This is a genomic window from Cedecea sp. NFIX57, assembly GCF_900177785.1.
In the GTDB taxonomy this organism is placed as follows: Bacteria; Pseudomonadota; Gammaproteobacteria; order Enterobacterales; family Enterobacteriaceae; genus Cedecea; species Cedecea neteri_C.
Genome location: NZ_FXAS01000015.1, coordinates 1 through 114,866, shown reverse-complemented (window position 1 = coordinate 114,866; position 114,866 = coordinate 1). Strand labels below are relative to the sequence as shown.

Below are 114,866 nucleotides of genomic sequence, written 5' to 3'. Positions count from 1 at the left end.
GATGCCCAACGTGGCGGCGTTTAACTCCGACAACCCGGCCAACCCGTATATGGAAGGCGAAGTGAACCTCGGCATGGTGTGGAACGGCTCGGCCTACGTGGCTCGCCAGGCCGGGACGCCACTGGAGATCGTCTGGCCGAAGGAAGGCGGGATTTTCTGGATGGATAACCTGTCGATTCCAGCCAACGCGAAGAACGTCGACGGTGCGCTGAAGCTGATCAACTTCCTGCTGCGCCCGGACGTCGCTAAGCAGGTGGCGGAAACCATCGGTTACCCGACGCCAAACCTCGAAGCCCGCAAGCTGCTGCCGAAGAATGTGGCGGAAGATAAGTCGCTGTACCCGGATGCGGAAGTGATTAAGGCTGGCGAGTGGCAGAATGATGTGGGTGACGCGAGCGCGCTGTATGAGTCTTATTATCAGCGGTTGAAGGCGGGGCGGTAGGTCTAACTTCGCCAACCCTCACCCCGACCCTCTCCCTGGAAGGGAGAGGGGGAAAACAACTGACTTATTCTCGATCCAATTCCCTCTCCCCTTTGGGGAGAGGGTTAGGGTGAGGGGCTCAGAAGAACTACAATCCCTTCAAAAGTTTATCCACAAACTCCGGCACCACCTGGCTCGCCAGCCCGTAATGCTTCTCTTCAAACTCGCTGCCGACCTGGCTTGGCTCCAGATTCAGCTCCACGGTATGCGCCCCCTGCAAACGCGCCTCGTGCACAAAGCCCGCCGCCGGGTAAACGTGCCCGGAAGTCCCAATGGCAATGAAGTAGTCTGCGGTGGCGATCGCCTGGTAAATCTCGTCCATGCCCAGCGGCATTTCGCCGAACCAGACGACGTGCGGACGCAGTGCCGAGGAAATCTGGCAGCAGTGGCAGCGGTCTTCCGGGGTAATGTCGTCCTTCCAGTCCAGCACCTGGCCGCTGCTGGCGCAGCGAACCTTGAGCAGTTCGCCGTGCATATGGATGACGTTTTTACTGCCCGCCCGCTCGTGGAGGTTGTCGATATTCTGGGTGACCAGCACAAAATGGTCGCCCAGCGCCTCTTCCAGCTTCGCCAGCGCCAGGTGCGCGGCGTTGGGCTGGATTTCCGGCTGCTGAAGCTGGCGGCGGCGGTCGTTATAGAACCGCTGCACCAGCGCCGGGTCGCGGGCGAAGCCTTCCGGCGTCGCCACGTCTTCGACGCGGTGCTCTTCCCACAGCCCGTCGGCAGCCCGGAAGGTACGAATACCTGATTCGGCGGAGATCCCCGCCCCGGTCAGTACAACAACTCTTGGTCTGTCCATCGCTTCCGGCCCTGTCCTGTCTCTGAAAAAGATGCGCTGACGCAAACGTTGGCGCAGCAGGCGTTTGTTCTTCCGAAACCGGCTCAGCCGGTGCTGACGACGAGAAAGCATGACTTACTCCGTGTAGTGGAGGAATGCCGCACCACGCATACCGCCTGCGTCACCGTGGCGAGCCTGTTCAATACGCGGCACTGCGGCAACCGGCAGCAGGTACTTCGGCAGGCGTTCCGGCAGTTGAGCGTAGATATCGCTAAAGTTAGACAATCCTCCGCCAATCACCACCAGATGCGGGTCAATTGAGGTCAATAAATTGCCGAGGCAGGCGGCCAGCAGCTCCAGGAAACGGTCCACGTGCTCGATGGCCTGTTCGTCGCCCTGGCGGTAGCGGGAGATGATCTCTTTCGCGTCCAGCGGCTCCTGGTAGAAGTGCTGCCACAGCCAGGCAAAGCCGCGCCCGGAGAGGTAGTTTTCGATGCAGCCGTTTTTCCCGCACCCGCAGCGGGTAAACGGAATATCGCGCCCGAGGATTTCCAGCGCGTCTACCGGCAGGCGGGTATGGCCAAATTCGCCGGTGATGTAGCTGCGGCCGGTGATAGATTTGCCGTTAATGATGATGCCGCCGCCGACGCCGGTGCCGAGGATCAGCCCCATCACCACCGGGTAGTTGAGGAACTCGTCGTCCCAGGCTTCGGAAAGCGCGAAGCAGTTGGCGTCGTTGTCGATGCGCACGTCGCGCTCAAGCATGGCACTGAGATCGGCGCGAAGCGGTTTGCCGCTGGCAGCCGGAACGTTAGCGGCATACAGCGTGCCGTCGTCGGTTTCCGGCATGCCCGGAATGCCAATGCCGACCGAGCCGCGGCAGTTAAACTTCTCGTCGGCCTGCGCCACCAGCCCGACCACCGCGTCGAGGAAATTTTCGTAACTGTCATGAGGAGTAGCAACCCGGGCTTCCCAAAGTAAACGCCGCTGCTGGTCGTAAACGCCGAGTGCAATCTTAGTGCCGCCGATATCAAATCCGTAATACATCGCTGCTCCCAATGCCCGCTGTGCTTCAAGCTGCGCCTGGATTCTGCCGGGTCACAGCTCGAATGATGTAGGGCAAATTATAGTTAATTGAATTTATTGTCCGCTTAGCACCCTTGCCGGATCGATATTGCTTGCGCGCCGGGCCGGGTACCAGCTAGCCAGAAGGCTAAGGACCAGCGCCGTCACCAGAACGTAAACCACGTCCAGCCAGTGCAGCTCAGAAGGTAAGAAATCAATGAAATAAATATCACCGGACAGGAAATGGTGCCCGATGAGTTTTTCAATCACGCCGATAATATTGGTCAGCTGCCACGAAGCCAGCACGCCCACCACCACGCCGCTGACGCTGCCAAGCAGCCCGGCCAGCAGCCCGTACCAGACAAAAATAGCGCGGATCAGGCCGTCTTTGGCGCCCAGCGTGCGCAGCACCGCGATGTCGCTGCTTTTGTCTTTCACCGCCATCACCAGCGTGGAAACGATGTTAAAGCAGGCCACACCTATCACCAGCACCATCGCCAGATACATGATGGCGCGGATCATCTGGATGTCGCGGTACATATAGCCGTAGGTATCAATCCAGCTGCTGATACGCACGTAGGAATTGGTTGCCAGCCCGGCGTCACGCACCAGCTGCCGGGCGTTAAACACGTCATTCACCTTGATGGCTATCCCGGTGACGCTATCGCCCATATCCAGGTAGCCCTGAGCATCCTGCAGTGGCACCATCGCCAGGCTGTGATCCAGTTGGCCGCTAAGGGACAGAATACCGGCGATTTGCAGTCGGACACGCTTGGGCTGCATCAGCTTGGTGCCGCCGTCGTTGTTGGGGATCATGATCGACACCCAGTCGCCCTGCTTCACCTTCAGCGCGTCCGCCACGCCTTTGCCCATAATGATTTGCTGCTGCCCGGCCTTGAAGTTCGCCCAGGCATTGTTCTGGACGTATTGTGGCAGAGCGCTCAGCTGCGTTTCCTGCACCGGATCAACGCCCTTCACTTCAACTGCGCGCAGATTCGCCCCGCTCTCCACCAGCCCGGTAAAACGAATATACGGCGCGGCGGCCACGATGCCTTTGACGCCTTCCACCTCGGGTAGCGCCCGCTGCCAGTTGGTAAAGGGCTGGTTCACCGGCTCAATGTCACCGTGGGGCACCACGGCAAGAATGCGGTTTTTCAGTTCGCGCTCGAAGCCGTTCATCGCACTCAGGCCGACGATCAGCACCGCCACGCCCAGCGCGATGCCGAGCGTGGAAATCACCGAGATCAGCGACACCATGCCGCTGCGGCGTCGCCCGCGGCTGAAACGCAGGCCAATCAATAGAGAAAGCGGGGAAGCCATTACTGCGCTCCCATCAAGGTCAGATCGCTGGTTAAGCGGCCATCGCGCATTTCCAGCTGGCGAGACATGCGTTTCGCCAGCTGCAGATCGTGGGTTACCACCAGGAATGCGGTGCCCTGGCGCACGTTCAGCTCGCCCAGCAGCTCGAAAATACTGTCGGCGTTGCGCGCGTCCAGGTTACCGGTCGGCTCATCCGCCAGCACCAGACGCGGGTTGTTCACCAGCGCACGGGCAATCGCCACGCGCTGACGTTCGCCGCCGGACAGCTCCGACGGGCGGTGGCTGCTGCGGTGATCCAGCCCAACGGCGGCCAGCATCTCCAGCGCTCGCTTCTGCACTTCTTCCGGCTTTTTCTTGCCGATAAGCAGCGGCATTGCCACGTTTTCCAGCGCGGTGAAGTCCGGCAGCAGGTGGTGGAACTGGTAGATAAAGCCCAGCTCGCGGTTACGCAGCTCCGCCTTCGCCGCCGAGGAGAGTTTGCTCATCGCCTGGCCGTTGAACACCACGTCGCCGGAAGTCGGCGTGTCCAGGCCGCCCAGCAGGTGCAGCAACGTACTTTTGCCGGAGCCAGAGCTGCCGACAATCGCCATCAGTTCACCCGCGTTGATGCTGAAGCTGACATCGTGCAGCACATCCGTTTGCACCTTGCCTTCCTGATAGCGTTTGCACAGGTTGTCACACTGCAACAGGACAGAATTACTCATAACGTAAAGCCTCAGCGGGTTGGGTCGCGGCGGCGCGCCACGAAGGGTAAAGCGTGGACAGCAAAGCAATGGCCATCGCCACAATGGCAATCACCACAACCTGTACCGGTTCGATGGCGACCGGCAGGGCCGCGCCATCAAGCAGGATGCCGATGATCGGCATTAAATTATTCAACTGGCTGGCAAGCAGCGCCCCGAGTAAAGCCCCGAGCAGCGCGCCAATCACGCCCGCACCCGCGCCCTGCACCATAAACACCGTCATAATCTGGCGGCGGGTCAGCCCCTGGGTTTGCAGAATCGCCACCTCGCCCTGCTTTTCCATCACCAGCAGGCCAAGGGAAGTAATAATGTTAAAGGCGGCGACGGCCACGATCAGGCTCAGCAGCAGCCCCATCATGTTTTTCTCCATGCGCACGGCCTGGAACAGCTCGCCTTTGCGCTCGCGCCAGTCTTTCCATTCGGTGCCCTGCGGCAGCGTTTGTTGGCTCAGCACATCGACCTTGAGCGGCTCAGCCAGCCACAGACGCCAGCCGGTGATATTCCCCGCCGGGTAGCGCATCAGTCGCGAGGCGTCCTGCTGGTTGACCAGCATCTGGTAGCCGTCCACTTCGCTGCTGGCGGCGAAGGTACCAATCACGGTGAACAGACGCTGGCTCGGCAAACGCCCCATCGGCGTAAACTGGCTGGCGGACGGCACCATAATGCGAATGGTTTCCCCGCGCTTAACGCCCAGCGAGCCGGCGAGCTGTTCGCCGAGGATGACGTTGTACTGCCCGGCCACCAAATCGGCTTGCTTGACGTTAACCAGGTACGGGGAAAGCGGATCTTTCTCGTCCGGCTGCACGCCCAGCATTACGCCCACGCCCACGCTGCGGGCGCTTTGCAGCACCACGTCACCGGTAGTCAGCGGCGCAATACGCGTCACGCCCTGAAGCTTCAGGGAATCGGCGGGAAGTTGCTGGGGATTAATAGAGCCGGAAGGTGACGTGATTAACGCCTGCGGCATCAGGCCGAGGATGTTGTTTTGCAGCTCACGCTCGAAGCCATTCATCACCGAAAGAACCGTGACCAGCGCCATCACCCCGAGGGTGATACCAATCGTCGACAGCCAGGAGACAAAGCGACCGAAGCGGTCCGCTGCTCGCCCACGCATGTAGCGCAGGCCTATAAATAACGCGACAGGTTGATACATGAAATCCGTCTTGTTGCGGGTTGCCTAAGCAAAGATCCGGGAAGTATACGACACCTCCCCGGCCAAATGAATTCCGTCGACTAAATTATTCCCGTTACATCTCAAGTGCCTGCACCTTTTCCTAAATTTACCAAATCAGCGCCAAAAACGGACAATTGAGGTCGAGATCGCATCGGTTTGACACCAGGATAGCAAGCCCATGACAACTGGAGCCCGTCACGACGCGGATATCACATGAAGAAAAAGCAACTCTGGATCAACCAAATCAAAGGATTATGCATTTGCCTGGTGGTTATCTACCATTCGGTGATTACTTTCTACCCTCACCTCACATCTCTCGGGCCCGGCCTGAATCTGTATGTCGCGAAACTCTGGGTTTACCTTAATCTCTACCTCGCGCCCTTCCGAATGCCGGTGTTCTTCTTTATTTCCGGCTACCTGATCACCCGCTACATCCATGAAGTGAAATGGCGAGACAGCGTGGACAAGCGGCTGTGGAACATTTTTTACGTACTGCTGCTGTGGGGCTTGATCCAGTGGATCGCGCTGACGCACCTTAACCAGTGGCTGGCACCCGATCTTGAGCGCAATCCGGCATCTAACGCCGCCTACGCCGACTCGCTGGGGCAGTTTGCTCTTAGCATGGTGAAGGCCAGCACCAGCCTGTGGTACCTCTACGCCCTGCTGGTTTACTTCGTGATGTTTAAAGCCCTGCGCCGCTACCGCATTCCGGTGCTGCTGACGCTGATGGGCATCAACGTTGTTATCGCCTTTGTGCCGCTGCCGTGGTGGGGGCTGAACAGCGTGGTGCGTAATATGGTGTATTACGGCCTCGGCGCGTGGTTTGGCCCTTTGCTGATGGCCTGGATGAAGGACTTCCGCTTTTCGCAACACCCGTTTGTCTGCGCAGGCATAGCCCTGGGATCGCTGGCGCTTTACTTTGTCAACGTGCCGCTGGTGATTTCTCTGGTGTCTATCGTGGCTATCCTGCGCGGGTTCTATTTGCTGAACGGCTGGCGCGAAGCACGTGAAGATGGCTTCCTGAACGTGGTGGGCTCGAATACGATTGCCATTTACACCACGCACCGTATTTTGATCGAAGCGATAAGCCTGGTGATGCTGGCTAAAATCAACAGCGGTGAGCTTTCTGACACGCTGGTGCTGGCGATTCTGCTGGTCTACCCGTTTGTTAGCCTGGGTATTTGTACGCTGGTTGGCCTCGGTTTCCGCAAGCTTTCCGTCGCGCTATTCGGCGATCTGTTTTTCTCGCCCCCCGCACAAATCTCCGCCAGCAGATAAATACTTCAGCAGCCCGCCTGAGCGGGTTGCTTTTCTGCCCCAGCGTCCCTATTTCGGTGATTCGGTTGCTTATACAAAGCGATCGGGGATAATAATATCCAACTGCTTATCAATGGCTCGCGCACCGTTTGCCCTCAGGCTGACGGCACAACTTACGAGATCCTGACGCAATCTATGCCTGAACACTATCGCTATTCCTTACCCGTAAAAGCCGCCGAACAACGCCTGCTGGGCGAGCTGACCGGTTCGGCCTGTGCGACCGAAGTCGCCGAAATCGTTGAACGCCATAGCGGCCCGGTGGTGCTGATTGCCCCGGATATGCAGAACGCGCTGCGCCTGCATGATGAAATCACCCAGTTCACCGACAACCTGGTGGTCAATCTCGCCGACTGGGAAACGCTGCCTTACGACAGTTTCTCGCCGCACCAGGAAATCATCTCCTCGCGCCTGTCCACGCTTTATCAACTGCCGACCATGCAGCGCGGCGTGCTGATCATGCCGGTGAACACGCTGATGCAGCGCGTTTGCCCGCACAGCTATCTGCACGGCCACGCGCTGGTGATGAAAAAAGGCCAGCGCCTGTCGCGCGATAACCTGCGCGCACAGCTGGAACAGGCCGGGTATCGCAGCGTCGATCAGGTAATGGAACATGGCGAATTTGCCACCCGTGGCGCCCTGCTCGACCTCTACCCAATGGGCAGCGCCCAGCCGTACCGCATTGACTTCTTTGACGATGAAATCGACAGCCTGCGCGTCTTCGACGTGGATTCCCAGCGCACACTGGAAGAAGTGGACGCCATCAATCTGCTGCCGGCCCATGAATTCCCGACCGACAAAAACGCCATTGAGCTGTTCCGCAGCCAGTGGCGCGACAAGTTCGACGTCAAGCGTGACGCCGAACATATCTACCAGCAGGTGAGCAAAGGCACGCTGCCTGCCGGGATCGAATACTGGCAGCCGCTGTTCTTCAGCGAACCGCTGCCGACGCTGTTTAGCTATTTCCCGGCCAACACGCTGCTGGTGAATACCGGCGATCTGGAAGCCAGCGCCGAGCGCTTCTGGCTGGACGCAAATGCCCGCTTTGAGAATCGCGGCGTAGATCCTATGCGCCCGCTTCTGCCGCCGGAAGATCTGTGGCTGAAAACCGACTCGTTGTTTAGCGAGCTGAAAGCCTGGCCGCGCGTACAGCTCAAAACGGATTCGCTGGCGAAGAAAGCCGCCAACGTGAACCTGGGTTACCAGCCGCTGCCGGATCTGGCCGTGCAGGCACAGCAAAAAGCCCCGCTGGACAGTCTGCGTAAGTTCCTCGAGTCCTTCACCGGGCCGGTGATTTTCTCGGTCGAAAGTGAAGGCCGCCGTGAAGCGCTGGGCGAACTGCTCGGGCGCATCAAAATCGCACCAAAACGCATTTACCGTCTGGAAGAAGCCGAAGGCACTGGCCGCAACCTGATGATTGGTGCCAGCGAACACGGCTTTATAGATACCCTGCGCAACCGGGCGCTGATTTGCGAAAGCGACCTGCTGGGCGAGCGCGTCAGCCGCCGTCGCCAGGACAGCCGCCGCACCATTAACCCGGACACGCTGATCCGCAACCTGGCCGAGCTGCATGCGGGTCAGCCGGTGGTTCACCTGGAACACGGCGTAGGCCGCTACGCCGGACTGACCACGCTGGAAGCCGGGGGCATTACCGCCGAATACCTGATGCTGACCTACGCGGGCGACGCCAAGCTTTACGTCCCGGTTTCGTCCCTGCACCTGATCAGCCGCTACGCGGGCGGTGCCGACGAAAATGCGCCTCTGCACAAGCTGGGCAGCGATGCCTGGTCCCGAGCTCGCCAGAAGGCAGCGGAGAAAGTCCGCGATGTCGCCGCCGAACTGCTGGATATCTATGCGATGCGCGCCGCAAAAGAAGGCTTTGCCTTTAAGCACGATCGCGAGCAATACCAGCTTTTCTGCGACAGCTTCCCGTTTGAAACTACCCCGGATCAGGCCCAGGCCATCAACGCCGTGCTGAGCGACATGTGTCGCCCGCTGGCGATGGACAGACTGGTGTGTGGCGATGTCGGCTTCGGTAAAACCGAAGTGGCTATGCGCGCCGCATTCCTGGCGGTGGAGAACAACAAGCAGGTGGCGGTGCTGGTGCCGACGACCCTGCTGGCTCAGCAGCACTACGACAACTTCCGCGACCGCTTCGCCAACTGGCCGGTGCGCATTGAGATGCTCTCCCGCTTCCGCAGCGCCAAAGAGCAGACGCAAATTCTGGAACAGGCCAGCGAAGGTAAAATCGATATTCTGATCGGCACCCATAAGCTGCTGCAGGCCGACGTGAAATGGCGCGATCTGGGGCTGTTGATCGTCGATGAAGAGCACCGCTTCGGCGTGCGCCACAAAGAGCGTATTAAAGCGATGCGCGCCGACGTGGACATTCTGACGCTGACCGCGACGCCAATTCCACGAACCCTGAATATGGCAATGAGCGGCATGCGTGACTTGTCGATCATCGCCACGCCGCCGGCTCGCCGCCTGGCGGTGAAAACCTTCGTGCGCGAGTACGACAATCTTGTGGTGCGGGAAGCCATCCTGCGTGAAGTGCTGCGCGGTGGCCAGGTGTATTACCTCTACAACGACGTCGAAAATATCCAGAAAGCCGCCGACCGCCTGGCAGAACTCGTGCCGGAAGCACGTATTGCCATCGGCCACGGCCAAATGCGCGAGCGCGAGCTGGAACGCGTGATGAACGATTTCCACCACCAGCGTTTTAACGTACTGGTGTGCACCACGATCATCGAAACCGGGATCGATATTCCGACCGCCAATACCATTATTATTGAGCGGGCCGACCACTTTGGTCTGGCGCAGCTTCACCAGCTGCGTGGCCGCGTCGGACGTTCTCACCACCAGGCCTATGCCTGGCTGCTGACACCGCATCCGAAAGCGATGACCACGGACGCGCAAAAGCGCCTGGAGGCGATTGCCTCGCTGGAAGATTTAGGTGCCGGGTTCGCATTAGCTACCCACGACCTGGAAATTCGCGGGGCGGGCGAGCTGCTGGGAGAAGACCAGAGCGGGCAGATGGAAACTATCGGCTTCTCGCTCTACATGGAGCTGCTGGAAAACGCCGTCGATGCGCTGAAAGAGGGCCGAGAGCCTTCTCTGGAAGATCTCACCAACAGCCAGACGGAAGTCGAGCTGCGGATGCCCGCCCTGCTGCCGGATGATTTTATTCCCGACGTCAATACGCGCCTGTCGTTCTATAAGCGCATCGCCAGCGCCAAAGGCGAGCACGAACTGGACGAGCTGAAAGTCGAGCTGATCGACCGATTTGGCCTTCTGCCGGATGCGGCGCGTAATCTGCTGGATATCGCCGCGCTGCGCCAGCAGGCACAAAAGCTGGGCGTGCGTAAGATTGAAGGCAATGAAAAAGGCGGCACCATCGAGTTCGCGGAGAAAAACCACGTTGATCCGGTGTGGCTGATTGGCCTGCTGCAGAAGCAGCCGCAGCACTACCGCCTGGATGGCCCTATCCGACTGAAGTTCTTCCAGGAGCTTGAGGATCGGAAAACGCGCATGGAATGGGTGCGTAACTTTATGCGCAACCTGGCGGAAAACGCCGCGGCCTGATGCCTCTGCGCCTTACCGCCCGGTAAGGCGCAATTTTCTGTGACATTTACACATCCTTTGCAATCCCCAGGACTTCCCGACACGCAGTTCAGCGATAATTGGCGTTTATCTGCCTCAATAATTAGCCATTAATATCGCAGGGTTTAAGCTATGTTTGCATCGCGTACTTTGTCTTTCCGCCGCTGGTTTACCGCCGCAGCCTTACTGGGCGCCGCGGCCATGGCGCTGCCCGCCAGCGCTAACGATTATCCGCTTCCCACCGCTAACAGCCGCCTGATCGGCAAAAACCTGTTCCATCAGGTTGAAAACGATGGTGGTTCACTGGAGGCTATTGCCAAAAAATACAACGTCGGTTTCCTGGCATTGCTGCAGGCCAACCCGGGCGTGGATCCTTATGTTCCCCGTGCCGGGAGCGTGCTGACAATCCCGCGCCAGATGCTGCTGCCGGATGTCCCGCGCGAGGGCATTGTGATTAACCTTGCCGAACTGCGCCTGTACTACTTCCCTGCCGGGAAAAACAGCGTCACCGTTTACCCGATTGGCATTGGCCAGTTGGGAGGCGATACGCTGACGCCGACAATGGTGACAAAAATCTCCGATAAACGCGCTAACCCGACCTGGACGCCAACGGCCAATATTCGTGCGCGTTACCTGGCACAAGGGATCAAGCTCCCGGCCGTAGTTCCTGCCGGGCCGGATAACCCGATGGGGCACCACGCGATTCGCCTGGCGGCGTTCGGCGGCGTGTACCTGCTGCACGGCACCAACGCCGACTTCGGCATCGGTATGCGCGTCAGCTCCGGCTGTATCCGCCTGCGCGACGGCGATATTAAAGCGCTGTTTAACACGGTTCCGGTCGGCACTTCGGTTCGCATCATCAACACGCCAATCAAAGCTTCCGTTGAGCCGGACGGCTCCCGCCTGGTTGAAGTTCACCAGCCGCTGTCCAAAGCGATTGATGACGACCCGAAAGTCCTGCCGATTGTTCTGAACGAGCAGATGACGCAGTTCCGCAATGCACCTAAAACCGATGCGCAGGTGATGGAACAGGCCATGGAGCATCGTTCCGGGATGCCGGTCAACGTCAATGCCCATGTGGCCGACCAACCAGCAAACGAAATCTAAGTTCAGGTTTTAGACGTAAAAAAAGGCCCTGTCTTGCGACAGGGCCTTTTGCTTGCAGTGGCATATAACGAATAAGGTCAAACGTATTGAGGGTTAACGTCTGGCTTATTTATAGATGACGGCAGTACCGTGCAGGGTGTTCGGACCGTTAACGGAGGTAATACGGAACGATTTAGCGCCCATTGCATCGGCCTTCGCGGCCAACTGTTCTTCCAGGGAAGAGAGGTTGCTGCCCGCATCGGCGCTGATAGTGCCGACTTTTTGCTGGCCGGCAGGCGTGGCGGAGACTTCTACAGCCGCAAAGCTTGCAAATGAGAGTGAGCTAATGACGGCGGCAGCGAACAGCGTAGTTAAGGTTTTCATGATTCAGGTCCTAAGCAGGTGAATGTTAGGTCGTTAAACTTAATTAGTTAACGATCGATAACTAAATCATAAACGTGATCTACATCACGCGTCAACACATTTTAATAACGACCGTTAACTAATTAAAAAAAACGCTATTTTTCATTGTGATAAGAAATAATTATTTTTCATAACATGGCGCTGGCTACCGCCGCCGATTATTTTTATAATAAGTGTTCACTAATTAGACAGAGGTTAAACGGCAGGTATGGCAACCGAGACATTAAGTTGCAGCAAAAAAAGCCGTGGCCGTCCAAAGGTGTTTGACAGGGAAGCAGCACTCGACAAGGCCATGACACTCTTCTGGCAGCATGGCTATGAAGCAACATCCATGGCGCATCTGGTAGAAGCCACCGGGGCAAAAGCCCCAACGCTCTATGCGGAGTTCATCAACAAAGAAGGGTTGTTTCGCGCGGTGCTGGATCGCTATATCGCGCGCTTTGCGGCTAAGCACGAGGCCTGCCTGTTTTGTGAAGAGCAGACCATGGAAGCCGCGCTGGAGAACTATCTTTCCGCGGTCGCGCAATGCTTTACCGACAAGAGCACGCCCGCTGGTTGCTTTATCATTTGCACCTCATCCGTGCTGGCCGCGTCGTCGGAAGACATCGCCGCGACGATAAAAGCCCGCCATGCCGTGCAGGAACAAACGCTGGTGCGTTTCCTTGAAATGCGCCAGCAAAAAGGCGAGATCCCGGCGGAGCGCAATATTCGCTGCCTGGCGAAATACCTGTGCTGCATCATTCAGGGGATGTCGGTCAGCGCCCGCGAGAACGCCAGCTATGAAGAGTTAATGCAGATTGTGAAAACCACGGTGATGTTAATGCCGCAGCTGAAGAAGATCTGATTATGGGGCGGCCAATGGCCGCCCTTTTACTAACGAACTCGCCCTTTCGCCCAGTAGGCCATAAAGTTAATCGCTTCATGTTCAACGCCGCGCTCGCCGATCAAATGGCGGCGCAGCAGCTTAACCACCGTCGACTCCGCCGCGACCCAGCCGTAAAACTCGTTGCTGCCGGTGGTGGCTTTATCCCACAGCAGTTCGCCTTCGGCCTCTTCCTGAACAGCTTCATGATGGCCGCTTTCCGGCACCCTCGCCTGCATTTTTACCGCCTGAATCAGGCATTCGCCGTGGGTGGCAGAGACGGTTTTGCGCGGCAGCCAGTTGATCTCGGCGAAGCCATAGGCGCTTAAGTCCACGCAGTCCCCCTCGTCCGGCACTTCAAAAAAGGCCTGTATTTTTGGTGGCTGAGCCTGGCGAGCCAGCATTTCCAGAATGCCGCGAGCGGCTGGCAAAGCAGTTTCATCGGCGATAATCAGCGCATTGCGTAACCCGGCAGGCGGCGTCCATTCATAGCCGCCGCTGTCTTCCGGATGGGCGGCGTTGGGGGCCACAATCTGGATAGCATCACCGGGGACAGAATTAATCGCCCATGCGGAGGCCGGGCCTTCGGTGCCGTGGCTGACAAATTCCACCGTCACTTCCTGCCGGGCAGGATCGACATGGCGCAGCGTATAGGTACGGATCACCGGGCGCTTCTCCTTCGGCATCCCCTGGGCAATCTGGTACCACTGCCCTTCGGCAGGCAGTGACGGCGGCGTCCCGTCTTCGGACGGAAACAGCATTTTAATACGCTGATCCGGCGAGTCACATTTCATCTGCGCCACATCAGGCCCGCTAAACACCAGACTCAGCAGCGAAGGCGACACGGCCGTTTTCCGCGCCAGTTGAACGTTAAACAGACGATAGCCCTGAACTCCAGCCATAACTTTTCCTTACGCTTAAATTGCAGAATGACGTGAACGGTGGCGACTGCGCCAGATAACGCCAGACACCACGGTAAATAATACGGCGGCTAAAAAGGCCACCATAATCAGCGCCGCCTCGGCCCCGGTTTTAGACACCAGCGGCACCAGCATGGCGCAAAGCCCGTAGCCCAGGGTATGGCTGGTCGCCACCCAGCCGGCCCCCGCGCCATCGGCAAGCTTATCGTTCAGCAGCAGCTGATAGGCCGGGGTCGCCAGCGCCGCCCCGAACGACAGAAGCGCACAGCCAACATAAAACAGCCACAGCTGGACAGAAATCATCATCGCCAGGCCAACGATCATCAACAGGCCGGCGCTTAACAGCAGCGCCATCGGCGTCAGGCGCTGAGGCCGGAGCACGCCGAACTGCGCGGAGAGCGAGGCCACCGCGGCCAGGCTCAGCAGCCAGGCTACCTGATGGCTAATCGAGGCGGTATCCGTCGCAAACTGGCGGGCAAGCGCCGGAGAAAGCCCCAGCTGCATCAGGCTGACCGAGGCGGAAAGCAGCAAAGCACAAAGCAGATAAGGCAGGCAGTCCGGGCGAAGGCGAGCGCTTTTACGTTCGGCGGCGGGCTGCGGCGGCGTGCCGGGCAAACGCAACAGCATCACCAGCGCCAGCAGCGGGGCGACCATCAGAAGTCCCAACGGCGCCAGCGGGTGAATCGCCAGCATGCCAGCGGCGCAAAGCGGGCCAAATAAGCGCCCGCTGCTAAGCCCGGAGCTGATCGTGGCCAGCGCCGCCATGCGCTTTCCTTCCCCGGCACGCTGCAGCGCCCAGACCTGGCAGGCCGGAACCATCGCCGAGACGGTCAACCCGTAGATAATCCGCGCCACAATCAATATGCCCAATCCGAGATAACCCGCGACCGCATCCGTGGCCAGCAGCAGGCAGCCAAGCCCCAGCAGCATAAAGCTTACGCCATAGCCTCCGAGTGCCCAAAGCACCACGGGCTTACTGCCCAGGCGCGCAATCTGTTTCCCCCACCACGGCGAGGAGGGTAAAAACAGCATCGACCCAAGCGTTAACAATGCCGCCCAGGCGGACAGGCTCAAATGTGTCTGCATCACCAGCACCGGGATAGCGACCAGCAGGCCATTTTGCCCGACGCCAAGCAGCCCGGCGCTCAGCGCAAGTGGCCAACAGGAAAGGGATTTTTGCGGCGAATCCGCCAGTTCAAGCGATGTCAAAATGTTACTAACCCGTGGAGTTATTGTGCGTATTTGTAAAATTAATTTTATCTATTCTAACAATTGTTATTGATAATGAGAAACGTTATCGGCAGAATTCGCATTATCATAACGCGTGGAAACTGTTTGATGATGACTTTGCCAAATAAAACGCTGGCCTGGGATGTGGCCGCACAGTGCTTTCTTAATTCCCTTGTCCGTGAAACCAACGACTGGCGACTGACCGACAGCCATCCAGCCGAACTTATTATTCCCCTGGGGGAACAGCAGGCGCTCCACTTCAAGGTGGCCTACTTCTCCCCCACCCAGCATCACCGCTTCGAATTCCCGGCTCGTCTGGTCAATGCCACCGGCAGCCAGCCGATAGATTTCGCCACCCTTTCCCAGCTGATTGTCGACAAACTCCAGCACCAGCAAATGCTGCCGGCCACAGGCTGCGAGGCGTTTTATCAACGCGTAATGGAAAGCCATGCCCACACGCAGCAGGCGATTGAAGCCCGTCATGACTGGAATGGGCTGCGCGAAAAAGCGCTGAATTTTGGTGAAGCCGAGCAGGCATTGCTGGTGGGTCACGCCTTCCACCCGGCGCCGAAATCCCACGAACCGTTTAACCAGCAGGAAGCCGAGCGCTACCTGCCTGACTTCGCCCCCCACTTCCCGCTGCGCTGGTTTGCCGTAGATAAAAGCTACCTGGCGGGTGAAAGTCTGCATCTCAATCTGCAGCAGCGCCTGACGCGCTTTGCCGCTGAAAATGCGCCGCAGCTGCTGAGTGAACTGAGCGATAACCAATGGCTGTTCCCGCTGCATCCGTGGCAGGCGGGCTATTTGCTGGAGCAGGACTGGTGCCAGCAACTGGTCGCTAAAGGGCTGGTGAAAGATTTAGGCGAGGCGGGCGCGCCATGGTTACCGACCACATCTTCACGCTCGCTGTACTGCGCCACCAGCCGTGACATGATCAAATTCTCCCTGAGCGTGCGCCTGACCAACTCCGTGCGCACGCTGTCGGTGAAAGAAGTTAAACGCGGCATGCGCCTGGCACGTCTGGCGCAAACTGACCGCTGGCAAACGCTGCAGGCCCGTTTCCCGACCTTCCGCGTGATGCAGGAAGACGGCTGGGCCGGGCTGCGCGATCTCCACGGCAACATCATGGAAGAAAGCCTGTTTGCCCTGCGCGAAAACCTGCTGGTTGAGCAGCCGCAGGGCCAGACTAACGTGCTGGTTTCCCTGACCCAGTCAGCCCCTGACGGCGGAGATTCTCTGCTGGTTGCCGCCGTGAACCGCCTTAGCACTCGCCTGGGGATCACGCCGAAACAGGCCGCACACGCCTGGGTCGATGCCTATTGCCAGCAGGTGCTGAAGCCGCTGTTTACCGCAGAAGCGGATTACGGCCTGGTGCTGCTGGCCCACCAGCAAAACATTCTGGTGGAGATGCAGCAGGATCTGCCGATCGGGCTTATCTACCGTGACTGCCAGGGCAGCGCCTTTATGCCGCATGCCGCCGGCTGGCTCGACATTATTGGCGAAGCACAGGCGGAAAACGTCTTTACCCGCGAACAACTGTTGCGCTACTTCCCTTACTACCTGCTGGTCAATTCGACCTTCGCCGTCACCGCCGCGCTGGGTGCTGCGGGGCTGGATAGCGAAGTGAACCTGATGAGCCGTGTACGCAGCGCGCTTAGCGCCGTGCGCGACGAGGTGACGCATAAAACCTGCCTCGACTATGTGCTGGAAAGCCCGCACTGGAACGTGAAGGGGAACTTCTTCTGCTACCTGCACGACCATAACGAAAACACCATCGTCGATCCGTCGGTCATTTACTTCGACTTTGTAAACCCGCTGCTGGCTCAGGAGGGCTGAATGTTTCAGGCATCTATTGTTCACGGCGGCCACGGGCTGCGCTGTGAAAAACTCAATAAGCCTCTGAATCTGAACTGGGGCCAGGACGGCGGCGCGGTTCTGCACTGGCCGGGCGAACTGCCCGCAGGCTGGCTACGCGATGCGTTGGATCAGATGTTCGTCGCGGCACCGCAGCTTACGTCCATCGTGCTGCCTTACGCCGAATGGCGGGAAGAGCCGCAGGCGCTGGTGCTGTTCGATCTGCTAAAAAGCGACATCGTTCACCGCGCGACCTTCTGGCAGCTGCCTTTGTGGCTCAGCGCTCCGCCTAAGCACGCTTCCGGCGAAATGGTGTTTGACGCTGAGCGCGAGATCTACTTCCCGCTGCGCCCTGCCCGCCCGTCCGGGGAAGTTTACCGCCGCTACGATCCGCGCGTTCGCAAAACGCTGAGCTTCCGCGTGGCCGATCCGGTGCAGGACGCAGAGCGTTTTACCCGCTGGATGAACGATCCGCGCGTGGAGTATTTCTGGGAGCAGAGCGGCTCACTGGAGGTACAAACCGCGTATCTGGAACGTCAGCTCACCGGGAAACATGCGTTTCCGCTGATCGGCTGCTTTGACGACCAGCCGTTCAGCTACTTCGAAATTTACTGGGCCGCGGAAGATCGCATTGGCCGCCATTATCCATGGCAGCCCTTTGATCGCGGCCTGCATTTGCTGGTGGGCGAGCAGCAGTGGCGCGGCGCGCACTATGTGCAAAGCTGGCTGCGTGGGCTGACTCACTATCTCTTGCTGGACGAGCCGCGCACCCAGCGCACCGTGCTGGAGCCGCGCGCTGACAACCAGCGCCTGTTCAAACATCTGGAGCCAGCGGGTTATGCGACGCGCAAGGAATTTGACTTCCCGCACAAGCGTTCACGCCTGGTCATGGCGGACCGTCACAACTTCTTTAGCGAGGTAGGCCTGTAATGAATCGCAAGGACTGGGATTTCGTTAACCGCCAGCTGGTAGCAAAAATGCTGGCTGAGCTGGAGTACGAGCAGGTTTTTCAGGCCGAATCGCTGGACGACAATCGCTACTGCATCAGCTTAGCCGGGGCCGAGTGGCATTTTAACGCCGAGCGCGGCATCTGGGGCTGGCTGTGGGTAGACGCCCAGACGCTGCGCTGCGCGGACGAGCCTGTGCTGGCGCAGACGCTGCTCATGCAGCTCAAGCCGGTGCTGTCGATGAGCGACGCTACCGTGGCCGAGCATATGCAGGATCTGTACGCCACGCTGCTGGGCGACCTGCAGCTGCTGAATGCGCGCCGAGGCATGAGCGCTGAAGACTTGATCGACCTCGACGCCGACCGCCTGCAGTGCCTGCTGAGCGGCCACCCGAAATTTGCCTTTAACAAAGGGCGTCGCGGCTGGGGCAAAGAGGCGCTGGAGCGTTATGCGCCGGAGTATGCCAATACCTTCCAACTGCACTGGCTGGCGGTCAAACGCGAGCATATGGTCTGGCGCTGCGACAGCGAGCTGGATATTCAGCAGCTTATCTCCACCGCGATGGACGAGCAGGAACTGGCCCGCTTTACGCAGGCGTGGCAGGACAATGGCCTGGATGACAACTGGCTTCCTCTGCCGGTGCATCCGTGGCAGTGGCAGCAGAAAATCGCGCTCGATTTCGTGGCCGATCTCGCCGAAGGCAAGATGGTTTCTCTGGGCGAATTTGGCGACCAGTGGCTGGCCCAACAATCGCTGCGTACCCTGACCAACGCCAGCCGCCAGGGCGGTTTAGACATCAAGCTGCCGCTGACGATTTACAACACCTCCTGCTATCGCGGTATTCCGGGCAAGTACATTGCCGCCGGGCCGCTGGCTTCCCGCTGGCTGCAAAACGTCTTCGCTACCGACAGCACGCTGGTGAAAACCGGCGCGGTGATCCTCGGCGAACCGGCTGCCGGTTATGTTTCTCATACAGGTTACGCCGCGCTGGCTCAGGCGCCCTATCGCTACCAGGAGATGCTGGGCGTTATCTGGCGCGAGAACCCGACTCGCTGGCTGAAGCCTGATGAGACGCCGATTCTGATGGCGACCCTGATGGAGTGCGACGAGAACAATCAGCCGCTGATTGGGGCCTATATTGCCCGCTCTGGCCTGGATGCAGAAGCCTGGCTGACGCAGATGTTCCGCGTGGTGGTGGTGCCGCTGTATCACCTGCTCTGCCGCTACGGCGTGGCGCTGATCGCCCACGGACAAAATATTACGCTCGCCATGAAAGACGGCGTGCCGCAGCGCGTGCTGCTGAAAGATTTTCAGGGTGATATGCGTCTGGTGAAGGATGAGTTCCCGGAGATGGACTCCCTGCCTCAGGAAGTGCGGGACGTAACCGCCCGCCTGAGCGCCGACTATTTAATTCATGATTTGCAGACCGGCCATTTTGTGACGGTGCTGCGTTTTGTTTCGCCGCTCATGGCCCGCCTTGGCGTGCCGGAGAGACGCTTTTATCAGCTGCTGGCCGCAGTGTTGAGTGATTACATGCAGGAACACCCGCAAATGTCGGCGCGTTTTGCGCTTTTCTCACTCTTTAAGCCACAAATCATCCGCGTTGTGCTGAACCCGGTAAAACTGACCTGGCCTGACCAGGACGGCGGCAGCCGCATGCTGCCGAATTACCTCGAGGATCTGCAAAACCCGCTGTGGCTGGTAACCAGGGATTGAATTATGACAAACACTGTTGATTTTATTGGCGTAGGTATCGGCCCGTTTAACCTGAGCATTGCGGCGCTGTCTCACGAAGCAGAGGGATTTAGCAGCCAGTTCTTTGACAGCCGCCCTGACTTTGCGTGGCACCCGGGCATGCTAGTGCCGGACTGCCATATGCAGACCATGTTCCTGAAAGACCTGGTCAGCGCCGTGGCCCCCACCAGTCCGTTCAGCTTTGTGAACTACCTGGTGAAACGTAAAAAATTCTACCGTTTTCTGACCACTGAGCTGCGCACCGTCTCGCGTGATGAGTTTTCGGACTACCTGCGCTGGGCCGCAGAGGGTATGAATAACCTGCAGTTTAACCAGACGGTTGAGCGCGTTGACTTCGACGAGCAGCGCAAGCTGTTTGTGGTGCAAACCGGCCAGGGGGAAACGCTGGCGCGCAACATTTGCCTCGGGATTGGCAAACAGCCTCACCTGCCGCCGTGCGTAAAAACCGCCACGCCAACCTGCTTCCACGCCAGCGAAATGAGCCTGCGCCTGCCGAATCTGTCCGGGAAACGCGTCACGGTTGTCGGCGGCGGGCAAAGCGGCGCCGACCTGTTCCTGAATGCGTTCCGTGGCGCCTGGGGCGAGGTTGCCGAAGTGAACTGGGTTTCACGCCGCAATAACTTTAACGCGCTGGATGAGGCCGCGTTTGCCAACGAATACTTCACGCCGGAATACGTCACTGGCTTTGTGGGTCTGAATGAAGACGCTCGGCAGAAAATGCTCGATGAGCAGAAGATGACCTCCGACGGCATTACCGCCGATTCGCTGCTGACCATCTACCGCGAGCTGTATCACCGCTTTGAAGTGCTGGGGTTACCGCGCAATGCGCGCCTGCTGCCGAGCCGCTCGGTCACCGGCCTTGAAAGCCGCGGTCAGGGCTGGCAACTGCTGCTGGAGCACCATCTGGACAAGGGCTATGACACGCTGGACAGCGACGTGGTGATTTTCGCCACAGGCTACCGCCCGACGCTGCCGCAGATGCTTTCGCCGTTAATGCCGCGCATGACGATGCTTGATGAGTGCAACTTCAAAGTGCGCGACGACTTTACGCTGGAGTGGAACGGCCCGGCCGGAAATAACATCTTCGCGGTCAACGCCAGTATGCAAACCCACGGCATTGCCGAGCCGCAGCTGAGCCTGATGGCGTGGCGCTCCGCCAAAATTCTGAATCGCGCGCTGGGGCGTGATTTGTTCGATCTCAGTACGCCGCCCGCGCTGATTCAATGGCGCAGCGGCAGCCGGGAAAAACCGCAGCATACCGCTGCGTCCTTAACTCACTACTCCTCAAAATCATTCGAAATGCAGCCTGGCGCTAACTGAGTTTATCCCCCGGAACGCAGACCGCTGCGGGACGGGGGTAACCGTTAACCCCGTGACAGATTGAAGAATGACGAGGACACAGCATATTTGGGCCGATGTTTGTCAGCCCGTATGAAGGAACAATGATGATAACCAAAAAGCAAACGCTTTGGGCGCTCAATCCGTTACTGCTCGCCATGATGGCGCCGGCAGTGGCACAGCAAACCAGTGACGAGACGATGGTGGTTTCTGCCAACCGCAGCAACCGCACCGTCGCCGAAATGGCCCAGACCACCTGGGTGATCGAGAAAGCCGAACTGGAGCAGCAGATCCAGGGCGGCAAAGAGTTTAAAGACGCCCTGGCCCAGTTGATCCCCGGCCTCGACGTCAGCAGCCAGAGCCGTACCAACTACGGCATGAACGTCCGTGGTCGCCCGCTGGTCGTGCTGGTTGACGGCGTGCGTCTCAACTCTTCCCGTACCGACAGCCGCCAGTTGGACTCTATCGATCCGTTCAACATCGATCATATTGAAGTCATTTCCGGTGCGACCGCGCTGTACGGCGGCGGCAGTACCGGCGGGCTTATCAACATCGTGACCAAAAAAGGCCAGAAAGATACGCAGGTAGAGTTTGAAACCGGTATCAAGAGCGGCTTTAACAGCAGCAAAGACCACGATGAGCGCGTCGCCAGCGCCATTTCCGGCGGGAACGACCATATTTCTGGCCGTGCGTCAGTGGCCTATCAGAAATTCGGCGGCTGGTTTGACGGCAACGGCGATGCCACCCTGCTCGACAACACCCAGACCGGTTTACAGTATTCCGATCGCCTGGACGTGATGGGCACCGGGACGCTGAACATCGATGAAAACCAGCAGCTGCAGTTAGTCACCCAGTACTACAAAAGTAAGGGCGACGACGATTACGGCCTGAATCTCGGGAAAAACTTCTCTGCCATCAGCGGGACGAGCAGCCCGTACGTCAGCAAAGGGCTGAACTCTGACCGTGTGCCGGGCACAGAACGCCACCTGATCAGCATGCAGTATTCCAACAGCGATCTCCTCGGCCAGGAGCTGGTGGGCCAGGTTTACTACCGTGATGAGTCGCTGCTGTTCTATCCGTTCCCGACGGTAAACGCGAACAAAAAAGCGACCGCGTTCTCCTCTTCCCAGCAGGACACAAACCAGTACGGCGCTAAGCTGACGCTGAACAGCAAGCCGCTCGACGGCTGGCAGCTGACCTACGGGCTGGACGCGGACCACGAGCGCTTCACCTCTAATCAGATGTTCTTCGATCTTGCCCAGGCCAGCGCCTCCGGTGGCCTGAACAACCAGAAAATCTATACCACCGGGCGTTATCCGGCGTATGACATTAGCAACATGGCCGCGTTCCTGCAGTCCAGTTATGACATCAACGAGATCTTCACCCTGAGCGGCGGCGTACGTTACCAGTACACCGAGAACAAGATTGATGATTTCATCGGCTTCGCGCAGCAGCAGCAAATTGCAGCCGGTACGGCAAAATCTGCTGACGCCATTCCTGGCGGCTCCACCGACTACGACAATTTCCTCTTCAACGCCGGTTTGCTGATGCACATCACCGAGCGTCAGCAGGCCTGGCTGAACTTCTCCCAGGGCGTAGAGTTGCCAGATCCAGGTAAATACTACGGCCGTGGCACCTACGGCGCGGCGGTTAACGGCCATTTTCCGCTGACCAACAGCGTCAACGTCGGCGCGAGCAAACTGCAGGGCGTGAAGGTTGATTCCTACGAACTAGGCTGGCGTTACACCGGCGACAGCCTGCGTACGCAGATTGCTGCCTACTATTCGCTGTCCGATAAGAGCGTGCTGGCGAATAAAGACCTGACCATCAGCGTTGTTGACGACAAGCGCCGTATTTACGGCGTGGAAGGCGCAGTGGACTACTTCATTCCGGACACAAACTGGAGCACCGGCGCTAACTTTAACGTCCTGAAAACGGAATCCAAAGTTAACGGTAGCTGGCAGAAATATGACGTGAAAGTCGCCAGCCCATCGAAAGCGACTGCTTATATTGGCTGGGCGCCGGATCCGTGGAGCCTTCGAGTGCAGAGCACAACTTCGTTTAACGTGAGCGACGCGGCAGGCTATAGCATCGACGGTTACACGACTGTTGATTTGCTCGGCAGCTACGAGCTTCCGGTGGGTAAACTCAGCTTTAGCGTCGAAAACGTCTTTGACCGTGATTACACCACCGTTTGGGGCCAGCGTGCGCCGTTGTACTACAGCCCAGGCTACGGTCCTGCTTCGCTGTATGACTACAAAGGCCGTGGCCGTACCTTCGGCATGAACTACTCCGTACTGTTCTAAGCCTCTTCCTTGCCCGGCAGTTGCCGGGCAAGTTCACACGCTTACCCTTCCTAACAGTTTATCCCTCGACCCGCACAAAATAGTCTTTTAAAAATAAGGGATATTTTCCTCTCTTATGACCGGAGACGATATGCACATTGGGTTTATTGGCGTGGGCAGCGTGATAGAAACGGCTTACCTGCCGGCGATTCAGCGGCTTTCCCGACGAGATGTAGTTTGCTATGGGTTTGATCCCGCCCCGCGCTACCGCTCTGATGTCATCACGCTTCTCCCCTCCTTAACCCAGCTTCTGGCGCTGCCGCTTGATCTGGTGTTTATCACCACCTCATCGCTCCAGCATTGGCCGATGCTGAAACAGGTTTTACAGCAAAGTTCAGTGCCCATCGTGGTGGAAAAACCCGTCGCGGCAACGCTTCAGCAACTCGACGAACTGGCATCATTGTTATGCGATCCGGCCATTGCCGCGCGAGTGCTCGCGCTGGATCACTGGATGGTAAGAACCGATGCGGCACGTTTTATCGACCGCCTTGAAGATATCGATCGTATCGAGGGATTCCTGCTGGAACCCAGCGGGTTTAATGCCGCCGGAGAGCCCATTGCGCTGAATTTTGCCACCGGCGAGCCCGATACTCGCGAGCTGCGCCACCCGGACGGCGTTATCGTGGACATCGGCACGCACGTGCTGGCGATGATGCGGGAAACGCTGATGCAGGTGGGTGCTGGTGAAGCGCTAGAGCTGGAGTTGCTGCTTGCCAAAGACCGGCTCGGCAACAGTATTTTGCCCGGCGATGTCACCACGGCAGAAGGCCAGGCGCTGCTACGAGGGGAGATGGGCGGCATACCCTGCGTGCTGCAACTGAACAAATATGCCGGGCCAGCCGGTGGGCAAAAAGGCATCAACATTGTGCTAAAAGATGGCAGACTGATTGCCGTTGACCGACGTGGAGTGGACGAAACCCTGAGTGTTGACGAAGAGGTAAAACTGGATATAAGCGGGCCGCTGTACGACCGCTGCCTCGGAGAGATTATTTTTGCTGGCAAAACGCTGTTTGAGCAGGATCCAGAGGCGATTCCCGCCTTAACCCGCCGCAGAATTCAGGAAGTCAGGGCTTTATTGACGCTGCAGCAAACGCTGCGCGGCGAGCACTAGAAACACAAAACCCGCCGGAGGGCGGGTTTGTTTTAAGCCTCGATATCAGGCTTTGTTGAGCACCAGCTGGCCTTTGCTGTCCAGCGGGATCTGGGTGCCAGGGTCTTTATCCATGCGGATTTTGCCCTGCTGATCGCCGATTTTGTAGGTCACATCATAACCGAGCATTTTTTCTGATTTGTCATACACGGTCTTACAGCGCTGCTGGGTGGTGGTGTAGGTATCCCCATCCTGCATCGCGCCCTGCACCTGGTTTCCGGCATAACCGCCGCCCAGTGCGCCCACAACCGTGGCAACATCCTTCCCACGTCCACCGCCAAACTGATGACCAATCACGCCCCCGGCTACCGCGCCCAGAGCAGAACCTAAAATACGGTTCTCATCCTGAACAGGTTTCCGGTGCGTCACGGCCACGTTGCGGCACTCCTGACGCGGTGTTTTAACCGTTTCCTTGATTGGCGTCGCTGACACCACCTGTGCATACTGAGGACCACGGTCAAATACATTCAAACTGGCTACCGCAGCCACGCCCAGCGCAGCGGCCACGCCAATACCTATACCCGCTAACATTGATTTATTCACAGGACATCCTCCTGACCTTGTTATTAACCTAATTTTGCACTGCGGTGACAATATTGAGAAATCAGACAACGGATCAAAAGTGCGGGATCGTGCGGTGAAAACGCGTGTTTAAGACAACTCCGATCAATCAGCCAGGAATATGCCGAGTTTTATGCTGTTCATTGGCAATAAAAAACCCGGCGCGATGGCCGGGTTTCGGAAGGGAATAAAACTTAGTGCAGCTTCAGGCGCGGACGAATCACGCGGTTGATGCTGCCCACCAGCATCATCAGGCCAGTTTTGAAGTAGCCGTGCAGCGCAATCTGGTGCATACGGTACAGAGAGATGTACACGAAGCGGGCGATGCGGCCTTCCACCATCATTGAGCCGCGCATCAGGTTACCCATCAGGCTGCCCACGGTGGAGAATTTGGACAATGACACCAGTGAGCCGTGGTCTTTATAGCTGTAAGCTTTGAGCGGCTGGCCTTTCATCTGCGCGAGAATGTTAGTCAGCGCGCGGGAAGCCATCTGGTGCGCTGCCTGAGCGCGAGGAGGCACGAAACCGCCTTCCGGGCGAGCGCAGGACGCACAGTCGCCGATAGCGTAGATGTCCGGGTCACGCGTGGTCTGCAACGTCGGCTCAACCACCAGCTGATTAATGCGGTTAGTTTCAAGCCCGCCGATCTCTTTCATGAAATCTGGCGCTTTAATACCTGCCGCCCAGACCATCAGATCCGCTGCAATAAACTCGCCGTCTTTGGTATTCAGGCCATGCGCTTCAGCGCTGGTGACCATGGTTTGCGTCAGCACGCGAACGCCAAGCTTGGTCAGTTCGCTGTGCGCGGCGGCAGAAATACGCGGCGGCAGCGCAGGCAGAATACGTTCCCCGGCTTCCACAAGCGTGACGTTCAGCGCTTCGTTGGTCAGCCCTTTGTAGCCGTAGCTGTGCAGCTGTTTAACGGCGTTATGCAGTTCCGCAGACAGCTCAACGCCCGTCGCGCCACCGCCCACGATAGCGATATTAACTTTCCCGTTCGCGCCGAGGTTGGCGGAGTATTTCAGGAACAGGTTCAACATCTCAGAATGGAAACGACGCGCCTGATGCGGGTTGTCGAGGAAGATGCAGTTCTCTTTCACGCCAGGCGTGTTGAAGTCGTTGGAGGTACTCCCCAGCGCCATCACCAGCGTGTCGTAAGGCAGCTTGCGCTCAGGCACCAGCAGCTCGCCCTTTTCATCGCGCAGTTCGGCAATGGTCAGCGTTTTGCTTTCGCGGTTGATATCCACCACGGAACCCAGCTGGAACTGGAAATGATGATTGCGCGCGTGGGCCAGGTAACTCAGCGCATCCACGCCTTCATCCAGCGAGCCGGTGGCCACTTCATGCAGCAGCGGTTTCCACAGGTGGCTGTGGTTGCGATCGACCAGAGTAATTTTGGCTTTTTTGCCGCGTCCCAGTTTTTTACCCAACTGAGTCGCCAGCTCCAGACCACCAGCGCCGCCGCCAACAATCACTATTTTTTTCAATGGTGTAGTCAACTTGACCCCCTAAAATATTAACCAATTGTTAATTAAAAGTTATCTAAATAACCTTTAATTAACAAAGGGTTACTGCACGTTTAACGCCAAACTTTATCGAGAATAACATGAAGGGTGCATTGGTCATACCAAAATTGATGTACATCAATTTTTATGCCGAAAAGATAAACAAAAAGGCCAGCGCTAGGCTGGCCTATGTTATTGCGCGGGAAAATTAACCTAAGGTTTTAAAAGCTTTAATGCGCTGTAAATGCGGGGAAATATTTTTGAATTTGTGGGTTTGCTGCTCGTCCCAGACGATTTCATAGTAGTGATGCAGCGCCTCTGCCGTGCGCCGATTGTCCAGCGCTTCGTCGTTGCGCGACAGAATAGCCAGGCAGCGGTCGCGGTTCTTCTCACGGAAGTTTTGCACGCACTTGGTGGTGATATCCGCGTACTCTTCCGGCCGGTCGATCTTCCCTTCCATGTTTTCATGGGGGTAAAGGTTCGGGTTAAAAATAACCTGCCGCATATCGCAGAGAAAACCAATGCGCTCCGCCCAGAACCCACCGAGGCCGACGCCGCAAATTAAGGGGCGTTCGTCGTCGGTAAGCTGCTGCATCTTGTCGACTTCCTTCAGCAGATGCTGCATGTCGTGCTTCGGATGCAGCGTACTGTAGCTAATCAGCCGCACATCGGGGTCGATAAACTGAAGCTGCAGCACTTTTTCATGGTTACCGGGACTGTTTGAGTCAAAACCGTGCAAATAGATAATCATCGCATCCTCACCACATGAATATTAGCCCGCTTTATGCGCCTGCCACTGCTCGTGCAGCGCTTCCAGCTGCTGGTTCACCTGCTTCCAGCGATCGGATGAACGCAGCTCATCGCGGGTAAATGACCCTTTATGATACAAACCTGTAACACGCTCTGCTTTGACCGGCGACAGGTTATCCAGCACGCTCACCGCCCCTTTACGATTATTGCAGACGAGGATCATATCGCAACCGGCGTCCAGCGATGCCTGACCGCGTTCGGCATAGCTGCCCATGATAGCCGCGCCTTCCATCGACAAATCGTCGGAGAAAATCACGCCATTAAAGCCCAGCTCGCCGCGCAGGACCGTTTTCAGCCAATACTCAGAGCCGCTTGCCGGGCGAGGATCAACTTCATCATAGATAACGTGCGCAGGCATGATGGCATCCAGCTTATTCTCGCTAATCAGCGAGGCAAAAATGCGCATGTCATGCTCGCGAATTTCCGCCTTCGGGCGTGGGTCGTGAGGGGTTTCTTTGTGGGAATCGGCGGTAACCGCCCCGTGGCCCGGGAAGTGTTTGCCGGTGGTTTTCATGCCCGCAGCATGCATCCCGTCGATAAAATGCGTGGCCATTACCAGCGCTTTGGCCGGATCTTCGTGGTAAGAGCGTTCCCCAATGGCCGCGCTGATGTGCCCGATATCCAGCACCGGCGCAAAGCTGATGTCGATATCCATGGCGATCATTTCGCTCGCCATTAGCCAGCCTGCCTCTGCTGCCAGCTTACCGCCCTCTTCCAGGCCACGGAGTGCCGCAAAAGATTGTGCCGCAGGCAGACGGGTAAACCCTTCGCGGAAGCGCTGCACGCGGCCGCCTTCCTGATCGACGGCGACAACCAGACGATGACGCGAAGCTTCACGGATCTGGCTGACCAGCTCACGCAGCTGCTCCGGGTCGTGGTAGTTGCGGGTAAAAAGAATCAAACCGCCCACCAGCGGGTGCTGCAAAATTTCACGCTCTTCCGCATCCAGCTCGAAGCCAGCCACATCCAACATTACTGGGCCCACAATACTCTCTCCTGATGTTTGCTCGCCCGCAGCGCGCACCATGCGTCGTCTGCCAGCGTAATAAAATGTTGCTCCCCGGTTTGCCGCCAGCGGCATTCATACCAGGACGCCATAAGTAACGTTATCCATGGCCGCCAGCGCGCAACCTGCAGGCGCAGGGCTTCGAGACTTAGTGAAGCCTGGGCAGCATATAGCGCTAACAACGCTTCGCTGTCGACAGCGTTCGCCGCCAGCACGGCGGCCAGCTCCAGCGCAATATCGCCGTCTCCGGCGTATTCCCAGTCTATAAGCCCCAGACGATTGCCCGGTTGCCGCACCAGATTGCCCGCGTGAACATCCATATGCAGAGGGGCCAGCCGAAGAGGCCGGGGCTCCTTGCAACGCTTCAGGCGTTTTAATTCACGCAGCCAGGCCAGGGTTCGCCTGTTCGGGTCACTTTCCTGCCAGTAAAACTCAAGCAGCGGGACCAGGCTTATGCGCCAACCAAACGGTTTCTGCCGGTGAAGATAATACAATAAGCCCGTTAATTCAGTGAGCGGGGCCAGGTTCGGCAAAACCTCGCCGTCAAGCCAGCGGGTGAACAGCCAGCCTTCCGCCAGGCACCAGGGCTCAGGCGCAATACCGCCAGGCAACTGCCTGAGAGCGCGATGATGCCGCCGAAGGGAAATCCCAGGTAAACGCTGTTCGGGCAGCTTTCTTGCCGTAAAGAGCCCTGATCCTGTATCCACGCGGTAACTTGTCCCGCTCAATCCTTCGAGCGCGGAAACACAACCGGCGGCCTGAGCCGCCGGAAGGTATCGAGTCACTGCCGCATCGAGCGATGCTTTAGTTGGTTTGCTGAACAGCACCGCTACCCGACCAGATGATTTCGCCGGTTTGCACCAGCATCAGCTGCATTTTCAGCGTAGGCGTGTTCACGTTGCCGCTGGCGTTGGTGTAAAGCACGTACTGGGCGCCGGTGTTACGCGCAATCCCAATGGCTTTGCTTCGCGTGCCTAAGCTGTCCTGTGGGGAAAGCCCAAGCTGCTGCTTAGCCATCGAGAGCTGCTGCGCAGAGACCAGCGTGAACTTATTATTGTTGGCCAGCGCACCGCGCAGGGCTTCCGTCGCGCTGCTGGTTTGCAGGCTGCCGTTAGTGCGGTTGTTGACGCTGTCCACCAGCAACACGCTACCCGGCGTCACGCCATCAGCCTGCAGCATTTTACCGACCATCGGCTGCATGGCACTGTTCCAGTCGTAGGTGCGAACCTTAGGCTGAGCCGGAATAGTAGGCTCTGGCTGTTCCACAGGGCCAGGCTGCGTCGGCACGGTCGGTACCGTTGGCACGGTAGGCTCCGGCTGAGCAGGCTGCTCTACGCCAGGTTTGGCTTCTTCTACCGGGGCAGGCTGTTCGCCGCGATTAATACACCCGGTCAGGATCAGCGCCACCGCAGTGACGGCCAGATAACGATGAAGTCCCCTAATCAAAATTCGCTCCTTACAGAGAGAGAAAGACGTACTTTTTTGGCCCCCGGCCAGGCTGCAGTCGAGTCAATGCGCTGCGAAGACTGCCCCGGGAGGGTAACGGTACGTACTTTTTCAAGCGGGTGGATTTCCAGCCCTTTTGCATCGTACCAATAGAAACGGTAGTACAGCGTGACCGGCTTATGCTGCTCATTATACAGCGATGATTCGGCCACCGTGGCACCGTTCTGCTGAGAGATATCCGGTTTTTCCGCGCTAATCCCGGCCGCTAACACCGCAGATTCCATGACCAGGGTTTGGTCGTTGTTTACCGGAATGGCAGGGCGAGAACTACAGCCCGCCACCAGCAGCATCGCTAACAGACTCAGGGAAAAGCGCGACATGGGATCAGTCCTTATGCGCCAGCATTGGGCCTAACGGACGGCCACCCAGCAGGTGCATGTGAATATGGTACACCTCCTGCCCACCGTGACGGTTGCAGTTCATGATCAGGCGGTAGCCGTCAGCGGCGATACCTTCCTGTTCCGCAATTTTAGCTGCAACGGTCATCATCCGCCCTAGCGCAAGCTCATGTTCAGCTTTGACGTCATTGGCCGTTGGGATAAGCACGTTTGGAATGATAAGGATGTGGGTCGGTGCCTGAGGGGAAATATCACGAAACGCGGTAACCAGATCGTCCTGGTAAACTACATCCGCCGGAATTTCACGACGAATAATTTTACTGAAAATAGTTTCTTCGGCCATGAGCGGTTCCTTGAAGGAGAAAACGGTGTTGGGAGTATGAGCGAGGCGCTCACTTGACTCAACCTTCTGCGCGCTTTTCTTTCGTTAAGTGCTGGCCTTTAAAACAAATTCGTCTTTTTTCTGCAACAAAAAAGGGAGGCTTTCGCCTCCCTTATCGCTCCCCGAACAAACTTAGTTGTTACGGATCCACTCATCCATTTCGGTTTTCAGGTTATCGGACTTGGTGCCGAAAATAGCCTGAACGCCGGAACCTGCGACAACCACACCTGCTGCACCCAGTTTTTTCAGGCCAGCCTGGTCAACTTTAGCCACGTCGGCCACGCTAACGCGCAGACGGGTGATACAAGCGTCGAGGTTAGTGATGTTTTCTTTACCGCCGAATGCGCTAACCAGAGCAGGTGCCATTTCGCTGGTTGCGCCAGCGGTGGTTTCTGCGGTGGCGTCTTCACGACCCGGGGTTTTCAGATCCAGTGCCTTAATCAGTACGCGGAAGATGGTGTAGTACACGATCGCGTAGCAGATACCGACAATTGGGAACAGCCACAGCTTGCTGCTGTTACCGCTCAGTACGATGAAGTCAATCAGACCGTGGGAGAAGGACGTCCCGTCACGCATACCCAGCAGGATACAGATAGGGAATGCCAGACCCGCCAGAATCGCGTGAATCACGTACAGAATCGGTGCCACGAACATGAAGGAGAATTCGATTGGCTCGGTGATACCGGTCAGGAACGAAGTCAGCGCCGCGGAGATCATGATCCCGCCCACTTTTGCACGGTTCTCTGGTTTAGCAGAGTGCCAGATAGCAATAGCCGCAGCCGGCAGGCCGTACATTTTGAACAGGAAGCCACCGGACAGTTTGCCCGCAGTTGGGTCGCCTGCCATGTAGCGAGGGATGTCGCCGTGGAATACCTGGCCCGCAGCGTTGGTGTATTCACCGATCTGCATCTGGAATGGAACGTTCCAGATATGGTGCAGACCAAACGGTACCAGGCAGCGCTCGATGAAGCCATAGATACCGAAGGCAACAACCGGGTTCTGGTATGCAGCCCACTGAGAGAAGGTCTGGATAGCGGTACCGATTGGTGGCCAGATGAAGGACAGTACTACGCCGGTGAAGATAGCCGCCAGACCGGAGATAATCGGTACAAAGCGTTTGCCGGCGAAGAAGCCCAGATACTCAGGCAGCTTGATGCGATAGAAACGGTTGAACATGTAGGCCGCAATTGCACCGGAGATAATACCGCCAAGCACACCGGTATCCGCCAGGTGTTTAGCTGCAATTTCTTCCGCAGGCAGGTGCAGGACCAGAGGCGCGACCACGGCCATGGTTTTCACCATGATGCCATAGGCAACAACCGACGCCAGGGCAGATACGCCATCGTTGTTAGTGAAGCCCAGCGCCACACCGATAGCAAAAATAAGCGGCATGTTGGCGAAGACTGAACCGCCCGCTTCCGCCATAACGTGAGAGACAACGACCGGCAGCCAGCTGAAGTTTGCAGACCCGACGCCCAGCAGGATACCTGCGATAGGCAGTACGGAGACTGGCAGCATCAGCGATTTACCCACCTTTTGCAGGTTAGCAAATGCATTCTTAAACATAATAGAGAGTGCTCCTGAGTATTTGTGCTTTTTTTGTACGCATTTACGCATCGAACCGGGGGGAGAACCGGTTCATAAACAGGACATCTAAGTGTCCTTTTATTTATTACGCAGAGTAAAATAAATAACGAAAACTTTGTTTGACGGCTATCACGTTTCTCAGCCGATCGCGCGAAAAACTTTCATTAATTTACATAACACGCGTACAAATAGTTCAAAACGAGCGTGCACCGCTCATTTTATGGCGGTGCACTTTACTCGCTTAGGCTATTAATTACGAGCTTTAAAATAACTATGAATTTCAGAGAGATTGCAGGCGGGATAAGGGGACGTGGAACAAATCAGCAAAGTTCTGCGTGGTGGCAATAGCCAGTTCTTCCAGCGAAACGCCCTTCAGTACGGCCATATATTCGGCAACATCACGCGTCATGGCCGGCTGGTTTTCTTTCCCGCGATGTGGCACTGGTGCAAGATACGGGGAGTCTGTTTCCACCAGCATTCTGTCCAGCGGGACATAACGCGCGGCGTCACGCAGCTGCTCGGCATTCCGGAAGGTCACTATCCCGGAAAAAGAGATGTAAAACCCCATATCCAGCAGTTTACCCGCCGTTTCTCTGTCTTCCGTGAAACAGTGTAGTACCCCGCCGCACTCTGTCACTTTTTCTTCCTGCAGAATGCTCAGCGTATCGGCGCGGGCATCACGTGTGTGGACGATCACCGGCTTGTTCAGTTCGCGGCCAATGCGGATATGGTTACGGAAAGATTCCTGCTGGCGCGGTTTTGTTTCCGGCGTATAGAAGTAATCCAGCCCGGTTTCCCCCATCGCGATAACGCCGGGTTCGGCGGCCAGGCGGCGCAGCTCTTCAACGTCGTACTCTTCGTCCTGGTTCAGCGGATGTACGCCACACGAGAAGGCCACGTTGTTACGCTCCCCCACCAGCTCACGCATTCCCCGATAACCCTCAAGGGTAGTCGCCACAGCCAGGCAAAACTTCACGTCCCTGGCGGCCGCTTTTTCCAGAACGTCATCGACGTTTTTATGCAGGGATTGATAATCCAGGCCATCGAGATGGCAGTGTGAGTCGACCAGAAACATAGTAATACTCTTAGAGATGATGTGAGTGAAGCAGTGCGCCTGGCTGAGCCAGACGCTCCCACGTAAGAAGGCTTTCCGTGAGCAGAAGCTCGCGGTTAACGCCGACTACGTTAAGTAAAGCATCGCGGCAGGTGAACCAGTGGTGAAGCAGGCTTTGTAACACGCCCGGAGAGTAGCGTCCGCCAAGGCTTGCCACCAGCGGCTGCACATCCGCGTTGGTGAGCCATGCCCCTGCCCCTTGCTGCCACTTGAGGGCATCAACCAGCAGCGCGCAAAGCCAGTGGACGCGGCGGGCAGCATCCTCATGATTTAATGCAGGCAAAAGCGCCAGCATGTTGTTCGCCTCCCCTGCCTGAGTCAGCTTCTCGCAAAGCTGCTGGCGGGCCTTCCACTGCTCGGGCTGCAAAAGAGCCAGCGCTGCGGCAGGTGCCCCGGAACTAAGCCGCAGCGCCGCCTGAAGCTCTTCTGCAGAGGCCGTTATTTCGCGCCCCAGCCATGCCAGAGCAAAACGTTCGTCCGGTGGCGCAAGGTGCCAGTAAAGGCAGCGGCTGCGAAGCGTCGCGGGCAGGTGAGCAGGTTCGCGGCTGCTCAGAAAGAACCAGGTATTTTTTGGCGGCTCTTCCAGCGTTTTCAGCAGCGCGTTCGCCGCAGCTTCGGTGAGCAAATCGGCATCTTTAAGCCAGACAACTTTTGCCCCGCCCTGCTGAGCGTGGCCGTAAAGCTTTTCGGTGATGTCGCGCACGGCATCAATCCCGAGGCTGGATTTGCCTTTTTCTACTTCAAGGGAGTAGCTGTCAGGGTGCGTACCCGCCTGCATCAGCTGGCAGCTGTGGCAATGACCGCAGCTTTTATTGCCTTCCGGACTTTGGCACATCAGCCAGCGGCACAAGGCGTAGATTAAAGCATCATCCCCCAGGCCCGGCAGCGCGTGAACCAGCAGCGCATGATGCCCACGGCCCGCCTGATACTGGCCGATAAGCTGCTCGAACGCGCCGCGCAGCCACGGATACCATTTCACTGTTGCTGCTCCCGGAACCAACTGAGTACAGCTTCACGCACGGCCAGAGAAACGTCATCCAGCGGCTGAGTGGCGTCGATGGTTTTAATGCGGCTATCGCGACCTGCCAGTTCCAGATAACGCGCGCGCGTACGGTTAAAGAAGTCGATAGATTCCTGCTCGATACGATCAAGTTCGCCCCGGGCACGGGCACGGGTCAGCCCCACTTCAGGCGTCACGTCGAGATAAATCGTCAGGTCAGGATAAAAGTCACCCAGCACGGTGTTGCGCAGCGCCATCAATAACTGCTGGTCAATCTGACGTCCGCCACCCTGATAGGCCTGAGTGGAGAGATCGTGGCGATCGCCAATGACCCAGCTACCACGCACCAGCGCCGGTTTGATCACCGTCTCTACCAGTTGAATGCGCGCCGCGTAGAACATCAGCACTTCGGCTTTATCCGTTACTTTCTCATCACCGATCCCGGCATTGTTGAGCGTTAGCTCACGCAGGCGCTCGGCAAGCGGTGTGCCGCCAGGTTCACGCGTGAACGTCAGCTCGCTGATACCCAGCTCTTTTAAGGTCGCCACGACCACATTATGGGCATTGGTTTTCCCGGCGCCTTCCAGGCCTTCGATGACGATAAATTTACTGTCCATTTTTATCCTTGAGAGCTTTGATATACACCTGCACCGCTTTGTTATGGTTGGCGAGGTTTGTGCTAAACGTATGGCCACCTTTGCCGTCAGCAACAAAATAGAGATACGGCGTTTTTGCCGGATGCGCAGCCGCCTGCAATGACGCTTCACTCGGCACCGCAATCGGGCCTGGCGGCAGGCCGCTAATCACGTAAGTGTTATACGGCGTGGGCGTCTCGAGATCTTTGCGAGTGAGCTTACCATTATAGCTGTCCCCCATCCCGTAGATAACGGTGGGGTCAGTCTGCAGGCGCATGCCAATACGCAGGCGGTTAATAAAGACCGAGGCCACCTGGTCACGCTCGGCGGCGACCGCGGTCTCTTTCTCAATGATCGAGGCCATCGTCACCAGATCATTTTCGGTTTTGTAAGGCAGACCATCAACTTTACTTTCCCAGGCCTGACCCACAGCTTTAACCATTTTTTGATGCACACGCTTAAGCAAAGCGACATCTGTGGTGTTGGCGGTGTACATCCAGGTGTCCGGGTAGAACCAGCCCTCGACCCATTCATGGTGCTCAAATTTCAGCACCTCCGCCACGGTCGAATAGCTGTCGTCTTTTAGCGTGTGCTGAATGTATGGGGCATCTCGCAGCTGCTCGAGTAAATCGCTCAGGCGCATACCTTCCACAAAGCGCAGCGGGAACTGCGCCTCTTTCCCACTGGCCAGCAGGCGGAGCATGTCGGTAACTGTCATTCCGGGAGTAAGACGGTATGTACCCGCCTTAAATTTGGCCAGCTCCGGTTCAACGCGCAGCAACCATTGGAAAACTCGCGGGCGAGTAATCAGTTTTTCTTCATAAAGCTGGGTGCCCAGAGCTAAACGTCCGGTGCCCTGCTTCAGGGTGAAAATGGTTTCCTGTTTAATGGGCAGCGGCGCTTTTGCCAGCTGGCGCACTTTCCACATGCCTGCACCGGCGGCGATGCCAAGCACAATCAGCAAAACCAGAAAGAAACGAAACATTTTTTTCATCGGTAATCGGTTACTCACAAAGTGGCGCTAAGAAACAGTAAAGTTCACGCGATGTATAGTGCCAGTCCTGCGCCTGGTTCACCGGTACAACCGGCATGAGCGCATTGCAAATGATGACTTCATCCGCATCGGCCAGCGTTTCCAGGCCTTCATTGACCTCATGCAGCCGCCAGGAGGAATCAGCCAGGCACGCAATAATGCGCTGACGCATCGTGCCATTCACGCCCGCACCGTTAATACGCGGCGTATAAACGTCATCGCCTTTGCGCCAGAATAAATTAGCCGCACAGCATTCCACCAGGCTCCCCTGACTGTCAAGAACCAGCGCCTCATGAGCCACCGTCTGTTCAAGATGCGTACGAATAAGAACCTGTTCAAGCCGGTTAAGATGTTTAATGCCTGCCAGCGCAGGATTGATCCCTAACTTTATCGGGCTGAGCGCCAGTGTGATCCCCTGCTCGCGCCAGGCGGAATAAAAGGCAGGGTAAGGCGAAAGAGAGAGTATTCGCGTAGGCTGTGTGCAATTTGACGCACTGTAGCCACGCCCCCCGGCACCGCGAGAAATAATCACCTTGAGTACGGCACTGGTTTCAGTGGCTGCGAGCATGTTCATCTCATCGTTGAGTTCTGCCCAGTCAACCGGCCCTATCATTAATGCTTCGCAGGCTTGCTGCAGGCGGTGAAGATGATCCGCCTGAAAACATATTGCACCATCAATAACGCGGGAGGTGGTAAAGCAGCCGTCACCAAACTGAATCGCCCGGTCGTTCGCCGGTAGCGTTTCCTGCCATTGACCATTAATAAGAAACATAAGGATTCCTCAGGAGACGGAAGCGTAAGGTTGCCAGAGGCATTCGTGAACGACAAGAGGGGAATTCTGAACAGCAAAAGGGCCCGCAAGCGGGCCCTTTACGAAACGATTAGATCTTCTTGAAGATCAACGAACCGTTGGTACCACCGAAACCGAAGGAGTTACACAGGGTGTACTCCAGACCGCTCACCTGACGTGCTTCGTGTGGCACGAAATCCAGATCGCAGCCAACATCCGGGTTATCGAGGTTGATGGTTGGCGGCACGGCCTGATCGCGCAGCGCAAGGATGGAGTAGATAGATTCTACCGCACCCGCCGCACCTAACAGGTGGCCGGTCATCGATTTGGTTGAGCTCACCATCACGCGGCTTGCATCAGCACCAAAGATAGACTTAACCGCCTGCGTTTCGGCTTTATCGCCTGCTGGTGTAGAGGTGCCGTGGGCGTTGACGTAGCCAACCTGCCCTGCGGAGATCCCTGCATCGCGCAGTGCGTTTTCCATCGCCAGCGCAGCACCTGCGCCGTTTTCTGGTGGAGAAGTCATGTGGTAGGCATCGCTGCTCATACCAAAGCCAACAACTTCTGCATAAATTTTCGCGCCGCGTTTTTTCGCGTGTTCATACTCTTCCAGTACGATGACGCCTGCGCCGTCGCCCAGTACGAAGCCGTCACGATCTTTATCCCACGGGCGGCTCGCCGCTTGCGGGTTGTCGTTACGAGTAGACAGTGCGCGCGCCGCGCCAAAGCCACCAACGCCCAGCGGGCTACTGGCTTTTTCTGCACCACCTGCCAGCATCGCGTCTGCATCGCCATAGGCAATGATACGTGCTGCATGGCCAATATTGTGTACGCCAGAGGTACAAGCCGTGGCAATGGAAATGCTCGGACCACGCAGACCCAGCATAATGGTCAGGTGACCTGCTACCATGTTGACGATCGTTGAAGGCACGAAGAACGGGCTGATCTTACGAGGGCCACCATTAACTAAAGAAGAGTGGTTCTCTTCAATCAGCGTCAGGCCACCGATACCAGAGCCAATTGCAGCGCCGATGCGGTTCGCATTTTCTTCCGTTACTTCGAGGCCAGAATCCTGCATGGCCTGAATGCCAGCAACAATTCCATATTGAATGAATTCATCCATCTTGCGCTGATCTTTGCGCGAGATGATGTCTTCACAGTTAAAATCCTTTACTAAGCCAGCAAATTTCGTTGCATAGGCGCTAGTATCGAAATGGTCGATCAGGCTGATGCCACTCTGACCGGCAAGGAGAGCTTTCCAGGTAGACTCTACGGTATTGCCGACAGGAGACAACATGCCCAGTCCGGTCACAACTACACGACGCTTAGACACGTTTGTCCTCCAGGGAGGGAAAAAATACTAGTGGGACAATTCAGATAAAACTCAGGCGGTCGAATGACCGCCTGGAGATGTTCACTTACGCCTGGTGGCCGTTGATGTAATCAATGGCAGCCTGAACGGTGGTGATTTTCTCAGCTTCTTCGTCCGGAATCTCAGTATCAAACTCTTCTTCCAGAGCCATTACCAGCTCAACGGTGTCAAGAGAATCAGCGCCCAGGTCCTCAACGAAGGAAGCGGTGTTCACTACTTCTTCTTGCTTAACGCCCAGTTGTTCGCCAATGATTTTCTTAACGCGTTCTTCGATAGTGCTCATACTCTTAAATTTCCTATCAAAACTCGCTTTCGCGATGGTTTTCGTAGTGTATAAAATGTTGAAAAAGATGCAACCAAATCCCGGCTGGTCAAACCACGATTTTACGCTATTTTGCGGGCATTCGCCCAAATAACGCAAATATTTTTCACCGTGATTAAACCATATACATTCCGCCGTTGACGTGCAGGGTCTCACCAGAGATGTACCCAGCTTCGTCAGAGGCTAAAAATGCTACAGCACTGGCGATTTCATTTGCGTCGCCTAAGCGACCCGCAGGAACCTGCGCCAGAATACCCGCACGCTGTTCATCAGAGAGCGCACGCGTCATGTCCGTTTCAATAAAGCCCGGAGCAACAACGTTCACAGTAATACCGCGGGACGCGACTTCACGCGCCAGCGATTTACTGAAGCCAATCAAACCAGCCTTCGCCGCAGCGTAGTTAGCCTGACCAGCATTTCCCATGGTACCAACCACAGAACCGATAGTGATAATACGCCCATGACGCTTTTTCATCATAGCTCGCATTACCGCTTTTGACAGACGGAAAACAGATGACAGATTGGTTTCGACAATGTCGTTCCATTCGTCTTCTTTCATGCGCATCAGCAGGTTATCACGAGTGATGCCGGCGTTGTTCACCAGAATATCCACTTCGCCAAACTCTTTGCGAATGCTGTCCAGCACGGCTTCAATAGAAGCCGGGTCGGTCACGTTCAGCATGAAGCCTTTGCCGTTTTCGCCCAGATAATCGCTGATGGCCTGCGCGCCACTTTCGCTGGTCGCAGTCCCGATAACTTTTGCCCCGCGAGCCACTAAGGTCTCTGCGATGGCGCGGCCGATACCACGGCTAGCGCCGGTGACCAGCGCAATTTTTCCTTCAAAACTCATGGTTTTCCTCGTTTTATTGTTCAAGCGCCGCTGACAGCGTTGCAGGCTCATTAATGGCCGTTGCCGTCATGGTGTCAACAATACGTTTGGTCAGCCCGGTCAATACTTTACCTGGGCCCACTTCCAGCAGCTGGGAAACGCCCTGCGCCGCCATAAATTCCACGGATTTCGTCCACTGGACCGGGCTATAGAGCTGACGTACCAGCGCGCTGCGGATAGCGTCTGCCGCAGTTTCACACTTCACGTCAACGTTGTTCACGACCGGAATTGCCGGTGTGTTAAAGGTGATGTTTTCCAGAGCCACTGCCAGCTTATCCGCTGCAGGCTTCATCAGTGCGCAGTGGGACGGCACGCTAACCGGCAATGGCAGCGCACGTTTTGCGCCCGCTGCTTTACACGCAGCGCCTGCACGCTCAACGGCTTCTTTGTTACCGGCGATCACAACCTGGCCCGGGGAGTTAAAGTTCACCGGAGAGACAACCTGCCCCTGGGCTGACTCTTCACAGGCTTTTGCAATAGAAGCATCGTCCAGACCGATAATGGCAGACATCGCGCCAGTTCCTTCCGGAACGGCATCCTGCATCAGCTTGCCGCGCAGCTCAACCAAGCGAACAGCATCGGCGAAATCAATCACGCCGGCACAAACCAGCGCGGAATACTCGCCTAAGCTGTGGCCAGCTAACAGTGCAGGCGCTTTGCCACCCTGCTGCTGCCAAACGCGCCACAGGGCGACAGAAGCCGTCAACAGTGCAGGCTGAGTCTGCCAGGTTTTGTTCAGCTCTTCCGCTGGCCCTTGCTGCGTCAGCGCCCACAGGTCGTAGCCCAGCGCGTCAGAGGCTTCGCGGAACGTGGCTTCAATCACCGGATAGCTTGCCGCGAGATCGGCCAGCATGCCAACGGACTGGGAACCCTGTCCCGGAAACACCATAGCAAATTGCGTCATGTCGAAAATTCCTTTAATCAAAAACGAACCAGTGCAGAGCCCCAGGTGAAGCCGCCACCGAACGCTTCCAGCAGCACCAGTTGACCGCGTTTAATACGGCCATCACGTACCGCTTCATCCAACGCAGCAGGGACGGATGCAGCAGAGGTGTTGCCATGACGATCCAGGGTCACGACAACATTATCCATCGGCATACCGAGCTTCTTCGCGGTCGCGCTGATGATGCGCAGGTTAGCCTGATGCGGTACCAGCCAGTCGAGCGCCGTGCGATCGAGGTTGTTCGCAGCCAGGGTTTCGTCGACGATATGAGCCAGCTCGGTCACCGCGACTTTAAACACTTCGTTCCCGGCCATCGTCAGGTGAACTGAATTTTCAGGATTCACGCGATCGACGTTCGGCAGCGTCAACAGATCGCCATAACTACCGTCTGCATGCAGATGGGTAGAAATGATACCTGGTTCTTCAGACGCCCCTAGTACAACGGCACCCGCGCCGTCGCCAAAAATAATAATGGTACTGCGATCTTCAGGATCGCAGGTGCGTGCCAGCACATCGGCCCCGATAACCAGCGCATTTTTCACTGCGCCAGACTTCACGTACTGATCGGCAATGCTTAACGCGTAGGTAAAGCCTGCGCATGCCGCCGCCACATCAAACGCCGGGCAACCTTTAATTCCCAGCATCGCCTGAATTTGGCAAGCCGCGCTTGGGAAAGCGTGCGTGGAAGAGGTTGTCGCTACAACAATCAGGCCGATGTCATTTTTATCAATGCCAGCCATGTCCAGTGCATGAAGCGCAGCTTCATAACCCATGGTTGAAACGGTTTCATTCGGGCTCGCAATTCGGCGCTCACGGATACCTGTACGGGTGACAATCCACTCGTCAGTCGTATCAACCATTTTTTCCAGGTCAGCGTTAGTACGCACTTGTTCAGGCAGGAAGCTGCCGGTACCAATAATCTTCGTATGCATTTACGCTCAGTCACTCTTGGGTAATACAGATTCCAGGCGGGCAGCAATTCTGGTGGGAACTTGCCGCCGCACCGCCTGCACTGCCTGTTCAATCGCGACAGCAAACGCTCGCTGATTGGCCGCACCGTGACTCTTGATCACAGTGCCGCGCAATCCTAACAGACAGGCGCCATTATACTGGTCGGGGTTGAGGTGACTGAATCGCCGTGTCAGGCGCTTTTGTAGCCACTTCTTCAATATAATCAGCCACCACGACCTTTTTTTTCCTTCCCCCTGCGATTTGAGCAGTGAAAGGAACATTCTGACAACACCTTCCATCGTCTTGAGTGTGACGTTGCCGACAAAACCGTCACAGACCAGAACATCCGTCTTGCCGGTGAGCAATTCATTAGCCTCAAGGTATCCAATATAGTTCATTGAAGGCATTGTTTTTAATAATGCAGAGGCATCGCGGATGCTGTCCAGCCCCTTAGTCTCTTCTTCGCCGATATTCAGCAGCGCAACGCGCGGACGAGGAATACCCAGCACCTCTTCTGCCATCACGGACCCCATAATGGCAAACTGCACCAGCATCGTGCTGTCGCAGTCAACGTTGGCCCCGAGGTCAAGCACCACCGTTTTACCTTTTTGCTGATGAGGTAATACCGTCATCAGCGCCGGGCGCTCAATCCCGTCTATAGGCTTGAGCAGTAATTTCGCAAGCCCCATCAGCGCGCCAGTATTTCCGGCACTGATACAGGCTTCGGCTCGCCCTTCTTTAACCAGCTCCAGTGCAACGCGCATTGACGACCCTCGACTGGCACGGATCGCCTGAGAAGGTCTGGCATCACTGGCAATAACCGATTCCGCAGGAATAATCTGCAGACGCGAGCGTTGCTCGAAATCAGCTTTGGCAAGTAATGGCGTGATTGCGTCGGGATTGCCGACTAAAAGAAGATTAAGCGAAGAGTTAGAGTCCAGTGCCTGCAAAGCTGCAGGCACTGTCACGGAAGGACCGAAGTCCCCACCCATGGCATCTAACGCTAGGGTTAGACGTCTCAAGGTTGCGCCAGATTACTTAGCGATAACCTTGCGGCCGCGGTAGAAACCGTCGGCAGTGATGTGGTGACGCAGATGAGTTTCGCCAGAAACTTTGTCCACGGACAGGGTGGTGGTGGTCAGCGCGTCATGGGAACGACGCATGCCACGTTTGGAACGGGTTGGTTTATTCTGTTGTACGGCCATGGACCTTACTCCTCAATTACTTACGCTTTAAACTGGCTAATACGGCAAATGGGTTTGGTTTTTCCGCCTCTGGAGGCAGTTCACCAAAGACCATGTCCGCCTCGGACACTTCACAGTGTTCAGAATCATGCACCGGAACCACAGGCAGGGAGAGGATAACTTCATCTTCTACCAGCGCCCGCAGATCGATTTCACCGAATTCGTTAACCTCAATCGGCTCATACGCTTCCGGGAGTGCTTCAGCCTGTTCGTCAGAGCGGACCGGACTGAAACAATACGTTGTGTGAACATGATGTTCAAACGGTTTCCCGCAACGCTGGCATTCGAGCGTTACCGTGACCTTTGCATCGCCGGTCAAGACCGCGAGGCGCTGGTTATCGATAGCGAATCTCATGGAGCATTCTACATCAGTATCCACACTGACTACAGACTCGGCGATACGCTCAACCTGATCGGAAGCATACACTCCTTCATAATCAAGGCGTTTTTGAGCCGTACGAACCGGATCAAGAGTCAGGGGTAATTTTACCTTTTGCATAGGGCGCGCATATTAACTTTGTAACGTCATAGAGTCAAAGAAAAAGGCCTGGAAACAGCGCCTTTTGCCATTTCTACCCTAAATAGTTTAAGTTGCAGACAGCCGCCCGGCTCAGGTAAGTGAGCGCAGGTAACACCTCTGCGGCTTAAAATATGACGGGTATATTCGCACACATTGCGGTGGCACAGTTTAAAATGCCTTCATCCAATTCGCTATCTTTAATGAAAAAAATATGAAACCGATTGTTCTGGCTTCCACCTCCCCTTTCCGCCGCAGCCTGCTTGAAAAACTTGGCATGCCTTTTATTACAGCCGCTCCGGAAGTCGATGAGACACCGCTCGCAGGGGAAGATGCACGACACTTAGTGACTCGCCTGGCTCAGGCCAAAGCACAAGCCTTAAGAGAACGCTTTCCGGATCACCTCATTATCGGCTCCGATCAGGTTTGCGTTCTGAATAACCAAATAGCGGGAAAACCGCACACGGAAGAAAATGCCGTGCAGCAGCTATTGCTGGCCCGGGGGACTATCGTGACCTTTTATACCGGACTGGCTCTGTATAATTCGGCCAACGGGCAGCTACAAACGCAGTGTGAACCTTTTGACGTTCATTTTCGTCATTTGACGGAGGATGAAATTCGCCGCTACGTGCAAAAAGAGCAGCCACTCAATTGTGCAGGGAGTTTTAAAAGCGAAGGGTTGGGCATCACGCTGTTTGAAAGGCTGGAAGGAAAAGATCCGAACACGCTAATCGGGCTACCGCTCATCAGTTTGTGTGAAATGCTGCGCAACGAAGACTGTAACCCGCTTATGGCCTAATAAAAAATGCTCCGTCAACGCGGAGCATTTTTCTTTATTTGGCGTTGCGTAAAACCTGCAAGCAGCGCTTTAACTGATCGTCCAGCGGCGCTTCGATGCGAATCACTTCCCCGGTGTTCGGATGGGTAAACTTCAGCGCAGCAGCGTGCAGGAACAGACGATTCAGCCCGGTACCCGCAAGCTGCTTATCAAACTCACGGTCGCCATAACGATCGTCAAAGGCAATCGGGTGACCTGCGTGCAGAGTATGCACACGAATTTGGTGCGTGCGCCCGGTGACAGGGCTGCAGCGAACCAGCGTAGCGAACTCGTAGCGTTCTTCAACCTTGAAGCGAGTCTCGGAAGGCTTACCTTCGTTATTCACTCTTACGATGCGCTCGCCGCTCTGCAGAATATTTTTCAGCAACGGCGCCTGCACGACTTTTACGTGCGACTGCCATTGCCCGCGCACCAGCGCAAGGTAATCCTTCTGCATGCCTTTATCGCGCAGCTGCTCATGAAGGGAGCGCAGCGCAGAGCGTTTTTTAGCAACCAGCAAAACGCCGGAAGTATCGCGGTCAAGGCGATGCACAAGCTCAAGGAAACGGGCTTCCGGACGCAGAGCGCGCAGACCTTCAATCACCCCAAAGCTCAGGCCGCTGCCACCGTGAACCGCAGTCCCGGAAGGCTTATTGAGTACCAGAATATGGTCATCTTCATAAAGAATGACATCGGTAAGCGCAGCAACTTTTTGCAAATGCGGAGAAACGGCCTCTTCCTCACGCTCGGCAACGCGCACCGGCGGAATGCGTACTTCATCGCCCGCTTCCAGTTTGTATTCTGGCTTGATGCGTTTTTTGTTCACCCGCACCTCGCCCTTGCGGACGATGCGATAAATCATGCTTTTTGGCACGCCTTTTAGACGGGCGAGCAAAAAGTTGTCGATACGCTGCCCGGCCTCATCGGCCGAAATTGCAACGATTTTTACTGATGGAGTCTCTGTTTTCATGGTCGGCGATTCTAAATAGCCCTGGCGCATAGCGCCACTCATTTTTATGTGCTTAACTGACAATCTGTTCTGTTTTAAACCGTCCAGACCGCCTTTTTTCATGCCGTTTGTGGCAAGGTTAAAATAGCGGTTAAAAAACTGTAAGAAACGGGACGTTAATAGCAAAAGTCATCTTGCTATAACAAGGTTAGCAGTGGAATAATGTTGCGGTTTTCCGTGTTGAATCTTGTTAGAACAAGAAAGTTTGCGGAATACCCATTTTGCCTGAACGTCCATCCACGCAGCAATGGCGTAAGACGTATTGTACTTTCAGGCAGTTAGCGGGCTGCGGGTTGCAGCCTGACCGGTAATATGGAATCAACTCTTAAGAAATATTCTAAGGTTATTCCCACGATAATTGCGCTGTATTTCCGTATGAAATACAGGCAACCGACACTTTGCGCCTCTCAGCAAACGACAACCGTGAGGTTGGCGACACGCGTTTAGTCACGAGGCCATCGGTTCACTCCCGGTTAGCGTCACCATGCCCGCAGCTCTGTCGCCAATGTAAGAATAATGAGTAAGTTACGATGAAAAGAATGTTAATTAACGCAACTCAGCAAGAAGAGTTGCGTGTCGCCCTTGTAGATGGGCAACGTCTGTACGATCTGGATATTGAAAGCCCAGGACACGAACAGAAAAAAGCAAACATCTATAAAGGCAAAATCACCCGTATTGAACCAAGTCTGGAAGCGGCGTTTGTTGATTATGGCGCAGAAAGACACGGTTTCCTTCCTCTGAAAGAAATCGCTCGCGAATACTTCCCTTCGAACTACTCTTCCCACGGTCGCCCGAACATCAAAGACGTTCTGCGCGAAGGCCAGGAAGTGATCGTCCAGATTGATAAAGAAGAGCGTGGCAACAAAGGCGCGGCCTTAACCACCTTTATCAGCCTTGCGGGCAGCTATCTGGTGCTGATGCCAAACAACCCTCGCGCCGGTGGCATTTCTCGTCGTATCGAAGGTGATGACCGTACTGAATTAAAAGAAGCGCTTTCTTCCCTTGAACTGCCAGACGGTATGGGTCTTATCGTACGTACCGCAGGCGTGGGCAAGTCTGCCGAAGCGCTGCAGTGGGATCTGAGTTTCCGTCTTAAGCACTGGGAAGCCATTCAGAAGGCCGCTGAGAACCGCCCTGCTCCTTTCCTGATTCACCAGGAGAGCAACGTTATCGTCCGCGCCTTCCGCGATTACCTGCGCCAGGACATCGGCGAAATCCTGATCGATAACCCGAAAGTACTTGAGCTGGCTCGCCAGCACATTGCCGCCCTGGGCCGCCCGGATTTCAGCAGCAAAATTAAGCTCTACACCGGTGAAATTCCGCTGTTCAGCCACTACCAGATTGAGTCGCAGATTGAGTCCGCCTTCCAGCGTGAAGTCCGTCTGCCGTCCGGTGGCTCTATCGTTATCGATACCACCGAAGCCCTGACCGCCATCGACATCAACTCCGCGCGTGCAACCCGCGGCGGCGATATCGAAGAAACCGCTTTCAACACTAACCTTGAAGCGGCCGATGAAATTGCCCGTCAGCTGCGCCTGCGTGACCTTGGCGGCCTGATCGTTATCGACTTCATCGACATGACGCCGGTTCGCCACCAGCGCGCGGTTGAAAACCGCCTGCGTGAAGCCGTTCGCCAGGACAGGGCACGTATCCAGATCAGCCATATCTCACGTTTTGGCCTGCTGGAAATGTCACGCCAGCGTCTGAGCCCGTCCCTTGGCGAGTCCAGTCACCACGTCTGCCCTCGCTGCAGCGGCACCGGCACCATTCGTGATAACGAATCCCTGTCGCTCTCCATTCTGCGCCTGATTGAAGAAGAAGCGCTGAAGGAGAACACCAAAGAAGTTCACGCCATCGTCCCAGTGCCGATTGCCTCTTACCTGCTGAACGAAAAACGTGATGCGGTAAGCGCCATTGAAAAACGCCAGGGCGGTGTGCGCGCGATTATCGTGCCAAACGATCAGATGGAAACCCCGCACTACTCCGTACTGCGCGTACGTAAAGGCGAAGAAACGCAGACTCTGAGCTACATGCTGCCTAAGCTGCATGAAGAAGAGATGGCGGTGCCATCCGACGAAGAGTACACCGAGCGTAAGCGCCCTGAGCAGCCTGCTCTGGCCACCTTTGTGATGCCAGAAGTACCACCTGCGCCACAGGAAACCACGGCGGAGAAACCTGCTGTTGTCGCAGCGAAACCAGCCGCTCAGCTAAAAGCAGATACCGCGGCACAGCCAGGTCTGGTTAGCCGCTTCTTCTCTGCACTGAAAAAACTCTTCGCCGGCGACAGCGCTGCTGCTGAAGTGAAAGAAGTGAAGGAAGAAAAAGCAACTGGCTCTGATGCCCAGCGTCAGGATCGTCGTAACAATAACCGCCGTCAGAACAACCGCCGCGATCGTGGCGATCGTAATGAACGCGGTGATCGTAACAACCGCGATCGCGACAATCGTAATAACCGCGACGACCGCAACAATGAAACCCGTGAAGCTCGCGAACCGCGCGAAGGTCGTGACGACAATCGTCGTAACCGTCGTAACGGTCAGCAGCAGAACTCGGAGTCCCGCGAAGTTCGCCAGAACGCTGTAACAGCCGTTGACAATGCTGAAAAACAGCAGAAGTCCCGTGACGAGCAACAGCCACGTCGCGAGCGTAACCGCCGTCGCTCTGATGAGAAACGTCAGGCACAGCAGGAAGTCAAAGCGCTGCAGCAGGACAACGTTGTTGAACAGGATGCCGAGCAGGAAGAACGTACTCAGGTTATGCAGCGCCGTAAGCCGCGTCAGCTGAACCAGAAAGTTCGCTTCGAGTCTGCCGATACCGCTGCTGTGGAAGAAACTCAGGTTGCACAGACCAGCATCGAGCAGGCACCGATTGCGCTGCCGGCGGTTGTAGAAACCCCGGTGAATGCAGAGCAACAGGATGAAAACGGTGAAAACCGCGAAACTGCCGGTATGCCGCGCCGTTCACGTCGCTCCCCTCGTCACCTGCGCGTCAGCGGCCAGCGTCGCCGTCGCTATCGTGATGAGCGTTACCCGGCGGTATCTCCAATGCCACTGGCTGCGGCCTGTGCCTCTCCAGAGCTGGCATCCGGGAAAGTGTTCATCACTTACCCTGTTGCTCGTCCACAGGATCAGCTTGTTCAGGAAGAGGCCTTCCAGGCTCACGAAGACGTTCAGCACGTCAACGTGGCTGAGGCTGCAGCAGTAGAAGCCGTTGCCCCTGTTGAAGAAACTCAGGTTATCGAGCCGGTGAAAGCGGTGGAAACCGTTGTTGAAGCTGCCGTGGTGGAAACAGCCCATCCAGAAGTGATTGAAGCCCCGGTGGCTGAAGAGCCGCAGCCGGTTGCCGCAGTGGATGAAGCGCCTGTCGCAGAGATCGTGGAACACGTTACGCCTGCCGAGCAAGAAACTGTTCAAGTGGTTGCAGAAGCCAGTGAACCAGCGCCGGTGGCTGCAGAAGCTCCAGCGGTTGAAGAAGCGCCGGTTGCAGCTGTTGAAGAGGTAAAACCTGTAGTGGACGCAGTGCCAGTGGTAGAAACCGCGCCTGTAACACCAGCGGTTAACACCGAATCATCTGCTGTCGCTAAGCACGCTACAGCGCCAATGACCCGTGCCCCAGCTCCGGAATATACTCCGGAAGCACCGCGCCAAAGCGACTGGGTTCGCCCGGACTTTGGCTTCAGCGGGAAAGGCTCTGCCGGCGGTCATAGCGCCAGCCATCAGGCCACGGCACCAGCCACTCGCCCACAAAGCGTGGAGTAATTTCCAGCGCTAAGTAAAAAGCCGGTCACTTGACCGGCTTTTTTATTGCCCTGAACGGGCCAAAAAGTGAGATAAGCGTCAATCAATAAGATGTATTTAAAATGCACCTTATGATAAAAACAACCATCAATTGTATGATGTAATACTTGCAGGATTTATTGAGGAGAAACGTAACATGCTCCCTATACCGCAAAACTGCATTCATACCCGCTCTTCTCCCTTCTGGGATAAAGACTCTGCTCCCGCAGGCCTGTTTCAGCGGCATCTCGATAAAGGTACTCGCCCCGGCGTTTACCCTCGCCTCAGCGTCATGCAAGGCAAGGTTCGCTACCTGGGCTATGCCGATGCCACCACGCCCGAGCCAGAAACAGAACTGATCGTTGAAGCGGGCCACTTCGGCGTATTTCCACCTGAGAAATGGCATCACCTCGAGCTAATCACCGAGGATGCAGTCTTCAACATCGATTTTTTTGTCGCCCCAGAAGTGCTCCGCTCAATGTAATGCAAGAAGGAATCTTATTATGCTGACTATTCCCAAAAACTATCTACATACCCGCGCCACGCCGTTCTGGACGAAAGAGACCGCTCCTGCCGCTTTATTTACCCACCACAACACCAAAGCCGGCGTTTTTGGTCGCCTCTCCGTCATGCAAGGCGCGGTGAAATATTTTGGTTTTCCCGACGCCGACGCCACGGTTCCCGACGTGGAAATCATTATTGAGGCCGGATCCTTTGCTATTTCCCCGCCGCAGAAGTGGCACCGCATTGAGCTTCTGACCGATGACACTTATTTCAATATCGATTTCTTCGCCTCTCCTGAAGCGAAGCTGGAAGGCACCGGCCTGGGTAAAGTGGTCAACAGCCAGAGGCACTCATGATGGGCAAAGCAACCTATACCGTCAGCGTCACCAACAACAGCAACGGCGTCTCGGTTGACTATGAAACCGAAACGCCAATGACGCTCCTGATCCCGGACGTCGCCGCCGAAGTGGTCAAAGAGCTGGTCAATACCGTCCGCGCCTATGACACGGAAGACGAGCACGAAGTTTGCGGCTGGTGAAATTTATACAAAAAAAGCCCGCTCCGGGGTGCGGAAGCGGGCATATAAAGCGCGTTCAGTTTCATAACGCGCCCAAAACGTTGAAGGCTATCGGCTATTAAGCTGGAACAGTGACATGCCTTGCAAATCAGTGAAGACTTTATAAGAAGCCTGGAGCGCAGCCTGCTGCTGGACATAGTTAGAGACGGTTGCCGTATAGTCGGCGCCCACCAGTTGGCTCATTTGGTCAGTTTGCGCCAGCGCCCGCTCACTGCCCAGGTCATCCAGTTTGCTCAGCTCATTGAGCTGGGTACCTAACTCAGCGCGCACGGTGGACACATTGCTCAGGGCATTGCTCAGGCCACGGTTTGTTTTTGCGACAGCCGCATCAAGAGCTTTCTTACCTGCGTCGTCCAATCCGGCCGTTGGCGTTTTCAAGGCTGCGATAGCTGAGTCCAGCATATTAAAGATGTTAGTCTCGCTCGGTGAACCATCGGGTTCCGGCGTGGCGTTACTGGAGATGCGATTGAAAACATCATTGCCGGTATGGCCAATCGTCATAGTCCTGGCGGTGTCAACCTGCTGGGTAATCGGAATCGTTCCGCCCTGATAGGTGATGCTACCTGCCCCACCGGTAAACGGCGCCGCCTCTGTTTTATAACCAGCGAAAATATAACGGCCATTCCCGTCGGTGCTGTTGGCCAGGTTCAATATTTGGTTACGGATACCTTCGAGATCGGTTGCCAGTGAGGCACGGTCGTCATCACTCAGCGTTCCGCTGCTGGCAGCATAAACAACTTTCTCCTGGGCGCTTTGTATTGAAGAGACCGTTTGCTGCAAAACGCTCTCTTCCAGCGAAACCTTCTGGGTCGCAAAAGTACGCGCCAGTTTGTACTGGTCATTCATGGACTGGGCCTGAGAAAGCACCACTGCCTGAGACGCTGCGATAGGGTCGTCTGATGGCCGGTTAACGCGGTTACCGGTGCTCATCTGCTCGCCATAACTCAGCCATAAACTCTGCGCGTCACTAATGCCGCGCATGTTCTGGTCATATAGCATTTGGGTACTGATACGCATGACGCTGGCTCCCGTTAGCGAATGTTCAGCAACGCATCAAACAGCGTTGATGCAGTCTGAAGGACCTGGGCGTTAGCCATGTAGTACTGCTGGTAACGCTGCAGGTTGCCATACTCTTCATCGAGGCTAACTCCCGAGATAGATTGCTGCTGCTTGGTTAGCTGCGTCACCACGTTCCCCTGAGTTGTGCTGGTTACTTTCAGGCTTGCGGTTTTGTTACCCACATCGCTGACCAGAGTGGCATACGCATCGTTGAACGATTTGTTGCCTTCGACCTGCTTGGAATTTTGCAGATCCAGCATGGCCTGGGCGTTACGGTTATCGCTCTTGCCTGAAGTAGGATCGCTTGCCAGCGCCAGTTTCGCCTCATCTTTCACAGCCAGGCTCATGTTCACCACCGCGTCGGATACCGGTTTAACGGTGAAACTTTCGTTGTTGGCGGGGGTGCCGCTCACGCCAACTTTCAGCCCGTCAAAGTTCAGGCTCACGTTGCCGCCTGCGTCCGTTGTCGTGCCGGGATTAATATTGGCGTTGTCAGACAGACGGGTCACTTTCCAGTTTCCACCCACAAACTCAACCTTGTAATCGCTGGCCTGAATCTGCTTGCTGTCGGTGGTGGTGGCAGTGAGCTGCGTGCCGCTGGTATTGCGGCTGTTGCTCACTACGGTTGGGCCACCGATAGTAAACATATCGGTTCCTTTATCACCGTTGGCATCATAGCCCTGGGTATGCTGGCTGTTCATTGCGGTGGCAAAGGCTTGTGCCATCTGGCCCAGGCGGTTACGGGCGCTGTCTAAATCCTGAGTACGGAAGGTGAACAATCCGCCCAGAGAACCGGTGTTCAGCTGGCTTTCTGGAATTTCCACTTTACCGGCGATCGGGTCCACAAAGGCCACCGTCGTACGGGAAGGATCTGCGCTAGAGTTAACGGCCGCCAGTTGGTTAGCCGTGTCGCCCTGCACCAGAGTAATACCATTGCCGATAGACACGTTATAAGTGCCACCATCCTGCACGCTGACATCTACGCCAACGATCTGATTTAGCTGGCTAACCAGCTGGTCGCGCTGATCAAGCAGGTCATTCGGCGCTGAACCAGCGCCTACACCTTTCAGGCGGGAAATCTGGTCGTTCAGGTTCGCAATTTGCTTAGCGTAGGTATTGATTTGGTCCACGCTGCTGCTGATAGAAAGGTTAACCTGTTTGTCCTGGTCGCGCAGGTACTGGTCAGTGACCTTAAACTGGTTTACCAGGCCATCAGCTTTGCCCAACAGCGCCTGACGAGCCGCCGGATCCTGAGCATTACTGGTCAGGGTCTGCAGGCCAGAGAAGAAATCCTGCATGGTTTTTGACAGCGAGTTGGTCGTCCCGGACAGAATATTGTCAATTTTTGACATCTGCTGGTACTGAGTTGTCAGCCCACTGCTTTGCGTTTGGGCCGCACGCAGCTGGTTAGTAATAAAGGAGTCGTACTCACGCTGCACGCCGTTAACATACACGCCGTTGCCAATATAGCCGCCCCCGGTCAGGGTGCTTTTTGACTGGGACAGAATCGTCGTCTGGCGGGTATAACCGCTTACGTTATAGTTAGAAATGTTATTGCCGACGGTGCTTAATGCCGCCTGGGCAGCACTCAGGCCACTCATGGCGCTGTTAATCAGGCTATTGGACATGAAGGTTCCTTGATAGCGTGTGGTCAAAGGTTCTGCTACCTATTATCGGCAGCAGGCCACGGGACTTGAGTCTGTTCAGAACAAATTCGACAAATCAGTGCTGTAAGCTTTGGAAACCTTGTCGCTCATGGCTTTCAGCTGCTGGATCATGCCGGTCAACTTGCGTGCGTAGTTCGGATCTGTTGCATAACCGGCATTTTGCAGCGCCTGAGCGCCCTGCTCTGCTGAAGATGCATTTGTCACGGCAGCATAGCGTGGGTTTTTCGTCAGTAAGCCAACGTAGTCAGAAAGTGCTTCCAGGTACGAGCTATATACACGGAACTTCGCTTTCACCTTCTTCGCCTCACCGTTTTCAAATTCGGTGGTGGTGATTTCCGTGGTCGGCCCTTTCCAGCCCGATGTCGCCTTGACGCCGAACAGGTTAAAGCTCGGCTCGCCTTTTTCGGTGCGGATCTGACGCTGCCCCCAGCCAGACTCCAGCGCAGCCTGCGCCAGAATCAGGTGGTGTGGAATGCCGCTGGCTTCACTGGCTAAACGCGCTGGCAGCGAGAGTTGCGCGAGGAAGTCTTTACTGTCTCCGCTCATCGGCTCTTCGTTAGAAGGCGCCCGAGGCACGGCCTGACGCACCATTTGCGTTAGCGTCTGGTTCTGGTAGCTGGTGACCGTTTGCGGATCGAGTTTCATTGGCACCTGCCCCGCCGTTTCCGACGGCTCGATCTGCTCGTTGCTCATTTGCTTGACCATCGCATCCGCCAGCCCCAGTCCTTTCGCACTCAGCTGTTGAGCTATCTGCTGGTCATACATGCTGGTATACATCCGCGTGGACTCGCTGCTGAAAAGACCATCTTTCGGCAGCGCTTCACGCATACTTTTCAGCATCATCTGCACGAACATCCCTTCCACCTGATGAGCCACCTCTTTCAGGTTACCCTTAGGATCTTGTCCGGCCTTCGCCTTTAAATCATTGAGCGAGTTGGCATCAAACGCGGCATTGGCAAGTGAACGGGCGTCAGTCAGCATTAGATGATTTCCAGTTTCGCACGCAGGCAGCCTGCGCTTTGCATGGATTGCAGGATAGACATCAGATCGATAGGCGATGCCCCCAGCGCATTCAGCGCACGCACCACGTTATTCAGGTTCGCGCTTGAATTAACGCGCTGTACCGAACCACCGCTCTGGCGTAAATCAATCTGGGTTTGCGGCGTCACGACGGTCTGACCGCCGCCAAATGGCGTATTCGGCTGACTGACCTGATTTTGACGGTTAACAGTCACCGACAGGTTACCCTGCGCAACGGCGCAGTTATCCAGCGTCACTTCGCGGTTCATCACCACGGAACCTGTGCGAGAGTTGATCACCACGCGCGCATCCTGCACCGGCATACTCACTTCAAGGTTCTGAATATCCGCCAGTAGACGAACCTGAGAGCTACCGCCGCTTGGCACGCGGATCTGGATCGTACGACCATCCAGCGCTGTTGCGCTGCCAAAACCACGGGAGCGGTTAATGGTGTCGGTGATCCGCTGGGCCAGGCTGAAATCATCATCATTAAGCTGCAGGTTGAGGGTGTTGCCATTGCCGAAAGTCCCGGCCAGCTCGCGCTCAATGACCGCGCCGCCGGTGATACGCCCGCCGTTAAGCTGGTTCACCTGGACGCTGCTGCCACCTGCCGCTGCGCCCGCACCACCCACGAGGACGTTACCCTGTGCCAGGGCATAAACCTGGTTATCCACGCCTTTGAGCGGCGTCATCAGCAGCGTACCGCCGCGCAGGCTCTTCGCATTACCCATGGACGAAACAACAACATCAATGTTTTGCCCTGCTCGCGCAAACGCCGGGTATTTTGCCGTCACCATCACTGCCGCCACGTTTTTCAGCTGCATGTTAGTGCCGGTCGGCACGGTAATGCCCAACTGGGAAAGCATGTTGTTCAGGCTTTGTGTGGTAAACGGCGTTTGCGTCGTCTGGTCACCGGTACCGTCCAGCCCAACCACCAGGCCGTAGCCAATCAGGGAGTTTTCACGCACGCCCTGCACGGTCGTCAGGTCACGAATGCGGTCAGCTGATGCATAAGCTGCGGTCAGCAGCACAACTAACCCGAATAAATATTTAACCATGGTACCCTCGCTTACATCGGCGATACGTTAAGGAAGAAGCGCTGCAGCCAGCCCATATTCTGCGCTTCATTAATGTAGCCGTTACCGACATACTCAATTCGGGCATCCGCCACCTGGGTCGACGCAACGGTGTTGCTGCCGCTGATGGTGCGCGGGTTCACTACGCCAGAGAACCGGATAAACTCCGTCCCCTGGTTGATGGCAATCTGTTTCTCACCTACAACGTGCAGGTTTCCGTTGGCCAGCACCTGATCGACCGTTACCGTTAAGGTGCCGCTGAAGGTGTTGCTGGCGTTGGCGCCGCCTTTACCGTTAAAGCCATTGCTGCCGGAAGCGTTCAGGTCAGCTTTTCCTCCTCCCAGTAATCCCGATGCAAACGTCGGAACCGTATCGAAGCCGAGAGAGGATTTTCCATCGCGGCTGGCATTCGCCGAGGAACTCTTACTGGCGCTGACGTTTTCCTGAAGCTGGATGGTCAGGGTGTCGCCGATATTACGCGGACGACGGTCTTCAAACAGCGGCTGATAGCCGTAATTCATCGGCTGCGCGGTCTGGAATATTGAACCGTTAATCGTTGGCGCAGGACCAGGCACCGGCTGGGCGGTCGTGGCGCCTTCAACCAGCGGTTTACTTGGTACTAAGGCGCAGCCGCTTACGGCAAACACCAGACTCAGGAGAACAGGACGGAGCACCATTGGGTTTTGCATTGCTTTCATCTTCAGGTCACGGCAGCCGACGCGCTTTCACGCGCCGGCAAACGCCTTACATTTGCGTCAGTTTTTGCAGCATCTGGTCGGTGGTGCTGACCGCTTTGCTGTTGATTTCGTAGGCGCGCTGAACCTGGATCATGTTTACCAGCTCTTCAGCCACGTTTACGTTTGAGGTCTCAACATAGCCCTGATAGAGCAGACCTGCGCCGTTCAATCCCGGCGTGGAATCGTTTGGCGCACCGGACGCCTGCGTTTCGGTGTAGAGGTTCTCACCAATACTTTCCAGGCCGGTGTCGTTCATAAAGGTCGTCAGGTTCAGTTGCCCAACCTGTACTGGTGCGGTTTGCCCCTGCAAGGTTGCGCTTACCACACCGTCACGGCCGATAGTCAGGCTCAGCGCGTTTGCAGGCACGGTAATCGCAGGCTGTACCTGGAAACCACCCGCCGTCACTAGCTGGCCATTCTGATCAACCTGGAAGGAACCGTCGCGCGTATAGGCGGCGGTACCGTCCGGCAGCAGAACCTGGAAGAAGCCTTCGCCTTTGATGGCCACATCTTTGCTGTTGTCCGTTTTAGACAGGTTGCCCTGGCTGTGCAGACGCTCGGTGGCTACCGGACGAACACCGGTCCCGATCTGTAAACCCGACGGCAGCGTCGTTTGCTCAGAAGACTGAGCCCCCGGCTGACGGATGGTTTGATAAAGTAAATCTTCAAACACGGCGCGTTGACGCTTGAAACCGTTGGTGGAGACGTTTGCCAGGTTGTTGGCAATCACATCCATATTGGTTTGCTGTGCATCAAGACCCGTTTTGGCGATCCATAAAGAATTGATCATGTTTGAATCCTGTAATAAGTAAGCCGGGCGTTAGGTCATTTGCAGCAGCGTGTTAGCGCGCTGTTCGTTTTCATCAACGTTGGCGATAACTTTCATCTGCATCTCAAAACGACGGGCGTTGGCGATCATGTCCGCCATCGCTTCTGCCGGTTTGACGTTGCTGCCTTCCAGTACGCCGGACATCACCTTAATGGTTGGGTCGGCCTGGGCTATAGCACCGCGTGTTGCCTGGGCAGCGGGGTTCAAACGGAATAGCCCGTCATCACCGCGCACGACTTCCTGCTGCGTGGCTTTCACCAGCTTCAGTCGGCCAATCGGCGCCACGGTATTTGGCGGATCGCCCGGATTCAACGCGGAGATAGTCCCGTCCGCAGCAATGGTGAGCTGCGAACCTTCCGGTACCGCAATAGGGCCACCTTCGCCGATAACGGGCCGGCCACCGATGGTCAACTGACCGGCAGGGCTGACCTGAATGTTACCGTTGCGGGTATAGCCTTCTCCGCCGTCCTGCGTCTGCACCGCCAGCCAGCCATCCTGCTGCAAAGCCACGTCCATCGGGCGCGAGGTGTAGTCCAACTGACCCGGCGTCATATCGGCCCCTGGCGTTGAAGCAATCACCAGGGTACGGGTTGGCAGAGAAAGCCCTTCAACCGGGACAGCACGCAAAGCATTAAGCTGCGCGCGGAAGCCCGGTGTCGAAGCGTTCGCCATGTTGCTCGCCGTGACTGACTGTTGATTCAGCGTCTGGCTGGCAGCGCCCATGGCGGTGTAGATTGCATGATCCATTAAGCCGTCCCTTCAGGCGCTTAGCGCAGGTTAACCAGGGTGTTGAGGATCTGGTCCTGGGTTTTGATGGTCTGCGCATTCGACTGATAGTTACGCTGCGCGACGATCATGTTGACCAGTTCTTTACTCAGATCCACGTTCGAAGACTCCAGCGCTCCGCTGGTCAGGGTCCCGAAGTTCCCCGTCCCCGCGAGGCCCAGCAGCGCAACGCCGGAAGAGTTGCTCGCGGTCCAGACGTTATCGCCCTGGGACTGCAAACCTTCAGGGTTCGCAAAGTTGGACAGCACGATTTGCCCCAGAAGCTGGGTCTGCTCGTTGGAGTAGTTCCCGACCACGGTGCCATCATCGTTAATCTGGTAAGAGACCAGGTCGCCCGGCTTGTAGCCGTTCTGGTTGGTCGCCACGATGTTGTTAGACCCGGTGTTCTGCTGCATGGAGTTCTGGAAGCTCAGCGCGAAGGTAGCAGGCGTCGCGCCATTGGTGACGCCGGTGGTCACGTTGATGCTGGTTGGCAGCGTGTTCGGGTTTGGAATCGGATCGGCAGCATTGGCAGTAATCCCCTGCAGGTTGCCGTTATTGTCGAAACGCATAAACCCTGCTGAGGTTGGCGTAGAGCCCGCCACGGAGGAATCTTTGGTGTAGACCTGCCAGGTATTGTCTGCGGTCTTCACGTAGTACACGTCCATGCCGTGGGCGTTACCCTGGCTGTCGTAAACGGTTACCGTGCCCTTCTTGTTGTAGCTGTTCGCATCGGCTGGATTGAACGTCCCGACCGTTGGCAGTTTGTCGGTGGAGTTCAGGTTGATCTGCTGGGACGCAGTGGTGGTGGTTTTCGCCGCCATCAGCGTGTTTGGCACGGACAGACCTACCGGGTTGGCACCCTGCTGAATGGTTGGCGGCGTACCGGTTGCCGGGTAGCCGGTCAGCTGCAGGCCCTGCATGTTCACAAGGTTGCGGTTTTCGTCCAGCTTGAACTGCCCGTTGCGGCTGTAGAATACGGAGCCGGAGCTATCCACCAGGCGGAAGAAACCGTTCTGGCTGATAGCCACGTCCAGGCCACGGCCGGTGCTGGTGGTGGTACCGTCGCCAAAGTTCTGGGTCACGCCCGCCACTTTAACGCCCAGGCCTACTTTAGAGCCTGCGAACATATCGGCAAAAGAGACCGAGCCGGATTTAAAACCGTAGGTGGCGGAGTTGGCAATGTTGTTACCAATCACGTCCAGGTTGGTGGCCGCAGCATTTAAGCCGCTGACCGCTTGAGAAAACGCCATGTCTTACTCCTGCTTAGGTTATAGGCTTAAATAATTTGCCTGATTGCATCGAGGGTCGTAGAACCGTAGGTCCCGAGATCCAGTTTGAGGCCATCTTTGCCGTTGATAACCCCGCTCACCATGGCGAAGTTCAGCGGCTGAGCCACCAGCTGTGTCCCACCATTAGTGGCATTGATCGCCACGGTATAAGAGCCATCCGGCACGTTGGTGCCGTCGTTGGCGCTGCCGTCCCAGGTAAAGGTATGCACCCCGGCACTCAGCCCACCAATCTCGATAGTACGAACCACTTTGCCGTCTTTATCGGAGATGGTGGCCGTGACTTTGTCCGCCGCCTGCTGCAGCTCGACGCCAAACGGCGTGGTGCTGATGGTGTTGGTTTTTGAATCGGTCCCCGCGAGAATTTTGTTGCCCGGGATCATGACGCCATGACCAATCAGCGAACTGGCCTGCAGGGACTGGTTCTGATTGATCTGCCCGGAAACCGAGCCCAGCGTGGTGTTGAGTTTTTCGATACCGCTAACGGTACTGATCTGCGCCAGCTGCGTGGTCAGTTCGTTGTTCTGCATCGGGTTGGTCGGATCCTGGTTTTTTAACTGCGCCACCAGCAGGGTCAGAAAGCTCCCCTGCAGGTCTGCCGCGCTGTTGCCGGTCAGGCTGTTTTTTGATGCTCCAGCCGTAGGATCAACATCGTTAGTCGGATCGTTCATTTTGACTGCAATGGACATATAGGCTCCTGTTACTGACCGAGAGTGAGCGTTTTCATCATCATGCCCTTCACGGTGTTGAGCACCTCGACGTTGGCCTGGTAGCTGCGGGAGGCGGACATGCTGTTGACCATCTCTCCGACCACATCGACGTTAGGCATACGCACATAGCCGCGTGCGTCCGCGAGCGGGTTACCCGGCTGGAAGACCAGCTTATCGGGCGCATCACTCTCAATCACTTTGGTCACTTTAACGCCACCGGTCGCAGCCCCTGGGGCAGCATCCACCTGGAAAACGACCTGTTTTGCACGGTAAGGCTGACCGTCTGGTCCGGTGACGCTGTCGGCGTTGGCGAGGTTACTTGCCGCCACGTTCATGCGTTTGGACTGGGCTGTCATAGCCGAACCGGCGATGTCGAAAATATTGAGTAAGGCCATCGATTATCCCTGTAGCACCGACATCATGCTTTTGATTTGCCCACCAAGCACCGTGAGGTTTGTTTGGTAATTCAGGCTGTTATCGGCAAACTGCGTACGTTCACGGTCCATATCGACGGTGTTACCGTCCATGGCGGGCTGGTCAGGTACGCGGTAGAGGAGATCGAGCGACGGAGTGGAGTGGGTTTGTGCCGGGATATGGCGTGCCGAAGTGAGCGCCAGAGACATGCCGCCTCCTTCAACGCGTCCGCGCTCCATCACTTTTTTCATTTCACTGGCAAAGTCGATATCGCGCGCCTGAAAGCCCGGCGTGTCGGCATTGGCGATATTCGCGGCCAGAATCTCTTGGCGCTGGGCACGCAAATTAAGCGCTTCTTGCTGAAATCGCAGTGCGGCGTCCAGTTTATCGAGCATGCTTCCTCCATAGTCCATAGAATTAGGAATCGTCCGAAAGCTTAAAGCGCCTTACGCGTACGCGATGGGTGGAATAAACGCAAAATACGTCGCTATTTATCGCCTTGATCAAAACGGCTCGCGGTTAAAATCACCGCAATCTGAATACGGAGAAGCGCGATGAGAAGCCTGAAAATCTTGAGCGGCATAGCCAGTTTACTGGTCAGTCAGTTGGCCCTGGCGAGCGCACTCGATGGGCCGCTGACTGAGTATTTTCAACAGCGGCTGGCGGGGATCAGCGAAGACGTCAGCGTCAAAGTGAAAACGCCGGAGGCTCAGCTTCCCACCTGCCCTCAGCCAGAATTCTCAACGCCCGGCAATGCCAAACTGTGGGGCAACGTCAGCGTTATGGCACGCTGCGGCAGCGACAAACGATTTATTCAGGTTCAGGTGATCGCCACGGGACAGTATGTGGTTGCCAGTCGCCCTATCGCCCGCGGTGCAAGGATCGATGCCAATAGCGTGCAGTTAACACAGGGCCGCCTTGACCAACTGCCACCACGCACTATGCTGGATCTCGGCCAGGCGACAGACGCGGTTTCGCTCCGGGATATTGCGCCCGGGCAGCCGGTCATTCAGACGATGGTGCGCCAGGCCTGGCGAGTGAAAGCCGGTCAGCAGGTTCAGGTAATTGCCTCCGGCGAAGGCTTTAGCGTCAACGGTGAAGGCAAGGCGCTGAATAACGCCGCTGTCGCGCAAAATGCCCGCGTTCGTATGTCTTCAGGGCAGGTGGTGAGCGGGACGGTGGATGCTGATGGGAATATTCTGATTAATCTATAATCTTTTTAAAGATTCCGCGGCGACTGCCGATAGTACTATCAACAAATGATACTGACTGGCTCTTACGCCGCGAGCCCCTCGATGAGGAGAGAACAATGAGCATTGATCGCACGTCGCCACTGAAACCGGTAAGCACCGTACAACCACGTGAAACCAGCGATCCACAGACGCTGAAAAGCCGTCTTGAAAAATCCACCACCGCCAACAGCACCAGCGTAAAGTTGAGCGATGCGCAGGCCAAACTGATGCAGCCAGGCACCGGCGATATCAACATGGAACGCGTTGAAGCGCTGAAGACGGCGATTCGTAACGGCGACCTGAAGATGGATACCGGCAAAATCGCCGACGCGCTGATCCAGGAAGCCCAAAGCTATTTGTCGAGTAAATAACGGTGAGTCGTCTGTTAGAAGTGCTGGACCAAATGACCGCAGTGCTGAATTCACTGAAAGAGGTGATGGACGCTGAACAGCTGCAGCTTTCTGCAGGCCAGATAAACAGTAACGCGCTGCAACGTATAACTGAAGATAAAAGCTCGCTGCTGGCTACGCTGGATTACCTGGAGCAGCAGCGTCGCGCGGAACAAAACGCCGGGGCGGTTACCAGCCTGGACGTTAGCCAGCGCTGGCAGACGATTACGCAAAAAACCCTGCACCTGCGGGACATTAACCAGCACAACGGTTGGTTACTGGAAGACCAAATGACGCGCAATGAGCAGGCTATTGCCGTATTAAAACCGCATCAGGCACCGGACTTCTATGGTGCCGACGGGCAGGCAACGTCGCAGGGCAATCGCGGCGGAAAAAAAATCACCATCTGATTTTCCTCGCCAATGAAAACGGCTGGCCAACACTCTCCTTGACCAGCCGTTTGCTTATTTCAGTGATTTCAGGACTTTTACCGTCGCCTCAATATCAATCTCATCTTCTGAGAAGAGGTGCGTTTCGCCCTGGAACGTGGTCACGGCCAGTTTTTTCACCGTCCGCATTTCCCCTTCTTTTTTCTCTGCCTTCGGGCGAATGCTATTCATCAGCAGGCCAACAGACAGCACCGCATTTTCTTTATCAATTTTCCCGTCCGCGGGCTCTTCTTCGCTGTACACCACAAAAGATTTGATCGAGGTGATTTTCAGCCGCTCGCCCGCAATAAACAGATGCTTGCTCTCGGGTTCCACTTTCACGGCAAACGCCGACAGCCCTTTATTATTGGTACCCGGTTCGAAGGTCACCGACGCGTCCTTTTTGATAAGCTCCGGGTTGGCGACTTTAATCACATGGAAATAACGGTTTTCACCGTTTTCATCTTTGATAAATCCGAAGCCCTTGTCTTCGAACCAGGTTGTGATTATTCCTCTCATCGCTCTGTCACCTAATTAATCTTTCAACATATAAAGAATAGGGTGGCGTGACGAAACCGTCATCCACCCAGCAAAAATCAAATCGTGCGGCGGGCAAAATCTTTCAGCCTGAAGCCCAACAACAGCAGCGTCGCAAAATAAGCGACGACGCCGGCCACCACCACCGCCATCAGCCGCAACAGGCGATAAGGCATATTGCCCAGATCCCAAGCAGGCATAACGTACATCATCCCAATCAGTACCGCAGACATCACCAGCACGGCAGCAACCAGGCGCAACAGAAAAGCCGTCCACCCCGCCTGTGGCTGGAAAATATCCTGCTTGCGCAGCTGCCAGTAAAGCAGCGAGGCGTTAATACAGGCCCCCAAACCAATCGACAGAGAAAGCCCCGCATGTTTCAGCGGGCCAATAAACGCGAGGTTCATTAGCTGGGTCAAAATCAGCGTCACAATGGCTATTTTAACCGGGGTTTTAATATCCTGTCGGGAGTAGAAGCCTGGTGCCAGCACCTTGACCACGATAAGTCCCATCAGACCGACCGAATACGCCACCAGCGCCCGCTGGGTCATCAGGGCATCGAAAGCGGAGAACTTGCCGTACTGGAACAAAGAGACAGTCAGAGGTTTGGCCAGAATCCCCAACGCTACTGCGCTAGGGAGCGCCAGCAGGAAGCAAAGACGCAGCCCCCAGTCCATCAGGCGGGAATATTCATCGTGGTTGCCGGTGGCAAAACTCTTCGCCAGCGACGGCAGCAAGATAGTGCCTAACGCCACGCCTAACACCCCGGACGGAAACTCCATCAGGCGGTCGGCATAATACATCCAGGAAACCGAGCCTGACACCAGGAACGACGCAAAGATAGTGTTGATGATCAGTGAAATCTGGCTGACGGAAACGCCGAGGATCGCCGGCCCCATCTGCTTGATAACCCGCATTGCTCCCGCATCCTTAAAGCTGATACGCGGCAGCACCAACATGCCAATTTTCTTCAGGTGCGGCAGTTGATAGGCCAGCTGTAATACGCCCCCCACCGTCACCGCCCAGGCCAGAGCCAGAATCGGCGGATTAAAGTGCGGGGCGGCAAACAGCGCAAAGCCAATCATGCTGAGATTCAGGAACGTTGGGGCGAACGCCGGTACGGAGAAGCGGTTCCAGGTGTTGAGAATCGCCCCCACCAGCGACGCCAGTGAGATCAGCAAAATGTACGGGAAGGTAATGCGCAGCAGGCTCGACGTTAGCGCAAATTTATCTGCCGTGTCGGCAAAGCCTGGTGCGGTAACCAAAATCACCCACGGGGCTGCAAGCATCCCTAAGACGGTAACCAGCGCCAGCGCAAGCGTCAGCAGCCCGGAAACGTAAGAGATAAAAACGCGAGTGGCATCTTCGCCCTGCTTACTTTTGTATTCGGCCAGAATCGGTACAAACGCCTGCGAGAACGCGCCTTCGGCAAAAATTCGGCGCAGCAGATTTGGCAATTTAAAAGCAACAAAGAAGGCGTCCGTCGCCATCCCGGCCCCAAATACCCTTGCCACAATGGCGTCGCGCGCAAAGCCAAGCACGCGTGAAAACATGGTCATCGAGCTGACGGCCGCCAGCGATTTTAATAGGTTCATTTATTCTGTTATTCCACAAACATGAACGCCTGCAATGCAGGCGTACATGGATGATGACAAGTCGGCATAGTCTACCGATACGGCGCTGAATTGCTACCGCGATATGTTACAGCTTATTCGCTAATTGCCTCGCGCCAGAGCTTCTCGACGACACGCTGCGCCAGCAGCGCCTGCTCGCCGGAGGTTTCCGGCACAGTCTGGTTTGCCACGCAGTCGATAAAGTGGCGCGCGCACCCCGCAAAGCCGCGCTGTTCCAGCGTAGTCTGCCAGCCAGGGATCGGCTGTTCAACCACGCCCGCGCCGCATTCTTCGCGCCACTGACGCATGTCCGTCACTTCATACAGCCCGCCCTCGGTTACCGCCTGTACCCACTCTCGCTGGCTTCCGGCACGGCGATGCATACTGGTCGTCACGCTCAGGTTACCCTGGCTGAAATGGTGTTCGGCATACAGCATTTGCCCTGACTCGTTGGTTTGCAACGTCCCGCTTTGCAACTGAGCGCTACCGCCGCCAAGCCAGAGTGCGGTATCCACGACGTGAAGATAGTCATCAAGCAGCGTGAAGCGCAGATCGCCCGGGCCAACGCTGTCGCTGCGATGTTTGTCCATCCGCAAGGATGCCCCGGCAGACAACTTTGCCTTTAGCTGCTGATAGCGCGGGGCAAAACGGCGGTTAAAGCCCACCATCAGGGTGCGTTTTTTGCGCTCGGCAAGCTCTACCAGCTTTTCGGCGTCAGCCAGGTTTTCCGCCAGCGGCTTATCCACGCAGACGCTAACGCCGGCGTTGAGTAGCTCATTCACCACCGCGTAGTGGGAACTGGTGGCGCTGTGTACAAAAACAGCGTCGCACTGTGCCGCCAGATTGCTGAGCGAATCGATATACGGCATGCGCCAGGTTTCGCACACCGGCAGCGCTTTCTCTTTGGTCGGTGAAAATGCGCCCACCAGCGACCAGTCGCCGGATGCGCCCAGAACCGGAAGCCAGGCTTTCTGCGCGATCCCGCCCAGCCCCACCACGCCAATACGTAATTTTGTCATCCTTAATCTCCCAAATGTGCCAACAAGGAATCCAGGCGCTGTTTTAGTTCGGCGACTTCAGCCTCCAGCGCGCCCACTCGCACGCTGAGATCGTCTGCAACCGGGCTGGCACTTTGCTCCTGGGCCATCTGCGCCTCAACCTCACCGCTAAAAAGATGCATATAGCGGCTTTCGCGTTTACCGGGCTCTCGCGGCAGACGCACGACAAACGGCCCGTCTTCACGGCTGGCCAGCTCTTCCAGCGTCGCTTCTACCTGCGCCATATCGGTGAACTCAAACATTCTTCCGGCACGGCTGCGCAGCTCACCTGGCGTTTGTGCTCCACGCAGCAGCAAAGTTGTGACCACCGCAATTTCCGCTGGCGTTAGCTTTAAATTGCCAAACTCTGAGTTGCAAAAACGCTGCTCGTATTTTGTCACTCGGTTGCCAAACCCGCTGACGGTTCGCAAATAATGCCCTTTTACCAGCCCGTCCAGCGTGTCCTGGACTTCATGCTCTTTCAGATCCATCACCGGTTCACGGTTTGTTTTCTGATTACAGGCGGTGACCACGCCGTTGACGGACATCGGATATTGTTCTGGCGTAGTGAGCTGTTTTTCCAGCAAGCTGCCGATAACGCGGGCTTCAATCGCCGTTAACTGATATTTCATCTTTTAAACTCCACGACCTGGGGTCCAGTCTTGATTGACCAGCGCGGTGAGAACGTGATCCCGCCATACGCCATCAATCAGCAAATAATCCTTTGCGTAGCCCTCTTTTTCGAAGCCCAGACGCGCCAGCAAATCGCCGCTGCGCTGATTATGCGGCATGTAGTTGGCCATAATACGATGGACATTCTGGCTACGTTGCATATAGCGAATGGCGCTGGTCAGCGCCTCGTACATCAACCCCTGCCCCTGCCATTTTTCAGCGATGGAGTAACCGAGATAGCAGGCATGGAACGAGCCGCGCACGACGTTGGAAAAGTTAGCCACACCGATGACCTCTTTTTCTTCCGGGTCGAGCAGCGCAAAATAGTAGGCACTTCCCTGCTTGTGCATTTCACTAATCATACCCAGCCTTGCCTGCCAGCCCGAAGGATAGCAGTAGCTCTCATCCCGAATGGGTTCCCAGGGTTTCAGGAATTGACGATTTTCGGTGTAGTAATCTGCCATACGCCAGGCATCTCGCTCATGAACCAGACGCACCACCAGTCGGTCAGTCACCAGGCGAACTTTAGGTGCGTTACTGCGGTAGCCAAACATGTTTATCCCACTCCTTCATCCCGGTTGACGGGGCTCATCTTGTTACTATACCTGCGCCTGCCCGCCGTGTGAAAACAACAACATGACGCAACATCACTTTTTTCGATGAAAGCCTTGAATCAAACTCGTTGCACGATAAAAAAATATTGTCCTGCATCAGGTATTAAAAGCCCGGACGGCAAGCGAGAATAAGTACTTGTCGCGTTTAATTAAGTTCCCTGGAGGGGAGATGTCGCGGGTGGCGCAGGCAAGGAGCCTGGGTAAATATTTCCTGCTGCTTGATAACATGTTAGTGGTATTGGGCTTTTTCGTTGTCTTCCCTTTGATTTCCATTCGCTTCGTTGACCAGTTGGGCTGGGCCGCTTTGATGGTCGGCATTGCCCTGGGCCTACGTCAATTTATCCAGCAGGGGCTGGGTGTCTTCGGCGGCGCAATTGCCGACAGACTCGGCGCTAAACCGATGATTGTCACCGGCATGCTGCTACGCGCCGCAGGGTTTGTCACCATGGGTATTGCCACGGAACCCTGGATGCTCTGGCTTTCCTGCCTGCTCTCCGCCATTGGCGGGACGCTGTTTGATCCGCCCCGCTCGGCGTTGGTCGTCAAACTGGTTCGCCCTCAGCACCGCGGCCGCTTCTTCTCAATTCTGATGATGCAGGACAGCGCCGGCGCGGTGATCGGCGCTCTGTTGGGCAGTTGGTTGTTGCAGTACGACTTCCGTCTGGTCTGTGCCGTCGGCGCCGTAATGTTTGTCCTTTGCGCGGCGCTGAACGCCTGGCTGCTGCCGGCCTATAAGCTTTCCACTATTCGCACCCCAATGCGCGAAGGTATGGGCCGTGTGTTCCGTGATAAACGCTTTATTACCTACGTCCTGACGCTAACCGGCTATTACATGCTGGCGGTGCAGGTCATGCTGATGCTGCCGCTGATGGTCAATGATATTGCCGGTACCGCGTCGGCGGTAAAATGGATGTACGCCATTGAAGCCGCGCTTTCGCTGACGTTGCTCTACCCTATCGCTCGCTGGAGTGAAAAGCGCTTCCGCCTGGAGCAACGCTTAATGGCAGGTCTGGTGCTGATGACGGTGAGCCTGATGCCTATTGGCCTGGCGTCCAACTTACAGCAGCTTTTCGCCCTGATTTGTACCTTCTACATCGGCTCAATCATCGCTGAGCCCGCTCGGGAAACACTAAGCGCCTCGCTGGCGGATGCCCGAGCACGCGGCAGCTACATGGGATTCAGTCGTTTGGGCCTGTCGCTGGGCGGCGCGCTAGGTTACACCGGCGGTGGCTGGCTGTTTGACGCAGGGAAAGCCCTGCAGCAGCCAGAATTACCCTGGGCCATGCTCGGCATCATCGGCTGTATCACCCTTGCTGCCCTGTGGTGGCAGTTTAGCCTTAGACCCGTTGAGCCAACGATGCTGGAGCCCGGCGGTCAGGGATAATTTTCTCTTATCGTCTTTTTCCGGTAGCCGCTCCCGCCGTGCCGCATTATGCTGATAAAACAAGGCACGGCATTGGAGCCGCTATTTTGAGGAAGCCTATGAAGAAGATTGTTTTTGCCGCAGCATTGATGCTCAGCGGCCTGCTCGCCGGATGCAACCAGTTAACGCAGTACAGCGTGAGTGAACAGGAAATCAACCAGTCGCTGGAAAAACACAATAACTTCTCCAAGGACATTGGCCTGCCCGGCGTGGCTGAAGCCCATGTGGTGTTAACCCATTTAGTCAGCCAGATTGGACGGGAAGAGCCGAATAAAATTACCCTGACCGGTGATGCCAATCTCGACATGACGTCGCTGTTTGGTAACCAGAAGGCCATCCTGAAGCTCAAGCTGAAAGCGCTGCCGGTGTTCAATAAAGAGCAAGGTGCCATCTACCTGCAGGAAATGGAGGTGGTTGATGCTCAGGTCGAACCGCAAAAAATGCAGACCGTGCTGCAGACCATGATCCCTTATCTTAATCAGTCCCTGCGCAGCTACTTCAATCAACAGCCTGCTTATATCCTGAGCGAAGATCGCAGCACAGGTGAGTCGCTGGCGAAGAAATATGCCAAAGGCATTGAAGTCAAACCCGGTGAGATAATCATTCCGTTAACGGAATAGCCCCTCTCCCTCAGAGCCGTTTCTGCGCTCTGAGGGTTTTGTGCAACATGTACAACATAAGGGGTGCAAACGATAACGTTTCCCCTTATCCTTAGTGCCCGGCATAAAACCAGCCCTTGATGACTGATTTCCCTCTCACGCCGGAGCACATTGATGACCGCATTACCTCAGGTATTAAAAATCCGCCGCCCAGATGACTGGCATATTCACCTTCGTGACGGTGAGATGCTGAAAACCGTGGTGCCTTACACCAGTCAGACCTATGGCCGTGCGATTGTCATGCCCAATCTTGTGCCTCCTGTTACCAGCGTGGATGCCGCTATCGCTTATCGCCAGCGCATTCTCGATGCTGTCCCGGCCGGGCAAAAGTTTGAACCGCTGATGACCTGCTACCTGACCGACACGCTGGATCCCAACGAAGTCGAACGCGGGTTCAATGAGGGCGTATTTACCGCCGCCAAGCTTTACCCGGCGAACGCCACAACTAACTCCGCTCACGGTGTAACCAGTACCACAGCCATCCTGCCAGTGCTTGAGCGTATGCAGAAAATTGGCATGCCGCTGCTGGTGCACGGCGAAGTCACCCATGCTGACATCGATATTTTCGATCGCGAAGCGCGCTTTATTGAAACCGTCATGGAGCCGCTGCGTCGCCAGTTGCCTGATCTGAAAGTGGTGTTTGAGCATATCACCACCAAAGATGCCGCCCAGTATGTGAAAGAAGGTAACTCGCTGATTGGCGCGACTATCACACCTCAGCACCTGATGTTTAACCGCAACCACATGCTGGTGGGAGGGATTCGCCCGCATCTGTACTGCCTGCCTATCCTGAAACGCAGCGTCCACCAGGAAGCCTTGCGCGAACTGGTTGCCAGCGGCTGCGATCGCGTATTCCTGGGTACAGACTCTGCGCCTCACGCCCGCCATCGCAAAGAAGCCAGCTGTGGCTGCGCCGGCTGCTTTAACGCGCCTTCCGCGCTGGGTGCCTATGCGACGGTATTCGAAGAAATGAACGCGCTGCAGCATTTTGAAGCTTTCGCTTCGCTGAACGGCCCGCGATTCTACGGCCTGCCGGTCAATGAAGATCATATCGAACTGATTCGCGTCGCTGAGAAAATGCCGGAGCTGATTGAAGCCGGTGACGACAGCATCGTACCGTTCCTGGCGGGTGAAGAAGTCGTCTGGTCGGTTAAAGGCTAAATTTCCCCCCCCTGTTGCTTACTGGAAAGTTAACCTGTATAAATATCCAGTATATTATACAGGGGGTCGTTATGCGTATTGAAGTGACTATAGCCAAAACCACACCGTTGCCGCCAGGGGCTATCGACGCCCTTGCCAGTGAGCTTTCCCGCCGTATCAATCAACATTTCCCCGACACCAGCAGCGAAGTGCAGGTACGTTATGCCTCAGGCAATAATCTCTCCGTGCTGGGCGGTGCCAAAGAAGATAAAACGCGAATCAGCGAGATCCTCCAGGAAACCTGGGAAAGCGCTGACGATTGGTTCTCTGCCGACTAATACCCTCAAGTATGTTGGTACTTTTTTGCCGGGTGTCGCCATCCGGTTTTTTTATTCCCCTCGTCGACTTGATTACTTTTTAAACACCACCAAAGTCTTTCCTGCCTTTCTTTCTCATTACTTCGAAATAGCCTGTCGATTTATTGTTCGTTTTTCCTGAATAATGCGGAAAAAGTGTTACCAGGTAATTATTTCATCCCCATGAAGGCCGTAGTATTGATATACTTAAGTCGCTTCACGATAAATCACGCATGAACCTCACTAGCCGTTGTCTTTAAACACGTATAAAAGGGGTTATGATGGAAAAAAATAGTGATGTTATTCAGACTCATCCCCTCGTCGGATGGGATATCAGCACCGTCGACAGCTACGACGCCATGATGCTGCGCCTGCATTACCTGACATCCAATAATCAGAAGCACGATGAAACCGAGATAGGCCAGACGCTCTGGCTGACCACCGATGTCGCCCGGCAATTTATTTCCATCCTTGAGGCCGGGATAGCCAAAATTGAATCCAGTGATTACCAGGAAAGCGATTATCGCAAGCATTGACGACACATGCTTAACAATGGCCACAGGCACCCAACGGGGTGCCTTTTTTATTTTAAGCGTCACCGTCAATTGCATCGTTCCGGTGAATTAATTACCCTGCTACAGATAATTTTCCACAGAGAAAAGTTTATGAACTATGACCTCATCATTGTCGGCAGCGGCTCCGTCGGTGCCGCCGCAGGCTGCTATGCCACACACTCGGGCCTGAAGGTACTGATGATCGACAGCGGCCACCCGCCGCACGATCAGGGCAGCCACCACGGCGACACCCGCCTGATGCGCCATGCTTATGGCGAAGGTGAAAAATATGTCCCGTTGGTCCTGCGAGCACAAAAACTGTGGGATGCCCTGGCTGAAGCCAGCGGCGAGAAGCTCTTTCATCGCACCGGGGTCATTAACCTGGGGCCAGCTGATTCGCCCTTTATTCGCAATGTCGCCTCCAGCGCAGAGAAATTTGCCCTGCCGGTTGAAACGCTGGACGCTGCCGCCATTGCCGCCCGCTGGCCGGAGATTGCGGTGCCTGAAAACTACGTCGGCCTGTTTGAGACGGACTCGGGCGTGCTGAAAAGCGAGCTAGCCATCGAGACCTACATCAACCTTGCTAAACAAGGGGGCAGCGCTCAGCTCTTTAACTGCAAGGTGACGGAAATCCGCCACGACAATGAAGGTGTGACTGTTGTCACTGAAGAAGGTGAATATCACGGGAGCAAACTGCTGGTCAGCGCGGGCACCTGGGTCACCAAACTGCTGCCGGACCTGCCGATCGCGTCGGTTCGCAAGATCTTTGCCTGGCACCAGGCCGATGGACGCTACAGCGAGAACAACAAATTCCCGGCGTTTACCGCAGAAACCCCCAACGGCGATCAGTATTACGGCTTCCCGGCGGAAGATAACGAACTGAAGCTGGGTAAGCACAACGGCGGGCAGTTGATTGACTCACCCGAGCAGCGTAAACCCTTTGGCGCTGTCGCCAGCGATGGGTCCGAAGTCTTTCCCTTCCTGCGCGAATTTTTACCCGGCATCGGCTGCTGCCTGCACGGCAAAGCCTGCACCTATCACAATTCACCGGATGAAGATTTCATCATTGATACCCTCCCCGGCCATGACAACACCCTGATCATTACCGGGCTGAGCGGACACGGGTTCAAATTCGCCTCCGTTTTGGGCGAAATTGCCTGCCAGTTTGCTTTGGGTCAAAAACCTGCCTTTGATTTATCCCCGTTTGTACTTTCTCGCTTCAAAACGGCGTAGAATCCCCGAGTGGCGGGCATTCCGCCACTTTTACCCGGGGCCATCATGATTCGCTTTATTCAATTTTTAACCAACAATATTCGCGAACACTTTATTCTGTATCTTTTCCTCTGGGCAATGCTTGCGCTTCTCGATCTGGCTTATATTTATTTCTTTTAATTATTCACACGCACGTTATATTGACAATTATTGACGTAAAATTAATTAAATATAGTTTTATCGCAAATAATTAACTGCCAATCAATATTCATTCCAGTTAAAAACAATCATATTCATTCGACGCTATTGAACACATGTCGCAAGTGTTATTCAAAAAAACAGACATACAATAAATATATATCGAAATAAGAATATTTATGTTGATCTGCTGTTAACAGAACGCCTATGTTTTAGCTTCTGTAGGAAACACATGGACGCATAAATATGCAATGGCGAAACTCACCCGAACGCTATGGACATTTTTCGGTTCTGCTTCACTGGCTTGTCGCCGCCACGGTTTACGGCATGTTTGCACTCGGACTGTGGATGGTGACGCTGGGCTATTACGACGTCTGGTATCATAAAGCACCAGAAATACATAAGAGCATCGGCATATTGTTAATGTCTGCTCTTGTGATTCGTATTCTCTGGCGTTTTATATCGCCTCCACCGCCACCGTTAAAAAGTTATTCACGCCTGACACGCATCAGCGCGTTGACTGCACATATTTTGCTGTATGCATTACTGTTCGCCATTTTGCTGAGCGGGTATCTGATTTCAACCGCCGACGGCAAACCTATTAGTGTTTTTGGCTGGTTCGATGTGCCCGCCACGCTGACGGACTTCGGGGCACAGGCCGACCTTGCCGGGACAGTTCATCTCTGGCTGGCATGGACCGTAGTGATTGTGTCTGTACTACATGCCCTCGCGGCCTTAAAGCACCATTTTCTAGATAAAGATGCCACCCTCAAGCGCATGCTCGGGAAAGCATCCCGTTAACTATGGAGAGTAAGACAATGAAGAAAATCCTGCTGGGAGCCACCTTAGGCGCTCTGTTATTCACCACCGGCTCTGCCGTGGCCGCTGACTATAAAATTGATAAACAAGGGCAGCATGCGTTTGTGAATTTCCGCATTCAACACCTCGGTTATAGCTGGCTGTACGGCACCTTCCGCGATTTTGACGGCAGCTTTACCTTCGACGAGCAAAACCCTGCGGCAGATAAAGTTAACGTCACCATCAATACCACCAGCGTGGATACCAACCATGCCGAGCGTGACAAACACCTGCGTAGCGCAGAGTTCCTCAACGTGTCGAAGTTCCCACAGGCGACCTTCGCCTCAACGGAAGTGAAGAAAGATGGCGAAACGCTGGATATTACCGGCAACCTGACGCTAAACGGCGTGACAAAGCCGGTCACGCTCAAAGCTAAGCTGATTGGTCAGGGTAACGATCCGTGGGGCGGCGTGCGCGCGGGGTTTGAGGCCGAAGGTAAAATTAAGCTGAAGGAGTTCAATATTACTCAGGATCTGGGGCCGGCTTCTCAGGACGTTGACCTGATCATTTCTGTCGAAGGCGTGCGTCAGTAAAAATACTCCCCCGGCGAACCGGGGGAATTTTATTACTTCTCTGGGTCAGGAATACCCAGCGTGGTATTCAGCATCCCACGAGATTTATTGAAGATCTTATTCCCGTTTTCGCGCCCCGCCCGGCGGCGACGCTGTTCTTCTGGAGATAGCGCCAGCTCATCACGGCAAACTTCACTGCAGCAGCCAGAGAATTTCTCAGCGCAGGCCGGACACTGAATAAACAGCAGGTGGCAGCCGTCATTTTTGCAGTTGGTATGGCTGTCGCACGGCGTCCCGCACTGATGGCAATGGGCGATCACATCGTCAGAAATACGTTCGCCCATGCGCTCATCGAAAACAAAGTTTTTCCCGACAAAGCGCACCGGTAGCCCTTGCTCACGCGCGCGGCGTGCATATTCAATAATCCCGCCTTCAATGTGATACACATTTTTGAAGCCGTTATGGCGCATCCAGGCGCTGGCTTTTTCACAGCGAATGCCGCCGGTGCAATACATGACAATTTTCTTCTCTTTGTCATCCTGCATCATATCTACGGCTTTCGGCAGCTGCTCACGGAAGGTGTCGGCCGGAATTTCGACGGCATCCTCGAAGTGCCCCACTTCATATTCGTAGTGGTTACGCATATCGATAAATACCGCGCTTGGATCGTCGAGCATCGCATTCACTTCGGCTGCTTTCAGATATTCCCCCACGTCGCTTGCGTCAAACGTAGGATCGTCAATACCGTCAGCGACGATACGGTCGCGTACCTTCATGCGCAGCACCCAGAAGGATTTGCCGTCATCTTCCAGCGCAATATTCAGGCGCAGATTATTTAAAGCCGGGTGAAAAGTGTAAATCGCCTCACGAAGGGCATCAACACGGCTTTCCGGGACGCTAATCTGAGCGTTGATCCCTTCATGCGCCAGATAGACGCGGCCAAACACATTGAGGCTCAGGAACAGCTGGTACAGCGCATCACGGGTCGCCTGCGGCGTTTCGATAGAAAAATATTTGTAGAATGAGATGGTCGTGCGCGGCTCGGTTTCGGCAAGCATGCGCTCGCGCAGCTCCTCATTCGATACGCGGTTGTGTAACACTGGCATGGTGTTCGCTCGCAATCGTTGGAAAAAAAGTGGGCTGCATCATAAAGCAAATAACGCTTATTTACATCCCCACGTTTTACGCTACATTTTGCTCACTCAAAGGTATTCGCGGCAACAATCGATGAAATATCAGGCACTCCGACGCCGCGAATTTTGGCTATGCGCCAAAAAATGCCACAATGGAATGATTAGAAGATACGGCAATTGCCGTCACAAAGGTTTTACATGACGAACTTACCGCAATTCTCTCGTGCGTTGCTGCACCCGCGTTACTGGCTCACCTGGTTGGGTATCGGCTTTTTATACCTGCTGGTGCAACTCCCCTACCCGGTACTTTATCGCATCGGCTGCGGGCTGGGCCGGCTGGCAAAACGCCTGATGAAACGTCGCGCAAAAATAGCCTACCGCAACCTTGAGCTCTGCTTCCCGGACATGAGCGAGGAAAAACGTGAGCAAATGGTGGTCGCCAACTTCGAGTCCGTCGGCATGGGGCTGATTGAGACCGGCATGGCCTGGTTCTGGTCTACGGAGCGCATCAATAAATGGTGCCACTACGAAGGGGTCGAGATCGTTAAAGGCATCGAGAAAACCGGCCAGGGCATTTTACTGATTGGCATTCACTTCCTGACGCTGGAGTTGGGTGCCCGTATCTTCGGCATTAAAACGCCAGGCATCGGCGTGTATCGCCCCAATGACAATCCGCTGCTCGACTGGCTGCAGACCTGGGGACGCATGCGTTCCAATAAAAGCATGATTGACCGCAAAGACCTGAAAGGCATGATCCGCGCGCTGAAAAATGGCGACATTATTTGGTACGCGCCGGACCACGATTACGGCCCGAGAGGCAGCGAATTTGTGCCATTCTTCGCCGTTGAACAAGCCGCGACCACGACGGGAACCTACACACTCGCCAAACTCTCCGGCGCCTGCGCCGTGCCCTTTGTTCCTCGTCGTCTGCCAGACGGCAAAGGCTACGAGCTGACGATTATAGAGCCAGAGCTTAACCCGCCACTTGAAAGCCCCGAGGAGACGGCGCGCTGGATGAACAAAATTGTAGAAAAGTGCATCCTGATGGCGCCAGAGCAATATATGTGGCTGCATCGCCGATTTAAGACTCGCCCGGAAGGAATGCCGGACCGCTACAAATAACGCCTGACGGCCGCCTTTTCAGGCGGCTATTTTTTTGCCACTCGTTTGATCGAAAAAGCCCTTTGATTTGCCAGCCCACTGCCAACAGGCGCATAATTAGCAGAGTAATAATTTCCCCTCTTCTTTTTGGCCCTGGCAACTACGGAGCGGTATGACTCCCCCTGACAGCACTATCAACTGGAAGCGTAATCTGGCCGTCGTCTGGGTTGGCTGCTTCCTGACCGGCGCGGCCTTCAGCCTGGTCATGCCCTTCCTCCCGCTTTACGTTGAGCAACTCGGGGTCACCGGCCACAGCCAGTTGAACATGTGGTCCGGGCTGGTCTTTAGCATTACCTTCCTGTTTTCAGCCGTAGCATCCCCTTTCTGGGGCGGGCTTGCCGACCGCAAAGGCCGAAAACTGATGCTGCTGCGTTCCGCGCTTGGCATGTCTATCGTCATGCTGCTGATGGGCCTCGCGCAAAACATTTGGCAATTTCTGGCACTTAGGGCTCTGCTCGGCCTGCTCGGTGGGTTTGTGCCGAATGCCAACGCGCTGATCGCCACCCAGATACCGCGCCATAAAAGCGGCTGGGCACTCGGCACGCTGTCTACCGGAGCAGTCAGCGGCGCGCTATTAGGCCCACTGATGGGCGGCCTGATGGCGGACAGCTACGGGCTGCGCTCGGTGTTCTTTATCACCTCGCTGGTGCTGTTTATCTGCTTCGTGATGACGCTGTTTTTTATTCGCGAGTCATTCACGCCAGTTTCCAAAAAAGACATGCTGCACGCCCGCCAGGTGCTGACCTCATTGAAAAATCCTCGCCTGGTGCTGAGCCTGTTTGTCACCACGATGATTATCCAGGTCGCCACTGGCTCTATCGCACCGATTTTAACGCTCTACGTACGCGATCTCGCCGGAAACGTCAGCAACCTGGCGTTTATCAGCGGGATGATTGCTTCCGTGCCCGGCGTAGCAGCGCTGATCAGTGCCCCAAGACTCGGTAAGCTGGGCGATCGCATCGGGCCGGAAAAGATCCTGATTGGCGCACTGACGATCTCCGTTCTGCTGCTTATTCCTATGTCGCTGGTACAAAACCCTTGGCAGCTCGGGATCTTACGTTTCTTGCTGGGTGCCGCCGACGGGGCGCTCCTCCCCGCCGTGCAAACGCTGCTGGTCTATAACTCTTCCAGCCAGATCTCTGGGCGCATCTTCAGTTATAACCAGTCCTTCCGCGATATTGGCAACGTCACCGGCCCGCTGCTCGGCGCCGCCGTTTCCGCCAGCTACGGCTTCCGCACCGTATTCCTGGTCACCGCCAGCGTGGTGCTGTTTAACGCGCTTTATTCGTGGATGACGCTGCGCCAGCCTGCCGAGCGAGTTCGTATTCCGGGGGAATAAATCTCGACTTGCAGATTTGCCAACAGCGTCAACAATTCGCGGAAAATCACCGAGCGGCCGCGCGCTGGCCTTTACCACAGGGAGGTGGGCATGAGCATGTACTGCAGTTTTCAACTTTTAAAAAAGGCCATAGAGGGAAACCTCGACTTCCTTTTTTATTAGAATACCTTTCAAATTTTTCGACAAAACCCTAATCAGTTCTGAAATTACTGAATCATGAAAAATCAAAATAATCAGAAGGTTTCAACTTACCCTCTTTCATTTTATTAAGATTATCTTTAAGCTCTTCATCAATATCCATAAGTTTACTAAACCTACTAAGGGCAAGATCAAAAATATTCATATTAATAATACTCATAAAATGATCCATGCGATCATAATTTCCACCATGCATATTGTATATATGAGAACTTTTAAAAAAATGCAATGCTGAATTTATTTCATAGCAACAACTCATTAATTCCCTAGTGAAGTCATTATACTTATTAACCTGATATTTAAACATCTGTCCAGCAACACTCTCACTGGTAGATATACCACACATATTAATCTGAGATATTAAATTAATACATATATCATTTAATCTATTCATTTCATCAATTGATGAAGATTTAATCTTATCAACTAATGAAAGCATTTCTTTTATAGCCAGTCTCTTATTGTTTATTGCATCTTCAAGTGAAGAGTAATCACTGCCATACTCTCTTTTAATATCCCCCATGTAAATTTCCATCAACTTAATGTTATATAATATTGATGAGGATACTTGCATAGTAGGAACTACTTCAGTTAGTATTTTCATTACATGCTTATGACCAACATCTTTACCTTTCTCATCCCAAATCTGTTTAGCTTTATAGCCTGCATAACAGGCACCAATAGCCAATACTGTATCCATAACTGCACTAACAAAAGAAGCATCTATCCCTTTAGTAAGATACACATCAAGGAACATCCAAACGACACCACCACAAAAGAAAGCTACATAATATTTTAATATATACGGCCTTAAAAAGTTTAATACTCGCTTCATCATAATCACCACAGAATTCACATAAGCCCCTGCAAGCGATTATCTTACACCAACTGAAATACTGCTGCATTATTCCGTTAAACCCTCCAAAATCGTTCCTGGAGAATTTTAGAAGGAATGGATTTGATTCTTCTATATCGTAATCACAATACCCTTGATCTGTTATCGTAAACTTGCCGATGAACTTGTGGATCTTCTTCTTAAGAGCGTTACTACTATTTTTAGTAGTTGACGTTATATCCTTACGAAGTTGCTCTCGAAAACTGTCCATAGTAAAATACTCTCCTTTTTACTTCGTGATTTTTACAAATGAAAATTAAATCTAAATTAAAGAAACTCCGTGATGAGTTTAAGTTATCTCATGTATTGTGGTTTTTCTCTGGAATACTGGTAACCGTAATATTCAACTGGATTGTCTATAAAGATCCTAAACGAGTTACGGCACCAGGGGTATCTGCTTTAGTAGCTATATCTGCTTTCATGTTAGCTTTGTGGTCAGCGTTCAAAGTTAATAAATGGATCAATTCAAAAGTTAATGAAAAATCCTTTAAGCGTACAGAAGAATTTTTGGATGAATTATCAAGTCTATATTTAGGATTGGCTAAACTTTACTCAGTCATAGAGCAAATAAAAGATACTAAAAATTTCGCCAACGATAAAATATTATTAGGCACCGCAAAGGATTATATAAATGAATACTTAAACTCAATAGTAAAAACTACCGTTTTGTATATGTCATTCTCCCACTGGAACATAAAATTCAAAAAAGAAATACATTTTGAAGCCATCGATTCAAGACTTGTGAAGATAACTAAAACTGCTAGAGTAATTCTTTTTAATATTGACAACATTCAACAAGGTGCTGATAATAGCAAAGAGATTAAAAACATAAATCTTAGAACAAAACTTCTTTTAGGAAGACTTGATGGTATATCTTTATTATTAGATCCATTTATAACTTTCAAATACAATGAAATATTTGATCATTAATATCTATATCACACTCAAAAAAGTTGATTAATAGTAGCTATAGTTCCCTCATAAACTGCCAGCATCTGTTCTAAGTATTCAGGACTGGCAGTTTCTGTACCCGTCTTTCATTTCTTCTTTACTAATAAACCCTACCGGTAATTCACGTTTAATACACGCTTCTATCTTTGCTGTCAGTGAATCTGTTATCACTGAACAAATTTTTTATTCATACGGACGAATATTCATAGAACTCATACTAAGTCGTCCATCCAGATTCAACCTGCTTTGACAGCTTTCTTATCGCCATCTATACATTCTTTTACGCCCATTCTGATGTGATTAAAGGAGATAACCATGAGCATGTATGCAACCTTGGAAGAAGCCATTGATGCCGCGCGGGAGCAGTATCTTGCCGATAACCCGAGCGTGGATGAAGAGAGCGCCAGCGTCGAGCAATTCAATTTCCAGAAGTACGTTTTGCAGGATGGCGACATCATGTGGCAGGCCGAGTTCTTTACCGACGACAGCGAGGAAGGCGAATGCCTGCCTATGCTCAGCGGTGAAGCGGCGCAAAGCGTGTTTGACGGTGATTTCGATGAGATTGAGCTGCGCCAGGAGTGGCTGGAAGAGAATACGCTGCACGAATGGGACGAAGGTGAATTTCAGCTCGAGCCGCCGCTGGACACCGAAGAAGGTCGCACGGCGGCAGACGAGTGGGATGAGCGCTAGTCGTTATTCATAAGGCCCGTGGCTGGCATCAATCGGCAAGAGTAAAGTGTCAAAGATTAGCGAAAACGGCAGGTCGAGCACGGTAATATAGCGCCATGCGCCCTCGCGTACATCCCAGCGCACGCCGGGGTAATACTGGTTTCCGTGCCCCTGCCCCGGCACCGTCCGGCTGATAATGCTGCCGCAGCCGCTCAGCAGAAAGGCCATCATCAGTACCGCAATTATTTTACCCACACATGCACTCCTGTTCAGAACGCGCTGAGTATAACCATCGTCGGATAAAAGGCAAAAAAATGCCGACCCTGAGGTCGGCATCTCACTTTATTACGGCCTTATTTTGCCGTCAGCGCCAGCGGGTTGAGCTTCAGCTTCTTGTAGCTATCAACCCAGGAGGAATAACGCTCCGGGTTCGCCCAGACGCGGTAATGCAGGCGCGACATGGTCATTGGGTCGCTCAGCAACACCAGGCGGCGGTCACGATTGAGTTTGTCCGGCGTTTCGTTCAGCGCCTGCTCAACGTGGCGGTCACGGGCAATCTCCAGCACCAGGCTCTTACGGTGACGAGCCGTGGCCATCGCCGTGCTCAGGGCGTTAAACGACGGGTTAAACACAGCGTGCATAAAGCCATCGTCCAGCGTACGGCTGCGGTTCAGCTCCAGATAGTTCTCGGTGTCCACCAGCACCTGCGGCGGGGAATACTCTTCCGGGATCAGGAACAGCTTCCAGCGCTTGGTGCGCAGGCCGAGGCTCGCCCGGCTTGAAAACACGGAAACGAACGGCGACAGAATCAGTGAGAAGACAATCGGTGCCAGCCAGAACAGGAAGCGCAGATCCAACCACGCCATGCCCACTGCCCAGACCAGGCCCAGCAGCAGTTGAGAGCCGTGGCGCATAAAGGCTTCACCCCACGGCGTAGAGTCATCGTCACGCTGCGGCGAGTTCCAGACCACTTCCCAACCCAGGAACGCGCTGACCACAAACACGGTGTGGAACAGCATGCGCACCGGCGCCAGCAGCACGGAGAACAGCACTTCAAGCAGCAGTGAACAGGTCACTCGCAGGAAGCCGCCATACTCTTTAGAGCCTTTACACCAAATAAGAATGATGCTCAGCAGCTTAGGCAGGAACAGCAGAACCATGGTTGAAGCAAACAGCGCGATCGCCAGCTCAGGACGCCACTGCGGCCAGACCGGGAACAGCTGTCTCGGCTGGAGGAAGTATTGCGGCTCGGTCAGCGCGTGGACAACCTGCAGCGCGGTCGACAGCGCCAGGAACATAAACCACAGCGGGGCAGACAGGTAGGACATGACGCCGGTCAGGAACACCGCACGGTGAACCGGGTGCATCCCTTTCACCAGGAACAGACGGAAGTTCATCAGGTTGCCCTGGCACCAGCGGCGGTCGCGTTTCAGCTCGTCCAGCAGGTTCGGCGGCAGTTCTTCATATGAACCAGGCAGATCGTAAGCAATCCACACGCCCCAGCCGGCACGGCGCATCAGCGCGGCTTCGACGAAGTCATGGGAAAGAATTGACCCGGCAAAGTTACCTTCACCCGGCAGCGGCGCCAGCGCACAGTGTTCAATGAACGGCTTAACGCGAATAATGGCGTTGTGGCCCCAATAGTGGGATTCTCCCAACTGCCAGAAGTGCAGACCCGCGGTAAAGAGCGGCCCGTAAACGCGAGTAGCAAACTGCTGGCAGCGCGCATACAGCGTGTCCATGCCGGAGGCTTTTGGCGAAGACTGAATAATACCGGCCTTCGGGTTCGCTTCCATCAGACGCACGAGGTTAGTCAGGCAATCACCGCTCATTACGGAGTCGGCGTCCAGCACCACCATGTAGCTGTACTGGTTACCCCAACGACGGCAGAAGTCATCGATGTTACCGCTTTTACGCTTCACGCGGCGACGACGGCGGCGGTAGAAGATCTGCCCTTCGCCCTGCACTTCCGCAATCAGCTCCATCCAGGCTTTTTGCTCCGCAACGCAGATATCCGGGTTGTAGCTGTCGCTCAGGATATACACATCGAAGTGCGCCTGCTGCCCGGTGGCTTTGACGGATTCCCACGTCGCACGTAGGCCCGCAAACACGCGATCGACGTCTTCATTACAAATCGGCATGATAAGCGCGGTGCGGTGCTCATGGTTGATAGGCTCATCCCCGACCGTTGACGCAGAAATGCTGTATTTGTCTTTGCCCATCAGCAACTGCAGGAAGCCCATCAGCGCGGTCCAGAAACCCGCTGAGACCCAGCAGAACAGCACCGCAAACAAAATCAGGATGCCACTTTGCAGGATGTACGGCAGCAGTTGCATGAAGGAGACCCACAGATCCTGGCCCCCCATGTCCGCCGGGTTAATCAGCGCCCAACCCTGATACGGAAGAATCGTCTTCATATACCAGGTCGCGACCACGGTTTGTGCCAGCGTGAGGATCAGCAGAATGTAGCGACGGATGGTGCCGACGGTACGCCATTTCTGCTCAGAGGCCTCTTCTTCTTTAGACGCGAACTTAGACTTTGTTTCGCGCCCAAGCAGGCGATCCCAGAAGCGGCCAATCGGGTTGGTCCGCCACGGGTCCGGGAACATAGAAGCACGCGTCGCTTTCGGCATGGCCTGAAGCTGAGTGCGCCCTTCATCATCGGTAATCAGCTGTTCGCCGCCGAGGGAACCCGGCCAGCTCGCCTCAAGGCGAGCTTTTACCGAGGCCAGAGGAGAATCATCCGCACGTTCAAAATGGTGATGCTGCGCATCAAGCGCCTCATGCACCGCCTGAAGGTCAGAGGCAGGCAGACCCGCCTTCTGCTCAGCAGAAAGCGGGAGTGCTTCAATGTAGTCGGGCGAGAATTCAGTAGACTTATTCATTGGCAGGCAGCTGGTAGCTCCAGGTTTCACTCAATGTCTGCTCGCCGTTAACCAGCGCAGCACGCATATCCGTTGTCTTCTTCTCGTCTTTCAGCTTCACGCGCAGCGTTAAACGCCAGCCTTTGTTGACCGGGTTATAGCGCACCTGGCTGTCAACGATCTCACCGTTATCGCCAATGCTGGTCTGTGCGGTGACAGGCGTATCGGCTGGCAGCTTTTTCATGTCCGCCCCGGTAAAGTCCACCACAAACGCGATGGTGCCGTCCGGCTGGCGGATCAGGTTAGACTGCTTCACATCCCCGGTAGAACGACGAGTTTGCAGTACATACGCGTTATCCGGCGCGTGCATTTTGTCTTCGTCGCGGCTAAAGGTGATGGTGTACTTAAAGTTCATCTCTTTGCCCGGATCCGGCAGTTGGTCCGGCGTCCAGTAAGCAACGATGTTGTCGTTCGTTTCGTCGTTGGTTGGGATTTCAACCAGCTCTACTCGGCCTTTGCCCCAATCACCGACCGGCGCAACCCACGCGCTAGGGCGCTGATCGTAACGATCGTCTAAATCCTCAAAGCGAGAGAACTGACGGCCACGCTGCAGCAGGCCAAAACCGACCGGGTTTTCCGTGGCATAAGAGCTGACGGCCAGGTGTTTCGGGTTGTTCAGCGGACGCCAAATCCATTCACCGTTACCGGCATGAATAGACAGGCCGTTAGAGTCATGCAGCTCCGGACGGAAGTTCGTGGTTGGTGAAGGCTGGTTTGGCCCAAACAGGAACATACTTGTCAGCGGCGCGACGCCCAGTTTGCCCACTTTGTCACGCAGGTAAACTTTTGACTGTACGTTCACCACGGTATCGCGCCCTGGGGTGATAACAAAACGGTAAGCCCCGGTCGCTCGTGGGGAATCAAGCAGTGCATACAGGGTTAACGTTTTATCCGTTGGTTTCGGACGTTCAATCCAGTATTCGCGGAAGCGAGGGAACTCTTCGCCAGACGGTAACGCGGTGTCAATCGCCAGACCTCGGGCAGACAGGCCATACACCTGGCCGGCGCCAATCACGCGGAAGTAACTCGCTCCGAGCATGCTGACAATTTCGTCGTTCTTATCTTTGCTGTTGATCGGATAGAGCACTTTGAACCCGGCAAAACCGAGATCTTTTACGGTGTCTTTATCGTGCTTTACATCACCGAAGTTAAAATAGTCCGGATTGTATTTGATCTGATGCACCGCGGTGGCGGTCACTTCGTTGATGGTTACCGGCGTGTCGAAGTACATACCCTGATGGTAGAACTCGAGCTTGAATGGGGTCTTGATGTTGTTCCAGTAAGCTTTGTCGTGATTAAACTGGATCTGCTGGTAGTCCGCGTATTTCATCTCGCGGAATTGCGAAGGCAGGTTGCTTTTCGGTGCTTCGTAGCTCTTGCCCGCTAAGGTTTTCGCCTGTTTTGCGACATCGTCGATAGTGAACGCCCAAACCGAGGTGGTATAAAGGGACAACATTACCGCAGCGCCAAGCCAGGACACTTTCATCATATTTGCTTTATGTTTCATATTAACCAGCACATCCCCCTTTGTGTGCTTAAATCAATCTATCCATTTTAATGGAAAGTTTTGCTTTCCGACAACCAAATCACCGCTTTGTTCAGCGTGCTGGCTCAGGGTTTAAGCAAAATAAAGACAACTGCTTACGCTTTAAGAGTTCATCCTGGCGACAGGATGACATGCTTAGTGTAGGGTTGCCACGAATATGTAGACTGAACTGGACTTTTAGCCTGATGGGATAGGGTCTTAAGGATAAGACGAATAGTCTGAAAATGTCTGGAGTACTATGAGTAAAGCACCGCAACAACGTGAGTTTTTCCTGGATTCTATCCGGGCATGGTTGATGCTATTGGGCATCCCGTTCCACATTTCGCTCATCTATTCGAGCCATCATTGGCACGTGAATAGCGCGATGCCTTCTGCAAGCCTGACGCTATTTAATGACTTTATTCACGCGTTTCGTATGCAGGTTTTCTTCGTTATTTCTGGCTATTTTTCCTACATGTTATTTCTACGCTACCCGCTGAAACGCTGGTGGACCGTGCGCGTAGAGCGGGTCGGCATCCCGATGCTCACCGCGATACCGCTACTGACGCTGCCTCAGTTCATGATGCTGCAGTACATCAACGATAAAGCTGGCCTGTGGCATACGCTCACCGGCTATCAAAAATACAATACGCTGGTGTGGGAACTTGTCTCTCACCTGTGGTTTTTACTGGTCCTGGTGATATTAACGACCCTGGGCATGGTTTTGTTTCAAAAAATTAATAATTTTATAATTAGAAACGAACAGAATAATAATTCACCAATCACCCTGGGAAAACTCTCACTTTTATTTCTCGGCTTCGGTATTTTATATGCCGCAATTCGCCGGACTATTTTTATTATCCACGCGCCGTTATTAAGCGACGGGCTGTTTAATTTTGTGGTAATGCAAACGCTGTTTTATCTGCCATTCTTTATGCTTGGCGCGCTGACGTTCAAGCGCGAGTCGCTGAAAATCCTGTTCACCACCCCTTCACGCTGGAGCCAGGTGGGCGCGGTCTTTGCGTTTGCCGCCTATTTATTAAACCAGCGCTACGGCAGCGGCGATGCCTGGATGTACGAAACAGAAAGCGTGATCACCATGCTGATGGGGCTATGGATGGTCAACGTCGTGTTTTCGCTGGGTTATAAAATGCTGAACTTTAAATCCGCGCGAGTGACCTATTTCGTTAATGCATCGCTGTTTATTTATCTGGTACACCATCCGCTCACGCTGTTCTTCGGCGCGTTTATCACGCCGCACATCACGTCCAATATTTTAGGCTTCTTCAGCGGACTGGTCTTTGTCGTCGGCATTGCGCTGCTGCTTTACGAGCTGCACCTGCGTATTCCCCTGCTTCGCTTCTTGTTTTCAGGCAAACCGAAGGAGAAGACGTCTTCGCCACAATCATTTGCGGGATAACACACGAAAGGCCGGGTATAAACACCGGCCTTTGCTACCTCTGCGCCAGGAATCATAGCCGCCGCAGATGGATTTTTTATGAAAATGTCGTGATTTATTTATGACATTCAGCCGCAATCTGCTGATAAATCTGTGTGTTCTCATCATCAAAGCAGACAAATACCACGCGCTCCGGCAGAGGGCGTATACCAATGTATTTGTAAGCGACATCCCAGGCTATGCGCGCGGCCTGCGCTTTTGGAAAACCATACACACCGGTGCTGATTGCCGGAAAAGCAATTGATCGGTAGCCGTTAGCGGCAGCTAAATCCAGGCTGTTGCGGTAGGCCAGTTCCAAAAGCTCGGCTTCGTTCTGCTCGCCGCCGTGCCAGACCGGCCCCACGGCGTGAATCACAGCTTTTACCGGAATGTTCCCGGCCTCGGTGATCACCGCCTGGCCCGGGGCACATTCGCCCTGCAGCTGGCGTACCGCTTTACAGGCTTCCAATAGCGCAGGGCCGGCGGCGCGATGAATCGCTCCATCCACTCCCCCACCGCCCATTAGCGAAGGGTTTGCCGCGTTGACTATCACATCGACCTCAATCTGCGTGATGTCGCCCTGGACAACCTGTATGCGTTCACTCATTAACCATTCTCCAACTGTACTTTGCCGTAGTCTATTCTCGTCAGACGGGGCGCGTACATGACTATTATCGTTTCCGGACATTTCAACTTTTGAAAATGTCCGGATATCAGCCACAAAAAACCCCGCCTTCACGGGGCATTTGTTATTGGATTAGAAATCAACAGTCATGGAAAGTTTCAGCGTGCGTGGGTCGCTTTGCGTAATATACGCCCCGCTGTCGTCGACAGAGGCCCAGTATTTCTCATTAGTGACGTTTTCGACGTTGGCGCGCCAGGTCAGCGTCTGCTCGTTAACCTTCATGCTATAACGCACACCGAGATCGAGGCGAGTCCAGCCGTTCAGCTTAACGCTGTTGTCGACGTTAGCGTATTGTGACCCGGTGCGGATCAGCGTTCCCGTCGCAGTCAGATTCTGCACCCACGGCAGATCCCACTCGCCGCCCACGGACCAGGAGTAACGCGGAACGCCGATCGCGTCCTTGCCGTCGTTTGTCCCACCGTTAGTCTTAACCATCTCTGGCTGAAGCCACAGGGCGCTGCCCAACAGGCGCACACCGTACACTGGCTCACCAAAGACGTTCAGTTCCATGCCGCGGCTGCGCTGTTCGCCATACAGGCCGTACAGATTGTTGCTGTCGAGCATCCCCACCGGCTTTTTGATCTCAAACAGCGCCAGGCTGCCGCCCACGCGGCCGAAGTCCACCTTCATGCCCACTTCGTTCTGCTTCGACTGCACAACGCCAACCACGTTTCCGGCATTGGTGGCCTTGGACGTTGCCGTAGGCCCAGGCTGCAGCGCTTCAATGTGGTTTGCATAGAAAGAAACCGGCTCCCACGGCTTCACCACCAGACCATAAACCGGCGTAACCTTGAAAGCATCAAAGCGTGTTTTAGGATCTTCCACACCGGTATAGCTATAGTTACGAACCCGCACGTCCTGGCGGCGAGCGCCCACGGTCAACAAGACTTTATCGTCCAGCGCGGAGAGCGTATCAGACAGCGAAACACCGCTTGTTATCGTGCGGCTCCGCTGGGTTGGATCGTCCATGTTGCTGCCGGAAGCGACCGTCGGGAAACGGCTGAGGTCGAGATAAGATGGATCGTAGATATTATTTCCGACGGCAGTTTTACTGGATGACATGGTGTAGGCCGCGCGGGTTTTACGGTAAACGCCAGAATAGCCAAGGTTGACGCTGTGGCCGATAAAGCCGGTATCAAATTTCCCCCGCACGCCGCCCATGCCGGAGAAAACATCGGCTATGTATCGCGTAGACAGACGAGTCTGGCTGGTATTGCCATTGTTATCAACAAACTTAGGTACACTGTAATTACCGCGTTCGTCGGTTTCGCTGGTGCCCAGCGCGCCATAAAGCGTCCAACTGCTCGCCACATCATACTCACTGTGTAGCGCGGCAAAGCGAGAGCTCATATCTGAATAAACCCACGGCTGCCCGTAGTTTGTGCGGTTATCTGGTACATCAGGCATCTGCGTAATGGCCCCAACACCCACCCCGATGCGGCCATTATGTACCGTCATTTTCTGATAGCCGCCGTCGAACGAGGTCCGCAGCCTGTCGCCTTTGTAATCCAGCCCAACGCTTGCCAGCGACGTTCTGTTCTTCTGTCCGCGAACATCACTCTCGCCTTCACGATGCAGCAGGTTAACGCGGGCGCCAAACTGGTCGTCATCCCCAAACCTGCGGCCGGTATCCAGGGAACCGCCAACCTGTGACCGCCCGGTGTAGTCGACGCCAAGTTGGGTATGTGGTTCACTTCCTGCACGCTTGGGCTCTATATTGATGGCCCCACCGACGCCAGAACCACCTGGGGGCACGCCATTCAGGAAGGCCGTTGAGCCTTTAATCACCTCGACACGCTCGGCAATAGCCGTGCTGGTGATCTGCCGCGGCAATACGCCATACAGGCCGCCGTAAGAAATATCATCCCCGTCTAACAGAAAACCCCGCACGCGATAGGATTCGCCGAAGTTGCCGTAGCTGCGCACGGGCTGAATAGTCGCGTCATTGCGGATAATGTCGCTGATGGTATTGGCTTGCTTATCCTCGATCATTTTTGAGGTATAGCCGATGATGTTGAACGGCACGTTGCGTGCATCCTGCTCACCGAGCATACCCAGCCGGCCGCCATTGGCCACCTGCCCATCCAGGTAAGTAGGCACCAGCTCGTTGCCGCCCTCGCGGAACTCTGTATCCGGGGTCGCCGTAACGGTAATAGTTTCTTCTTTGGCCGAAGGTTTTGGCTGAGGATTTTCCTGTGGGGCAGCGGCAACAGGCAGGCAAGCGGCAGCGATCAACGCGGCGATCAGGCGCGGTTTAAACCCGGCCTGACAAGAGGGTTGGTGAGGCATTGAAATTTCCTGGTAAAATAAAAACAATTAATGAGAACGATTATGATTTTGATCGTGATTATCGTTTTGTGATTAAAAATTGCAAGAAAAATGCCTGGGAGACATTCACCTGATCGGGTAAATAGATGAGAATTCAAACCGCAGGCGCGTCCGGAACGAGCCTGCTTTAATTACCCATCACGCTTTGCGTAACAGCCAGATAAAGTACGGCGCACCACACAACGTGGCTAACAATCCCGCCGGGATCTGGAACGGGAAGATAACGCTTCGGCCCAGCCAGTCGGCCAAAAGCATCAGCCCGGCCCCGATAGCTATCGCCACAATAAGCTGAGGCATCGCACGGCGGAAGCCGAGCATTCTCGCCATGTGGGGTGCCATCAAGCCAACAAAACTTAGTGGCCCCACGCAAAGCGTTGCTGCAGCGACTAACCCGGCAGCCAGCACCAGAATACTGATGCGCGATCGGCTCAGGGCTACGCCCAGCGCCTGAGCAGCTTCACCGCCCAGCGGCAGTATTGCGAGCCAGCGACGTACCAATGGCGTAAGCCCAATCAGCGCCAGCGCCATCCCCCCGCTCACCAGTGCCTGCTGCCCGGTAACTTTCCAGGTGGAGCCCGATAACCACGTCAGGACCGAACCGCTGCGCGGATCGCCGCTTGCCAGATAAAGAGTGAGCAGCGTGGCAAAGACGGTACTTAGCGCCACACCGGTCAGTAACAGCCTTCCTGGCGCAAGCCCGGTGCGGGCTAAAACGAGCATCGCCAGCAGCGTGAGTGCCGCACCGGCAAAGCCTGCCGGCAGTTGCCAGGCGCTGACGTCGCCGGGGACGAGAAATATCAATAACACGATGGCGCAGGCCGCGCCGGAACTCACGCCAAGCACCTCAGGGCTGGCCATCGGATTGCCGGTCATTTTTTGCACCAGCGTACCCGCCGCCGCGAGCATTGCACCTGCGGCAAGCGCCGACAGCACTCTCGGCCAGCGCCACTGCCACATTTCTTGTATGCCGATAAACCAGCCTGCACTTTCCCGCCCAACACCCAGCGCCAGTAAGGCCACCAGCGCCAAACCCGCAGTAATCAGTAACACAGTAACGAGAGACAATCTGCGTTCCGCAACCGTACTAGTATCATCAGAAGCCGCCAGACGCTGATGCCGCAACCGAGGCAATAACCACAGCATTAACGGTGCCCCCACCAGCGCCGTCACGGCGCCGGTTGGCAACTCTTGCCAATAGCTTCCCACCCAAATAACCAGTTGATCGCTCAGTAACAGCAACAATGCCCCTGTCGCCATCGAAGCCAGAAGCTTGGGCAACAGGCGCCTTACGCCAAACATCCCGGCCAGGACCGGAGCAAACAGGCCAATAAACCCGATCACCCCCACCACGCTGACCAGCATCGAACTCAACAGCAGCGCCAAAAATAGACCGCCCACTCGCACTAAGGCCAGCTTCATCCCAAGCCCACGTAATACGGTGTCATCCAGGGCCAGCATGCCCAACGGGCGAATCATCAAGACGATGAGCACCAGCACGGCCAGCAGCCTTGGCCAGAGAAACTCCACGCCAGCCCAGTCGTACTGGTTCAGCATCCCGCTGCTCCAGATAAACAGGTTTTGCAGGCGTTCATGGTTGAACAGTACAAGGAAACTTTTCACTGCCCCGCAATACAGTCCCAGCACAAGTCCGGCAAGGATCAGCGTGACCGGCGACATGCGTTTCCCCCAGGCAGCCCCGAGCACAATACTGCCTACGGCCATGGCGCCTGCCAGCGCCGCAAGCTGTTTGCCGGTTTCCCCCGCGCCCGCCAAAAACAACGTCGCGAGCGTCAGCCCCAGTTGCGCCCCGGCCGCAACGCCAAGGGTGGCAGGTTCGGCCAGAGGGTTGCGCAGAATATGCTGAAACAGACAACCGGCCAGCGCCAGACCGGCGCCGGTAAGCAGTGCAAGCGTGGTTCGCGGCAGCAGGCTGTAGTGAAACAGCATCTGTGAAACATCGGTGACTTGAGGCAGCGTTATCGCTCTCCACCAGAGATCGGCGGGCAGCATTTGCTGGAAGTTATAGCCGGTCAAAAACAGCGTGAAGGCACAGAGTAGCAGCAGGATTATGCGCATAGAGCCTCCGGCAGAAGCTGGCAAAAACGCAGCGCCGAAAAACTCCCGCCGTAAAACCATACCGCGGGCAGCAGGTGCAACTGGCCATCACGCACGAAAGGCATTACCTGCCATAGCGCGGATTTCGCCACCGTTTTGACCGGATCGTCATCGCCGTGCATAAAGCAAATAGCCGTGACATTTTCCAGCCTGACGAGGGTTTCAATTCCCACTATGGCGCTGCCCCAGGCATTGGTTTTCCCGTCCCAGGCGTTACGCATCCCTAGCCGCTCCAGAAGGTCATTGAACAAACTGTTGCGACCAAAAATCATCACCCGACGGCTATCCAGAAATGAAAACATCACCAGCGGGTTCGAATTGCCCGGCAGCGTTGCACGGGTGGCGGCAATTTGCTGATGAAAATGGGCCAGATGTTCCACCGCCTGCTGCTCCCGCCCTAAAAACTGCCCAAGTCTCAAAAGATCTTTTTCCAGCAGCGCCAGCGGGCGGCCAGAAGCGTCATTAAAGGCCGTGGACCAGCAAGGCGCGATAGATGTTAAATCTGACTCCGCCGGACCGAAGCCTTTGGAGATCAAAAAGAGAGAAGGATTGAGACGCTGCATCAGCTCTCGGTTGGGCTCATTTCGCAGTCCAACATCGACGACGGTATCAGGCAGTTTTGGCTCCCCTACCCAGCGGTGATAATTACGCTTATCGGCAATGGCCATCGGCACGATCCCGAGCGCCAGCAGCATTTCGACCGGACGCCATTCCAGGGCAATAATACGCCCCGTATCAAAGCGGCGCGCTTCGGCCTGGCAGGGAAGCGCTGCCGACAGAGGCAGCAGAGAAGCAAACGCCAGCAGGCGTCGACGGCTGAGAGAAACATCCATATAAATAGCAATAGTTATCGTTCTAATTAAGTTTTACACATTATGCCGTTGCTCTCCGGCAACGCAATCAAAAACTCAGCCAATAACCATCGACTGCTCTACTGAAAAATCAGGCGCAAACGCTTCGGACCCGCAGCAGGCAATCAACCATTCTTCGCAGGTAATATGCTGCAAATAGAGGTTCGGAGGGCAAAGCGTTTCCAGCGGGAGTGACAGTTCCGGTATTTGCCAGACCGTTCCGCCCCGCTGCTTTATGACCGCTTCATGGGCCGTCCACAAACGCCAGAATGCCGTCAGTTGCTGAGCTTCGGGTAGCCCCTCCAACCAGTCATTAAGCGCCGGGGAAAAACTGTGCTTCGCCACCGCCTGCCAGCGCCTGCGGGGGCGAAGTAGCTCCATATCACAGCCAACGGAGTTATGACTTGTCAGTACCGCAACGGCGTCTGCACTATTAGAAATGTTGAACTCGGGCAACTGCGGATGCCAGGGCTTACCGTGAGGACCATTCTGCAGCGGCGGTAAGGGGCCGTTATCCAGTAACTGCGCTAAAAGCACTCGTCCGGCAAGCCACACCGAGCGCCGCGCCCCCTGTGGGGCCATCGCTATCAGTTCGCCCGAAAGCCAGCGTTTCACGAATTGCGAATCGCAAAGAGCCCCTACTCGCCCTACGGCCAGTCGGTAATTTTCATTAGAAGACAAAGCGCTGGCGCTCTTCCGGGGTAAGCTTACGAGGTTCTGGCTGGTAATGGCTAAAGATTATCTCCGTCGAGCCCTCTTCAGCATCGCGAAACTCGACGCGCTCCAGTGACTGCTCGCCAGACAGCGTAATGGAGTGGAACACGCCGCTAAGGGTTTCATCTAAGGGAAGCAATACCAGCCGCCATTTCCCTTGCCCAAGGTCGGAAAATTCGCTGATGAAGTCTTTCTCGAGCGTTTTTCGATCGATATAAAACAGCCTGCGCAACAGTTGGTTGAACTGAAACATTTGCGGGTTACTTTCTGCGGTGATGGTCTGAGGCGGCTGGTTGCCCATCACCTGAACCATCCGATTGCCCCCGACAATCAGCTTCATCGGGAAGGGCTGACGCTGCTGCCACCACAGCCCTTTATGCTTCGTGACCAGAACCCGTCCGCTGGAATGCAGCGGCTGCGCCATACCTTTTATCTGGCGCTCCTGCTCAAACTGCGCCCGCATAACCGGGACAGCAGCAAATCGATTCTGAATGTCATCCAGCGTCACTGCCCCGGCCACCTGTGCCGCCAGCAGAAGACAAAGAAACACGCTTTTTATCACAGCAGTAACCCTATACGTTCAACCTAAATCGTTCCGCATTAGTTTACTCTGCCTGATGGCCTGAAACCAAAAATACGCGGCCCGTTTTATACGGGCCGTAAAGTTATTGATAGGTAACGTACAGCACGGCTGTTTTGCGCTGCGGGTCGAGGTATTGCACACGGGTTTGCATCGTACTGTCATTATGAAGGGTTACGCCATCCAGGGCGCTGAGGGCAACGGTCTGAGTGACGGGTTTGCCTTTTTCGGTGCAGGTCATGGCGATATTGGTACTGGCAGGTGTCCACTGACAGCCGCCTTCGACTATTTCACCTCGAAAATGAATAATGCCAGAGGATGCGGCCTGAGAAAGCGGTGAAACCACAATGCCCAGTGCCAGACAAAGCAAATACTGCTGCAAACTTGCTTTCACGTTTATTACTCCTCGATTGCTGTCGTCCCTGAAGGTTATCGGCAGAAAATCAAAGATAATTAAACAGTGATCGATGTTTTTTGTTCTTGCAATACCGCTGTCACATATATTTGTTTTCCGTCAAGGCTTCCCCGGTTTTTGCCATTGCTGCTGAAGGTGAAAGGCTTTGCCGTCACTCAATGTGACAGTGACCGTAACATTATCGCCGGGATCAATATTTAAACTTAGCTGCGACAAATCAACCGCCTGATGCGCCTTTATAAACAGCTCGCTGCTTTGGTGGCTGGAGCTTTGCCCCGACGGGCCGGTTTTGTTTGCCACCAGCGTCATGGTGCATTGGCAATCCGCCGCCAGCGTGGCGACAGGCGTTATCGTGTAGATGTTTTCCTGCTGTCGGGTATTAAACGTCAGCTGACTCGAGAGCGCGGCAAGCAATACCAGGGTATGCATACAACCTCCAAAGAAAAACAGGGCCCGGGGCCCTGTTTTCGCGATAACCAGGTCGCTTTAGTACTGAGAAGCCGTGGCGTGGTTGCCGTTGCCGAACTGGGTGACGGACACCAGAGAACTCGATGCCGTCTGGTTAACCACTGCCCCGTTGTTGGTCCCGAATTGCTGAACATCAATCTGTGCGTTTTTACCGTTCCACTGGCTCAGAGTGGCATTGTTACCGTAGCCATCCTGCAGCAATTTAATATCGCTGCTGTCCGAGCCCTGGCCCACTTTTGCACCATTAACGGTACCCAACTGTTTAATTTCAGTCTTCGAATAGAAAGCATTCGACTGCAGTGCCGTGGCATTATTTCCGTTACCTTGCTGATATATTTTCAAGGTCGAGTGCTGAGCCTGTTGCGGATAGGTCGCCATTGCACCTGCGGAAACCACCAATGCTGCTAATGCTGCCACTTTGAAAAGATTCATACTAAAACCCCCATCGGATTGATAGTTTCAGCCCAAATGTTTTGCTTATCGCTGAATAATGCGAACCGCCATTTGTGACTGGTTTTGCACAACAACTGCTGACTTCTGGGTACCGTATTGGGTAATGTTTGCTTTGTTACCAGCACCTCGCTGAATAATCAGCGCCGCATTACCAAATGAATCCTGTTTTATACTCGCATCGTTGGCGACGCCCTCTTGCGAGATATAAGCAAGGTTATAACTACCTGATTGATCGATGTTTGCCCGGTTACCCGAACCGCTCTGTGCTATCTCAGATAATTGCCGCTGACCTCGCTGAGTCACCGCCGCATTATTATTGCTGCCGTACTGGCCAACAATCGCTGTTTGATTGAATTGAGGGTTACTCAATTCATTAACAGCAAAATTGTATTCGGAGGTGGCAAGATCGTTAGCCTGCGCCAGGCAGTAATGCGAGAATCCCATAAACAACATCGTTAAAACCCAATGTATTTTCATTTGTCACCCTGAACCTAATAAAGCCGGAACATTATGACGCGCAACTCAATCATTACGCATAACGAACCAACCGTAATTTGTTATTGCTCCGTTACGGAAATGAGTATGTTACGGCAGGCATTTTAAATATCTCATGCATGGGTGGTATTTTGCATTATCAAATTCACACCAAAGTATTAACACGGAATAAAATAAACCAAATTCCTCATTACAACTACCTAATCCAGGGATCGGATAATCATTAGCACCCTTATTTAAAGTCACATTTCATGTCACTGACTTAGCACAACTCAGGCGATGCTTAGCAAGTTTACGTAAAAGCCTTGTCATCAGACACAGTTTTCTTAAGCGGAGCGGCTAAAAAGATGGAACACTGTTTTTAAAAATATGAATGATGTTATAAAAATGAAAGAACATTGAAAAAACACCCTTAAATACAATTCATTAACCTCTTAAACGAAAAAATAACGACTATACACACAATTCCAAAAGTACAACTTTCACCTTAAATATAAATAGTAAAAAACTTTCAATGAAATATTTTAATATCTATAGTAACATTTGGTTACATAGTTAACACTTGCTTTAATATATCGAATCGCTAAATTGAAAACAGATAGCAACTCTTTCGTAAAAAATCTTCTTGCGACCGAAAATGATTATTTCGGCGATTAGTAATATTTAACATACAGCGCTGTCGCGAATCTCGACATCTCAGAGAGAATTAATTTCCATTAATTCAAACGGTAGCGACAAAACCAGGTGGAGTTTCATCATGTATAATGAAGTCCATGCCCTTCAGGGTCCTACGTTATTGTTAATTACGAAACCCTCTCTTCAGGCTTCCGCTTTATTACAGCATTTACGCGCTTCGTTAGAAATAAATGGGCGGGTTCACAACATTAAGCGTCCACTGAATGACTTCGCCAGTAATGCTCTGATTTTATTTGATATGGCGGAAACAGACAAAAAGACCATTCTTTTTTGGCAGGAAAAACTCAGCCGTAAGAACAGTCAGATCAAATTATTGTTGCTCAACACGCCGGAAGAATATCCCTTCAGAGAGATCGAGAACTGGCCACATATCAACGGCGTATTTTATTTTGCGACTGAAGAACCCAAAGTCGTTGAGGGGCTGCGCGGGGTTTTGGAAGGGGAATGCTACTTTTCTCAGAAGCTTGCCAGTTATCTCATCAGCCATTCCGGGAATTATCGTTTTAATAGCGCTGAGTCCTCACGCTTAACGCAGCGCGAAAAGGAAATTTTGAACAAGCTGCGCGTAGGCTCCTCCAACGTTGAGATCGCCCGCTCGCTGTTTATCAGTGAGAACACGGTCAAAACACATCTGTATAACCTGTTCAGAAAGATAGCGGTCAAAAACCGCACTCAGGCGGTTTCCTGGGCCAACGATAACCTTCGGCGATAGCCCCATGAAACGCTCAGCCATTTTTGTCCTGGCGGCCTGCTGGTGCGCAATAAGTAGCGTTCGCGCCGAAGAAGTCGAGATCCCTGGACTGTTGACGGACCACACCGTCACTTCGGTGGGCCACAGTTTCTACCGCGCCTTCAGCGATAAATGGGAAAGCAATTATACCGGCAATTTAACCATCAACGAACGCCCCAGCGCCCGCTGGGGGAGCTGGATAACCATTACCGCCGGTCAGGATGTTGTTTATCAGGCATTTCTTTTCCCTACAAAACGCGACTTCGACAAAAACGTTGACGTTGCACTGGTCCATACCGATGAGGCGCTTAAACGCAGGCTGATCGATAAGCAATTATTGAGTACCAGCGATTTAAGCCACGATGAATTCTAGGAGACGATGATGCGTATTTATCATGCCGTACTGCCCGTGCTGCTATTTACGCCGCTGGCCTGGGGCGGGAATATGGTGTTCCAGTTTGTTAACCCTAACTTTGGCGGCAACCCCAATAACGGCGCCTATTTGTTAAATTCAGCCCAGGCGCAAAATTCGTATAAAGACCCCAGCTACAGCAGCGATCTCGGCATTCAAATGCCAAGCGCGCTGGATAATTTCACCCAGGCACTGCAGTCACAGGTGCTGGGTGGACTCTTAACCAATATTAACACCGGGAAACCGGGGCGCATGGTCACCAACGATTTCATCGTTGATATTGCCAATACCGACGGGCAACTTCAGCTCAACGTCACCGACCGGAAAACCGGCAAAACGTCAACCATTCAGGTTTCCGGCCTGCAGGCAAACTCCACGAATTTTTAGTGGCTTAAAATCATAAAACCTCTGCAAGGATCAACATTATGCAGCGCTTACTTCTGATTGTGGCGGTGTGCTTATTAAGTGGTTGTTTAACGGCTCCGCCAAAAGAGGCCGCCAAACCCACGTTATTACCGCGCGCGCAAAGCTACCTCGACCTCACACATTTGCCCGAAGCAAAAGGGAAGCTTTATGTCTCGGTCTATAACATTCAGGACGAAACGGGCCAGTTCAAGCCCTACCCTGCCAGCAACTTTTCTACCGCTGTGCCGCAAAGCGCAACGTCTATGCTGGTCACCGCACTGAAAGATTCTCGCTGGTTCATTCCGCTTGAACGCCAAGGGCTGCAAAACTTGCTTAATGAACGCAAAATTATTCGCGCTGCACAGGAAAACGGCACCGTGGCGGATAATAACCGTGCCCCGCTGCATTCTCTGATGGCGGCCAATGTGATGATCGAAGGGTCGATCATTGGTTATGAGAGCAACGTGAAGTCGGGTGGCGCGGGTGCTCGCTATTTTGGCATTGGGGCAGATACGCAATACCAGCTCGATCAGATTGCCGTTAACCTACGGGTAGTGGACGTCAGCACTGGCGAAGTCATGTCGTCCGTCAACACCAGCAAAACGATTCTGTCATACGAGGTACAGGCCGGCGTCTTCCGGTTTATTGATTATCAGCGCCTGCTGGAGGGTGAAGTGGGCTATACCAGCAACGAGCCGGTGATGCTGTGTCTGATGTCCGCCATTGAAACCGGGGTCATCTATCTGGTCAACGACGGTATCGACCGGGGGCTTTGGAATCTGCAGAATCCGGCCGATATTAATAATCCGGTGCTGGTGAAATACAAGCAGCTCTCGACGCCGCCCGCCTCCTGACCCCACCTCCGTTGATAAAAAAACCAGCTTCCGCTGGTTTTTTTATTCGCTTAACAACGAGCTGGCTTTCGGTTTTGGCTTTTCTCGCCGGGCCGCAAGCCACAACCCACTGTTTTTCATCGCAAAACCAAATACCAGACCTAAAAGCAGTGAAGGCACCACGTTATGCCACTCGCCCTGGTTGGCAAAAGTTGCACAGGCACCGATAAACGTCCCGGGGACAAACGAGAGCAAAATATGACGAGCCTGAATGCACATCAGGAAGGCCACCACGCCGGTCATGATATAGCCCAGGATTTCAGCCTGCGGTGCCAGCGCGCTGCCGTGAATAATCACCAGCGCCCAGAGCACGCCGCTGCACAGCGTACACAGGGAAATAAAAAGCCCCTTCATACCGCCCTGCGGACAGGCAAAATAGGCGGTACAGCCGAGGAAACCGGCCCAGCCTAGCAGGCCGAGACTCACCGCCACCCAGCCCCAAAGACCTGAGAGAATACCGGTGGTAATTGCTAATGGAATAAGTGTCTTCATGGCGCCGTATCATAGCAGAGGCCGGGTCAACCACTACGATCTGGCGCACATTTTTTGTAAATCAAAAATCATCGTTACATTTTAATTGTGATTCAAATCACAATTACTCTTCCTCTGATTCCTGCAACTCATCGCGCATGGCCTGCAGCGCCTCACGGCTGATAGCCGCCAGTGTGCGGTAGAATGGCGTTGTGGCATGGGCTTCAACTTTGCCCAGGAAAGTCCCACACCACGGCATCAGATAATCATCAAACAGCGTCACCTGCGCTTCAAACTCATCTTCCTGAGACTGATCTTCAAGCCACGAGGCCGCCAGCAACAGCGTCCCGAAATGATCGGCCGGCGACTCGCCCAGCGGCATGCCACGTTGCTTCAGGAACTGGCGCACTTCTCCTTCATCACTTCCCTCTTCCCAGGCGGAACGGAATGGTGGCACGCTACATTTTTCGCCGACAAACAGCGCATTAAAGTCAGCCGCCAGTAGCTGTGGATCGCAGCTGTTTTGCAGTCGGCCCAACAGTTCATCCTGTTCCAGTGGCCAGCTTGCCGCCAGCTTCCCTTCACGGATCAGCGTAAAAAGAGGCACCAGCAGGGGATCCTGCGGTTGGCGATAAAAAAGCGATCCGAGTACGCGGCAAATAATTGAAAACTCATTCATGACTGGCTTTATCCATTACGGGTGTTAATTACAGTGTGGCAAATTCAGCAATTGGCGCCATCCCACGAGCTTCAAGGAAGCCCAGCAGGCGCTGTGGAGAAACGTTAAGGATCCTGTCTTCCGGGAAATTAATTTCATCGAGGATTTTACGGCATTCGGTGAAGTCCCCCAGCGTAAAAGCGGTGTGGGAGTCAGATCCTAACGCCAGCCAGCCACCGGCATCACGCACGGCTTCGGCAATCGCGCGGCAGTTCGGGCCACTGCCAATACGCGAATGAGTAAACGAAGAGTTGTTCAACTCCAGCGCGACGTTGTATTTCGCCGCCGCCGCCGCAACAGCAGGGATATCAATCTCAAACTTAGGATTACCCGGGTGGCTGATAATGTGCACGTCGCCGTTCGCCATCGTCGCGATCATCGCTTCGGTGTGGGTGGCTTTATCTTTTGGCGGGAACACAGGCTCGTGGAAGCCCGCGATAATTAAATCCAGCGCGTCCAGCATCGGGCCCGTGCAGTCGATTTCCCCGGCGGTGTTTTTAATGTTCGACTCAATACCGCGCAAAATGCCGACGCCATCGACCAGTCGTGGCCAGATGCGCATATTAATAAAGTGCCAGTAATGCGGCGCATCCGCCATATCAGGGCCGTGGTCGGTAATAGCAAATAGCTTGATGCCCTTGGCTTTAGCAACGGCAATATAATCGTGGAGGGTACTGTAGGCGTGGGTGCTGGCAACGGTATGCATATGCAGGTCAACGGGATACATGGCTTTCTCCTTTTCTATTTTGACTTAAGGATACCAGCAATCCATGACAATTTTTAGCCTGCTTCTGGAACGTTATCAGCCCGGCCAAAGCCGGGCTTGATGCTTAATAGCCGTGCTGCAGCGACACTTCACCGGAGACCGCTTCACCGTTTTCCAGTTGAGTGATCGTTTTTGCAATATAGCTAATCGCCTCATCAGGGCGAGTTACCGCCGCAACATGCGGCGTAATCGCCACGCGAGGATGCGCCCACAGGGGGCTATTTTCCGGCAGAGGCTCTTTAGAGAAGACATCCAGCATTGCGCCCTTGAGCTGTCCGGCATCCAGTGCAGCCAACAGATCGGCCTCGACCAGATGAACGCCGCGCGCAAGATTTATCACGTAGGCCTCTTTAGCCAGTTGGCCCAGCAACTCACGATTGATAATGCCGACCGTTTGCGGCGTATTAGGCAGCAGGTTAATCAACACGCGGGTGCCACTTAAGAAGGCAGGCAGCGCTTCACTCCCGGCAAAACTCTCCACGCCTGGGAAATCTTTCTTACTGCGACTCCAGCAGCGTACCGGGAAGCCCCAGTCCACAAGACTTTCAGCCACTTTCCCACCCAGCACGCCCGCGCCGAGGATCCCGATGGTGAAGTCCTCACGACGATAATCGTCCAGCGGCTGCCATTTCCCCTGCAGTTTTTGTCTTTGGTAATCGTCAAAACGGCGGAACCAGTGCAACACCTGGCTGACCGCGTACTCCTGCATCTGCAGCCCCATGCCGGTATCTTCGAGGCGGAATAGCGGCACGCCGTCAGGCAGCATGTCAGGATGAGCCTGAAGTTTGCTGAGAATAGCGTCTACGCCCGCCCCCAGCGCAAATACACCTTTTAGCCCTTTACGGCCGCTAAGCATTTCCACCGGAGGATGCCAGACAAGGGCGTAATCCGCGGATTGTTGGTCCCCTTGCTTCCACTGGCGAACGCGTGCGCCAGGTAAAGCCTGCTGAAGACAATTCAGCCAGTACTCGGTGTCAAAAGTGGGGTGATGAAAAATAATGTCCATACTGCCTCCTTTTTTTCTTAGGCTTGCGCGAATCGACTCGCCATGCAAGCCCCAAAGTAATAAAAAGCAGCATCTTGTGGTGGTTTAAGAATCAAGTTGGATGAAGTTTGGCTAAACGCACCAAAAACATGAAATTAGCATTGACGGCGAAGTCCATTTTCCCTAAATTAGCGCCCGTTCCAGCAGCGCTGGGGCAACAATATGGTGAGGTGTCCGAGTGGCTGAAGGAGCACGCCTGGAAAGTGTGTATACGGCAACGTATCGAGGGTTCGAATCCCTCCCTCACCGCCATATTTAAAGAAGAGCTCGCATGCAAATGCGGGCTTTTTTTTCGCATGTTGCACTATGAGGGACGGATGAGAACCCTCGACAGGGTTCGACAACCTGCTTCTGCAGGTTGGACAGCGGCATCACTTGTGATAACGCTGCCCCGAAGGGGTGAGCTTGCGAATCACTAAACGGCAGGACAGCCGTTTTGCATTGCTGCCCTAACCCCCATTTTACCCTTCACAATTCACACAGTATTTATCAGTCTACTTTCATTTAACCTTGCCAATAACCCTTATTATGATAAAGGTTAAATACCCTTAATTTCGCCCTTCTCACTGCGCCACAAAAATTACCTCAATTAAAAACAGTCAGTTATAAACAAACTAAAAAAAATCTTTCCAACATTCTATTGCGACGTATAATTAACAAAAATGAGAACGATCATTCTCAAAAATTAAAAGACGGAGTCAGCAATGAGCAGCAAGCTTGAAGCCCGGCACAAAGCCCGCCAAAACGACATTATTGCCGCCGCCAGGCGCTGCTTTACCAGCAGCGGTTTTCACGCAGCCAGCATGTCACAAATTGCCACAGAGGCACAGTTAAGCGTCGGGCAAATTTATCGCTACTTCAGCAATAAAGACGCCATTATTGAAGCCATTATTCACCGTATTATCGATAAACGTATGGCCGACATGTCGGATAAAAGCCCGACAGATATTATTCCTAATCTTCTCGCCAGCCGAATTAGCCTCAACGAAGAAGATGACACATTAATGCTGGAAATCTCGGCCGAAGCCACGCGTAACCCGCAGGTGGCCGCCTGGCTTGCCGAGGCTGATGAACGTATTTTCAAAACCGCTTGTTTACACCTTAAAAAAGATCACCCTCATTTAACCGAAGAGCGCGTGCGCTGCAGCGTTGAAGTCACGGCTGTGATGATGGAGGGCACGATTTATCGCCGCCTGACGTCGCAGAAAGTAGAACCCCAGGCCATGGAAAAAGTGTATCGCGAAATCATTAATATGCTGATTGGCATTAACTAGTTTTATTTAAACCAACACCAGGGGAATAACACCTCCCCTACTTTTATTCTTTCCGAATATTCGGAGAGAGACGAGTGCCTGAAACTTTATTCCTTGCGCAATAGCGAGGCGGACATCCTTCACCCTGAGAAAAGAGATGAAATATATTCAAACATCTGTAGTCACATTATTTCTCCTGAGCGGATGTAATAATGAAGATATATCGGCACCGACACTTCCCCTCCCGGAAGTGGGGATCACGACATTAGCCAGCCAGCCTGTTTCTGTTATTAGCGAACTTACCGGGCGAACCGCGGCCGCAATGAGCGCAGAAGTTCGCCCTCAGGTCACCGGTATTATCCAGAAGCGGTTGTTTAATGAAGGGGATAACGTTAAAGCTGGCCAGCCGCTTTACCAGATTGATCCTGCCAGCTTCCAGGCCACTTACAACGAAGCCGCCGCGTCACTAAAACAGGCGCAGGCGCTGGTCGTTGCCGATTGCCAGAAAGCCCACCGCTATGGGCAATTAGTGAAAGAAAACGGTGTCTCCCGGCAGGATGCCGACGATGCGCAGTCCACCTGCAATCAGGACAAGGCCAGCGTGGAATCGAAAAAAGCCACGCTGGAAAGTGCGCGCATCAACCTCAACTGGACAACGGTCACTTCGCCTATCGCCGGGCGAATCGGGATATCCTCCGTTACGCCGGGCGCGCTAGTTTCGGCCGAGCAGGAAAGCGCCCTGGCCACCGTTCGCGGGTTAGGCACGATTTATGTGGACCTTACCCGCTCCAGCGTAGATTTACTGCGCCTGCGCAAGCAAACGCTGGCGACAAACGCCGACACGCTCAGCGTCTCTTTGCTGCTGGAGGATGGCAGTACTTATTCACAAAAAGGGCGCCTCGCGCTGACGGAGGTGGCTGTCGACGAATCCACTGGTTCTGTCACCCTGCGAGCAGTTTTCGCCAATCCTCAGCAGCAGCTTCTGCCCGGCATGTTTGTTCACGCCCGGGTGGATGAAGGCATCATGAATGAGGCCATTCTTGCCCCGCAGCAGGGCATTACCCGCGATGCGAAAGGCAATGCCACGGCGCTGGTTGTTAATGCTGAAAACAAAGTTGAGCAGCTGACGCTGGAAACCGGCGCTACCTATGGCGATAAATGGCTGGTGCTCAGTGGCCTGAGCAACGGCGACCGCCTGATCGTTGAAGGTACCGGGAAAATCAGCGCCGGGCAGCAGGTTACCCCCGTTGAAATAGCCAAAGAAGGAGGTAAAGCCTGATGTTCTCCACCTTCTTCGTTCGTCGCCCGGTTTTTGCCTGGGTCATTGCGATTCTTATTATGCTGGCCGGGGTGCTCGCGATTCGCACCCTGCCCGTCGCCCAGTATCCCGATGTGGCGCCTCCCGCCATAAAAATCTCAGCCACCTACACTGGTGCTTCGGCCGAAACGCTGGAAAACAGCGTGACTCAGGTCATTGAGCAGCAACTGACCGGACTGGATAACCTGCTCTATTTCAGCTCCACCAGCAGCTCTGACGGCTCCGTCAGCATTACCGTGACCTTTGAACAAGGCACCGACCCCGATACTGCACAGGTTCAGGTACAAAACAAAGTGCAGCAGGCCGAGTCCCGCCTGCCGAGCGAAGTCCAGCAGACTGGCGTGACGGTGGTGAAATCCCAAAGCAGCTTCCTGATGATCATGGGTGTCTATGATGAACAGGATAAAGCCAACAGCTCGGATATCGCCGACTGGCTGGTCAGCAACGTTCAGGACCCAATGGCTCGCCTGACCGGTGTCGGCAGCCTGCAGGTCTTCGGCGCAGAGTATGCGATTCGTATCTGGATGGATCCGGCCAAACTGGCGTCTTACGCGCTGATGCCGTCGGATATTCAAACGGCAATAGAAGCGCAAAACATTCAGGTTTCCGCCGGTAAAATTGGTGCCCTTCCCGCCTCAGATGCTCAGCAGCTCACCGCGACGGTTCGCGCGCAGTCACGGCTACAAACCGTAGAGCAGTTCCAGAATATCATCGTGAAGAGCCAGGCTAACGGGGCAACTATTCGTATTGCCGACGTGGCCCGGGTTGAAATGGGCAGCGAGGAATATAACTCCATCGCAAAACTGAACGGCCACCCGGCAGCAGGGATTGCCGTCATGCTTGCGCCCGGCGCGAATGCGCTGGACACCACCACGCAAGTGAAAGAGAAAATCGCCGAGTTCGAGCGCAGCATGCCGAAGGGCTACAAAATTGCCTTCCCCAAAGACAGCACCGAATTCATCAAAATCTCCATTGAGGATGTGATCCAAACGCTGTTTGAAGCCATTCTGCTGGTGGTCTTCGTGATGTATCTCTTTTTGCAGAACGTGCGTGCCACGCTGATTCCTGCGCTGGCGGTACCGGTCGTACTGCTGGGGACTTTTGGCGTGCTGGCCCTGTTCGGCTATTCCATTAACACGCTGACGCTGTTTGCCATGGTACTGGCCATCTGTCTGTTGGTGGACGACGCCATTGTGGTGGTGGAAAACGTGGAACGTATCATGCGCGACGAAGGGCTTCCGGCGCGCGAAGCCACAGAAAAATCCATGGGGGAAATCTCCGGCGCCCTGATAGCCATCGCCTTAGTGCTGTCCGCGGTCTTTCTGCCGATGGCGTTTTTTGGCGGCTCAACGGGGGTTATTTATCGCCAGTTCTCAGTCACCATTATCTCCTCCATGGTCCTGTCGGTGGTGGTTGCCCTGACGCTAACGCCAGCGCTTTGCGGCAGCATTCTGCAGCACACTACATCCCATAAACGCGGGTTTTTCGCTGGTTTTAACCGCCTGTACCGCACCACCGAGCGTGGCTATAAACGCCGCGTAATAGACACTCTCCGTCATTACGCCACCGTCATGCTGGCTTACGTTGCCATCTGCGGTGCGATGGGCCTGGTAATGTGGAAACTGCCGGGGAGCTTCCTGCCCGTCGAGGATCAGGGGCAGATCATGGTGCAGTGGACCTTACCTCCAGGCGCCACTGCCGTGCGCACGGCGGAAATCAACCGCACCGTCACCGACTGGTTCCTGACCAAAGAAAAAGACAATACCAACGTCATTTTCACCGTCGATGGTTTTAGCTTCAGCGGCAACGGGCAAAACACCGGCATGGCTTTTGTGTCGCTCAAAAACTGGTCAGAACGTGAAGGGGAAGAGAATACGGCCCAGGCTATCGCCCTGCGGGCCACGAAAGAGCTCAATACGCTGCGCGATGCCTCGCTGTTTGCCATGATCCCGCCGTCCGTTGACGGGCTGGGCAGGAGCAACGGTTTTACCTTTGAGCTGCTTGCCAATGGTGGAACCGACCGTGACGCGCTGTTTGCCCTGCGCAACCAGCTTATTGGCAAAGCGAATCAGGACCCGGGCCTGCAGGCCGTTCGTGCCAACGATCTGCCGCAAATGCCGCAGCTCCAGGTGGATATCGACAGTAATAAAGCCGTTTCATTAGGACTTTCGCTCAGCGAGGTTTCCTCCACGCTCTCCAGCGCCTGGGGCGGGACTTACGTGAACGATTTTATCGACCGTGGCCGCGTGAAAAAGGTCTATATCCAGGGCGAAAGCGATACCCGGGCGGCACCTTCCGACCTCGGAAAATGGTTCGTGCGCAGTGAAAACCAAAGCATGACGCCTTTCTCCGCGTTCGCCACCACTCGCTGGCAGTATGGCCCCGAAAACCTGGTGCGCTACAACGGCTCGGTTGCCTTTGAGATTCAGGGGGAAAACGCCGCCGGATACAGCTCCGGCACAGCAATGGAAAAAATGGAGGCGCTGGCAAATAGCCTGCCGGAAGGCACAAGTTGGGCATGGAGCGGGCTTTCCCTGCAGGAAAAATTGGCCAGCGGCCAGGCGCTCAGCCTCTATGCGGTCTCTATTCTCGTCGTGTTCTTATGCCTGGCCGCTCTCTATGAAAGCTGGTCCGTGCCACTGTCGGTGATTCTGGTGATCCCTTTAGGGCTGCTTGGCGCTGCGCTTGCCGCTTGGATGCGTGACTTAAGTAACGACATTTATTTCCAGGTCGCGCTGCTTACCACGATTGGGTTGTCGTCTAAAAACGCCATTTTGATTGTGGAATACGCCGAAGCTGCAGTAAATGAAGGTTACTCGCTAAGTCATGCTGCTCTGCATGCGGCGCAAACGCGCCTGCGCCCCATTATCATGACGTCTCTGGCGTTTGTCGCCGGGGTCACACCGCTGGCGGTTGCCACCGGGGCGGGCGCAAACAGTCGTATCGCCATCGGGACAGGTATTGTGGGCGGCACGCTGACCGCTACCCTGCTCGCGATTTTCTTTGTTCCTCTCTTCTTTGTCCTGGTGAAACGCCTGTTTGCCGGTCAACGTCGTGCGAAGGGGTAAACCATGATTCGTCTTTCCATTATCCTGCTGACGCGGCTCAGCACCGGCTGCGTTTCGCTGGATCCTGATTATGAGCGCCCTGCGGCACCTATTCCCGCTACGTTGCCGGGTACGCAGGGTGAATCTCGCGCGGTAGTAGGCCACTGGCAGCAGGTGGTTAAAGATGCTCGCCTGCAACAGGTGGTGGGCATGGGGCTGAACAGCAATCGTGATGTACAAAAAGCGATTGCCGATATTGAAGCCGCCAGAGCCCAATACGGCGTGCAGCGTGCGTCACTGTTTCCCACGCTCAACGCGGAGTTAAGCTCCACTCGCAGCAGCACCACAGAAAGCGGGCTGACCTCCAGTGCTCAGGCCGACGGCGCGGTGACCAGCTTTGAGCTTGATTTGTTTGGTCGTAACCAAAGCCTTTCCCGCGCAGCCAGAGAAACCTGGCTTGCCAGCGAGTTTACCGCGCAAAATACTCGCCTGACGCTGGTGGCCGAGCTAACGACAGCGTGGATCACATTAGCGGCCGATAACAGCAATCTTGAGCTGGCGCAGCAAACGATGTCCAGTGCGGAAGCCTCGCTGAAGATAGTGCAAAAACAACAGCAGGTTGGTACTGCGGCCGCAACGGATGTTTCATCAGCCCTCAGCGTTTACCAGCAGGCGCGAGCCAGCGTGGCCAATTATCAAACGCTGGTCTGCAGGATAAGAACTCCATCAATCTGCTGGCGGGCAGCAGCGTGCCGCAGTCATTACTGCCCGGTACGCTGGAAAGCCTGCATGAAAACACAATCACCTTAGTGCCCGCGGGAGTTTCGTCCTCTGTACTGCTTGCGAGGCCGGATATCCAGGAAGCCGAACACAATCTGAAGGTCGCCTACGCCAACATCGGTGCGGCCAGGGCCAGCTTCTTTCCCTCAATCTCGTTAACCGCCAGCGCGGGGGTGGGTAGCGACTCGCTTTCCTCGTTGTTTAACCACGGGATGCAGGTCTGGTCATTTTCACCGTCGATCTCGCTGCCGCTGTTTACCGGCGGTAGCAATCTGTCGCAACTGCGCTATGCCGAAGCAGAGAAGAAGGGGCTGATCGCGAGTTACGAAAAAACTATTCAGAGCGCGTTTAAAGACGTTTCGGATGCTTTAGTTCGTCGCTCGACGCTAAACGAAGAGCTGGATGCCCAGCGTCAATATGTGGCAGCCGAGCAGCAAACGTTTGATCTGGCGATGAAGCGCTACCAGGCAGGCATCGGTGATTATCTGACGGCCTTAACGGCGCAGCGCACGCTGTGGAGCGCGAGCCAGTCGCTTATTTCACTGCAACAAACGGAACTGGAGAACCGCATTACGCTCTGGCAATCGCTTGGAGGCAACGCCAGTTAGCACGATGATTGACCCTCTCCCGCCCACAGGGATTAGTCGGGCGGGAGCTTTTTTCGACGAATTTGCCTTAAAACCACCCCAACCGCTCACACCTTAACCGAACGCGGCATAATCCATAAATTAGGCTTGACCGAAGAGGGCTGACTCCCTATAGTAGCGCCCCGTTGCCCACCTAAGGTGTGCAGCAAAACAATATGGTGAGGTGTCCGAGTGGCTGAAGGAGCACGCCTGGAAAGTGTGTATACGGCAACGTATCGAGGGTTCGAATCCCTCCCTCACCGCCATATTTAAAGAAGAGCTCGCATGCAAATGCGGGCTTTTTTTTTCGCATGCTGCACACGATCCAAAGCTATTTCTTACGCTGATATTTCTCCGGCAGCGGCGGAACCGGCCGGCGATCGTCCATCAAATGAAGCACGGTCAGAATCGGATGATGGAACAGCATTCGGGGACCACTCCAGCGCATCACCTGCTTCATCTCTTCACGTTTTGCGGGCTGATAGCAGTGGATGGGGCATTGCTTGCAGGCAGGTTTTTCTTCGCCAAAAGCGCAGCGATCCAGCCTTTTGGCTGCGTAGTCATATAGCCGTAAGTAGTGGTCTGGATCGGGGCTGGCAGCAGGTTTTTTGCGCTCGTACAAAGCGAGCATTTTAGCGATGGTTTGCTTTTCGCGCTGGATACGTTTTCCGTACATGACTGTACCTGGTCGACCGGTCAAACGTCCGGCCAATGATTGTCGATAAGATGCAATTATAATACACCTTACCGACAATGGACCGAAGCACGAATAAGGGTTAGAGGTCGCGGAAAGTGCCTAACCGGTAGCCTCTTTCGGCTATAGCATACTTCAGCGCGGCGGAGGTCAGCACTTCCATCTCCTCCAGGCGCGGGTAGCAGTAGTTGCTTTTCAGGATTGTGTTATCCACAAATGACGGGTGGCACATCACCTCCAGCGAGGCTTCCTCTCGCTGCGCCGAGGCATCCAGGCACTCCAGCAGCAGGCTTTCAGAAATAGCGTCACCGTAAAACTCGCTGCTAAATCCTTGCGTACTTCTCACGCCAGCCAGTGAAATGTTGTCCCGGGCTGCGGCATCACGATCGACACGCAGCGGGATCCCTTTCTCGCTGGCAAACGCCGCAACGATGGGGAAAATTTCCGGGATCATATGTACGTGGTGGTGGCTATCGAGATGGGTCGGCTCAATACCAAAAATATCGATAAAGCGCAGATACTGACTTTCAAGCTCACGCTTGATCTCGTCCAGGTCCAGTTGCCCCTGCTCCGCCATCTCCCAAATCCATTTACCCAGTACGCCTGTTTTACGAGTCAGAACCGGCATGTCGCTCAACGGCTGCCCCAGCGTCAGCACAAAGTGCATGCCAACCCCCAGTCCCGGATAACGAGCGCACAGCCCGGCGGCGTGTTTAATGGCTTCTGCGTTAACCATCGCGGTGGTTGACGTCACCACGCCGTGGTGAAACGCTTCGATAATGCCGTAGTTTTGCGCCTTACTCAGGCCAAAGTCATCGGCATTGATAATCAGTAAGCGATCCATAGCATCCCTCTTGAGTGGCCCTCCCCGTCCGGGGAGGGCAAGACATTAAGCCAGTTTTTCGATAGCTTTCGCAAAGTTTGGCAGATGGGCTTTATGGGCAAGCAGCATCTCTTTGGCAATCACTTCCGCATCCTTGTCAGAGTGGATTAGCGGGCTCAGGTTCAGCGCCAGCAGCACGTCGTTGAACTCACCGCTCAGTGCCGCCTGGCTCGCTGCCACTTCAAACCCTTTGATGGTATGAATCAGGCCCATCACTTTCTCGTCGAAGTGAGTCACGCGCGGGTGTGGCCTTGCACCGTCACGGCCAATGATACTGGTCGTCTCGATAGCCCAGTCCGTCGGGATATTGTCCACGTGGCCATGGTGCGGGATGTTCACGTAGTGCTCGGTCTGCTTATCATTGTAGATAGCGCTGATCACTTCGCATGCGGCGTCAGAGTAATAAGCCCCGCCGCGCAGCTCCAGCTCTTTCGGTTTCACGTCCAGGTTAGGATCTTTATACAGTTCGAACAGCTGTTTTTCGACCTTCTGCACCACGGAAGCGCGCGCGCCGCCTTTGTAGAACTCGCCCATTTCAATGGCAAGCATTTCTTTCTGCTTGAAGTAGTACAGCAGATAAGAGCACGGCAGCAGGTTCAGGGAACGAATCAGCCCTTCGCTGAACGGCATATCGAAGATGTTTTTCACCGAGTTCGCGCTCAGTTTACCGCTGGCTACGCCGTCCAGCAGTTCAGCAAAGCGGGATTCGCCGTTCACCAGCACATCTTTGATGAACACCATGTGGTTCAGACCGAAGAGATCGATGCCCAGATCATCTTCCGGCGTCAGTTTCAGTACGTCGGTAATAAACATCTTCATGCCAACAGGAATGTTGCACACGCCGATGAATTTTTTGAAGTTGGTGTGGCGGAATACTGCCTCGGTCACCATACCGGCCGGGTTAGTGAAGTTGATAACCCAGGCATCCGGGCAGATTTCCTGCACGTCTTTGATAATGTCGAAAATCACTGGAATGGTACGCAGGCCTTTGAACAGACCGCCCGCACCGTTGGTTTCCTGGCCAAGATAGCCGTGACTCAGCGGGATACGTTCATCCAGCTCACGTGCTTTCAACTGGCCCACACGCAGCTGAGTGGTCACGAAGTCCGCGTCTTTCAGCGCTTCACGGCGATCGAGGCTCTTATGTACCGTCATCGGCACGCCGGCATGCTCAATCATGCGCTGGCAAAGATTGAAAATAATATCCTGCTTTTCTTTACCGGCTTCGACATCCACCAGCCAAAGTTCGGTAATCGGTAATTCATGGTAGCGCTTAATAAAACCTTCAAGTAATTCTGGGGTATAGCTGCTGCCGCCACCGATAGTAACAACTTTTAATTTCTTAGTCATATAGGCTCCCGTACAGCGCCACGCGCCGTATTTAGAAAATTGAATAAGTTAATAAAAACGCAATATTGACCGTGGTCGTTAACCAGCAAATTAATTAATGCTGTACAATTTTTTCCGATAGCTATTGGGCGTAAAAGAGGTGACCTTCTTAAAGTTCTTAATAAACATACTGGGGCTGCTGTAGCCGGACTCGAAGGCAATATCGGTCACCGACGAGTTAGTAATCTCCAGCTGTTTCTTGGCAAAATTAATGCGGATTTCATTAATAATCTGCATCGGCGTTTTGCCATAATAACGCTGAGTGGCGCGCGTTAAATATTCCTGCGACTTACCCGAAAGCGCAACCATGTTTAATAAGGCTTTATCACCAAAACGCATTTTGTCGTGCATCCCTTCAACGGTGGATTTTAACCACAATGGAATATCATCCTGATTTTCCGACTCTCGATAATGGCGCAGTCGATTGACCACATAAAAGCTCACCATTTCGAGAAACTCGTTAAACTCCCCTTCGCGGAAATTAAACGAGGCAATCACCGACTCCATAAACGCCAGGAATTCATCCTTGATCTGGTAAACCTGTGAAGCCACCAGATGGGACGGCAGCAGCGGCATATAATGCTGTTCAAAAAACTGCTGACTGATCCCCACGTTAAATAACCGGGTCGCGCCAAACTCGTAGAAACTCTGATGATGGGAACCGACCGGAATAAAGACAAAATCGCCTCGTTCCATCAACACGCGCTTACCGTTAATTTCCTGATAGTAGCGCCCGGTTAACACGATAGTGAATTCGTAGTAGTCATGCTGGTGCAGCCCGCTCACGCTCTCTTCTTTGGTGTAGATAAACGCATGGAAACACTTGCCGTTAAACAGCTGGCTTTCACGAACAATGTTAATTTCCATATTGTCTATCTCTGGCTGCATATACTGACCTGCTACTTGTCCATTTTCTCATGTAATTCAATCAACTCGGTGACCAGCTCACGAGCCAGCATCGAAGTCATCAGGTGGTCCTGCGCGTGTACCAGCACCAGGCTCACTTTAGTTTTGCCTTCGCCCTGGTCGCCTTCAATCAGCTTAGTCTGCACCAGGTGTGCTTCGTTCAGCGCGGTACGAGACTGGTCCATCATCTCTTTGGCCCCGGCGAAGTCACCCAGCTTGGCCTTTTTCAGCGCGCCGTAAGCCAGGCTACGGGCCTGACCAGAGTTGATGATTAAGCCCATCACCACTTCTTCGAGATCGTCCACTTCTACTTCAGTTTCAACAACGTTATCTAAATCAAACATAAGAGTGCTCCCCGGATTCTGAAAACGGGGGAGGCATTCCCTCCCCCGGCTGAACTTAGAATTTCAGTGCGTTAGCGATATCTTCTTCGCTTTCTTCTTCTTCAATAACCGCCTGTGCCTTGTTGGACAGGATAACGAACGGCATGTACACCAGCGTTGCAACACCCAGGTTGAACAGCGCCACCAGCAGAGCAGCGACGCTGCCGTTACTGTTGAAGAAGGCGCCCAGGCCGGTAGGCATGGTCCACGGTGCCAGGTTGGTGACCGGCGGGATAATGCCCATGGAGTAAGCAATCAGGGTGATTGCGGCCAGAATCGGCTGTACAGCTACGAACGGGATGAACATCACCGGGTTCATGATGATCGGCAGACCAAACAGAATCGGTTCGTTAATCTGGAAGATGCCTGACGGCAGCGCCAGCTTAGCCACCTGACGGTGATCGGCGCGGCGAGAGGCGATGAAGATAGCGATAATCAGACCCAGCGTCGCACCAGAACCCCCCAGCAGGATGTAGGAGTCGAGCATTGGTTTCGCCCAGAAGTGGAACTGTTTGCCCGCTTCGATAGCGGCTTCTACAGAACCGTACTGCTGGTACAGCGCGACGTTTTCCAGCGCCCATGGGGTCATGATGCCGTTATCCAGAGCGGTAAGCGCCAGAGAACCGTGAACACCGAAGAACCACAGCAGGGAGTTGAAAATCACGTATGCCCAGCCAACCACGCTACCCATTGACGCCAGCGGAGTCGAAATGGAGTCCATGATGATCTGGTGGAAGTTGCTGCCGTAGTGAGACAGCGCCCAGGAGATGATCCCGAAGATAGACAGAATCAGGAAGCCTGGAATTAACGCCGAGAACGAACGGGACACCGAGGCTGGTACGCTATCAGGCAAGGTTATAACCCAGTTCCGGCGAACCACGAAGGTGAACAATTCCGCGACAACCAGACCGATAATCATACCGGAAATAATGTTCTGACCGCCTAACCAGTTAGCACCCACGGCATAGGCTTCGCCCACGCTGTATGGCGTCACGGTCATAAAGGCTGCGACGGATAATAAGCCCGCTGCCAAAGGATCGACCTTTCTTTCTTCAGCCAATGCCATGCCAATGAAAAAAGGCGCCATCAGCGACATTATGCCCAACGTACCGTTGTACACATTGCCGCCGATAGCTTTAAACCCATTCAGGGTTTCAATGGTCTCGGGGTCTAAACGGATGCCTAACGAGTAGAAGAATGATCCTGCGCCGAAGCTCAGAAATACGTTGTTGATCAGAACAAACATTGCCCCGGTTAGGGTTAACGGCATTAATTTAATAAAACCATTTTTAATGGCATTAACGTGAGGCTGCTTTCCTATTTTTACAGCAAAAGGCAGGAGAACCTTCTCAAGTGAATCAATGACTTTACTCATATTATAAATATCCTTGAAAGCCGTAATTACTTACGGCTGTAGGTGTAAGTCGCTCTTTGACGGAAAATTAAACAAAACAAGAATAAAAAATTAACTCTCGGCCGCTGCTTTCTTAATTGCTGCCACAGCCGCTTTCAACACACCCAGCCCATCGACTTTACCGTACAGAGCAGAATCGATAACTTCTACAGGCTTGGTGGGCAACAATTTCTTGATATCTGCCTGCATGTAGGCAATTTGTGGCCCGAGTAATACCAGGTCCGCATGTTTCCCTTTCTCGCTAGCCAAAGACTCAGAGAAAGCTTCAATTTCTACCGGAACTTCATACTTTTCGGCCTGCGCTCGCATTTTGGTCACTAACAGCGAGGTTGACATCCCAGCGGAGCAGAACAGGTAAATTTTTTTCTTTTGCATAAGTTGTTCCTCAAGTCTCAATACGCTGTAACGGACTTCCGTGGCGTATTGTTGCTGTTCCAAAGCGGGTTTGTGGAGAGAGACTATTGTCTCTGCTTGAGGAAAGTATACGGCATGGTTTCGAGAGAGAGATAATTCCCAGGTCTCACAAATTGTCTCTCCTTGACCTGGTGTTATGACCCCCTTCACAGTTTGGCCAAATAATTCGCGCAAATAAAAAAGCCCAAACCGAAGTTTGGGCTTTTGTCTAAATCGTTGAAGACCGTCAGTCGTAGGCGTTCAAGGTGCGCTGGCAGAGGGCCGAGCGCACACAATCCTGTTTACCAAAACGAACAACACCGACCATGTCATCCTCTTCAAAACGGCTCAGCGCGTCGCTTAAACCGGACGGCACGCCAGCGGGTAAGTCACACTGCGTGATATCGCCATTGACGATAACCGTCACGTTTTCCCCGAGGCGGGTGAGGAACATTTTCATTTGCGCTGCGGTGACATTCTGCGCCTCATCCAGAATAACCACGGCATTTTCGAAAGTACGTCCGCGCATATAGGCGAACGGCGCAATCTCAACCTTACCAATTTCAGGCCGCAGGCAATACTGCATAAAAGACGACCCTAAACGTCGCACCAGGATATCGTACACCGGGCGGAAATACGGGGCGAACTTCTCTGAAATATCACCGGGAAGGAAGCCGAGATCTTCATCGGCCTGCAGCACCGGACGGGTAACGATAATCCTGTCGACATCCTTATGTATCAGGGCCTCAGCGGCTTTCGCCGCGCTGATAAACGTCTTGCCACAGCCGGCTTCGCCGGTAGCAAATATCAGCTGCTTTTTCTCGATGGCATTAAGATAATGCGCCTGAGCTTCATTACGCGCTTCGATAGGTGAATGGTCGCGGCTGTCGCGCGCCATGCCTATAGATTCTACGCCGCTCATCTGCACAAGCGTGGTGACCGATTCCTCTTCACGCTGCCGGTGGCTACGTGAATCCCGTCTCAGCACACGTTTTGCTTCGCGACGAGCTTTGATCACAGCTTTCTGTCTTCCCATGGATGGCACCTTACAGTTGGTTTCATTTCCCGCGCCGTCTGAACAAGCGCGATTATGGCCACTAACGGATGAGGTTTGGCTTCCTTGTAAGCCATTAACTGCCGGTTGAGAGGGTGCGCTAAGCGAACGCGAAACGTTGCCTGACGCACCGTTAGGACGCTGATTTGACTCTGAATGGGGAAATTTAGCGGTAAAGATAGCGAAGCCGGAGGAGAGGCCTCCGCGCTGGGTAGTGCGGGTAAAGTGTTTAAGTAACCGTCCAGTACAGGACCCAACCATTCGCGATCTCCGTAGTGATTAAACGTCACAGCAGGGAACTACCGCTCATGCTTTAAGTACAACAAACATCACCCAAAATGCAACATAAATTTTACGTTTAGGTAACGTTTAATCGCAATCCGCTGCTGTGTACCCTTTTCGCACATCAATATTACAGAAATATATCAGCGGGATAGTCATAGGGAATTGTGATAAATAATCCGGCCGATGAATTGTTAGCAAATGAAAATCTACATAAACCACTCTCGAAAAGAACGGCTAAGGTTTCCCCTCAGTCACAATGTCGCTTCTGGATTTACCCTCACCCTAACCCTCTCCCTAAAAGGGAGAGCAGCTGTGTTTAAAGTCAAGGGTGGCGCTATGTCGTCACCCATTCTTTATTATCCCGAAGCATTGCATTCAGGATGGTCACCAGC

115 protein-coding genes, 2 tRNA genes and 1 pseudogene (1 of these 118 running past the window's edge) are annotated in these 114,866 nt (G+C 54.5%); 44 read left to right on the top strand and 74 right to left on the bottom strand.

Translation table 11 applies throughout. The features are described from left to right. Positions 1-442: the 3' end of a spermidine/putrescine ABC transporter substrate-binding protein PotD gene (gene potD / locus B9Y90_RS14790; RefSeq protein WP_085541664.1), read on the top strand. It extends 605 nt beyond the left edge of the window; the window shows 442 of its 1,047 coding nt (coding positions 606-1,047); its start codon lies beyond the left edge, outside the window; it ends in the stop codon at positions 440-442. Between the two features lie 127 nt (positions 443-569). Here the strand turns inward: potD and cobB are convergent, their stop codons facing one another. The 5 genes from cobB to lolC all read right to left on the bottom strand — a co-directional run bounded on the left by cobB (position 570) and on the right by lolC (position 5,540). Continuing rightward, complete coding sequence (gene cobB, locus B9Y90_RS14785) at positions 570-1,391, bottom strand: Sir2 family NAD+-dependent deacetylase (RefSeq protein ID WP_085541663.1); 822 nt, start codon at positions 1,389-1,391, stop codon at positions 570-572. 3 nt (positions 1,392-1,394) lie between these two features. After that, complete coding sequence (nagK, locus tag B9Y90_RS14780; protein WP_039292009.1) at positions 1,395-2,306, bottom strand: N-acetylglucosamine kinase; 912 nt, start codon at positions 2,304-2,306, stop codon at positions 1,395-1,397. A 93-nt stretch (positions 2,307-2,399) separates the two neighbouring features. Next, on the bottom strand, positions 2,400-3,644 hold the full coding sequence (lolE, locus tag B9Y90_RS14775) for a lipoprotein-releasing ABC transporter permease subunit LolE (protein WP_039292006.1): 1,245 nt from the start codon (positions 3,642-3,644) through the stop codon (positions 2,400-2,402). Beyond that, positions 3,644-4,348 (bottom strand): lipoprotein-releasing ABC transporter ATP-binding protein LolD, encoded by a 705-nt coding sequence (gene lolD / locus B9Y90_RS14770; protein WP_039292004.1) that lies wholly within the window; start codon positions 4,346-4,348, stop codon positions 3,644-3,646. The genes lolE and lolD overlap by 1 nt, the downstream gene beginning before the upstream one ends. Further along, positions 4,341-5,540: a lipoprotein-releasing ABC transporter permease subunit LolC gene (gene lolC, locus B9Y90_RS14765; protein WP_039292001.1), complete on the bottom strand. Its 1,200-nt coding sequence runs from the start codon at positions 5,538-5,540 to the stop codon at positions 4,341-4,343. The genes lolD and lolC overlap by 8 nt, the downstream gene beginning before the upstream one ends. Before the next feature lie 234 nt (positions 5,541-5,774). Here lolC and B9Y90_RS14760 point away from each other — a divergent pair, with 234 nt between their 5' ends. The 3 genes from B9Y90_RS14760 (at position 5,775) to ldtC (ending at position 11,585) form a co-directional block, all read left to right on the top strand. Then, positions 5,775-6,839 carry an acyltransferase family protein gene (locus B9Y90_RS14760; RefSeq protein WP_085541662.1) on the top strand — a complete coding sequence of 355 codons (1,065 nt, stop codon included), beginning with the start codon at positions 5,775-5,777 and terminating at the stop codon, positions 6,837-6,839. Positions 6,840-7,013: 174 nt separating this feature from the next. After that, positions 7,014-10,460 carry a transcription-repair coupling factor gene (mfd, locus tag B9Y90_RS14755; protein ID WP_085541661.1) on the top strand — a complete coding sequence of 1,149 codons (3,447 nt, stop codon included), beginning with the start codon at positions 7,014-7,016 and terminating at the stop codon, positions 10,458-10,460. A gap of 150 nt (positions 10,461-10,610) precedes the next feature. Beyond that, positions 10,611-11,585: a L,D-transpeptidase LdtC gene (gene ldtC / locus B9Y90_RS14750; RefSeq protein ID WP_085541660.1), complete on the top strand. Its 975-nt coding sequence runs from the start codon at positions 10,611-10,613 to the stop codon at positions 11,583-11,585. Positions 11,586-11,690: 105 nt separating this feature from the next. Here ldtC and bhsA read toward each other — a convergent pair whose 3' ends face one another. Continuing rightward, positions 11,691-11,948 (bottom strand): multiple stress resistance protein BhsA, encoded by a 258-nt coding sequence (bhsA, locus tag B9Y90_RS14745; protein WP_039291989.1) that lies wholly within the window; start codon positions 11,946-11,948, stop codon positions 11,691-11,693. A gap of 247 nt (positions 11,949-12,195) precedes the next feature. Between bhsA and B9Y90_RS14740 the strand changes: the two genes are divergently transcribed. Continuing rightward, on the top strand, positions 12,196-12,831 hold the full coding sequence (locus B9Y90_RS14740) for a TetR/AcrR family transcriptional regulator (protein ID WP_008453420.1): 636 nt from the start codon (positions 12,196-12,198) through the stop codon (positions 12,829-12,831). A 29-nt stretch (positions 12,832-12,860) separates the two neighbouring features. On the opposite strand, the gene B9Y90_RS14735 is transcribed toward B9Y90_RS14740, so the two are convergent. Further along, positions 12,861-13,751: a siderophore-interacting protein gene (locus tag B9Y90_RS14735; RefSeq protein ID WP_008453422.1), complete on the bottom strand. Its 891-nt coding sequence runs from the start codon at positions 13,749-13,751 to the stop codon at positions 12,861-12,863. Positions 13,752-13,766: 15 nt separating this feature from the next. After that, on the bottom strand, positions 13,767-14,978 hold the full coding sequence (locus B9Y90_RS14730; protein WP_085541659.1) for an MFS transporter: 1,212 nt from the start codon (positions 14,976-14,978) through the stop codon (positions 13,767-13,769). A gap of 132 nt (positions 14,979-15,110) precedes the next feature. On the opposite strand from B9Y90_RS14730, the gene iucA reads away from it, so the two are divergent. The 6 genes from iucA to B9Y90_RS14700 all read left to right on the top strand — a co-directional run bounded on the left by iucA (position 15,111) and on the right by B9Y90_RS14700 (position 24,349). Next, positions 15,111-16,835 (top strand): aerobactin synthase IucA, encoded by a 1,725-nt coding sequence (gene iucA / locus B9Y90_RS14725; RefSeq protein ID WP_085541687.1) that lies wholly within the window; start codon positions 15,111-15,113, stop codon positions 16,833-16,835. Further along, the gene (gene iucB / locus B9Y90_RS14720) at positions 16,836-17,783 is read left to right on the top strand and encodes a N(6)-hydroxylysine O-acetyltransferase (RefSeq protein WP_085541658.1); all 948 of its coding nucleotides are present in this window, start codon (positions 16,836-16,838) and stop codon (positions 17,781-17,783) included. It abuts the gene before it with no gap. Beyond that, entirely contained in the window at positions 17,783-19,516 is a 1,734-nt protein-coding gene (gene iucC / locus B9Y90_RS14715; RefSeq protein ID WP_085541657.1) for an aerobactin synthase IucC, read from the top strand. Before iucB ends, iucC begins: the two co-directional genes overlap by 1 nt. Positions 19,517-19,519: 3 nt before the next feature. Then, entirely contained in the window at positions 19,520-20,875 is a 1,356-nt protein-coding gene (iucD, locus tag B9Y90_RS14710) for an NADPH-dependent L-lysine N(6)-monooxygenase (RefSeq protein ID WP_085541656.1), read from the top strand. 122 nt (positions 20,876-20,997) lie between these two features. Then, positions 20,998-23,199, top strand: a complete 2,202-nt coding sequence (gene iutA / locus B9Y90_RS14705; protein ID WP_085541655.1) for a ferric aerobactin receptor IutA — start codon at positions 20,998-21,000, stop codon at positions 23,197-23,199. 130 nt (positions 23,200-23,329) lie between these two features. Further along, a complete protein-coding gene (locus tag B9Y90_RS14700) occupies positions 23,330-24,349 on the top strand; it encodes a Gfo/Idh/MocA family oxidoreductase (RefSeq protein ID WP_085541654.1) in 1,020 nt (339 codons plus the stop codon). Between the two features lie 45 nt (positions 24,350-24,394). Here B9Y90_RS14700 and B9Y90_RS14695 read toward each other — a convergent pair whose 3' ends face one another. The 22 genes from B9Y90_RS14695 to yceD all read right to left on the bottom strand — a co-directional run bounded on the left by B9Y90_RS14695 (position 24,395) and on the right by yceD (position 42,875). Further along, positions 24,395-24,931 carry a glycine zipper 2TM domain-containing protein gene (locus B9Y90_RS14695; RefSeq protein WP_071842726.1) on the bottom strand — a complete coding sequence of 179 codons (537 nt, stop codon included), beginning with the start codon at positions 24,929-24,931 and terminating at the stop codon, positions 24,395-24,397. 212 nt (positions 24,932-25,143) lie between these two features. Continuing rightward, positions 25,144-26,448: an NAD(P)/FAD-dependent oxidoreductase gene (locus tag B9Y90_RS14690; RefSeq protein WP_085541653.1), complete on the bottom strand. Its 1,305-nt coding sequence runs from the start codon at positions 26,446-26,448 to the stop codon at positions 25,144-25,146. Positions 26,449-26,662: 214 nt separating this feature from the next. Next, complete coding sequence (ycfP, locus tag B9Y90_RS14685; protein WP_039291956.1) at positions 26,663-27,205, bottom strand: alpha/beta hydrolase YcfP; 543 nt, start codon at positions 27,203-27,205, stop codon at positions 26,663-26,665. Positions 27,206-27,226: 21 nt separating this feature from the next. Then, the gene (gene nagZ, locus B9Y90_RS14680) at positions 27,227-28,249 is read right to left on the bottom strand and encodes a beta-N-acetylhexosaminidase (protein WP_085541652.1); all 1,023 of its coding nucleotides are present in this window, start codon (positions 28,247-28,249) and stop codon (positions 27,227-27,229) included. Then, positions 28,237-29,097 carry a thiamine kinase gene (thiK, locus tag B9Y90_RS14675; RefSeq protein WP_085541651.1) on the bottom strand — a complete coding sequence of 287 codons (861 nt, stop codon included), beginning with the start codon at positions 29,095-29,097 and terminating at the stop codon, positions 28,237-28,239. Before thiK ends, nagZ begins: the two co-directional genes overlap by 13 nt. Next, a complete protein-coding gene (lpoB, locus tag B9Y90_RS14670; protein WP_039291945.1) occupies positions 29,075-29,716 on the bottom strand; it encodes a penicillin-binding protein activator LpoB in 642 nt (213 codons plus the stop codon). Before lpoB ends, thiK begins: the two co-directional genes overlap by 23 nt. Then, positions 29,713-30,096 carry a YcfL family putative periplasmic lipoprotein gene (locus B9Y90_RS14665; RefSeq protein ID WP_039291943.1) on the bottom strand — a complete coding sequence of 128 codons (384 nt, stop codon included), beginning with the start codon at positions 30,094-30,096 and terminating at the stop codon, positions 29,713-29,715. The genes lpoB and B9Y90_RS14665 overlap by 4 nt, the downstream gene beginning before the upstream one ends. A gap of 4 nt (positions 30,097-30,100) precedes the next feature. Then, positions 30,101-30,457: a purine nucleoside phosphoramidase gene (gene hinT / locus B9Y90_RS14660; RefSeq protein ID WP_039291939.1), complete on the bottom strand. Its 357-nt coding sequence runs from the start codon at positions 30,455-30,457 to the stop codon at positions 30,101-30,103. Positions 30,458-30,628: 171 nt separating this feature from the next. Beyond that, positions 30,629-32,062 (bottom strand): PTS glucose transporter subunit IIBC, encoded by a 1,434-nt coding sequence (ptsG, locus tag B9Y90_RS14655; RefSeq protein WP_039291936.1) that lies wholly within the window; start codon positions 32,060-32,062, stop codon positions 30,629-30,631. Between the two features lie 301 nt (positions 32,063-32,363). After that, a complete protein-coding gene (locus B9Y90_RS14650; protein ID WP_039291933.1) occupies positions 32,364-33,158 on the bottom strand; it encodes a metal-dependent hydrolase in 795 nt (264 codons plus the stop codon). Positions 33,159-33,168: 10 nt separating this feature from the next. Beyond that, a complete protein-coding gene (gene holB / locus B9Y90_RS14645) occupies positions 33,169-34,176 on the bottom strand; it encodes a DNA polymerase III subunit delta' (protein ID WP_085541650.1) in 1,008 nt (335 codons plus the stop codon). Further along, complete coding sequence (gene tmk / locus B9Y90_RS14640) at positions 34,173-34,814, bottom strand: dTMP kinase (protein ID WP_085541649.1); 642 nt, start codon at positions 34,812-34,814, stop codon at positions 34,173-34,175. Before tmk ends, holB begins: the two co-directional genes overlap by 4 nt. Further along, complete coding sequence (gene yceG / locus B9Y90_RS14635) at positions 34,804-35,826, bottom strand: cell division protein YceG (RefSeq protein WP_085541648.1); 1,023 nt, start codon at positions 35,824-35,826, stop codon at positions 34,804-34,806. Before yceG ends, tmk begins: the two co-directional genes overlap by 11 nt. Positions 35,827-35,836: 10 nt before the next feature. Beyond that, complete coding sequence (gene pabC / locus B9Y90_RS14630) at positions 35,837-36,637, bottom strand: aminodeoxychorismate lyase (RefSeq protein ID WP_085541647.1); 801 nt, start codon at positions 36,635-36,637, stop codon at positions 35,837-35,839. Positions 36,638-36,746: 109 nt separating this feature from the next. After that, positions 36,747-37,988 (bottom strand): beta-ketoacyl-ACP synthase II, encoded by a 1,242-nt coding sequence (gene fabF, locus B9Y90_RS14625; protein WP_071842725.1) that lies wholly within the window; start codon positions 37,986-37,988, stop codon positions 36,747-36,749. Positions 37,989-38,073: 85 nt separating this feature from the next. Beyond that, positions 38,074-38,310, bottom strand: coding sequence for an acyl carrier protein (gene acpP / locus B9Y90_RS14620; RefSeq protein ID WP_004157115.1), 237 nt, complete (start codon positions 38,308-38,310; stop codon positions 38,074-38,076). 154 nt (positions 38,311-38,464) lie between these two features. Next, positions 38,465-39,199 carry a 3-oxoacyl-ACP reductase FabG gene (fabG, locus tag B9Y90_RS14615; protein WP_008453466.1) on the bottom strand — a complete coding sequence of 245 codons (735 nt, stop codon included), beginning with the start codon at positions 39,197-39,199 and terminating at the stop codon, positions 38,465-38,467. Positions 39,200-39,212: 13 nt separating this feature from the next. Next, positions 39,213-40,142 (bottom strand): ACP S-malonyltransferase, encoded by a 930-nt coding sequence (fabD, locus tag B9Y90_RS14610; protein ID WP_039291892.1) that lies wholly within the window; start codon positions 40,140-40,142, stop codon positions 39,213-39,215. A gap of 17 nt (positions 40,143-40,159) precedes the next feature. Further along, positions 40,160-41,113 (bottom strand): beta-ketoacyl-ACP synthase III, encoded by a 954-nt coding sequence (locus tag B9Y90_RS14605; RefSeq protein ID WP_085541646.1) that lies wholly within the window; start codon positions 41,111-41,113, stop codon positions 40,160-40,162. A gap of 6 nt (positions 41,114-41,119) precedes the next feature. Beyond that, on the bottom strand, positions 41,120-42,154 hold the full coding sequence (gene plsX / locus B9Y90_RS14600; RefSeq protein WP_072279078.1) for a phosphate acyltransferase PlsX: 1,035 nt from the start codon (positions 42,152-42,154) through the stop codon (positions 41,120-41,122). A gap of 12 nt (positions 42,155-42,166) precedes the next feature. Continuing rightward, a complete protein-coding gene (rpmF, locus tag B9Y90_RS14595) occupies positions 42,167-42,337 on the bottom strand; it encodes a 50S ribosomal protein L32 (RefSeq protein WP_016535856.1) in 171 nt (56 codons plus the stop codon). 16 nt (positions 42,338-42,353) lie between these two features. Then, positions 42,354-42,875 (bottom strand): 23S rRNA accumulation protein YceD, encoded by a 522-nt coding sequence (gene yceD / locus B9Y90_RS14590; protein ID WP_039291882.1) that lies wholly within the window; start codon positions 42,873-42,875, stop codon positions 42,354-42,356. 232 nt (positions 42,876-43,107) lie between these two features. Between yceD and B9Y90_RS14585 the strand changes: the two genes are divergently transcribed. After that, on the top strand, positions 43,108-43,692 hold the full coding sequence (locus B9Y90_RS14585; protein WP_039291879.1) for a Maf family protein: 585 nt from the start codon (positions 43,108-43,110) through the stop codon (positions 43,690-43,692). Positions 43,693-43,726: 34 nt separating this feature from the next. Here B9Y90_RS14585 and rluC read toward each other — a convergent pair whose 3' ends face one another. Next, positions 43,727-44,680, bottom strand: a complete 954-nt coding sequence (gene rluC, locus B9Y90_RS14580; protein WP_176227869.1) for a 23S rRNA pseudouridine(955/2504/2580) synthase RluC — start codon at positions 44,678-44,680, stop codon at positions 43,727-43,729. 569 nt (positions 44,681-45,249) lie between these two features. Between rluC and rne the strand changes: the two genes are divergently transcribed. From rne to B9Y90_RS14555, 4 genes are all read left to right on the top strand, one after another. Further along, positions 45,250-48,477: a ribonuclease E gene (gene rne / locus B9Y90_RS14570; protein ID WP_085541645.1), complete on the top strand. Its 3,228-nt coding sequence runs from the start codon at positions 45,250-45,252 to the stop codon at positions 48,475-48,477. 175 nt (positions 48,478-48,652) lie between these two features. Continuing rightward, positions 48,653-48,979 carry a TehB family protein gene (locus tag B9Y90_RS14565; protein ID WP_085541644.1) on the top strand — a complete coding sequence of 109 codons (327 nt, stop codon included), beginning with the start codon at positions 48,653-48,655 and terminating at the stop codon, positions 48,977-48,979. 19 nt (positions 48,980-48,998) lie between these two features. Further along, positions 48,999-49,355: a TehB family protein gene (locus tag B9Y90_RS14560; protein WP_085541643.1), complete on the top strand. Its 357-nt coding sequence runs from the start codon at positions 48,999-49,001 to the stop codon at positions 49,353-49,355. Then, positions 49,355-49,537 (top strand): DUF1869 domain-containing protein, encoded by a 183-nt coding sequence (locus B9Y90_RS14555; RefSeq protein WP_008453480.1) that lies wholly within the window; start codon positions 49,355-49,357, stop codon positions 49,535-49,537. Before B9Y90_RS14560 ends, B9Y90_RS14555 begins: the two co-directional genes overlap by 1 nt. An 87-nt stretch (positions 49,538-49,624) precedes the next feature. Here B9Y90_RS14555 and flgL read toward each other — a convergent pair whose 3' ends face one another. The 11 genes from flgL to flgB form a co-directional block, all read right to left on the bottom strand. After that, complete coding sequence (gene flgL / locus B9Y90_RS14550) at positions 49,625-50,593, bottom strand: flagellar hook-associated protein FlgL (RefSeq protein WP_039291869.1); 969 nt, start codon at positions 50,591-50,593, stop codon at positions 49,625-49,627. Between the two features lie 14 nt (positions 50,594-50,607). Continuing rightward, a complete protein-coding gene (flgK, locus tag B9Y90_RS14545; protein ID WP_039291866.1) occupies positions 50,608-52,263 on the bottom strand; it encodes a flagellar hook-associated protein FlgK in 1,656 nt (551 codons plus the stop codon). 75 nt (positions 52,264-52,338) lie between these two features. Then, positions 52,339-53,283: a flagellar assembly peptidoglycan hydrolase FlgJ gene (gene flgJ, locus B9Y90_RS14540; protein WP_039291863.1), complete on the bottom strand. Its 945-nt coding sequence runs from the start codon at positions 53,281-53,283 to the stop codon at positions 52,339-52,341. After that, a complete protein-coding gene (locus B9Y90_RS14535; RefSeq protein WP_045782048.1) occupies positions 53,283-54,380 on the bottom strand; it encodes a flagellar basal body P-ring protein FlgI in 1,098 nt (365 codons plus the stop codon). The genes flgJ and B9Y90_RS14535 overlap by 1 nt, the downstream gene beginning before the upstream one ends. An 11-nt stretch (positions 54,381-54,391) precedes the next feature. Beyond that, entirely contained in the window at positions 54,392-55,087 is a 696-nt protein-coding gene (locus tag B9Y90_RS14530; protein WP_139827400.1) for a flagellar basal body L-ring protein FlgH, read from the bottom strand. 55 nt (positions 55,088-55,142) lie between these two features. Further along, positions 55,143-55,925 (bottom strand): flagellar basal-body rod protein FlgG, encoded by a 783-nt coding sequence (flgG, locus tag B9Y90_RS14525; RefSeq protein ID WP_039291854.1) that lies wholly within the window; start codon positions 55,923-55,925, stop codon positions 55,143-55,145. 30 nt (positions 55,926-55,955) lie between these two features. Beyond that, on the bottom strand, positions 55,956-56,711 hold the full coding sequence (locus B9Y90_RS14520) for a flagellar basal body rod protein FlgF (RefSeq protein ID WP_008453495.1): 756 nt from the start codon (positions 56,709-56,711) through the stop codon (positions 55,956-55,958). Between the two features lie 20 nt (positions 56,712-56,731). Beyond that, positions 56,732-57,982, bottom strand: coding sequence for a flagellar hook protein FlgE (flgE, locus tag B9Y90_RS14515; RefSeq protein ID WP_039291852.1), 1,251 nt, complete (start codon positions 57,980-57,982; stop codon positions 56,732-56,734). Between the two features lie 26 nt (positions 57,983-58,008). After that, entirely contained in the window at positions 58,009-58,707 is a 699-nt protein-coding gene (flgD, locus tag B9Y90_RS14510; RefSeq protein WP_039291850.1) for a flagellar hook assembly protein FlgD, read from the bottom strand. An 11-nt stretch (positions 58,708-58,718) separates the two neighbouring features. Beyond that, on the bottom strand, positions 58,719-59,123 hold the full coding sequence (flgC, locus tag B9Y90_RS14505) for a flagellar basal body rod protein FlgC (protein WP_008453499.1): 405 nt from the start codon (positions 59,121-59,123) through the stop codon (positions 58,719-58,721). A gap of 3 nt (positions 59,124-59,126) precedes the next feature. Next, on the bottom strand, positions 59,127-59,537 hold the full coding sequence (flgB, locus tag B9Y90_RS14500; RefSeq protein WP_038473701.1) for a flagellar basal body rod protein FlgB: 411 nt from the start codon (positions 59,535-59,537) through the stop codon (positions 59,127-59,129). 159 nt (positions 59,538-59,696) lie between these two features. On the opposite strand from flgB, the gene flgA reads away from it, so the two are divergent. The 3 genes from flgA to flgN all read left to right on the top strand — a co-directional run bounded on the left by flgA (position 59,697) and on the right by flgN (position 61,173). Next, the gene (gene flgA, locus B9Y90_RS14495; RefSeq protein WP_085541642.1) at positions 59,697-60,356 is read left to right on the top strand and encodes a flagellar basal body P-ring formation chaperone FlgA; all 660 of its coding nucleotides are present in this window, start codon (positions 59,697-59,699) and stop codon (positions 60,354-60,356) included. A 95-nt stretch (positions 60,357-60,451) separates the two neighbouring features. After that, positions 60,452-60,745: a flagellar biosynthesis anti-sigma factor FlgM gene (flgM, locus tag B9Y90_RS14490; RefSeq protein WP_039291844.1), complete on the top strand. Its 294-nt coding sequence runs from the start codon at positions 60,452-60,454 to the stop codon at positions 60,743-60,745. 2 nt (positions 60,746-60,747) lie between these two features. Beyond that, entirely contained in the window at positions 60,748-61,173 is a 426-nt protein-coding gene (gene flgN / locus B9Y90_RS14485; protein WP_039301840.1) for a flagella biosynthesis chaperone FlgN, read from the top strand. Positions 61,174-61,227: 54 nt separating this feature from the next. Here flgN and B9Y90_RS14480 read toward each other — a convergent pair whose 3' ends face one another. The 5 genes from B9Y90_RS14480 to rimJ all read right to left on the bottom strand — a co-directional run bounded on the left by B9Y90_RS14480 (position 61,228) and on the right by rimJ (position 65,604). Further along, positions 61,228-61,710, bottom strand: a complete 483-nt coding sequence (locus tag B9Y90_RS14480) for a cold-shock protein (RefSeq protein WP_039291841.1) — start codon at positions 61,708-61,710, stop codon at positions 61,228-61,230. A gap of 77 nt (positions 61,711-61,787) precedes the next feature. After that, positions 61,788-63,323: a murein biosynthesis integral membrane protein MurJ gene (murJ, locus tag B9Y90_RS14475; protein ID WP_085541641.1), complete on the bottom strand. Its 1,536-nt coding sequence runs from the start codon at positions 63,321-63,323 to the stop codon at positions 61,788-61,790. A 113-nt stretch (positions 63,324-63,436) separates the two neighbouring features. Continuing rightward, on the bottom strand, positions 63,437-64,360 hold the full coding sequence (locus B9Y90_RS14470; protein ID WP_085541640.1) for a Gfo/Idh/MocA family protein: 924 nt from the start codon (positions 64,358-64,360) through the stop codon (positions 63,437-63,439). Positions 64,361-64,362: 2 nt separating this feature from the next. Further along, the gene (locus tag B9Y90_RS14465) at positions 64,363-65,010 is read right to left on the bottom strand and encodes a YceH family protein (protein WP_085541639.1); all 648 of its coding nucleotides are present in this window, start codon (positions 65,008-65,010) and stop codon (positions 64,363-64,365) included. A gap of 3 nt (positions 65,011-65,013) precedes the next feature. After that, positions 65,014-65,604 carry a ribosomal protein S5-alanine N-acetyltransferase gene (gene rimJ, locus B9Y90_RS14460; RefSeq protein WP_045782036.1) on the bottom strand — a complete coding sequence of 197 codons (591 nt, stop codon included), beginning with the start codon at positions 65,602-65,604 and terminating at the stop codon, positions 65,014-65,016. 229 nt (positions 65,605-65,833) lie between these two features. Here rimJ and mdtH point away from each other — a divergent pair, with 229 nt between their 5' ends. The 9 genes from mdtH (at position 65,834) to B9Y90_RS14415 (ending at position 72,597) form a co-directional block, all read left to right on the top strand. Further along, positions 65,834-67,048, top strand: coding sequence for a multidrug efflux MFS transporter MdtH (gene mdtH, locus B9Y90_RS14455; RefSeq protein WP_085541638.1), 1,215 nt, complete (start codon positions 65,834-65,836; stop codon positions 67,046-67,048). 98 nt (positions 67,049-67,146) lie between these two features. After that, positions 67,147-67,707 (top strand): lipoprotein, encoded by a 561-nt coding sequence (locus tag B9Y90_RS14450; protein ID WP_039291822.1) that lies wholly within the window; start codon positions 67,147-67,149, stop codon positions 67,705-67,707. A gap of 153 nt (positions 67,708-67,860) precedes the next feature. Continuing rightward, positions 67,861-68,907, top strand: a complete 1,047-nt coding sequence (gene pyrC / locus B9Y90_RS14445; RefSeq protein WP_085541637.1) for a dihydroorotase — start codon at positions 67,861-67,863, stop codon at positions 68,905-68,907. Between the two features lie 71 nt (positions 68,908-68,978). Beyond that, complete coding sequence (dinI, locus tag B9Y90_RS14440; RefSeq protein WP_016535825.1) at positions 68,979-69,224, top strand: DNA damage-inducible protein I; 246 nt, start codon at positions 68,979-68,981, stop codon at positions 69,222-69,224. Between the two features lie 299 nt (positions 69,225-69,523). Next, positions 69,524-69,778 carry a biofilm formation regulator BssS gene (gene bssS / locus B9Y90_RS14435; protein ID WP_008453527.1) on the top strand — a complete coding sequence of 85 codons (255 nt, stop codon included), beginning with the start codon at positions 69,524-69,526 and terminating at the stop codon, positions 69,776-69,778. A gap of 129 nt (positions 69,779-69,907) precedes the next feature. Next, entirely contained in the window at positions 69,908-71,029 is a 1,122-nt protein-coding gene (solA, locus tag B9Y90_RS14430; protein WP_085541636.1) for an N-methyl-L-tryptophan oxidase, read from the top strand. A 45-nt stretch (positions 71,030-71,074) separates the two neighbouring features. Beyond that, on the top strand, positions 71,075-71,188 hold the full coding sequence (locus B9Y90_RS14425) for a DUF2770 family protein (RefSeq protein WP_071842723.1): 114 nt from the start codon (positions 71,075-71,077) through the stop codon (positions 71,186-71,188). 264 nt (positions 71,189-71,452) lie between these two features. Further along, the gene (locus B9Y90_RS14420) at positions 71,453-72,007 is read left to right on the top strand and encodes a cytochrome b (protein WP_085541635.1); all 555 of its coding nucleotides are present in this window, start codon (positions 71,453-71,455) and stop codon (positions 72,005-72,007) included. Positions 72,008-72,024: 17 nt separating this feature from the next. After that, the gene (locus B9Y90_RS14415; RefSeq protein ID WP_039291805.1) at positions 72,025-72,597 is read left to right on the top strand and encodes a YceI family protein; all 573 of its coding nucleotides are present in this window, start codon (positions 72,025-72,027) and stop codon (positions 72,595-72,597) included. A 32-nt stretch (positions 72,598-72,629) separates the two neighbouring features. Here the strand turns inward: B9Y90_RS14415 and trhO are convergent, their stop codons facing one another. Further along, positions 72,630-73,682 (bottom strand): oxygen-dependent tRNA uridine(34) hydroxylase TrhO, encoded by a 1,053-nt coding sequence (gene trhO, locus B9Y90_RS14410; protein WP_085541634.1) that lies wholly within the window; start codon positions 73,680-73,682, stop codon positions 72,630-72,632. 225 nt (positions 73,683-73,907) lie between these two features. Between trhO and B9Y90_RS14405 the strand changes: the two genes are divergently transcribed. Both B9Y90_RS14405 and mdtG read left to right on the top strand, forming a co-directional pair. Beyond that, positions 73,908-74,831: a Kdo(2)-lipid IV(A) acyltransferase gene (locus B9Y90_RS14405; RefSeq protein WP_039291797.1), complete on the top strand. Its 924-nt coding sequence runs from the start codon at positions 73,908-73,910 to the stop codon at positions 74,829-74,831. 151 nt (positions 74,832-74,982) lie between these two features. Next, positions 74,983-76,209: a multidrug efflux MFS transporter MdtG gene (mdtG, locus tag B9Y90_RS14400; protein ID WP_085541633.1), complete on the top strand. Its 1,227-nt coding sequence runs from the start codon at positions 74,983-74,985 to the stop codon at positions 76,207-76,209. Positions 76,210-76,423: 214 nt separating this feature from the next. Here the strand turns inward: mdtG and B9Y90_RS14395 are convergent, their stop codons facing one another. Beyond that, positions 76,424-77,263 carry a hypothetical protein gene (locus tag B9Y90_RS14395; protein WP_139827398.1) on the bottom strand — a complete coding sequence of 280 codons (840 nt, stop codon included), beginning with the start codon at positions 77,261-77,263 and terminating at the stop codon, positions 76,424-76,426. 288 nt (positions 77,264-77,551) lie between these two features. Between B9Y90_RS14395 and B9Y90_RS14385 the strand changes: the two genes are divergently transcribed. Together B9Y90_RS14385 and B9Y90_RS14380 are read left to right on the top strand one after the other, a co-directional pair. Then, positions 77,552-78,232: a hypothetical protein gene (locus B9Y90_RS14385; RefSeq protein ID WP_139827397.1), complete on the top strand. Its 681-nt coding sequence runs from the start codon at positions 77,552-77,554 to the stop codon at positions 78,230-78,232. Positions 78,233-78,568: 336 nt separating this feature from the next. Further along, positions 78,569-78,943, top strand: a complete 375-nt coding sequence (locus B9Y90_RS14380; protein ID WP_008453535.1) for a MysB family protein — start codon at positions 78,569-78,571, stop codon at positions 78,941-78,943. A 3-nt stretch (positions 78,944-78,946) separates the two neighbouring features. Here B9Y90_RS14380 and B9Y90_RS14375 read toward each other — a convergent pair whose 3' ends face one another. The 3 genes from B9Y90_RS14375 to mdoG all read right to left on the bottom strand — a co-directional run bounded on the left by B9Y90_RS14375 (position 78,947) and on the right by mdoG (position 83,335). After that, positions 78,947-79,168, bottom strand: coding sequence for a YceK/YidQ family lipoprotein (locus tag B9Y90_RS14375; protein ID WP_409450381.1), 222 nt, complete (start codon positions 79,166-79,168; stop codon positions 78,947-78,949). 107 nt (positions 79,169-79,275) lie between these two features. Continuing rightward, a complete protein-coding gene (mdoH, locus tag B9Y90_RS14370) occupies positions 79,276-81,807 on the bottom strand; it encodes a glucans biosynthesis glucosyltransferase MdoH (RefSeq protein WP_085541629.1) in 2,532 nt (843 codons plus the stop codon). Beyond that, positions 81,800-83,335 carry a glucans biosynthesis protein MdoG gene (gene mdoG / locus B9Y90_RS14365; protein ID WP_139827399.1) on the bottom strand — a complete coding sequence of 512 codons (1,536 nt, stop codon included), beginning with the start codon at positions 83,333-83,335 and terminating at the stop codon, positions 81,800-81,802. Before mdoG ends, mdoH begins: the two co-directional genes overlap by 8 nt. Before the next feature lie 295 nt (positions 83,336-83,630). Here mdoG and mdoC point away from each other — a divergent pair, with 295 nt between their 5' ends. Further along, positions 83,631-84,791 carry a glucans biosynthesis protein MdoC gene (gene mdoC, locus B9Y90_RS14360; protein WP_039291784.1) on the top strand — a complete coding sequence of 387 codons (1,161 nt, stop codon included), beginning with the start codon at positions 83,631-83,633 and terminating at the stop codon, positions 84,789-84,791. Between the two features lie 94 nt (positions 84,792-84,885). Here the strand turns inward: mdoC and ymdB are convergent, their stop codons facing one another. From ymdB to csgB, 10 genes are all read right to left on the bottom strand, one after another. After that, the gene (gene ymdB / locus B9Y90_RS14355) at positions 84,886-85,416 is read right to left on the bottom strand and encodes an O-acetyl-ADP-ribose deacetylase (protein ID WP_039291781.1); all 531 of its coding nucleotides are present in this window, start codon (positions 85,414-85,416) and stop codon (positions 84,886-84,888) included. 150 nt (positions 85,417-85,566) lie between these two features. After that, on the bottom strand, positions 85,567-87,783 hold the full coding sequence (locus tag B9Y90_RS14350; RefSeq protein WP_085541628.1) for a TonB-dependent receptor: 2,217 nt from the start codon (positions 87,781-87,783) through the stop codon (positions 85,567-85,569). 177 nt (positions 87,784-87,960) lie between these two features. Continuing rightward, positions 87,961-89,898 carry a Fe(3+)-hydroxamate ABC transporter permease FhuB gene (gene fhuB, locus B9Y90_RS14345; RefSeq protein WP_085541627.1) on the bottom strand — a complete coding sequence of 646 codons (1,938 nt, stop codon included), beginning with the start codon at positions 89,896-89,898 and terminating at the stop codon, positions 87,961-87,963. After that, positions 89,889-90,770: a Fe(3+)-hydroxamate ABC transporter substrate-binding protein FhuD gene (fhuD, locus tag B9Y90_RS14340; RefSeq protein WP_085541626.1), complete on the bottom strand. Its 882-nt coding sequence runs from the start codon at positions 90,768-90,770 to the stop codon at positions 89,889-89,891. The genes fhuB and fhuD overlap by 10 nt, the downstream gene beginning before the upstream one ends. 75 nt (positions 90,771-90,845) lie before the next feature. After that, positions 90,846-91,403: a 4'-phosphopantetheinyl transferase superfamily protein gene (locus B9Y90_RS14335; RefSeq protein WP_139827396.1), complete on the bottom strand. Its 558-nt coding sequence runs from the start codon at positions 91,401-91,403 to the stop codon at positions 90,846-90,848. Positions 91,404-91,458: 55 nt separating this feature from the next. Next, entirely contained in the window at positions 91,459-92,064 is a 606-nt protein-coding gene (locus tag B9Y90_RS14330) for an outer membrane lipoprotein carrier protein LolA (protein ID WP_085541624.1), read from the bottom strand. 103 nt (positions 92,065-92,167) lie between these two features. Beyond that, positions 92,168-92,476, bottom strand: a complete 309-nt coding sequence (locus tag B9Y90_RS14325; protein ID WP_085541623.1) for a fimbrial protein — start codon at positions 92,474-92,476, stop codon at positions 92,168-92,170. Positions 92,477-92,596: 120 nt separating this feature from the next. Further along, positions 92,597-92,926 (bottom strand): curli assembly chaperone CsgC, encoded by a 330-nt coding sequence (gene csgC, locus B9Y90_RS14320; RefSeq protein WP_039291766.1) that lies wholly within the window; start codon positions 92,924-92,926, stop codon positions 92,597-92,599. Positions 92,927-92,983: 57 nt separating this feature from the next. Then, a complete protein-coding gene (csgA, locus tag B9Y90_RS14315) occupies positions 92,984-93,397 on the bottom strand; it encodes a curli major subunit CsgA (protein WP_039291764.1) in 414 nt (137 codons plus the stop codon). Between the two features lie 45 nt (positions 93,398-93,442). Further along, positions 93,443-93,895 carry a curli minor subunit CsgB gene (gene csgB / locus B9Y90_RS14310; protein WP_085541622.1) on the bottom strand — a complete coding sequence of 151 codons (453 nt, stop codon included), beginning with the start codon at positions 93,893-93,895 and terminating at the stop codon, positions 93,443-93,445. 775 nt (positions 93,896-94,670) lie between these two features. Between csgB and csgD the strand changes: the two genes are divergently transcribed. Genes csgD through csgG form a run of 4 tightly spaced genes read left to right on the top strand, consistent with a single transcriptional unit; the run spans position 94,671 to position 97,010 of the window. After that, positions 94,671-95,321, top strand: a complete 651-nt coding sequence (gene csgD / locus B9Y90_RS14305) for a biofilm master transcriptional regulator CsgD (RefSeq protein WP_085541621.1) — start codon at positions 94,671-94,673, stop codon at positions 95,319-95,321. A gap of 4 nt (positions 95,322-95,325) precedes the next feature. After that, positions 95,326-95,712, top strand: a complete 387-nt coding sequence (csgE, locus tag B9Y90_RS14300) for a curli production assembly/transport protein CsgE (RefSeq protein WP_085541620.1) — start codon at positions 95,326-95,328, stop codon at positions 95,710-95,712. 9 nt (positions 95,713-95,721) lie between these two features. Then, positions 95,722-96,138 carry a curli production assembly/transport protein CsgF gene (gene csgF, locus B9Y90_RS14295; RefSeq protein ID WP_008453564.1) on the top strand — a complete coding sequence of 139 codons (417 nt, stop codon included), beginning with the start codon at positions 95,722-95,724 and terminating at the stop codon, positions 96,136-96,138. 38 nt (positions 96,139-96,176) lie between these two features. Then, entirely contained in the window at positions 96,177-97,010 is an 834-nt protein-coding gene (gene csgG / locus B9Y90_RS14290; protein ID WP_085541619.1) for a curli production assembly/transport protein CsgG, read from the top strand. Between the two features lie 42 nt (positions 97,011-97,052). On the opposite strand, the gene B9Y90_RS14285 is transcribed toward csgG, so the two are convergent. The 4 genes from B9Y90_RS14285 to ghrA form a co-directional block, all read right to left on the bottom strand. Further along, positions 97,053-97,541: a DUF1097 domain-containing protein gene (locus B9Y90_RS14285; RefSeq protein ID WP_039301769.1), complete on the bottom strand. Its 489-nt coding sequence runs from the start codon at positions 97,539-97,541 to the stop codon at positions 97,053-97,055. Positions 97,542-97,644: 103 nt separating this feature from the next. Beyond that, positions 97,645-98,199, bottom strand: a complete 555-nt coding sequence (locus B9Y90_RS14280; protein ID WP_039291744.1) for a TorD/DmsD family molecular chaperone — start codon at positions 98,197-98,199, stop codon at positions 97,645-97,647. A gap of 28 nt (positions 98,200-98,227) precedes the next feature. Next, on the bottom strand, positions 98,228-98,965 hold the full coding sequence (locus B9Y90_RS14275; RefSeq protein ID WP_039291741.1) for a phosphatase: 738 nt from the start codon (positions 98,963-98,965) through the stop codon (positions 98,228-98,230). Between the two features lie 103 nt (positions 98,966-99,068). Next, a complete protein-coding gene (gene ghrA / locus B9Y90_RS14270; RefSeq protein ID WP_085541618.1) occupies positions 99,069-100,010 on the bottom strand; it encodes a glyoxylate/hydroxypyruvate reductase GhrA in 942 nt (313 codons plus the stop codon). Between the two features lie 203 nt (positions 100,011-100,213). On the opposite strand from ghrA, the gene B9Y90_RS14265 reads away from it, so the two are divergent. From B9Y90_RS14265 to B9Y90_RS14240, 6 genes and pseudogenes are all read left to right on the top strand, one after another. After that, a tRNA-Ser gene (locus tag B9Y90_RS14265) sits at positions 100,214-100,301 on the top strand. A gap of 452 nt (positions 100,302-100,753) precedes the next feature. Continuing rightward, on the top strand, positions 100,754-101,323 hold the full coding sequence (locus B9Y90_RS14260; RefSeq protein ID WP_039291737.1) for a TetR/AcrR family transcriptional regulator: 570 nt from the start codon (positions 100,754-100,756) through the stop codon (positions 101,321-101,323). A 136-nt stretch (positions 101,324-101,459) separates the two neighbouring features. Continuing rightward, positions 101,460-102,581 carry an efflux RND transporter periplasmic adaptor subunit gene (locus B9Y90_RS14255; RefSeq protein WP_085541617.1) on the top strand — a complete coding sequence of 374 codons (1,122 nt, stop codon included), beginning with the start codon at positions 101,460-101,462 and terminating at the stop codon, positions 102,579-102,581. Then, complete coding sequence (locus B9Y90_RS14250; protein ID WP_085541616.1) at positions 102,581-105,688, top strand: efflux RND transporter permease subunit; 3,108 nt, start codon at positions 102,581-102,583, stop codon at positions 105,686-105,688. Before B9Y90_RS14255 ends, B9Y90_RS14250 begins: the two co-directional genes overlap by 1 nt. Before the next feature lie 3 nt (positions 105,689-105,691). Continuing rightward, positions 105,692-107,055: pseudogene (locus B9Y90_RS14245) on the top strand (efflux transporter outer membrane subunit). Positions 107,056-107,251: 196 nt separating this feature from the next. Then, a tRNA-Ser gene (locus tag B9Y90_RS14240) sits at positions 107,252-107,339 on the top strand. A 65-nt stretch (positions 107,340-107,404) separates the two neighbouring features. Here B9Y90_RS14240 and B9Y90_RS14235 read toward each other — a convergent pair. The 8 genes from B9Y90_RS14235 to phoH all read right to left on the bottom strand — a co-directional run bounded on the left by B9Y90_RS14235 (position 107,405) and on the right by phoH (position 114,171). Then, a complete protein-coding gene (locus B9Y90_RS14235; protein ID WP_085541615.1) occupies positions 107,405-107,749 on the bottom strand; it encodes a nitrous oxide-stimulated promoter family protein in 345 nt (114 codons plus the stop codon). A 100-nt stretch (positions 107,750-107,849) separates the two neighbouring features. After that, positions 107,850-108,611, bottom strand: coding sequence for a chitin disaccharide deacetylase (gene chbG, locus B9Y90_RS14230; RefSeq protein ID WP_085541614.1), 762 nt, complete (start codon positions 108,609-108,611; stop codon positions 107,850-107,852). A 45-nt stretch (positions 108,612-108,656) separates the two neighbouring features. Beyond that, positions 108,657-110,000 (bottom strand): 6-phospho-beta-glucosidase, encoded by a 1,344-nt coding sequence (locus B9Y90_RS14225; RefSeq protein ID WP_085541613.1) that lies wholly within the window; start codon positions 109,998-110,000, stop codon positions 108,657-108,659. 90 nt (positions 110,001-110,090) lie between these two features. Then, complete coding sequence (chbR, locus tag B9Y90_RS14220; RefSeq protein WP_034808027.1) at positions 110,091-110,927, bottom strand: transcriptional regulator ChbR; 837 nt, start codon at positions 110,925-110,927, stop codon at positions 110,091-110,093. Between the two features lie 11 nt (positions 110,928-110,938). Continuing rightward, positions 110,939-111,289: a PTS N,N'-diacetylchitobiose transporter subunit IIA gene (gene chbA, locus B9Y90_RS14215; RefSeq protein WP_039291725.1), complete on the bottom strand. Its 351-nt coding sequence runs from the start codon at positions 111,287-111,289 to the stop codon at positions 110,939-110,941. Between the two features lie 55 nt (positions 111,290-111,344). Beyond that, the gene (gene chbC, locus B9Y90_RS14210) at positions 111,345-112,703 is read right to left on the bottom strand and encodes a PTS N,N'-diacetylchitobiose transporter subunit IIC (RefSeq protein WP_008455639.1); all 1,359 of its coding nucleotides are present in this window, start codon (positions 112,701-112,703) and stop codon (positions 111,345-111,347) included. A gap of 90 nt (positions 112,704-112,793) precedes the next feature. Next, entirely contained in the window at positions 112,794-113,117 is a 324-nt protein-coding gene (locus B9Y90_RS14205; protein WP_008455640.1) for a PTS sugar transporter subunit IIB, read from the bottom strand. A gap of 265 nt (positions 113,118-113,382) precedes the next feature. Next, positions 113,383-114,171 (bottom strand): phosphate starvation-inducible protein PhoH, encoded by a 789-nt coding sequence (gene phoH, locus B9Y90_RS14200; protein ID WP_039291723.1) that lies wholly within the window; start codon positions 114,169-114,171, stop codon positions 113,383-113,385. Positions 114,172-114,672: 501 nt separating this feature from the next. On the opposite strand from phoH, the gene B9Y90_RS27105 reads away from it, so the two are divergent. After that, a partial coding sequence (locus B9Y90_RS27105; RefSeq protein ID WP_217808984.1) for a hypothetical protein occupies positions 114,673-114,866 on the top strand: 194 nt, incomplete at its 3' end.

Coding starts and splice junctions, on each gene's coding strand:
- cobB (WP_085541663.1), bottom strand. CDS start 1,391: ATGCTTTCTCGTCGTCAGCACCGGCTGAGCCGGTTTCGGAAGAACAAA.
- nagK (WP_039292009.1), bottom strand. CDS start 2,306: ATGTATTACGGATTTGATATCGGCGGCACTAAGATTGCACTCGGCGTT.
- lolE (WP_039292006.1), bottom strand. CDS start 3,644: ATGGCTTCCCCGCTTTCTCTATTGATTGGCCTGCGTTTCAGCCGCGGG.
- lolD (WP_039292004.1), bottom strand. CDS start 4,348: ATGAGTAATTCTGTCCTGTTGCAGTGTGACAACCTGTGCAAACGCTAT.
- lolC (WP_039292001.1), bottom strand. CDS start 5,540: ATGTATCAACCTGTCGCGTTATTTATAGGCCTGCGCTACATGCGTGGG.
- B9Y90_RS14760 (WP_085541662.1), top strand. CDS start 5,775: ATGAAGAAAAAGCAACTCTGGATCAACCAAATCAAAGGATTATGCATT.
- mfd (WP_085541661.1), top strand. CDS start 7,014: ATGCCTGAACACTATCGCTATTCCTTACCCGTAAAAGCCGCCGAACAA.
- ldtC (WP_085541660.1), top strand. CDS start 10,611: ATGTTTGCATCGCGTACTTTGTCTTTCCGCCGCTGGTTTACCGCCGCA.
- bhsA (WP_039291989.1), bottom strand. CDS start 11,948: ATGAAAACCTTAACTACGCTGTTCGCTGCCGCCGTCATTAGCTCACTC.
- B9Y90_RS14740 (WP_008453420.1), top strand. CDS start 12,196: ATGGCAACCGAGACATTAAGTTGCAGCAAAAAAAGCCGTGGCCGTCCA.
- B9Y90_RS14735 (WP_008453422.1), bottom strand. CDS start 13,751: ATGGCTGGAGTTCAGGGCTATCGTCTGTTTAACGTTCAACTGGCGCGG.
- iucA (WP_085541687.1), top strand. CDS start 15,111: ATGACTTTGCCAAATAAAACGCTGGCCTGGGATGTGGCCGCACAGTGC.
- iucB (WP_085541658.1), top strand. CDS start 16,836: ATGTTTCAGGCATCTATTGTTCACGGCGGCCACGGGCTGCGCTGTGAA.
- iucC (WP_085541657.1), top strand. CDS start 17,783: ATGAATCGCAAGGACTGGGATTTCGTTAACCGCCAGCTGGTAGCAAAA.
- iucD (WP_085541656.1), top strand. CDS start 19,520: ATGACAAACACTGTTGATTTTATTGGCGTAGGTATCGGCCCGTTTAAC.
- iutA (WP_085541655.1), top strand. CDS start 20,998: ATGATGATAACCAAAAAGCAAACGCTTTGGGCGCTCAATCCGTTACTG.
- B9Y90_RS14700 (WP_085541654.1), top strand. CDS start 23,330: ATGCACATTGGGTTTATTGGCGTGGGCAGCGTGATAGAAACGGCTTAC.
- ycfP (WP_039291956.1), bottom strand. CDS start 27,205: ATGATTATCTATTTGCACGGTTTTGACTCAAACAGTCCCGGTAACCAT.
- B9Y90_RS14665 (WP_039291943.1), bottom strand. CDS start 30,096: ATGTCGCGCTTTTCCCTGAGTCTGTTAGCGATGCTGCTGGTGGCGGGC.
- hinT (WP_039291939.1), bottom strand. CDS start 30,457: ATGGCCGAAGAAACTATTTTCAGTAAAATTATTCGTCGTGAAATTCCG.
- ptsG (WP_039291936.1), bottom strand. CDS start 32,062: ATGTTTAAGAATGCATTTGCTAACCTGCAAAAGGTGGGTAAATCGCTG.
- B9Y90_RS14650 (WP_039291933.1), bottom strand. CDS start 33,158: ATGTTTCTGGTCGACTCACACTGCCATCTCGATGGCCTGGATTATCAA.
- tmk (WP_085541649.1), bottom strand. CDS start 34,814: ATGGACAGTAAATTTATCGTCATCGAAGGCCTGGAAGGCGCCGGGAAA.
- yceG (WP_085541648.1), bottom strand. CDS start 35,826: ATGAAAAAAATGTTTCGTTTCTTTCTGGTTTTGCTGATTGTGCTTGGC.
- pabC (WP_085541647.1), bottom strand. CDS start 36,637: ATGTTTCTTATTAATGGTCAATGGCAGGAAACGCTACCGGCGAACGAC.
- acpP (WP_004157115.1), bottom strand. CDS start 38,310: ATGAGCACTATCGAAGAACGCGTTAAGAAAATCATTGGCGAACAACTG.
- fabG (WP_008453466.1), bottom strand. CDS start 39,199: ATGAGTTTTGAAGGAAAAATTGCGCTGGTCACCGGCGCTAGCCGTGGT.
- fabD (WP_039291892.1), bottom strand. CDS start 40,142: ATGACGCAATTTGCTATGGTGTTTCCGGGACAGGGTTCCCAGTCCGTT.
- B9Y90_RS14605 (WP_085541646.1), bottom strand. CDS start 41,113: ATGCATACGAAGATTATTGGTACCGGCAGCTTCCTGCCTGAACAAGTG.
- rpmF (WP_016535856.1), bottom strand. CDS start 42,337: ATGGCCGTACAACAGAATAAACCAACCCGTTCCAAACGTGGCATGCGT.
- yceD (WP_039291882.1), bottom strand. CDS start 42,875: ATGCAAAAGGTAAAATTACCCCTGACTCTTGATCCGGTTCGTACGGCT.
- B9Y90_RS14585 (WP_039291879.1), top strand. CDS start 43,108: ATGAAACCGATTGTTCTGGCTTCCACCTCCCCTTTCCGCCGCAGCCTG.
- rluC (WP_176227869.1), bottom strand. CDS start 44,680: ATGAAAACAGAGACTCCATCAGTAAAAATCGTTGCAATTTCGGCCGAT.
- rne (WP_085541645.1), top strand. CDS start 45,250: ATGAAAAGAATGTTAATTAACGCAACTCAGCAAGAAGAGTTGCGTGTC.
- B9Y90_RS14565 (WP_085541644.1), top strand. CDS start 48,653: ATGCTCCCTATACCGCAAAACTGCATTCATACCCGCTCTTCTCCCTTC.
- B9Y90_RS14560 (WP_085541643.1), top strand. CDS start 48,999: ATGCTGACTATTCCCAAAAACTATCTACATACCCGCGCCACGCCGTTC.
- B9Y90_RS14555 (WP_008453480.1), top strand. CDS start 49,355: ATGGGCAAAGCAACCTATACCGTCAGCGTCACCAACAACAGCAACGGC.
- flgL (WP_039291869.1), bottom strand. CDS start 50,593: ATGCGTATCAGTACCCAAATGCTATATGACCAGAACATGCGCGGCATT.
- flgK (WP_039291866.1), bottom strand. CDS start 52,263: ATGTCCAATAGCCTGATTAACAGCGCCATGAGTGGCCTGAGTGCTGCC.
- flgJ (WP_039291863.1), bottom strand. CDS start 53,283: ATGCTGACTGACGCCCGTTCACTTGCCAATGCCGCGTTTGATGCCAAC.
- B9Y90_RS14535 (WP_045782048.1), bottom strand. CDS start 54,380: ATGGTTAAATATTTATTCGGGTTAGTTGTGCTGCTGACCGCAGCTTAT.
- B9Y90_RS14530 (WP_139827400.1), bottom strand. CDS start 55,087: ATGCAAAACCCAATGGTGCTCCGTCCTGTTCTCCTGAGTCTGGTGTTT.
- flgG (WP_039291854.1), bottom strand. CDS start 55,925: ATGATCAATTCTTTATGGATCGCCAAAACGGGTCTTGATGCACAGCAA.
- B9Y90_RS14520 (WP_008453495.1), bottom strand. CDS start 56,711: ATGGATCATGCAATCTACACCGCCATGGGCGCTGCCAGCCAGACGCTG.
- flgE (WP_039291852.1), bottom strand. CDS start 57,982: ATGGCGTTTTCTCAAGCGGTCAGCGGCTTAAATGCTGCGGCCACCAAC.
- flgD (WP_039291850.1), bottom strand. CDS start 58,707: ATGTCCATTGCAGTCAAAATGAACGATCCGACTAACGATGTTGATCCT.
- flgC (WP_008453499.1), bottom strand. CDS start 59,123: ATGGCCTTACTCAATATTTTCGACATCGCCGGTTCGGCTATGACAGCC.
- flgB (WP_038473701.1), bottom strand. CDS start 59,537: ATGCTCGATAAACTGGACGCCGCACTGCGATTTCAGCAAGAAGCGCTT.
- flgA (WP_085541642.1), top strand. CDS start 59,697: ATGAGAAGCCTGAAAATCTTGAGCGGCATAGCCAGTTTACTGGTCAGT.
- flgM (WP_039291844.1), top strand. CDS start 60,452: ATGAGCATTGATCGCACGTCGCCACTGAAACCGGTAAGCACCGTACAA.
- B9Y90_RS14480 (WP_039291841.1), bottom strand. CDS start 61,710: ATGAGAGGAATAATCACAACCTGGTTCGAAGACAAGGGCTTCGGATTT.
- murJ (WP_085541641.1), bottom strand. CDS start 63,323: ATGAACCTATTAAAATCGCTGGCGGCCGTCAGCTCGATGACCATGTTT.
- B9Y90_RS14470 (WP_085541640.1), bottom strand. CDS start 64,360: ATGACAAAATTACGTATTGGCGTGGTGGGGCTGGGCGGGATCGCGCAG.
- B9Y90_RS14465 (WP_085541639.1), bottom strand. CDS start 65,010: ATGAAATATCAGTTAACGGCGATTGAAGCCCGCGTTATCGGCAGCTTG.
- rimJ (WP_045782036.1), bottom strand. CDS start 65,604: ATGTTTGGCTACCGCAGTAACGCACCTAAAGTTCGCCTGGTGACTGAC.
- mdtH (WP_085541638.1), top strand. CDS start 65,834: ATGTCGCGGGTGGCGCAGGCAAGGAGCCTGGGTAAATATTTCCTGCTG.
- B9Y90_RS14450 (WP_039291822.1), top strand. CDS start 67,147: ATGAAGAAGATTGTTTTTGCCGCAGCATTGATGCTCAGCGGCCTGCTC.
- pyrC (WP_085541637.1), top strand. CDS start 67,861: ATGACCGCATTACCTCAGGTATTAAAAATCCGCCGCCCAGATGACTGG.
- dinI (WP_016535825.1), top strand. CDS start 68,979: ATGCGTATTGAAGTGACTATAGCCAAAACCACACCGTTGCCGCCAGGG.
- bssS (WP_008453527.1), top strand. CDS start 69,524: ATGGAAAAAAATAGTGATGTTATTCAGACTCATCCCCTCGTCGGATGG.
- solA (WP_085541636.1), top strand. CDS start 69,908: ATGAACTATGACCTCATCATTGTCGGCAGCGGCTCCGTCGGTGCCGCC.
- B9Y90_RS14425 (WP_071842723.1), top strand. CDS start 71,075: ATGATTCGCTTTATTCAATTTTTAACCAACAATATTCGCGAACACTTT.
- B9Y90_RS14420 (WP_085541635.1), top strand. CDS start 71,453: ATGCAATGGCGAAACTCACCCGAACGCTATGGACATTTTTCGGTTCTG.
- B9Y90_RS14415 (WP_039291805.1), top strand. CDS start 72,025: ATGAAGAAAATCCTGCTGGGAGCCACCTTAGGCGCTCTGTTATTCACC.
- trhO (WP_085541634.1), bottom strand. CDS start 73,682: ATGCCAGTGTTACACAACCGCGTATCGAATGAGGAGCTGCGCGAGCGC.
- B9Y90_RS14405 (WP_039291797.1), top strand. CDS start 73,908: ATGACGAACTTACCGCAATTCTCTCGTGCGTTGCTGCACCCGCGTTAC.
- mdtG (WP_085541633.1), top strand. CDS start 74,983: ATGACTCCCCCTGACAGCACTATCAACTGGAAGCGTAATCTGGCCGTC.
- B9Y90_RS14385 (WP_139827397.1), top strand. CDS start 77,552: ATGAAAATTAAATCTAAATTAAAGAAACTCCGTGATGAGTTTAAGTTA.
- B9Y90_RS14380 (WP_008453535.1), top strand. CDS start 78,569: ATGAGCATGTATGCAACCTTGGAAGAAGCCATTGATGCCGCGCGGGAG.
- mdoH (WP_085541629.1), bottom strand. CDS start 81,807: ATGAATAAGTCTACTGAATTCTCGCCCGACTACATTGAAGCACTCCCG.
- mdoG (WP_139827399.1), bottom strand. CDS start 83,335: ATGATGAAAGTGTCCTGGCTTGGCGCTGCGGTAATGTTGTCCCTTTAT.
- mdoC (WP_039291784.1), top strand. CDS start 83,631: ATGAGTAAAGCACCGCAACAACGTGAGTTTTTCCTGGATTCTATCCGG.
- ymdB (WP_039291781.1), bottom strand. CDS start 85,416: ATGAGTGAACGCATACAGGTTGTCCAGGGCGACATCACGCAGATTGAG.
- B9Y90_RS14350 (WP_085541628.1), bottom strand. CDS start 87,783: ATGCCTCACCAACCCTCTTGTCAGGCCGGGTTTAAACCGCGCCTGATC.
- fhuB (WP_085541627.1), bottom strand. CDS start 89,898: ATGCGCATAATCCTGCTGCTACTCTGTGCCTTCACGCTGTTTTTGACC.
- fhuD (WP_085541626.1), bottom strand. CDS start 90,770: ATGGATGTTTCTCTCAGCCGTCGACGCCTGCTGGCGTTTGCTTCTCTG.
- csgC (WP_039291766.1), bottom strand. CDS start 92,926: ATGCATACCCTGGTATTGCTTGCCGCGCTCTCGAGTCAGCTGACGTTT.
- csgA (WP_039291764.1), bottom strand. CDS start 93,397: ATGAATCTTTTCAAAGTGGCAGCATTAGCAGCATTGGTGGTTTCCGCA.
- csgB (WP_085541622.1), bottom strand. CDS start 93,895: ATGAAAATACATTGGGTTTTAACGATGTTGTTTATGGGATTCTCGCAT.
- csgD (WP_085541621.1), top strand. CDS start 94,671: ATGTATAATGAAGTCCATGCCCTTCAGGGTCCTACGTTATTGTTAATT.
- csgE (WP_085541620.1), top strand. CDS start 95,326: ATGAAACGCTCAGCCATTTTTGTCCTGGCGGCCTGCTGGTGCGCAATA.
- csgF (WP_008453564.1), top strand. CDS start 95,722: ATGCGTATTTATCATGCCGTACTGCCCGTGCTGCTATTTACGCCGCTG.
- csgG (WP_085541619.1), top strand. CDS start 96,177: ATGCAGCGCTTACTTCTGATTGTGGCGGTGTGCTTATTAAGTGGTTGT.
- B9Y90_RS14285 (WP_039301769.1), bottom strand. CDS start 97,541: ATGAAGACACTTATTCCATTAGCAATTACCACCGGTATTCTCTCAGGT.
- B9Y90_RS14280 (WP_039291744.1), bottom strand. CDS start 98,199: ATGAATGAGTTTTCAATTATTTGCCGCGTACTCGGATCGCTTTTTTAT.
- B9Y90_RS14275 (WP_039291741.1), bottom strand. CDS start 98,965: ATGTATCCCGTTGACCTGCATATGCATACCGTTGCCAGCACCCACGCC.
- ghrA (WP_085541618.1), bottom strand. CDS start 100,010: ATGGACATTATTTTTCATCACCCCACTTTTGACACCGAGTACTGGCTG.
- B9Y90_RS14260 (WP_039291737.1), top strand. CDS start 100,754: ATGAGCAGCAAGCTTGAAGCCCGGCACAAAGCCCGCCAAAACGACATT.
- B9Y90_RS14255 (WP_085541617.1), top strand. CDS start 101,460: ATGAAATATATTCAAACATCTGTAGTCACATTATTTCTCCTGAGCGGA.
- B9Y90_RS14250 (WP_085541616.1), top strand. CDS start 102,581: ATGTTCTCCACCTTCTTCGTTCGTCGCCCGGTTTTTGCCTGGGTCATT.
- B9Y90_RS14235 (WP_085541615.1), bottom strand. CDS start 107,749: ATGTACGGAAAACGTATCCAGCGCGAAAAGCAAACCATCGCTAAAATG.
- chbG (WP_085541614.1), bottom strand. CDS start 108,611: ATGGATCGCTTACTGATTATCAATGCCGATGACTTTGGCCTGAGTAAG.
- B9Y90_RS14225 (WP_085541613.1), bottom strand. CDS start 110,000: ATGACTAAGAAATTAAAAGTTGTTACTATCGGTGGCGGCAGCAGCTAT.
- chbR (WP_034808027.1), bottom strand. CDS start 110,927: ATGCAGCCAGAGATAGACAATATGGAAATTAACATTGTTCGTGAAAGC.
- chbA (WP_039291725.1), bottom strand. CDS start 111,289: ATGTTTGATTTAGATAACGTTGTTGAAACTGAAGTAGAAGTGGACGAT.
- chbC (WP_008455639.1), bottom strand. CDS start 112,703: ATGAGTAAAGTCATTGATTCACTTGAGAAGGTTCTCCTGCCTTTTGCT.
- B9Y90_RS14205 (WP_008455640.1), bottom strand. CDS start 113,117: ATGCAAAAGAAAAAAATTTACCTGTTCTGCTCCGCTGGGATGTCAACC.
- phoH (WP_039291723.1), bottom strand. CDS start 114,171: ATGGGAAGACAGAAAGCTGTGATCAAAGCTCGTCGCGAAGCAAAACGT.